This is a genomic window from Hydrogenophaga sp. GW101-3F08 (assembly GCF_059424585.1).
The window spans coordinates 169,249-274,174 of the sequence record NZ_JBWKZP010000001.1; the positions used below are offsets into that span (position 1 = coordinate 169,249).

The 104,926-nt window shown below is 66.0% G+C and carries 145 protein-coding genes and 1 pseudogene (1 of these 146 cut by a window edge); 111 read left to right on the forward strand and 35 right to left on the reverse strand.

The features are described 5' to 3' along the window. From AC07YZ_RS00790 to AC07YZ_RS00815, 6 genes are all read left to right on the forward strand, one after another. Positions 1-106, forward strand: the end of a protein-coding gene (locus AC07YZ_RS00790) for an acetolactate synthase 3 catalytic subunit (RefSeq protein WP_494793332.1). Its footprint begins 1,670 nt before the window's first position; only the last 106 of its 1,776 coding nucleotides appear in the window; the start codon falls outside the window, past its left edge; its stop codon occupies positions 104-106. Between the two features lie 121 nt (positions 107-227). Further along, on the forward strand, positions 228-719 hold the full coding sequence (gene ilvN, locus AC07YZ_RS00795; RefSeq protein ID WP_226493273.1) for an acetolactate synthase small subunit: 492 nt from the start codon (positions 228-230) through the stop codon (positions 717-719). 135 nt (positions 720-854) lie between these two features. Continuing rightward, positions 855-1,871, forward strand: a complete 1,017-nt coding sequence (gene ilvC / locus AC07YZ_RS00800; RefSeq protein WP_226493272.1) for a ketol-acid reductoisomerase — start codon at positions 855-857, stop codon at positions 1,869-1,871. Between the two features lie 159 nt (positions 1,872-2,030). Continuing rightward, positions 2,031-2,840, forward strand: coding sequence for a CDP-diacylglycerol--serine O-phosphatidyltransferase (gene pssA, locus AC07YZ_RS00805; protein ID WP_226493271.1), 810 nt, complete (start codon positions 2,031-2,033; stop codon positions 2,838-2,840). A 235-nt stretch (positions 2,841-3,075) separates the two neighbouring features. After that, the gene (locus AC07YZ_RS00810; protein ID WP_226493270.1) at positions 3,076-4,617 is read left to right on the forward strand and encodes a 2-isopropylmalate synthase; all 1,542 of its coding nucleotides are present in this window, start codon (positions 3,076-3,078) and stop codon (positions 4,615-4,617) included. Positions 4,618-4,793: 176 nt separating this feature from the next. Beyond that, positions 4,794-6,002 carry a serine hydrolase gene (locus AC07YZ_RS00815; RefSeq protein WP_494793333.1) on the forward strand — a complete coding sequence of 403 codons (1,209 nt, stop codon included), beginning with the start codon at positions 4,794-4,796 and terminating at the stop codon, positions 6,000-6,002. Positions 6,003-6,087: 85 nt separating this feature from the next. Here AC07YZ_RS00815 and AC07YZ_RS00820 read toward each other — a convergent pair whose 3' ends face one another. The 4 genes from AC07YZ_RS00820 to AC07YZ_RS00835 form a co-directional block, all read right to left on the reverse strand. Further along, positions 6,088-6,891, reverse strand: a complete 804-nt coding sequence (locus tag AC07YZ_RS00820; RefSeq protein WP_226493268.1) for an IclR family transcriptional regulator — start codon at positions 6,889-6,891, stop codon at positions 6,088-6,090. Positions 6,892-7,006: 115 nt separating this feature from the next. Then, entirely contained in the window at positions 7,007-7,744 is a 738-nt protein-coding gene (locus AC07YZ_RS00825; protein WP_226493267.1) for an arginyltransferase, read from the reverse strand. Next, complete coding sequence (aat, locus tag AC07YZ_RS00830; protein WP_494793334.1) at positions 7,741-8,511, reverse strand: leucyl/phenylalanyl-tRNA--protein transferase; 771 nt, start codon at positions 8,509-8,511, stop codon at positions 7,741-7,743. The genes AC07YZ_RS00825 and aat overlap by 4 nt, the downstream gene beginning before the upstream one ends. 87 nt (positions 8,512-8,598) lie before the next feature. Next, positions 8,599-8,964 carry a VanZ family protein gene (locus AC07YZ_RS00835; RefSeq protein WP_226493265.1) on the reverse strand — a complete coding sequence of 122 codons (366 nt, stop codon included), beginning with the start codon at positions 8,962-8,964 and terminating at the stop codon, positions 8,599-8,601. A gap of 382 nt (positions 8,965-9,346) precedes the next feature. Here AC07YZ_RS00835 and AC07YZ_RS00840 point away from each other — a divergent pair, with 382 nt between their 5' ends. The 10 genes from AC07YZ_RS00840 to AC07YZ_RS00885 all read left to right on the forward strand — a co-directional run bounded on the left by AC07YZ_RS00840 (position 9,347) and on the right by AC07YZ_RS00885 (position 17,280). Next, positions 9,347-9,742, forward strand: coding sequence for an SHOCT domain-containing protein (locus AC07YZ_RS00840; RefSeq protein WP_494793335.1), 396 nt, complete (start codon positions 9,347-9,349; stop codon positions 9,740-9,742). An 84-nt stretch (positions 9,743-9,826) separates the two neighbouring features. Next, the gene (locus tag AC07YZ_RS00845) at positions 9,827-10,774 is read left to right on the forward strand and encodes a hypothetical protein (protein ID WP_494793336.1); all 948 of its coding nucleotides are present in this window, start codon (positions 9,827-9,829) and stop codon (positions 10,772-10,774) included. Continuing rightward, positions 10,771-12,375 (forward strand): hypothetical protein, encoded by a 1,605-nt coding sequence (locus AC07YZ_RS00850; protein WP_494793337.1) that lies wholly within the window; start codon positions 10,771-10,773, stop codon positions 12,373-12,375. Before AC07YZ_RS00845 ends, AC07YZ_RS00850 begins: the two co-directional genes overlap by 4 nt. Further along, complete coding sequence (locus tag AC07YZ_RS00855) at positions 12,372-13,784, forward strand: hypothetical protein (RefSeq protein ID WP_494793338.1); 1,413 nt, start codon at positions 12,372-12,374, stop codon at positions 13,782-13,784. The genes AC07YZ_RS00850 and AC07YZ_RS00855 overlap by 4 nt, the downstream gene beginning before the upstream one ends. After that, entirely contained in the window at positions 13,784-13,990 is a 207-nt protein-coding gene (locus AC07YZ_RS00860; RefSeq protein WP_494793339.1) for a hypothetical protein, read from the forward strand. The genes AC07YZ_RS00855 and AC07YZ_RS00860 overlap by 1 nt, the downstream gene beginning before the upstream one ends. Before the next feature lie 2 nt (positions 13,991-13,992). Continuing rightward, positions 13,993-14,520, forward strand: a complete 528-nt coding sequence (locus tag AC07YZ_RS00865) for a hypothetical protein (RefSeq protein WP_494793340.1) — start codon at positions 13,993-13,995, stop codon at positions 14,518-14,520. A gap of 2 nt (positions 14,521-14,522) precedes the next feature. Next, positions 14,523-15,623: a hypothetical protein gene (locus tag AC07YZ_RS00870; protein WP_494793341.1), complete on the forward strand. Its 1,101-nt coding sequence runs from the start codon at positions 14,523-14,525 to the stop codon at positions 15,621-15,623. Continuing rightward, positions 15,620-15,973, forward strand: coding sequence for a hypothetical protein (locus AC07YZ_RS00875; RefSeq protein ID WP_494793342.1), 354 nt, complete (start codon positions 15,620-15,622; stop codon positions 15,971-15,973). Before AC07YZ_RS00870 ends, AC07YZ_RS00875 begins: the two co-directional genes overlap by 4 nt. A 46-nt stretch (positions 15,974-16,019) precedes the next feature. Then, positions 16,020-16,544 (forward strand): hypothetical protein, encoded by a 525-nt coding sequence (locus tag AC07YZ_RS00880; RefSeq protein WP_494793343.1) that lies wholly within the window; start codon positions 16,020-16,022, stop codon positions 16,542-16,544. A 280-nt stretch (positions 16,545-16,824) separates the two neighbouring features. Further along, on the forward strand, positions 16,825-17,280 hold the full coding sequence (locus AC07YZ_RS00885; protein ID WP_494793344.1) for a hypothetical protein: 456 nt from the start codon (positions 16,825-16,827) through the stop codon (positions 17,278-17,280). A gap of 9 nt (positions 17,281-17,289) precedes the next feature. Here the strand turns inward: AC07YZ_RS00885 and AC07YZ_RS00890 are convergent, their stop codons facing one another. Together AC07YZ_RS00890 and AC07YZ_RS00895 are read right to left on the reverse strand one after the other, a co-directional pair. Next, complete coding sequence (locus tag AC07YZ_RS00890) at positions 17,290-17,526, reverse strand: hypothetical protein (protein WP_494793345.1); 237 nt, start codon at positions 17,524-17,526, stop codon at positions 17,290-17,292. Between the two features lie 9 nt (positions 17,527-17,535). Then, entirely contained in the window at positions 17,536-17,913 is a 378-nt protein-coding gene (locus AC07YZ_RS00895) for an Arc family DNA-binding protein (protein ID WP_494793346.1), read from the reverse strand. Positions 17,914-18,024: 111 nt separating this feature from the next. Here AC07YZ_RS00895 and AC07YZ_RS00900 point away from each other — a divergent pair, with 111 nt between their 5' ends. The 29 genes from AC07YZ_RS00900 (at position 18,025) to AC07YZ_RS01040 (ending at position 39,548) form a co-directional block, all read left to right on the forward strand. After that, positions 18,025-18,201, forward strand: a complete 177-nt coding sequence (locus tag AC07YZ_RS00900; RefSeq protein WP_494793347.1) for an Arc family DNA-binding protein — start codon at positions 18,025-18,027, stop codon at positions 18,199-18,201. Between the two features lie 85 nt (positions 18,202-18,286). Continuing rightward, positions 18,287-18,715 carry a hypothetical protein gene (locus AC07YZ_RS00905; RefSeq protein ID WP_494793348.1) on the forward strand — a complete coding sequence of 143 codons (429 nt, stop codon included), beginning with the start codon at positions 18,287-18,289 and terminating at the stop codon, positions 18,713-18,715. Then, positions 18,712-19,089 (forward strand): VVA0879 family protein, encoded by a 378-nt coding sequence (locus AC07YZ_RS00910; RefSeq protein ID WP_494793349.1) that lies wholly within the window; start codon positions 18,712-18,714, stop codon positions 19,087-19,089. The genes AC07YZ_RS00905 and AC07YZ_RS00910 overlap by 4 nt, the downstream gene beginning before the upstream one ends. Next, positions 19,086-20,321, forward strand: coding sequence for a phosphoadenosine phosphosulfate reductase domain-containing protein (locus tag AC07YZ_RS00915; protein ID WP_494793350.1), 1,236 nt, complete (start codon positions 19,086-19,088; stop codon positions 20,319-20,321). The genes AC07YZ_RS00910 and AC07YZ_RS00915 overlap by 4 nt, the downstream gene beginning before the upstream one ends. A gap of 8 nt (positions 20,322-20,329) precedes the next feature. After that, positions 20,330-20,560: a hypothetical protein gene (locus AC07YZ_RS00920; RefSeq protein ID WP_494793351.1), complete on the forward strand. Its 231-nt coding sequence runs from the start codon at positions 20,330-20,332 to the stop codon at positions 20,558-20,560. A 169-nt stretch (positions 20,561-20,729) separates the two neighbouring features. Then, positions 20,730-21,023 (forward strand): hypothetical protein, encoded by a 294-nt coding sequence (locus AC07YZ_RS00925; RefSeq protein WP_494793352.1) that lies wholly within the window; start codon positions 20,730-20,732, stop codon positions 21,021-21,023. A gap of 9 nt (positions 21,024-21,032) precedes the next feature. Continuing rightward, positions 21,033-21,221, forward strand: coding sequence for a hypothetical protein (locus AC07YZ_RS00930; RefSeq protein ID WP_494793353.1), 189 nt, complete (start codon positions 21,033-21,035; stop codon positions 21,219-21,221). Between the two features lie 33 nt (positions 21,222-21,254). Further along, positions 21,255-21,428 carry a hypothetical protein gene (locus AC07YZ_RS00935; protein WP_494793354.1) on the forward strand — a complete coding sequence of 58 codons (174 nt, stop codon included), beginning with the start codon at positions 21,255-21,257 and terminating at the stop codon, positions 21,426-21,428. 83 nt (positions 21,429-21,511) lie between these two features. Continuing rightward, the gene (locus tag AC07YZ_RS00940) at positions 21,512-21,856 is read left to right on the forward strand and encodes a hypothetical protein (RefSeq protein WP_494793355.1); all 345 of its coding nucleotides are present in this window, start codon (positions 21,512-21,514) and stop codon (positions 21,854-21,856) included. Between the two features lie 331 nt (positions 21,857-22,187). Then, on the forward strand, positions 22,188-24,857 hold the full coding sequence (locus tag AC07YZ_RS00945; protein ID WP_494793356.1) for a hypothetical protein: 2,670 nt from the start codon (positions 22,188-22,190) through the stop codon (positions 24,855-24,857). Between the two features lie 81 nt (positions 24,858-24,938). Continuing rightward, positions 24,939-25,451, forward strand: a complete 513-nt coding sequence (locus AC07YZ_RS00950; RefSeq protein ID WP_494793357.1) for a hypothetical protein — start codon at positions 24,939-24,941, stop codon at positions 25,449-25,451. Positions 25,452-25,459: 8 nt separating this feature from the next. Next, complete coding sequence (locus AC07YZ_RS00955; RefSeq protein WP_494793358.1) at positions 25,460-26,077, forward strand: hypothetical protein; 618 nt, start codon at positions 25,460-25,462, stop codon at positions 26,075-26,077. Then, positions 26,074-26,637, forward strand: a complete 564-nt coding sequence (locus AC07YZ_RS00960) for a hypothetical protein (RefSeq protein ID WP_494793359.1) — start codon at positions 26,074-26,076, stop codon at positions 26,635-26,637. Before AC07YZ_RS00955 ends, AC07YZ_RS00960 begins: the two co-directional genes overlap by 4 nt. Beyond that, entirely contained in the window at positions 26,634-27,044 is a 411-nt protein-coding gene (locus AC07YZ_RS00965; protein WP_494793360.1) for a hypothetical protein, read from the forward strand. Before AC07YZ_RS00960 ends, AC07YZ_RS00965 begins: the two co-directional genes overlap by 4 nt. A gap of 20 nt (positions 27,045-27,064) precedes the next feature. Further along, positions 27,065-27,301, forward strand: a complete 237-nt coding sequence (locus tag AC07YZ_RS00970; protein ID WP_494793361.1) for a hypothetical protein — start codon at positions 27,065-27,067, stop codon at positions 27,299-27,301. Positions 27,302-27,339: 38 nt separating this feature from the next. Beyond that, entirely contained in the window at positions 27,340-28,272 is a 933-nt protein-coding gene (locus tag AC07YZ_RS00975; RefSeq protein ID WP_494793362.1) for a phage tail tube protein, read from the forward strand. A 58-nt stretch (positions 28,273-28,330) separates the two neighbouring features. After that, positions 28,331-28,651, forward strand: a complete 321-nt coding sequence (locus tag AC07YZ_RS00980) for a hypothetical protein (protein ID WP_494793363.1) — start codon at positions 28,331-28,333, stop codon at positions 28,649-28,651. A 26-nt stretch (positions 28,652-28,677) separates the two neighbouring features. Then, positions 28,678-29,040, forward strand: coding sequence for a DUF1799 domain-containing protein (locus AC07YZ_RS00985; protein ID WP_494793364.1), 363 nt, complete (start codon positions 28,678-28,680; stop codon positions 29,038-29,040). 28 nt (positions 29,041-29,068) lie between these two features. Continuing rightward, positions 29,069-34,009, forward strand: a complete 4,941-nt coding sequence (locus AC07YZ_RS00990; protein ID WP_494793365.1) for a tape measure protein — start codon at positions 29,069-29,071, stop codon at positions 34,007-34,009. Further along, positions 34,006-34,947, forward strand: coding sequence for a hypothetical protein (locus AC07YZ_RS00995; RefSeq protein WP_494793366.1), 942 nt, complete (start codon positions 34,006-34,008; stop codon positions 34,945-34,947). Before AC07YZ_RS00990 ends, AC07YZ_RS00995 begins: the two co-directional genes overlap by 4 nt. A gap of 4 nt (positions 34,948-34,951) precedes the next feature. Beyond that, the gene (locus AC07YZ_RS01000) at positions 34,952-36,418 is read left to right on the forward strand and encodes a hypothetical protein (protein ID WP_494793367.1); all 1,467 of its coding nucleotides are present in this window, start codon (positions 34,952-34,954) and stop codon (positions 36,416-36,418) included. 9 nt (positions 36,419-36,427) lie between these two features. Then, positions 36,428-36,970 (forward strand): DUF4376 domain-containing protein, encoded by a 543-nt coding sequence (locus AC07YZ_RS01005; RefSeq protein ID WP_494793368.1) that lies wholly within the window; start codon positions 36,428-36,430, stop codon positions 36,968-36,970. Between the two features lie 2 nt (positions 36,971-36,972). After that, positions 36,973-37,410, forward strand: a complete 438-nt coding sequence (locus tag AC07YZ_RS01010; RefSeq protein WP_494793369.1) for a hypothetical protein — start codon at positions 36,973-36,975, stop codon at positions 37,408-37,410. A 39-nt stretch (positions 37,411-37,449) separates the two neighbouring features. After that, entirely contained in the window at positions 37,450-37,695 is a 246-nt protein-coding gene (locus tag AC07YZ_RS01015; RefSeq protein WP_494793370.1) for a holin, read from the forward strand. Next, entirely contained in the window at positions 37,695-37,883 is a 189-nt protein-coding gene (locus tag AC07YZ_RS01020) for a hypothetical protein (RefSeq protein ID WP_494793371.1), read from the forward strand. The genes AC07YZ_RS01015 and AC07YZ_RS01020 overlap by 1 nt, the downstream gene beginning before the upstream one ends. Beyond that, positions 37,880-38,413, forward strand: coding sequence for a glycoside hydrolase family protein (locus tag AC07YZ_RS01025; protein ID WP_494793372.1), 534 nt, complete (start codon positions 37,880-37,882; stop codon positions 38,411-38,413). The genes AC07YZ_RS01020 and AC07YZ_RS01025 overlap by 4 nt, the downstream gene beginning before the upstream one ends. Next, positions 38,410-38,535, forward strand: a complete 126-nt coding sequence (locus tag AC07YZ_RS01030) for a hypothetical protein (protein WP_494793373.1) — start codon at positions 38,410-38,412, stop codon at positions 38,533-38,535. The genes AC07YZ_RS01025 and AC07YZ_RS01030 overlap by 4 nt, the downstream gene beginning before the upstream one ends. After that, positions 38,535-38,870 (forward strand): hypothetical protein, encoded by a 336-nt coding sequence (locus AC07YZ_RS01035; RefSeq protein ID WP_494793374.1) that lies wholly within the window; start codon positions 38,535-38,537, stop codon positions 38,868-38,870. The genes AC07YZ_RS01030 and AC07YZ_RS01035 overlap by 1 nt, the downstream gene beginning before the upstream one ends. Positions 38,871-39,083: 213 nt before the next feature. Next, positions 39,084-39,548: a hypothetical protein gene (locus tag AC07YZ_RS01040; RefSeq protein WP_494793375.1), complete on the forward strand. Its 465-nt coding sequence runs from the start codon at positions 39,084-39,086 to the stop codon at positions 39,546-39,548. A gap of 3 nt (positions 39,549-39,551) precedes the next feature. On the opposite strand, the gene AC07YZ_RS01045 is transcribed toward AC07YZ_RS01040, so the two are convergent. Next, positions 39,552-39,866, reverse strand: a complete 315-nt coding sequence (locus AC07YZ_RS01045) for an Arc family DNA-binding protein (RefSeq protein ID WP_494793376.1) — start codon at positions 39,864-39,866, stop codon at positions 39,552-39,554. 105 nt (positions 39,867-39,971) lie between these two features. Between AC07YZ_RS01045 and AC07YZ_RS01050 the strand changes: the two genes are divergently transcribed. The 24 genes from AC07YZ_RS01050 to AC07YZ_RS01165 all read left to right on the forward strand — a co-directional run bounded on the left by AC07YZ_RS01050 (position 39,972) and on the right by AC07YZ_RS01165 (position 55,185). Next, positions 39,972-40,151 carry a ribbon-helix-helix protein, CopG family gene (locus AC07YZ_RS01050; protein ID WP_494793377.1) on the forward strand — a complete coding sequence of 60 codons (180 nt, stop codon included), beginning with the start codon at positions 39,972-39,974 and terminating at the stop codon, positions 40,149-40,151. Then, entirely contained in the window at positions 40,148-40,381 is a 234-nt protein-coding gene (locus AC07YZ_RS01055) for a hypothetical protein (protein ID WP_494793378.1), read from the forward strand. Before AC07YZ_RS01050 ends, AC07YZ_RS01055 begins: the two co-directional genes overlap by 4 nt. After that, entirely contained in the window at positions 40,381-40,848 is a 468-nt protein-coding gene (locus AC07YZ_RS01060; RefSeq protein ID WP_494793379.1) for a phage regulatory CII family protein, read from the forward strand. The genes AC07YZ_RS01055 and AC07YZ_RS01060 overlap by 1 nt, the downstream gene beginning before the upstream one ends. A gap of 143 nt (positions 40,849-40,991) precedes the next feature. Further along, a complete protein-coding gene (locus AC07YZ_RS01065; RefSeq protein ID WP_494793380.1) occupies positions 40,992-41,219 on the forward strand; it encodes a hypothetical protein in 228 nt (75 codons plus the stop codon). A 110-nt stretch (positions 41,220-41,329) separates the two neighbouring features. Then, positions 41,330-42,025 (forward strand): tyrosine-type recombinase/integrase, encoded by a 696-nt coding sequence (locus AC07YZ_RS01070; RefSeq protein ID WP_494793381.1) that lies wholly within the window; start codon positions 41,330-41,332, stop codon positions 42,023-42,025. Further along, positions 42,025-42,303 (forward strand): hypothetical protein, encoded by a 279-nt coding sequence (locus AC07YZ_RS01075; protein ID WP_494793382.1) that lies wholly within the window; start codon positions 42,025-42,027, stop codon positions 42,301-42,303. The genes AC07YZ_RS01070 and AC07YZ_RS01075 overlap by 1 nt, the downstream gene beginning before the upstream one ends. Next, complete coding sequence (locus tag AC07YZ_RS01080) at positions 42,303-42,560, forward strand: hypothetical protein (RefSeq protein ID WP_494793383.1); 258 nt, start codon at positions 42,303-42,305, stop codon at positions 42,558-42,560. The genes AC07YZ_RS01075 and AC07YZ_RS01080 overlap by 1 nt, the downstream gene beginning before the upstream one ends. After that, positions 42,560-42,967: a DUF7673 family protein gene (locus AC07YZ_RS01085; protein WP_494793384.1), complete on the forward strand. Its 408-nt coding sequence runs from the start codon at positions 42,560-42,562 to the stop codon at positions 42,965-42,967. The genes AC07YZ_RS01080 and AC07YZ_RS01085 overlap by 1 nt, the downstream gene beginning before the upstream one ends. Further along, positions 42,951-43,340 carry a hypothetical protein gene (locus AC07YZ_RS01090; RefSeq protein ID WP_494793385.1) on the forward strand — a complete coding sequence of 130 codons (390 nt, stop codon included), beginning with the start codon at positions 42,951-42,953 and terminating at the stop codon, positions 43,338-43,340. The genes AC07YZ_RS01085 and AC07YZ_RS01090 overlap by 17 nt, the downstream gene beginning before the upstream one ends. Next, on the forward strand, positions 43,340-43,528 hold the full coding sequence (locus AC07YZ_RS01095) for a hypothetical protein (RefSeq protein WP_494793386.1): 189 nt from the start codon (positions 43,340-43,342) through the stop codon (positions 43,526-43,528). Before AC07YZ_RS01090 ends, AC07YZ_RS01095 begins: the two co-directional genes overlap by 1 nt. Continuing rightward, entirely contained in the window at positions 43,528-43,755 is a 228-nt protein-coding gene (locus tag AC07YZ_RS01100) for a hypothetical protein (protein ID WP_494793387.1), read from the forward strand. Before AC07YZ_RS01095 ends, AC07YZ_RS01100 begins: the two co-directional genes overlap by 1 nt. Next, complete coding sequence (locus tag AC07YZ_RS01105; RefSeq protein WP_494793388.1) at positions 43,739-44,191, forward strand: hypothetical protein; 453 nt, start codon at positions 43,739-43,741, stop codon at positions 44,189-44,191. The genes AC07YZ_RS01100 and AC07YZ_RS01105 overlap by 17 nt, the downstream gene beginning before the upstream one ends. After that, entirely contained in the window at positions 44,184-44,819 is a 636-nt protein-coding gene (locus AC07YZ_RS01110) for a hypothetical protein (protein ID WP_494793389.1), read from the forward strand. Before AC07YZ_RS01105 ends, AC07YZ_RS01110 begins: the two co-directional genes overlap by 8 nt. After that, on the forward strand, positions 44,816-46,594 hold the full coding sequence (locus tag AC07YZ_RS01115) for a DNA cytosine methyltransferase (protein WP_494793390.1): 1,779 nt from the start codon (positions 44,816-44,818) through the stop codon (positions 46,592-46,594). Before AC07YZ_RS01110 ends, AC07YZ_RS01115 begins: the two co-directional genes overlap by 4 nt. Then, complete coding sequence (locus AC07YZ_RS01120) at positions 46,591-46,875, forward strand: hypothetical protein (RefSeq protein WP_494793391.1); 285 nt, start codon at positions 46,591-46,593, stop codon at positions 46,873-46,875. Before AC07YZ_RS01115 ends, AC07YZ_RS01120 begins: the two co-directional genes overlap by 4 nt. Then, positions 46,865-47,167 (forward strand): hypothetical protein, encoded by a 303-nt coding sequence (locus AC07YZ_RS01125; RefSeq protein WP_494793392.1) that lies wholly within the window; start codon positions 46,865-46,867, stop codon positions 47,165-47,167. Before AC07YZ_RS01120 ends, AC07YZ_RS01125 begins: the two co-directional genes overlap by 11 nt. Beyond that, positions 47,167-47,382 (forward strand): hypothetical protein, encoded by a 216-nt coding sequence (locus tag AC07YZ_RS01130; protein ID WP_494793393.1) that lies wholly within the window; start codon positions 47,167-47,169, stop codon positions 47,380-47,382. The genes AC07YZ_RS01125 and AC07YZ_RS01130 overlap by 1 nt, the downstream gene beginning before the upstream one ends. Next, positions 47,382-47,789: a hypothetical protein gene (locus AC07YZ_RS01135; RefSeq protein ID WP_494793394.1), complete on the forward strand. Its 408-nt coding sequence runs from the start codon at positions 47,382-47,384 to the stop codon at positions 47,787-47,789. The genes AC07YZ_RS01130 and AC07YZ_RS01135 overlap by 1 nt, the downstream gene beginning before the upstream one ends. A 112-nt stretch (positions 47,790-47,901) precedes the next feature. Continuing rightward, positions 47,902-50,736, forward strand: a complete 2,835-nt coding sequence (locus AC07YZ_RS01140) for a toprim domain-containing protein (protein ID WP_494793395.1) — start codon at positions 47,902-47,904, stop codon at positions 50,734-50,736. After that, positions 50,730-50,879 (forward strand): hypothetical protein, encoded by a 150-nt coding sequence (locus AC07YZ_RS01145; protein ID WP_494793396.1) that lies wholly within the window; start codon positions 50,730-50,732, stop codon positions 50,877-50,879. The genes AC07YZ_RS01140 and AC07YZ_RS01145 overlap by 7 nt, the downstream gene beginning before the upstream one ends. Then, entirely contained in the window at positions 50,876-51,196 is a 321-nt protein-coding gene (locus AC07YZ_RS01150) for a DUF4031 domain-containing protein (protein WP_494793397.1), read from the forward strand. Before AC07YZ_RS01145 ends, AC07YZ_RS01150 begins: the two co-directional genes overlap by 4 nt. 645 nt (positions 51,197-51,841) lie before the next feature. Next, the gene (locus AC07YZ_RS01155) at positions 51,842-52,873 is read left to right on the forward strand and encodes a tyrosine-type recombinase/integrase (RefSeq protein ID WP_494793398.1); all 1,032 of its coding nucleotides are present in this window, start codon (positions 51,842-51,844) and stop codon (positions 52,871-52,873) included. Between the two features lie 246 nt (positions 52,874-53,119). Beyond that, positions 53,120-53,611 carry a hypothetical protein gene (locus AC07YZ_RS01160; protein ID WP_494793399.1) on the forward strand — a complete coding sequence of 164 codons (492 nt, stop codon included), beginning with the start codon at positions 53,120-53,122 and terminating at the stop codon, positions 53,609-53,611. Continuing rightward, the gene (locus tag AC07YZ_RS01165) at positions 53,608-55,185 is read left to right on the forward strand and encodes a recombinase family protein (RefSeq protein WP_494793400.1); all 1,578 of its coding nucleotides are present in this window, start codon (positions 53,608-53,610) and stop codon (positions 55,183-55,185) included. The genes AC07YZ_RS01160 and AC07YZ_RS01165 overlap by 4 nt, the downstream gene beginning before the upstream one ends. Before the next feature lie 146 nt (positions 55,186-55,331). Here AC07YZ_RS01165 and AC07YZ_RS01170 read toward each other — a convergent pair whose 3' ends face one another. The 22 genes from AC07YZ_RS01170 to AC07YZ_RS01275 all read right to left on the reverse strand — a co-directional run bounded on the left by AC07YZ_RS01170 (position 55,332) and on the right by AC07YZ_RS01275 (position 68,879). Then, entirely contained in the window at positions 55,332-56,471 is a 1,140-nt protein-coding gene (locus AC07YZ_RS01170) for a tyrosine-type recombinase/integrase (RefSeq protein ID WP_494793401.1), read from the reverse strand. Between the two features lie 15 nt (positions 56,472-56,486). Then, the gene (locus tag AC07YZ_RS01175; protein WP_494793402.1) at positions 56,487-57,044 is read right to left on the reverse strand and encodes a hypothetical protein; all 558 of its coding nucleotides are present in this window, start codon (positions 57,042-57,044) and stop codon (positions 56,487-56,489) included. Positions 57,045-57,058: 14 nt separating this feature from the next. Beyond that, positions 57,059-57,331, reverse strand: a complete 273-nt coding sequence (locus AC07YZ_RS01180; protein ID WP_494793403.1) for a DUF4224 domain-containing protein — start codon at positions 57,329-57,331, stop codon at positions 57,059-57,061. Beyond that, positions 57,328-58,182, reverse strand: coding sequence for a DNA adenine methylase (locus tag AC07YZ_RS01185; RefSeq protein WP_494793404.1), 855 nt, complete (start codon positions 58,180-58,182; stop codon positions 57,328-57,330). The genes AC07YZ_RS01180 and AC07YZ_RS01185 overlap by 4 nt, the downstream gene beginning before the upstream one ends. After that, complete coding sequence (locus AC07YZ_RS01190) at positions 58,179-58,454, reverse strand: hypothetical protein (RefSeq protein ID WP_494793405.1); 276 nt, start codon at positions 58,452-58,454, stop codon at positions 58,179-58,181. The genes AC07YZ_RS01185 and AC07YZ_RS01190 overlap by 4 nt, the downstream gene beginning before the upstream one ends. Beyond that, positions 58,451-58,963: a hypothetical protein gene (locus AC07YZ_RS01195; protein ID WP_494793406.1), complete on the reverse strand. Its 513-nt coding sequence runs from the start codon at positions 58,961-58,963 to the stop codon at positions 58,451-58,453. The genes AC07YZ_RS01190 and AC07YZ_RS01195 overlap by 4 nt, the downstream gene beginning before the upstream one ends. Further along, a complete protein-coding gene (locus tag AC07YZ_RS01200; RefSeq protein ID WP_494793407.1) occupies positions 58,960-59,898 on the reverse strand; it encodes a phage Gp37/Gp68 family protein in 939 nt (312 codons plus the stop codon). Before AC07YZ_RS01200 ends, AC07YZ_RS01195 begins: the two co-directional genes overlap by 4 nt. Beyond that, the gene (locus tag AC07YZ_RS01205; RefSeq protein WP_494793408.1) at positions 59,891-61,015 is read right to left on the reverse strand and encodes an RNA-directed DNA polymerase; all 1,125 of its coding nucleotides are present in this window, start codon (positions 61,013-61,015) and stop codon (positions 59,891-59,893) included. Before AC07YZ_RS01205 ends, AC07YZ_RS01200 begins: the two co-directional genes overlap by 8 nt. 260 nt (positions 61,016-61,275) lie before the next feature. Next, positions 61,276-61,641 (reverse strand): four helix bundle protein, encoded by a 366-nt coding sequence (locus AC07YZ_RS01210; RefSeq protein WP_494793409.1) that lies wholly within the window; start codon positions 61,639-61,641, stop codon positions 61,276-61,278. A gap of 29 nt (positions 61,642-61,670) precedes the next feature. Then, the gene (locus AC07YZ_RS01215) at positions 61,671-62,276 is read right to left on the reverse strand and encodes a hypothetical protein (protein WP_494793410.1); all 606 of its coding nucleotides are present in this window, start codon (positions 62,274-62,276) and stop codon (positions 61,671-61,673) included. A gap of 36 nt (positions 62,277-62,312) precedes the next feature. Beyond that, positions 62,313-62,801 (reverse strand): Lcl C-terminal domain-containing protein, encoded by a 489-nt coding sequence (locus tag AC07YZ_RS01220; protein ID WP_494793411.1) that lies wholly within the window; start codon positions 62,799-62,801, stop codon positions 62,313-62,315. A gap of 38 nt (positions 62,802-62,839) precedes the next feature. Beyond that, on the reverse strand, positions 62,840-63,274 hold the full coding sequence (locus AC07YZ_RS01225) for an ASCH domain-containing protein (RefSeq protein WP_494793412.1): 435 nt from the start codon (positions 63,272-63,274) through the stop codon (positions 62,840-62,842). Then, entirely contained in the window at positions 63,271-63,840 is a 570-nt protein-coding gene (locus AC07YZ_RS01230) for a hypothetical protein (protein ID WP_494793413.1), read from the reverse strand. The genes AC07YZ_RS01225 and AC07YZ_RS01230 overlap by 4 nt, the downstream gene beginning before the upstream one ends. Continuing rightward, complete coding sequence (locus AC07YZ_RS01235) at positions 63,837-65,804, reverse strand: ParB/RepB/Spo0J family partition protein (protein WP_494793414.1); 1,968 nt, start codon at positions 65,802-65,804, stop codon at positions 63,837-63,839. Before AC07YZ_RS01235 ends, AC07YZ_RS01230 begins: the two co-directional genes overlap by 4 nt. 5 nt (positions 65,805-65,809) lie before the next feature. Beyond that, on the reverse strand, positions 65,810-66,490 hold the full coding sequence (locus AC07YZ_RS01240) for a hypothetical protein (protein ID WP_494793415.1): 681 nt from the start codon (positions 66,488-66,490) through the stop codon (positions 65,810-65,812). A 3-nt stretch (positions 66,491-66,493) separates the two neighbouring features. After that, positions 66,494-66,901, reverse strand: a complete 408-nt coding sequence (locus AC07YZ_RS01245) for a hypothetical protein (protein ID WP_494793416.1) — start codon at positions 66,899-66,901, stop codon at positions 66,494-66,496. A gap of 65 nt (positions 66,902-66,966) precedes the next feature. Then, positions 66,967-67,251 carry a hypothetical protein gene (locus tag AC07YZ_RS01250; protein ID WP_494793417.1) on the reverse strand — a complete coding sequence of 95 codons (285 nt, stop codon included), beginning with the start codon at positions 67,249-67,251 and terminating at the stop codon, positions 66,967-66,969. Further along, positions 67,248-67,547, reverse strand: coding sequence for a hypothetical protein (locus tag AC07YZ_RS01255; RefSeq protein WP_494793418.1), 300 nt, complete (start codon positions 67,545-67,547; stop codon positions 67,248-67,250). Before AC07YZ_RS01255 ends, AC07YZ_RS01250 begins: the two co-directional genes overlap by 4 nt. 9 nt (positions 67,548-67,556) lie before the next feature. Continuing rightward, on the reverse strand, positions 67,557-67,838 hold the full coding sequence (locus AC07YZ_RS01260) for a hypothetical protein (RefSeq protein ID WP_494793419.1): 282 nt from the start codon (positions 67,836-67,838) through the stop codon (positions 67,557-67,559). Further along, positions 67,835-68,134, reverse strand: a complete 300-nt coding sequence (locus tag AC07YZ_RS01265; protein WP_494793420.1) for a hypothetical protein — start codon at positions 68,132-68,134, stop codon at positions 67,835-67,837. The genes AC07YZ_RS01260 and AC07YZ_RS01265 overlap by 4 nt, the downstream gene beginning before the upstream one ends. Continuing rightward, positions 68,131-68,355, reverse strand: a complete 225-nt coding sequence (locus AC07YZ_RS01270) for a hypothetical protein (RefSeq protein ID WP_494793421.1) — start codon at positions 68,353-68,355, stop codon at positions 68,131-68,133. The genes AC07YZ_RS01265 and AC07YZ_RS01270 overlap by 4 nt, the downstream gene beginning before the upstream one ends. Beyond that, a complete protein-coding gene (locus AC07YZ_RS01275; protein ID WP_494793422.1) occupies positions 68,352-68,879 on the reverse strand; it encodes a hypothetical protein in 528 nt (175 codons plus the stop codon). The genes AC07YZ_RS01270 and AC07YZ_RS01275 overlap by 4 nt, the downstream gene beginning before the upstream one ends. A gap of 138 nt (positions 68,880-69,017) precedes the next feature. Here AC07YZ_RS01275 and AC07YZ_RS01280 point away from each other — a divergent pair, with 138 nt between their 5' ends. Then, positions 69,018-69,356 (forward strand): hypothetical protein, encoded by a 339-nt coding sequence (locus AC07YZ_RS01280; protein WP_494793423.1) that lies wholly within the window; start codon positions 69,018-69,020, stop codon positions 69,354-69,356. Here the strand turns inward: AC07YZ_RS01280 and AC07YZ_RS01285 are convergent. From AC07YZ_RS01285 to AC07YZ_RS01300, 4 genes and pseudogenes are all read right to left on the reverse strand, one after another. Further along, entirely contained in the window at positions 69,305-69,568 is a 264-nt protein-coding gene (locus AC07YZ_RS01285; protein WP_494793424.1) for a hypothetical protein, read from the reverse strand. The two genes, AC07YZ_RS01280 and AC07YZ_RS01285, sit on opposite strands and share 52 nt — an antisense overlap. 44 nt (positions 69,569-69,612) lie before the next feature. Then, positions 69,613-70,212: a hypothetical protein gene (locus tag AC07YZ_RS01290; protein ID WP_494793425.1), complete on the reverse strand. Its 600-nt coding sequence runs from the start codon at positions 70,210-70,212 to the stop codon at positions 69,613-69,615. 69 nt (positions 70,213-70,281) lie between these two features. Then, positions 70,282-70,488, reverse strand: a complete 207-nt coding sequence (locus AC07YZ_RS01295; RefSeq protein WP_494794041.1) for a hypothetical protein — start codon at positions 70,486-70,488, stop codon at positions 70,282-70,284. Positions 70,489-70,524: 36 nt separating this feature from the next. Next, positions 70,525-70,773 (reverse strand): annotated as a pseudogene (locus AC07YZ_RS01300) (helix-turn-helix domain-containing protein); the annotation flags it as partial. A gap of 22 nt (positions 70,774-70,795) precedes the next feature. Between AC07YZ_RS01300 and AC07YZ_RS01305 the strand changes: the two are divergent. Beyond that, entirely contained in the window at positions 70,796-71,056 is a 261-nt protein-coding gene (locus AC07YZ_RS01305; RefSeq protein WP_494793426.1) for a hypothetical protein, read from the forward strand. Continuing rightward, entirely contained in the window at positions 71,049-71,288 is a 240-nt protein-coding gene (locus AC07YZ_RS01310) for a hypothetical protein (protein WP_494793427.1), read from the forward strand. The genes AC07YZ_RS01305 and AC07YZ_RS01310 overlap by 8 nt, the downstream gene beginning before the upstream one ends. A gap of 238 nt (positions 71,289-71,526) precedes the next feature. Here the strand turns inward: AC07YZ_RS01310 and AC07YZ_RS01315 are convergent, their stop codons facing one another. Continuing rightward, entirely contained in the window at positions 71,527-71,772 is a 246-nt protein-coding gene (locus tag AC07YZ_RS01315) for a hypothetical protein (protein WP_494793428.1), read from the reverse strand. A gap of 246 nt (positions 71,773-72,018) precedes the next feature. On the opposite strand from AC07YZ_RS01315, the gene AC07YZ_RS01320 reads away from it, so the two are divergent. The 23 genes from AC07YZ_RS01320 to AC07YZ_RS01430 all read left to right on the forward strand — a co-directional run bounded on the left by AC07YZ_RS01320 (position 72,019) and on the right by AC07YZ_RS01430 (position 89,832). Then, positions 72,019-72,390: a hypothetical protein gene (locus AC07YZ_RS01320; protein ID WP_494793429.1), complete on the forward strand. Its 372-nt coding sequence runs from the start codon at positions 72,019-72,021 to the stop codon at positions 72,388-72,390. After that, positions 72,390-73,463, forward strand: coding sequence for a toprim domain-containing protein (locus AC07YZ_RS01325; protein ID WP_494793430.1), 1,074 nt, complete (start codon positions 72,390-72,392; stop codon positions 73,461-73,463). The genes AC07YZ_RS01320 and AC07YZ_RS01325 overlap by 1 nt, the downstream gene beginning before the upstream one ends. A gap of 349 nt (positions 73,464-73,812) precedes the next feature. Continuing rightward, positions 73,813-75,189, forward strand: coding sequence for a primase-helicase family protein (locus AC07YZ_RS01330; protein ID WP_494793431.1), 1,377 nt, complete (start codon positions 73,813-73,815; stop codon positions 75,187-75,189). Between the two features lie 278 nt (positions 75,190-75,467). After that, positions 75,468-75,956 (forward strand): hypothetical protein, encoded by a 489-nt coding sequence (locus tag AC07YZ_RS01335; protein WP_494793432.1) that lies wholly within the window; start codon positions 75,468-75,470, stop codon positions 75,954-75,956. Then, positions 75,949-76,545 (forward strand): hypothetical protein, encoded by a 597-nt coding sequence (locus tag AC07YZ_RS01340; RefSeq protein ID WP_494793433.1) that lies wholly within the window; start codon positions 75,949-75,951, stop codon positions 76,543-76,545. Before AC07YZ_RS01335 ends, AC07YZ_RS01340 begins: the two co-directional genes overlap by 8 nt. Continuing rightward, positions 76,542-76,766 carry a hypothetical protein gene (locus AC07YZ_RS01345; protein WP_494793434.1) on the forward strand — a complete coding sequence of 75 codons (225 nt, stop codon included), beginning with the start codon at positions 76,542-76,544 and terminating at the stop codon, positions 76,764-76,766. Before AC07YZ_RS01340 ends, AC07YZ_RS01345 begins: the two co-directional genes overlap by 4 nt. Continuing rightward, positions 76,763-78,958, forward strand: coding sequence for a phage terminase large subunit family protein (locus tag AC07YZ_RS01350; protein WP_494793435.1), 2,196 nt, complete (start codon positions 76,763-76,765; stop codon positions 78,956-78,958). Before AC07YZ_RS01345 ends, AC07YZ_RS01350 begins: the two co-directional genes overlap by 4 nt. Continuing rightward, complete coding sequence (locus tag AC07YZ_RS01355) at positions 78,955-79,476, forward strand: hypothetical protein (RefSeq protein ID WP_494793436.1); 522 nt, start codon at positions 78,955-78,957, stop codon at positions 79,474-79,476. Before AC07YZ_RS01350 ends, AC07YZ_RS01355 begins: the two co-directional genes overlap by 4 nt. A 205-nt stretch (positions 79,477-79,681) precedes the next feature. Continuing rightward, complete coding sequence (locus tag AC07YZ_RS01360) at positions 79,682-80,113, forward strand: hypothetical protein (RefSeq protein WP_494793437.1); 432 nt, start codon at positions 79,682-79,684, stop codon at positions 80,111-80,113. After that, positions 80,103-80,366 (forward strand): hypothetical protein, encoded by a 264-nt coding sequence (locus AC07YZ_RS01365; RefSeq protein WP_494793438.1) that lies wholly within the window; start codon positions 80,103-80,105, stop codon positions 80,364-80,366. Before AC07YZ_RS01360 ends, AC07YZ_RS01365 begins: the two co-directional genes overlap by 11 nt. Before the next feature lie 28 nt (positions 80,367-80,394). Continuing rightward, complete coding sequence (locus tag AC07YZ_RS01370) at positions 80,395-80,694, forward strand: hypothetical protein (RefSeq protein WP_494793439.1); 300 nt, start codon at positions 80,395-80,397, stop codon at positions 80,692-80,694. A gap of 278 nt (positions 80,695-80,972) precedes the next feature. Next, the gene (locus AC07YZ_RS01375; protein WP_494793440.1) at positions 80,973-81,269 is read left to right on the forward strand and encodes a hypothetical protein; all 297 of its coding nucleotides are present in this window, start codon (positions 80,973-80,975) and stop codon (positions 81,267-81,269) included. Then, the gene (locus AC07YZ_RS01380; RefSeq protein WP_494793441.1) at positions 81,262-82,257 is read left to right on the forward strand and encodes a BRO-N domain-containing protein; all 996 of its coding nucleotides are present in this window, start codon (positions 81,262-81,264) and stop codon (positions 82,255-82,257) included. The genes AC07YZ_RS01375 and AC07YZ_RS01380 overlap by 8 nt, the downstream gene beginning before the upstream one ends. After that, positions 82,258-82,491, forward strand: a complete 234-nt coding sequence (locus tag AC07YZ_RS01385; RefSeq protein WP_494793442.1) for a hypothetical protein — start codon at positions 82,258-82,260, stop codon at positions 82,489-82,491. 276 nt (positions 82,492-82,767) lie between these two features. Continuing rightward, positions 82,768-83,493, forward strand: a complete 726-nt coding sequence (locus AC07YZ_RS01390; protein ID WP_494793443.1) for a hypothetical protein — start codon at positions 82,768-82,770, stop codon at positions 83,491-83,493. Continuing rightward, positions 83,490-83,735 (forward strand): DUF6148 family protein, encoded by a 246-nt coding sequence (locus AC07YZ_RS01395; RefSeq protein ID WP_494793444.1) that lies wholly within the window; start codon positions 83,490-83,492, stop codon positions 83,733-83,735. The genes AC07YZ_RS01390 and AC07YZ_RS01395 overlap by 4 nt, the downstream gene beginning before the upstream one ends. A 9-nt stretch (positions 83,736-83,744) precedes the next feature. Beyond that, entirely contained in the window at positions 83,745-85,370 is a 1,626-nt protein-coding gene (locus AC07YZ_RS01400) for a phage portal protein (protein ID WP_494793445.1), read from the forward strand. Then, positions 85,367-86,770 (forward strand): S49 family peptidase, encoded by a 1,404-nt coding sequence (locus AC07YZ_RS01405; protein WP_494793446.1) that lies wholly within the window; start codon positions 85,367-85,369, stop codon positions 86,768-86,770. Before AC07YZ_RS01400 ends, AC07YZ_RS01405 begins: the two co-directional genes overlap by 4 nt. Before the next feature lie 33 nt (positions 86,771-86,803). Further along, positions 86,804-87,175: a head decoration protein gene (locus tag AC07YZ_RS01410; protein ID WP_494793447.1), complete on the forward strand. Its 372-nt coding sequence runs from the start codon at positions 86,804-86,806 to the stop codon at positions 87,173-87,175. Between the two features lie 51 nt (positions 87,176-87,226). Continuing rightward, positions 87,227-88,195, forward strand: a complete 969-nt coding sequence (locus AC07YZ_RS01415; protein ID WP_494793448.1) for a major capsid protein — start codon at positions 87,227-87,229, stop codon at positions 88,193-88,195. Positions 88,196-88,227: 32 nt separating this feature from the next. Beyond that, the gene (locus AC07YZ_RS01420; protein WP_494793449.1) at positions 88,228-88,536 is read left to right on the forward strand and encodes a hypothetical protein; all 309 of its coding nucleotides are present in this window, start codon (positions 88,228-88,230) and stop codon (positions 88,534-88,536) included. After that, entirely contained in the window at positions 88,533-89,000 is a 468-nt protein-coding gene (locus AC07YZ_RS01425) for a hypothetical protein (RefSeq protein WP_494793450.1), read from the forward strand. Before AC07YZ_RS01420 ends, AC07YZ_RS01425 begins: the two co-directional genes overlap by 4 nt. Positions 89,001-89,070: 70 nt before the next feature. After that, positions 89,071-89,832, forward strand: a complete 762-nt coding sequence (locus tag AC07YZ_RS01430; protein WP_494793451.1) for a phage tail tube protein — start codon at positions 89,071-89,073, stop codon at positions 89,830-89,832. 4 nt (positions 89,833-89,836) lie between these two features. Here AC07YZ_RS01430 and AC07YZ_RS01435 read toward each other — a convergent pair whose 3' ends face one another. Next, positions 89,837-90,028 carry a hypothetical protein gene (locus AC07YZ_RS01435; RefSeq protein WP_494793452.1) on the reverse strand — a complete coding sequence of 64 codons (192 nt, stop codon included), beginning with the start codon at positions 90,026-90,028 and terminating at the stop codon, positions 89,837-89,839. Positions 90,029-90,042: 14 nt separating this feature from the next. On the opposite strand from AC07YZ_RS01435, the gene AC07YZ_RS01440 reads away from it, so the two are divergent. From AC07YZ_RS01440 to AC07YZ_RS01515, 16 genes are all read left to right on the forward strand, one after another. Further along, entirely contained in the window at positions 90,043-93,711 is a 3,669-nt protein-coding gene (locus AC07YZ_RS01440) for a tape measure protein (RefSeq protein ID WP_494793453.1), read from the forward strand. A 3-nt stretch (positions 93,712-93,714) separates the two neighbouring features. Further along, complete coding sequence (locus AC07YZ_RS01445) at positions 93,715-94,149, forward strand: hypothetical protein (protein ID WP_494793454.1); 435 nt, start codon at positions 93,715-93,717, stop codon at positions 94,147-94,149. A gap of 83 nt (positions 94,150-94,232) precedes the next feature. Next, the gene (locus AC07YZ_RS01450) at positions 94,233-94,847 is read left to right on the forward strand and encodes a hypothetical protein (RefSeq protein ID WP_494793455.1); all 615 of its coding nucleotides are present in this window, start codon (positions 94,233-94,235) and stop codon (positions 94,845-94,847) included. Beyond that, positions 94,844-95,494 (forward strand): hypothetical protein, encoded by a 651-nt coding sequence (locus AC07YZ_RS01455; protein ID WP_494793456.1) that lies wholly within the window; start codon positions 94,844-94,846, stop codon positions 95,492-95,494. Before AC07YZ_RS01450 ends, AC07YZ_RS01455 begins: the two co-directional genes overlap by 4 nt. 3 nt (positions 95,495-95,497) lie before the next feature. After that, on the forward strand, positions 95,498-97,438 hold the full coding sequence (locus AC07YZ_RS01460) for a hypothetical protein (protein WP_494793457.1): 1,941 nt from the start codon (positions 95,498-95,500) through the stop codon (positions 97,436-97,438). Positions 97,439-97,445: 7 nt separating this feature from the next. Further along, positions 97,446-98,987: a hypothetical protein gene (locus tag AC07YZ_RS01465; protein ID WP_494793458.1), complete on the forward strand. Its 1,542-nt coding sequence runs from the start codon at positions 97,446-97,448 to the stop codon at positions 98,985-98,987. An 80-nt stretch (positions 98,988-99,067) separates the two neighbouring features. Further along, complete coding sequence (locus tag AC07YZ_RS01470) at positions 99,068-100,147, forward strand: hypothetical protein (protein WP_494793459.1); 1,080 nt, start codon at positions 99,068-99,070, stop codon at positions 100,145-100,147. Then, positions 100,147-100,458 carry a hypothetical protein gene (locus tag AC07YZ_RS01475; RefSeq protein WP_494793460.1) on the forward strand — a complete coding sequence of 104 codons (312 nt, stop codon included), beginning with the start codon at positions 100,147-100,149 and terminating at the stop codon, positions 100,456-100,458. Before AC07YZ_RS01470 ends, AC07YZ_RS01475 begins: the two co-directional genes overlap by 1 nt. Further along, positions 100,455-100,865, forward strand: a complete 411-nt coding sequence (locus AC07YZ_RS01480) for a hypothetical protein (protein ID WP_494793461.1) — start codon at positions 100,455-100,457, stop codon at positions 100,863-100,865. Before AC07YZ_RS01475 ends, AC07YZ_RS01480 begins: the two co-directional genes overlap by 4 nt. 2 nt (positions 100,866-100,867) lie before the next feature. Next, a complete protein-coding gene (locus tag AC07YZ_RS01485; RefSeq protein ID WP_494793462.1) occupies positions 100,868-102,727 on the forward strand; it encodes a hypothetical protein in 1,860 nt (619 codons plus the stop codon). Between the two features lie 2 nt (positions 102,728-102,729). Then, positions 102,730-102,966, forward strand: a complete 237-nt coding sequence (locus tag AC07YZ_RS01490) for a hypothetical protein (RefSeq protein ID WP_494793463.1) — start codon at positions 102,730-102,732, stop codon at positions 102,964-102,966. A gap of 27 nt (positions 102,967-102,993) precedes the next feature. Then, positions 102,994-103,374: a hypothetical protein gene (locus AC07YZ_RS01495; RefSeq protein ID WP_494793464.1), complete on the forward strand. Its 381-nt coding sequence runs from the start codon at positions 102,994-102,996 to the stop codon at positions 103,372-103,374. Beyond that, positions 103,371-103,721 carry a hypothetical protein gene (locus AC07YZ_RS01500; RefSeq protein ID WP_494793465.1) on the forward strand — a complete coding sequence of 117 codons (351 nt, stop codon included), beginning with the start codon at positions 103,371-103,373 and terminating at the stop codon, positions 103,719-103,721. The genes AC07YZ_RS01495 and AC07YZ_RS01500 overlap by 4 nt, the downstream gene beginning before the upstream one ends. Continuing rightward, complete coding sequence (locus AC07YZ_RS01505; RefSeq protein ID WP_494793466.1) at positions 103,718-104,176, forward strand: D-Ala-D-Ala carboxypeptidase family metallohydrolase; 459 nt, start codon at positions 103,718-103,720, stop codon at positions 104,174-104,176. The genes AC07YZ_RS01500 and AC07YZ_RS01505 overlap by 4 nt, the downstream gene beginning before the upstream one ends. Then, on the forward strand, positions 104,173-104,319 hold the full coding sequence (locus AC07YZ_RS01510) for a hypothetical protein (protein WP_494793467.1): 147 nt from the start codon (positions 104,173-104,175) through the stop codon (positions 104,317-104,319). Before AC07YZ_RS01505 ends, AC07YZ_RS01510 begins: the two co-directional genes overlap by 4 nt. Beyond that, complete coding sequence (locus AC07YZ_RS01515; RefSeq protein WP_494793468.1) at positions 104,316-104,843, forward strand: hypothetical protein; 528 nt, start codon at positions 104,316-104,318, stop codon at positions 104,841-104,843. Before AC07YZ_RS01510 ends, AC07YZ_RS01515 begins: the two co-directional genes overlap by 4 nt. Positions 104,844-104,926 lie beyond the last annotated feature (83 nt).

The window sequence follows — 104,926 nt, forward strand, 5'->3', positions numbered from 1 at the left end:
CACGGTGTTCATGGACTTCCGCACCGACCCGACGGAGAACGTCTTCCCCATGGTGCGCGCCGGCAAGGGCATCACCGAGATGACCCTGGGCGCCGAAGACCTCTGACCCTGTTCACCCTGCCGCCCATCCATTTTGGGTGGTCGGCAGTCCCTTGACGAATCTATTTGCAGCCAAGCCTGCGCATTACCGTGCGCAGGGGAGGGCTCAGAAAAGAGGAATCTCATTCATGAAACACATCATCGCTGTCCTGCTCGAAAACGAACCCGGCGCCCTCTCGCGTGTGGTTGGCCTGTTCTCTGCGCGGGGCTACAACATCGAATCCCTCACCGTGGCCCCCACGGAAGACCCCAGCCTCTCGCGCATGACGATCCAGACCACCGGGTCGGACGACGTGATCGAGCAGATCACCAAGCACCTGAACCGCCTCATCGAGGTGGTCAAGGTGGTGGACCTGACCGAAGGCGCCTACACCGAGCGTGAGCTCATGCTGGTGAAGGTGCGCGCGGTGGGCAAGGAGCGCGAGGAAATGAAGCGCATGGCCGACATATTCCGTGGTCGTGTGATCGACGTGACCGAGAAAAGCTACACCATCGAACTCACTGGTGACCAGGGCAAGAACGACGCTTTCCTGGAAGCCATCGACCGCACCGCCATTCTGGAAACGGTGCGCACCGGTTCCTGCGGCATTGGCCGGGGTGAGAGAATCCTGCGCGTTTGACCTATTTCAGGGCTCAGCCATTGGCCCGTTCTGGCTGAGCCTGTCGAAGCCCCTGTCCACCGGATGGGGGTCCCGAGAGCCCTTCGACAGGCTCGCGAAGAACGGCAACACACCTCAAATCCACTGGAGCAATAGATGAAAGTTTTCTACGACAAAGACTGTGACCTGAGCCTGATCAAGGGCAAGACCGTGGCCATCATTGGTTATGGCTCACAAGGCCACGCCCATGCACAAAACCTGAACGACAGCGGCGTCAAGGTCGTGGTCGGCCTGCGCAAGGGCGGCGCTTCCTGGGACAAGGTCGGCAAGGCCGGCCTGACCGTGATGGAAGTCAACGACGCCGTGAAGGCGGCTGACGTGGTCATGATCCTGCTGCCCGACGAGCAGATCGCCGAGGTCTACACCAACAACGTCGCTCCCAACATCAAGCAGGGTGCTTCGCTGGTGTTCGCCCACGGTTTCAACGTGCACTACAACCAGGTCGTGCCCCGCGCCGATCTGGACGTGTGGATGGTGGCGCCGAAGGCCCCTGGCCACACCGTGCGCAACACCTACACGCAGGGTGGCGGCGTGCCCCACCTGATCGCCGTCCACCAGGACAAGAGCGGCAAGGCACGTGACCTGGCCCTGTCCTACGCCATGGCCAACGGCGGCGGCAAGGCCGGCATCATCGAGACCAACTTCAAGGAAGAGACCGAGACTGATCTGTTCGGCGAGCAGGCCGTGCTGTGCGGCGGTGCCGTCGAGCTGATCAAGATGGGTTATGAAACCCTGGTCGAAGCCGGTTATGCCCCTGAGATGGCCTACTTCGAGTGCCTGCACGAACTCAAGCTGATCGTGGATCTGATCTACGAAGGTGGCATCGCCAACATGAACTACTCGATCTCCAACAACGCGGAGTTCGGCGAGTACGTGACCGGCCCCGAAGTGATCAACGAAGAGTCGCGCAAGGCCATGCGCAACGCTCTGAAGCGCATCCAGAACGGTGACTACGCCAAGATGTTCATCCAGGAAGGCCGTCTGAACTACCCGAGCATGACCGCCCGCCGCCGCAACACCGCCGATCACCAGATCGAAGTGGTGGGCGCCCAGCTGCGTGCCATGATGCCCTGGATCGCCAAGAACAAGCTGGTCGACCAGACCCGCAACTGATCCGGGCGTGGAAGCGCTGCCGGGCGAGCGACCCGTGGCGCTGTCCATTGCGATGCAAGGGCCACTTCGGTGGCCTTTGTCTTTTCAGTCGGTGGACTCGCTGGCTTACACTGCCACCCACGAGCCTTGGCTCGCCATACGGCTCCAACCGAGACATTCATGCACGACGGAATCGATCCCCTGAACCAGACAACCATTGAACCACCGCGGCGGCGCAAGGGCATCTACATGTTGCCCAACATGATCACGCTCGCTGCGCTGTTCGGTGGGTTCTACGCCATTGTCATGGCCATGAACGGCCGCTTTGATCTGGCCACGGTCGCCATCTTCGTGGCCATGGTGCTCGACAGCCTGGATGGCCGCGTGGCCCGGATGACACACACACAAAGTGCGTTTGGTGAGCAGATGGATTCGCTGTCCGACATGGTGTCGTTCGGTGCCGCGCCCGCGTTGATTGCCTACGTCTGGACGCTCAACGATCTGGGGCGCTGGGGCTGGATCGCCGCGTTCGTGTACTGCGCCTGCGCGGCGCTGCGGCTGGCCCGCTTCAACGTCAACACCGGCGTGGTGGACAAGCGCTTCTTCCAGGGGCTGCCATCGCCAGCGGCCGCGGCTCTGGTGGCCGGGTTCATCTGGCTCATGACCGAGGCCGAGATACCTCCCTCGGATGTGACCTGGGTGATGTTCGCTCTCACCCTGTACGCTGGTTTGACCATGGTCACCAATGTGCCCTTCTACAGTTTCAAGGACCTGAGCCTCAAGAAGAGCGTGCCGTTTGCCGCGATTGTGCTGGTGGCCCTGGGTATCGCCATCATCAACATCCATCCGCCCACTGTCTTGTTTGGCCTTTTCGTGGTCTACGGCCTGTCGGGGTACGCGGTCTATTTCTGGCGCAAGGCCAAGGGGCGCCCGACCAGTGTGATCAGCACCTCCACCGATGAACCCGATGAGCGTGGGTTGCACGATTGAGCGGGTCCATGGCGTTTGCGACGTCACGTTGTCTCGGCGGGTCTTCCTTTGTGATACATTGCTTGACATGAAACAAGTTTCGCTCTCGCTACTACTGGGTGTCCACAACGGGCAGGTCTGGTAACGCGCGAGTGATTTCCAACAACGGCCCGTTTGCACCTGCAGCGGGCCGTTTTGTTTTGGGCTGCGGGTTTTTTCAAGAGTGGTCTACGAGACCACACACCGGAGAATTGAGATGAGCGACAAACTGATCATTTTTGACACCACCTTGCGCGACGGCGAGCAGTCGCCCGGCGCTTCCATGACCAAGGACGAGAAGCTGCGCATCGCACGCCAGCTGGAACGCCTGAAGGTGGATGTGATCGAGGCCGGTTTCGCTGCCAGCTCCAACGGTGATTTTGATTGTGTGCAGGCCATCGCCAACACCATCAAGGATTCCACGGTGTGCTCGCTGGCACGGGCCAACGACCGCGACATTTCCCGTGCGGCGGAGGCTCTCAAAGGGGCCAACCGGGCGCGCATCCACACCTTCATTGCGACCAGTCCGTTGCACATGGAGAAGAAGCTGCGCATGACGCCCGATCAAGTGTTCGAGCAGGCCAAGCAGTCGGTGCGCTTTGCCCGCAATCTGGTCGACGACATCGAGTTCAGTCCCGAAGACGGTTATCGCAGTGACATGGACTTTCTTTGCCGCGTGCTCGAGGCGGTCATCAAGGAAGGCGCCACCACGCTCAACATCCCGGACACAGTGGGCTACGCGATTCCCGAGCTGTATGGCGATTTCATCCGCACCCTGCGCGAGCGCGTGCCCAACTCGGACAAGGCGATCTGGTCCGTTCATTGCCACAACGACCTGGGTATGGCGGTGGCCAACTCGCTGGCGGGTGTCAAGATCGGCGGCGCTCGTCAGGTGGAGTGCACCATCAACGGCCTGGGTGAGCGCGCTGGCAACTGTTCGCTGGAAGAAGTCGTGATGGCGGTGCGCACGCGTCGCGACTATTTCAACCTCGACGTGGGCGTTGATACCACGCAGATCGTGCCTGCCAGCCGCATGGTCAGCCAGACCACGGGTTTCGTGGTGCAGCCCAACAAGGCCGTGGTGGGGGCCAATGCCTTTGCCCATGCCAGTGGCATCCACCAGGACGGCGTGCTCAAGGCGCGAGACACCTATGAAATCATGCGGGCCGAAGACGTTGGCTGGAGTGCGAACAAGATTGTGTTGGGCAAGCTCAGCGGTCGGAATGCCTTCAAGCAGCGTTTGCAGGACCTGGGCATCGAGATGGAGTCCGAGAGCGAGATCAACACCGCATTTGCCGCCTTCAAGGAACTGGCCGATCGCAAGAGCGAGATCTTCGACGAAGACATCCTCGCCCTGTGCAGTGACGAGAGTGTGACCACCGAGAAGGAGCAGTACGGCCTGGTGTCGCTCTCGCAGCGCAGTGAAACCGGCGAGCGGCCCCATGCCCGCGTGGTGTTTACCGTGGCGGGCAAGGAGTTCCTCGGTGAATCCGACGGCAACGGGCCGGTGGATGCCTCATTGAAAGCCATTGAAACCCATGTCAAGAGCGGCGCCGAACTGGTGCTGTACTCGGTCAATGCCATCACGAGTGGTTCGACCGAAAGCCAGGGGGAAGTGACCGTGCGGTTGCAACACAGCGGGCGGGTCGTCAATGGCGTGGGGGCGGACCCGGATATCGTGGTCGCGTCGGCCAAGGCCTATCTGAGTGCGCTCAACAAATTGCACAGCAAGGCTGACCGTGTGGCAGCCCAAGGATAAAGCTTTTGAAATCAATGACTTGCAAATCTTGGTATCGTGAACAGTTGAATTGATACCGAAAGTAGCACCTGTTCTACCGATCATCGAAGAAACTTAGGCAAGCTTTTGATATTGCTAGTTTTTCTTGGGTTGTCTATACTCCACTCCAGCACAACATCTGTTGCTGGAGTGGCGTCATGGTCTTTTGCTCGAATCGCATCCGAAAAATCCTGCAAACGACCGCCTGCCTGGCTCTAACCGCCGCGCTGGCCATTCCGCTGTCGGTGCAGTCCGCCACCCAGACCCGTTCGAGCGAAAAAGGCAAAAGGCCTGTCGCCACCAAGTCCGCGGACAAAAGAAACACGGCGGTTGCCAAAACCCATGCCCGGAAGACGTCGGTTGTCCAGGCCAAGCGCAGCACCGCGCCGAGCTCCAAGCGACTGGCCAAGAACACCCGCAAAAAGTCGGCAACCACCCTGGCGAGGTCAAAGGGCGGCAAGCTGCGCGTGGCCAGCAGCAAGTCCCGGCGGTATACGGCGGCCGCGTACAGCCGGCCAGCGAGCGTGGTCCGTGTGTCCGTGCCGGCCCGGCTGTCCGTGGGCGAGCGCCTGGGGCTGCGCAGCAGCCTGGACCCGCTGGACTTGAACTCGAGCGTGGCGCTGGTGATTGATCAGGACACCCGCGAAGTTCTGTTCAGCAAGAACGACGCGGCGGTGCTTCCCATCGCTTCGTTGACCAAACTCATGACGGGTCTGGTGATTGCCGACGCCAACCTGCCGATGGATGAATTGATCACCATCACCCAGGATGACGTGGATACCCTCAAAGGAAGTCGGTCGCGCTTGGCAGTGGGCACCACCCTGAGCCGGGGTGAGTTGATGCACCTCGCTTTGATGTCCAGCGAGAATCGCGCTGCCCACGCGTTGGGGCGTACCTACCCAGGTGGCTTGCACCAGTTCGTGAGCCTTATGAACCAGAAGGCTTTTGAGTTGGGTATGGGCGATACCCGCTACGTGGAGCCCACCGGTCTGTCGAGCCTGAATCAGTCCAGTGCCCGTGATCTGGCCACGCTGGTGTCTGTGGCCTACGAGCGGCCGATTCTGCGCAGTCTGTCCACCTCGCCTAGCTACTTGGTGGAGCTGGGCGATCGCATGCTTCAGTTCAAGAACTCCAATCGTTTGATTCGCAGTCCGGATTGGGACATCGGGTTACAAAAGACGGGCTATATCTCTGAAGCGGGCCGATGCTTGGTGATGCAGGCGAAGGTGGCGGATCGCAAACTCATCATGGTGTTCCTGGACTCGGCGGGTAAGCTGGACCGTGCGCAGGATGCCGAGCGTGTGCGTCGGTGGGTGGAGGCCCAAACGCCGCCGTCTCAGGCCGTGCTTGTCAGACCTCAAGGCTGAGCATTCCGGAATGAGCGGGGCACAAAGAGTTCCGCCGATAAAAAAACGGTCCGACAGGGACCGTTTTTTTTGTTGAAAGAAGCATTCAGGGGCCGACCGGTGCCAGATTCTTGACGTTGGGGCAACCCAGTGCGGCAGATATCTCTGCCGCAGTGGAGCGCAGCCGGGGCACCCAGCTTTCATCGATGCGGTCGGCGGGTGCGGAAATCGAGAGGCCTGCCACGAGCTTGCATTGGTCGTCGTAGATGCCTGCCGCCATGCAGCGCACGCCCAGCTCCAGTTCTTCGTTGTCACGCGCCAGACCCGCCTGGCGGCACTGGATCAGTTCGCGCTCCAGCGTGGCCAGCTGGGTCAGGCTGTTTCGCGTATTGCCGGCCAGACCGGTGCGTGTGGCATAGGCACGCACGCGTTGCGGATCGTCAGCGGCCAGAAACAGCTTGCCGACGGAGGTGAGATGCAGTGGTGCCCGACCACCAATGGCGCGCACCACCTGCATGCCGGAGCGCTCACTGTAGGCCCGTTCCACATACACGATCTCGTCGCCCTGGCGAACACTCAGGTTGACCGGCTGTTGGATCAGCTTGTGCAGCTCGCGCATGGGCAGCAGCGCGGCATCGCGCACGCTCAGACGTGCCTTCACCAGATTGCCCAGCTCCAGCAGCCGCATGCCCAAACGGTAGCTGCCGGCTTCTGGTCTGTCCACAAAACGCCCGATGGTCAGGTCGTTGAGGATGCGGTGGGCTGTGGATGGGTGCAAGCCGGTCTTTTCGCTGATTTCCTTGAGTGAAACCGGCTCCTCGCGTGCGGCCAGCACCTCCAGCAGGTTGAACATGCGTTCGATCACCTGGACGGTGGGGGTGCTGGGCAGGTTGTCGGATCGTTTGGTCATGGGCTCAAATTGGGTTGAGCATATTTTACAAGATGAAATGACGTTTCCTGCCCGCTTCGGGCTGACGACGCGTTTCGATGATCAGGCAAGCGCCGCCCTCGTGGCGGCCGATGGCTCAGTCTCGAGCGATCCAGTGTCCATCTATGAGCACTTCGTGCGGACGGAACCCGGACTTGTAGCGCATTTTGTCGCTCTGGGCGATCCAGTAACCCAGATAGACATGGGGCAGGTTCAGGGTTCGGGATTGCTCGATCTGCCAGAGCACGCTGTACGTGCCGTAGCTCGCCTTGTCATCGGGCTCGTAGAACGTATAGACCGCCGAGAGGCCGTCGTTGAGCACGTCCACGATAGACACCATCTTGAGTTGCGGGGGGTGTCCGTTTCTGGCCGGTTCGTGAAACTCGATCAATCGCGAGTTGACGCGGCTTTGCAGGAGAAACTGGGTGTACTGGTCGATGCTGTCGTGATCCATGCCCCCGCCTGCGTGGCGGCTGTTCTGGTAGCGCAGGTACAACTGGTAGTGTTCCGGGACGAAGCACAATTTGAGCACCCGGGTCTGCAGGTGCGCATGGCTGGCCAGGCAGCGCCGCTGGCTGCGACTGGGGGCAAAGCGCTTCACCGGAACCCTCAACGGCACACAGGCCTGGCAGCCATCGCAGTACGGGCGGTAGGTGAACATGCCGCTGCGGCGAAAGCCGTGCGTGACCAGGTCCGAGTAAGCGTCGTTGTGGATCAGATGGCTCGGTGTGGCGACCTGCGAGCGGGCCTGATGCCCTTGCAGATAGCTGCAAGGGTAAGGCGCTGTGGCATAAAACTGCAGCGCCTGAAGAGGGAGTTCTTTGAGGTGCGTCACACTCGAATGCCGCCTTCATTCAGGATTTCCTCCCAGTATACGGGGAGGAAATCCCACTGCGGCGTTGCATGTTGGAGGGCCATGCGCAGGTGGCGGCAGAACGCTTCGCGCGGCATGAGCTCGCCACCCAATGAAGCCAGGTGGGAGGTGTCTTGCTGGCAATCAATCAAGGGCAGGGCATGGGCGCGACAGAAAGCCACCAGTGCCGCCAGCGCTATCTTTGAGGCATCGCTTTGCCGGCAGAACATGGACTCGCCATAAACCATGCCGCCCAGATTGACGCAATAGAGACCGCCAGCGAGCTCACCGTCGATCCAGGTTTCCACGCTGTGGGCCATGCCGGCGCGGTGCAGACGGACATAGGCCTGAACCATGGGTGGCAGGATCCAGGAACCACTTTGTCCGGCGCGACGGGTGTGCGCGCAGGCCTGAATAATGCGCTCGAATCCGTGGTCGAACCGGATCTCCAGCCGCCCCGTCTTGAGCAGGGTTTTCAAGGTCTTGCGCAGGGAGCGGTGCAGCCGGAAGCGGCGACAGTGAAGCACCATGCGCGGGTCGGTGCTCCACCACAAGATGGGTTGCCCAGCGCTGTACCAGGGAAAGATGCCCTGCGAATAGGCGGCAATCAATGTGGGCACGTCCAGCACGCCGCCCGCAGCCAACAACCCTGGGGCGGGATCGGACGGACCCCAGGCGGTCTCAACGGGTGGAAACGACTGCCCAGGTTCCAGCCAGGGCAGCGTCCGGGTGGGCGGCGATTGCGTCATGCCCGTATTGTGCGCGGTTGCCCATGGTCGGTGCTGTCGAGCTTGTCAGGCCGTTGAGCATGCCGTGAAATCTGCAATGGCCCGTGTTCAGCCACCGGCGTGCGGTACACGCAAGCGAAGCAAACCCCAGAGCAGGACCCCTGTCGCAATGCCCAGGGCATCGGCCAGCAGATCCAGCCAGTCCCCATACCGCCAGCCGGTGGCCGACTGGATCATCTCGATGGCCCCACCGTACGCCAGCAGCCACAGGGCCAGGCGCCATGGGCGCGTGGGATAGGGCTGCAGACCCAGCAGAGCCAGGCCGGCAAAAGCCAGCGCATGCTGGGCCTTGTCCCAGACATTGAGCGTCTGGGGAGGCAGGAATTCGACGGGCATCAACGAGAGCACCGCCACGACAATCAGGCTGAGCCAGAAAACCGATCGCTTGATGGTCATCATGAGAGGGGTGGGCAAGGGCCAGGAGTGCGAGTGCGTGATGCCGCCAGAAACAACAAAGGCCTTCCGAAGAAGGCCTTTGTTGTTTAACGTGTTCTGGCTCCCGGAAACGGCGTCACTACGAACACAGGTGCTGGAGATTTTGAGGCCGTTCATGGGTGTTGGGCGTGGACAGACAGAGCCTATCAGCTTTGCGAGCGCGGGATGAGGTGGCAGTATTCGTTCCGTCTCCTCGACTTTCCTGTTGCAAGGAAAAACTGAACTGGGGCCGGCTCGCAAGGGCCGGCCCTTTTTCTTTGTGGTGTCGGGATCACTTTATGATCTGCTGCACGCGCTGCCGGCTGGATACGGTGGCGCTTTGTCTGGTGTTTCCAAGCTGCAGCAATATCGGGGGTGAAGTGTGGAGTTCCTTTTCTTCTGGGTGGTTTTTTCGGTTCTTCTTGGGTGGTGGGCGTCCAGCCGCGGCCGGATTTGGGCCGACTACTTCTTGTTGTCCCTGCTGCTTTCGCCTCTGGTTGCGATGATCGTGCTGTTGGTCAAACCAGACCTGGCGAAGGAGGCGCGGCGACTGGCGGAAAAGCGGTCCGATGACGCCCGGCGCGATCAGGAACGACGCGAAGAGCATGAACGGCAGATCGAGTCGATCAGGGTGCTGGCGAACGCAGGGCCGACTGCGGGCGTCTCGGTTGCCGATGAGCTGACCAAGCTGGCGAAGCTGCTCGATGACGGGCGGCTGACGAATGAGGAGTTCGCGGCGCAGAAGGCGGCGTTGCTGGCTGGCGGACGTTCGTCCTGACCATCCTGCTGACACCTGCAAATTGGTCCGAAAGGGGGCAGATTGCCCCCTTTTTTTGCGCCTGTGCCCCGCTGATGATGGGGCATGCCCAAGGACTGGTCGGCTGAGCTTTCGCACGTCGCTTTCAGGTGCGGTTCATGCCGCGCCTCGTGGACGGGTGCGCCTGATCTGGTGGAGCCGCTGCCCGAGCAGGAATACCACCCGTTCGCCTATTTCGCCCATTGCCCGAGGTGCAAGGCGGAGCACCAGCCGCAGGCGAGCTGGGAGCGCGCTTTGATGAAGGCGCACCAGACCGCCACCGGGCCACGCACCGACGATGGCAAGGCCGCCACGGCGCGCAACCTAGAGGGCCACCCGACCGCCGAGGAGGCGCTGCGCACGCGCTTCAACGCGATGAAGCACGGGATGACGGCGCGCACGGCGACCTACTTCCCAGCCAAGCCTGACCGCTATTCGTTTTGTGCCCGGTGTGATGTGGATCGGGTGTGGTGTGGGCAGCAATCGGCGTGCGTGAAGCAGACCGAGATTTTCATGTTGCACCATGCGGCGTTCGAGCAGCGCGACCCGCGCAAGCTGTCCGGGCTGCATGCTGACCTGGCTGCCAGCTTGACGGCGATGCTGCAGATGGCGATTCAGGAGGTGCTGGGCGAGGGCATCACGATCACGCAGCCTCGGGTGGAGCTCGACCGCGAGGGCAATCCGGTGACGCTGACGTACCTGGATGCCCAGGGCGAGCGGCAGTACATCATGAACCGGCAGAGCAACCCGGCGATCAAGGCGGTGACGGAGCTGGTGAGCCGCCTGGGCCTGAGCATGAACGACCTGGGCATGACGGTGCGCGCGGCGGACGCCGAGGACGATGTGTTCAAGGGCCGGCTGAAGGACGATGAGGACACGCGGGAGAGCATGGCGGCGTTCGGGGCCCGGATGCTGGACGCCACGCAGCGCGCGCGCGAGCAGATCGAGGCGGCGCAGAAGCGCAAGGCGGCGGACCCGGTGCTGGTGGAGTTTCAGGCGCGGGGGCAGTCGTGAGGACGAGCGCTGCCGAGCGGGCCAAGAGCAGCATCGTGGCGGAGCGGGCGATCATGAAGTACGCCATGCCGGACCCTGGCACGGGCATTCGGCCGCACGCACTGTGGCACAAGTACGTGCACAACGTGGAGCTGGACCCGATCCAGCTGCTGAAGATGCAGGAGATGGATGAGCACCGCAACACGGTGGATTTTTCCAGCCGGCGCACGGGCAAGACGGCGGTGAAAGAGATGTACCACCTGGAGGGGCTGGCCACGACGCCGCACCAGGAGCTGGGCATCGTGGCGCCTCGGATGCAGCAGAGCCAGAACAATCTGAACTACCTGATCGACGGCATTCGGCGCAGTGAGATGCTGAGCGCGTTCATTGCCCACAAGCAGGGGCGGCCGCAGCTGAAGGACACGTCGTTTGCGTTCGTGAACGGCTCCAAGGCGAGCGCCTACGGGATCATGAGCCAGATCGACGGCGACTCGATCACGATGGCGAGCCTGGAGGAGACCGACGACATGCCGCAGGACCGGCTGATGAGCCGCTTCCTGCCGATGCTGGGCGCGGCGCGGCGCCTGGGCGTGGACCGCAAAACGACGGAGTTCAAGCCGAGCATCCGCATCAGCGGGGTGTACAAGGGCGCGGACGTGCTGCAGCGGCTGATCGACACCGGGGAATACCACACGCTGCCGGCGGTGGACGTGCACCTGGGGGTGGAGCTGGGCATGGTGGACCCGAGCTGGGCGGAGAGCATGCGCATCCAGCTGCCGCCGGAGGAGTACATCCGGCAGTTCCTGTGCCAGAACATCAAGGCACGGAACTGGATCTGGGAGGAGCACATCCGGCGCGCGTCGGCCCTGGGCCTGGAGGCCGGGCTGGAGCGGGTGGGGCCGGTGCCGGGCCAGCGGTACAAGCGGCGTGGGTTGCTGAGCTTCGGCTATGACCACACCGGCCACGGCGAGGACCCGGCGGCGTCGAAGAGCGCGCTGGTGGTGACGGAGCAGCTGGGCAACTGGATCACGTTCCCGTTCGTGAAGCTGTGGCAGCCGGGGGTGGATGACCGGTTGTTGGCCAAGGACCTGGTTGCGCTGTGGGACTACTTCCGCCCGGATTACGCGATCGGCGACGCCTACGGCGTGGGCATGTTGACGGCGGTGAACGATGAGCTGTTCCGCCGGGGCCTGACGCACATCAACCGCGAGACGGTGCTGGACGGGCAGAGCACGGGCAGCGCCTGGGCCGGCTGGGCGTTTGCGCCGATGCGGTTCGAGGGGATGACCAAGCACGTGATGGCCAGCGCGCTGCGCGAGGCTTTCCACCACAACCGGGCCGCGTTCCCCTACGTGGACACGGCGAACGAGCGCGAGCCCGAGGAGTGGCTGGCGTTCTGCCGGCAGCTGGGGAACATGAAGGCGGTGCCCACCCAGGCGAGCTACAGCAGCTTCCAGATGGTGGACCGCAAGACGGGCGACGACTTGTTTGACGCGGCGATGGCCGGCGTGTACGCGCTGCTGACCCGTGGCCTGGCGGACGCGCCGACCGTGATCGAACACCGGCGCGTGAGCCGGGAGAACCTGCTGGGCATGCCCGGCGCATTGGGATTGCCCGCATGAAAACACGACTTGAAACCGCAAAGCAGGGCTTGGCGATGCTGTGGCAGAGCCTGACCCCGTTCGCATCGAGCCTGCCGGGGGAGAAGGGGTCGCGGCTGGCCAGCGATGAGTCGCTGGAGCGGACGTACCGCACGATGTTCATCGACTACGACCGGCGCGCTCTGGTGCGGCTGATGCGCGAGATGGACCAGAAGGACGGGCGGGTGAAGAGCGTGCACGGTCGGGTGGCGCGCGACGTGATCCGGGGTGGGCTGGTGCTGGAGGTGAGCGAGAAGGGCAGCAGCGAGACGCTGAAGCGCGAGTGGGCCGGGTTTGTGGCGCGGCTGCAGCTGGGCCGCTCGGAAAAGCTCAAGAGCGACGCGCGCGGGCTGGTGATGGAGGGCAACCTGGCGCACCAGCTGGTGCTGGACGATGGCGCGGCGGGCGAACAGCGGCAGGTGATGGCGGCGCTGCGCATGCCTTCGGACACGATCGTGCCGCTGGTGGACGCGGGGGGCCGGTTCAAGAACCCGGCCGCGGCCTACGAGCAGCGCGACGTGATGACCGGGCAGACGCTGGCCAGCTTTCCGGCCTGGCAGCTGATGATGAGCCGGCTGGACCCGCTGAATTTCGATGACCTGGGCAGCATGGGCCGGCCGTGGCTGGACGCGGTGGCCAGCACCTGGCGCAAGCTGGTGATGACCGAGGAGGACCTGGTGATCCGCCGCCGGCACCGCGCGCCGCTGCGGCTGGTGCACGTGCTGGAGGGGGCGGACGATCCGACGCTGAAGCAGTACCGCAAGGATGTGGAAGGCGAGAAGGCGGAAATCACGACCGACTTCTACCTGAACCGCAAGGGCGGTGTGACGGCGATCAGTGGCGACGAGACGCTGGGCGACATTGGCGACGTGGCGCACCTGCTGGACACGTTCTTTGCCGGCAGCCCGGCGCCCAAGGGCCTGTTTGGCTACACCGGCGGGCTGGCGCGCGACATTCTGGAGGACCTGAAGCGCGGCTACTACGACGAGGTGGACGGCCTGCAGGACCTGCTGGCCGGGGCCTATGTGGTGGCGTTCCGCATCCACCTGCTGTTCCGCGGCATGGACCCCGGACCCGACGAGTTCACGGTGCGGTTTGCCGAGCGGCGCACCGAGACGCCGAACCAGGTGGCCGACCTGGCGCTGAAGCACATGGCGCTGGGCATCCCGCAGGACGAGATCGACCTGTTGCTGGGCTACGACCCGGACACGCTGGCGGAGAAGCGCAAGGAGCAGGCGAAGCGGACCGACCCGTACCCGGTGCCTGGCGCGGTGGGGGGGAGGGCGGTGGCGCCTCCCCGGGTGAGCGTGACGCCGGGCAACGCACCCAAGGGCGAGAGCGCCACGGCGGTGAGCCAGCCGGGGAGCAATGGCGGGAAGGGGCGGGCGTGATGCATTGCAGCTACTGCGGTAGCCACTCACACACCATTGAGCTGTGCCCCAAGACGGCCGGCGGCTCGGTGGCCCGCCAGAACCTGCGCTGCACCTACTGCGGCAGCACCGAACACAGCATTCAGGCATGCCCGAAGACCTACGCCGGCAGCGCCGCGCGTGCCTGGTATCCCGACCGCGTTGCCGACCACTTCAAGAAAGACTGACCATGCTCTATCGCAAGAAACCCGTGACGATCAATGCCGTGCAGTGGTTCAAGGATGGCGACCACCCTGCTGTGACCTTTGTTCCGGCTGTGATCCGGTTCGATATTCACGGGCACTACTACTACGTGGACGGCCTGCACCAGGCATCGCAGCCGATGGCAAATTGCTGGCTTGCCGTTGATCCTGCTGGGGCGATCGCTCAGAAGCACGGCGTCGGCCTGCCGTTTGCCATGTACGAAGTCAAGGCAGGGAAGGAAGAGCCTGTGGCCGACCACCCATCGCTACTGACGCGGTACATGATGGACCAGGGCTGGAAGGATGCGCCAGCGGACTACGGCCTGATCGAGACCCTTGAAGGCCGCATGGTGGTGACGCCGGGGGACTGGATCATCACCGGGGTGAAGGGCGAGCACTACCCCTGCAAGCCTGACATCTTCGAGCAGACCTACGAGCCTGCCGTGGACCTGACCATGGCCGATGCGCTGGCCGACCTGAACGGCACGCCACGGCCTGACCACCCTGGCGCCTGACCATGAAAACCGCCGCCGCGATCCGCCGGGGCAGCCAGCAGGCGCGCAACGCCATGCGCGAGCTGGATGCGGCCACCGTGAAGGAGCAGCTGCAGATCTACACCGATGCGGCGGAGCAGGTGCGCGCGGCCATCTCGAGCCGGCTGGACGGCAGCAACATGGTGCCGCGCGAGGGCCTGCAGGCGCTGCTGCGGCAGATCGAGGACATTCTGGCTGCGCTGTCCCAGCGCCGTGACGATCTGCTGATGGACCGGCTGGCCGATGCGGCGGCGCTGGGCGTGCGGCCGTACACCGCCCAGGGGGTGGCCGCTGTGGGGGCCGCCGGGCCAGCGCAGGCGGTGCTGGACAGCGCCGCGGCGATGCGGGTCAGCCAGGATGCGGTGCGGTTCGTGCAGACGTTCACCGCGGCCGATGGCCTGCAGCTGAGTGACCGGCTTTGGCGGCTGGATCAGGGGGCGAAGGAGGTGCTGCAGCGCGCGATCGGGAACGCGGTGGTGCAGGGCTGGAGCGCGAGCCGGGCGGCGGCTGAGCTGGCCTACGCCGGCCAGCCGGTACCGCCGGAGCTGGCCCTGCAGTTGAACCGGGCCAAGGGGCCGGCGCTGGCGCGCGTGGCCGATCTGCTGCACACCGGCGACGGGGCGGAGGTGTGGAAGGCGGACCGGGTGTTTCGCACCGAGATCAACCGGGCGCACGGCGAGGCGTACATGGCCGGGGCGGAGAAAACGCCGGGGTTCGTGGGGTTCAAGTTCCTGCTGAGCCCGGCGCACCCGGAGCCGGACATTTGCGACCTGCTGGCCTCGCAGAACCTGCACGGCCTGGGCAAGGGCGTCTACCCGAGCCGGGAGGCCACGCCCTGGCCCGCGCACCCGAACACGCTGAGCTTTGTGCAGGTGGCGTTTGCCGATGAGGTGACGGATGCGGACCGGGCGGGCAAGGAAACCGAGCTGCAGGCGCTGCAGCGGCTGGCGCCGGAGGTTCGGGCCGGTGTGCTGGGCGTGACGAAGGCGCAGTACTTCGACGCTGGGTTGCTGCGCTCGAAGGGGATGATCCGCGCGCCGCTGCGGGCGGTGACGGCTCGGCTTGAGCGGCAGGGGGTGCTGTGAACCCACGCCTTCTGTCTTCCTACCTGGTGGAGATCAAGGACCGGTTCCCGCCGGCTCGCGCTCTGTTGGTGCTGGATGACAAGACGCTGCGCCGCTACGTGCTGAGCTGGTCGCCGCTGCTGGTGCGGGTGGTGAAGGACTGGCCCGACGACGACTCGCTGACCGCGGCCTGGGATTGTGTGGAGGTGGACACCGACGCGCTGGCCGACCTGACCGGCGACAGCCGGCCCGGCATGGCCGCCGCGCTGCGCCAGCTGCAGCGGCTGGAAATGATCTACCCGGACGGCACCATCCCCGCGGCGGTGACGCGGGTGCTGAACAAGCGCTTCAAGATGGAGGCGGAGGAGTAGGGCGGTAGCATTCAGGCTTCCTCAACCGTCTCAAGGGAGTCTCCACGTGCTTCGCCGTCTCATCGTCGCTTCTGTCCTGACTGTTCCGGCCATGTTGGCTTTTGCCCAGCAGAACTTTCAGGATCGCAAGGCCATCATCGTCAACGTCAGCCCACACATCGAGCTGAGTGAATTCAGCTTCCAGAACACGAGCCGCGATCGGCGGGACCGTTTTGAGCAGGGGTTGACCTGGAAGAACATCGGGAAGCAACCGGTGGTGGCCACTGAAATCATCGTGCTGAAGTACGACCCGTTCGACCAGCGCCAGATCGGCACACGCTTCGAGGTGCAAGGCAAGAACAGCGTGGACTGGTCTCCATTGCTGCCCGGCGAGCAGGCGCGCGACGGGACCATCGAAATCGGACATGAAGGCACCTATACGGCCGTGGCTTACGTCAGGGCGGTGCGGCTCGTCGACGGCACCGTGTGGCGCGTGAACGAGGGCGAGCTGGCGGCAAAGCTGCGGCAAGTGGTCCCGGGCATTCGGGACTTTGGAAGCCTCAAACCAGATCCAAAGTCACCTGAGAAGTGAAAGCCTGGACGACGCTCACCCTTGCTCTTGCGCTGACCGTCGGGGTTGCACCGGCTGGCAGCGCTGCAGCCCGCAGTGCTGCCGAGCGCGCCGCCTTCATGCGGCACAACCCCTGCCCAGCAACAGGCCTGCGCCGTGGTGCCTGCCCAGGGTGGGAGGTGGATCACCGGCATCCGCTGTGCGCTGGAGGAGCCGACCACCGGGACAACATGCAGTGGCTGACGGTGGCGGACCACAAGAACAAAACCCGGCTGGACCGGTTCATTTGCAGGAGACAGCCTTGATCAATACCCAGACGCGGCAGGCCACCCGCGCCGCGCTGCGCGCAATGCTGGCCCAGCAAATACCCGGCATGCCGCTGGCCCAATGGGACCATCCGCAGCCGTCTGTGTTGTTCTGGCGGGCGTTCGTGGCCGCGGGCGGCTTGGTGCTTGACTCGAGTATCTGGAACATCGAGCGCGGCGCCGTCGCTGGCGTGGCCCAGGCGGTGGAAGCCGCGCTGGTGGCTGGGAAGTGTTCCAGCAAGGCCTGTGCTGCGTTCATGTGGGAAACGCCGGAGCGGCACGACTGGCTGCGCGTTGATGACGGCTATGAGGTGGCACCGTGCTACTACCTGGACGAGGCGTTGACCGACCTGTTCACCCATGCGATCAACCGCTCATTGCTGGCGGTTCAGGTGCTGCAGGGCATCGCCGAACCGGGTGAACTGGATCGACTGGATATGGCGCCGCGCTGATACCCGCTGCTATGCAGGTCGACACGCGACAACCAAGGCGCCGATGGTTGCAGCGCCGACCAGGAACGACCACAGGGCCCTGATGGCTGGGGCCATGGCCTGCCGCCGCAGCCAGACCTCTGCGTAGGGTGTCATTTGGCCGAATCGACCGGCCTTGACGTCTTTTTTCAAGGCGTGCATCCCACGTGTCGTCGCGATGTTTTCACAGAGCGCTTCGGCCCGGTCCCTGATGTTTTCATCGCGCATCGATGGGCCTCATTTCCGCTCCATGAACATGTCGGCGTTGGGCGGCACCACGAGCTTTGCAGCCTCGATCACCGTTGAGATGTCCTGCAGCTTGGCGCCCGGCTGGATGGTGACCTGGAAGACCGTTCCGCCCTTGCTCTGACCCAGCAGCACCAGGCGCGTGAGGGCTTCCTCTGGCGTGCCGCCTCGGGCTTCGATTTCGTCGTCTACGGCGTCCTGGACTGCTTGAGGGAGCGCAGCACCGCCGTTGCTGAACGAGTCGCGCAACCGCGCGGCCACTTCGGCATTGAAGCTGCGACCGGCCACATATGCCGACTTTGTGACCTGCTCTTTCAGGTCTGCCGGGAGTCGGAGCGGGTAGGCGGGAGCTTGGTGCCGGTCTGTCATGGGATGGATTGTGGATGTCAAAAAGTATTCTTTCAAAGATACATATTGACATCCACAACAAAAGAATCTAAATTTCATCCACACCAAATCCGGTGTGAATGAAAGGAATCCATGAACCAGAAACCTGAGGCAAAGACCGAGCAGGCACGGCCGGTGTCTCTTCGACTCCCTGATGAGTTGCGCAAGTGGCTCAAGCACCAGGCCGTTGAACACGACCGCAGCTTGAACGCTGAAATCGTGGCGTTGCTGCAGGAGCAGCGCGACCGAAAGGCCGCTCGTGCAACCTGACCCCACCAAAGGAAACGCCCCGGCTGCGTCAACAGCCGGGGCGTCAAGTGCCCAACCCCCGATACCACTCGAAAGGAAGAAGCGGATGCACTCTATCACCGAACAGGCTCAGTATGTGAGCCTGCAACATACCGGGCTGCCTGTGTCGGCTCCCTGCTACAGCGGCAGCTGGCTGGGCGTCACCCGCGCGCGGTTTGCCGACCTGTCCGACCAGCGCACCGGCTATCTGGTGGCACTGGAGGTCAAGGGCTGGGGCGTGATGCTGCTCAGCACCGCCGACCCGGCCCTGTACCTGCTGGTGCTGGAAAAGCGCCTGCGACCGCAGCTTCTGGCCGAAGGGGAAGCCTTCGATCTGCTGGCGATTTGGGGCCCGGTGACCGCACATCACCAACTGGCGCGCGAGCTGGTAGAACAGTTCACCGGCACGAAGCAGACCCGCCTGATCCGTGAGCCGCTGCAGAAGGTTGTGCGCGCGGTGTGTGCCAGGCTGCAGCTGGAAGGCGGTGCAGCATGAAGACGATGACGCTTGACGAGTTCCACGCTGCCTGCGAGGCGCAGGCCTCTCGCCGCGATGAGATCGTGTTCCGCTGTCCCATGTGCAAGACGCTGCAGATGGGAAAGGACCTGATCCGCGCCGGGGCCGGAAAAGACTTTGACGAAGTGGAGACGTATCTGGGCTTTTCCTGCGTCGGCCGCTTCACTGGAGCAGGCAGTCCGCCGAGGCAACCGGATGGCAGGCCTTGCAACTGGACCTTGGGCGGGTTGTTTCAGGTGCACCAGTTCGAGGTGATCACACCGGACGGAAAGCACCACCCGCGTTTCGAGCTGGCGACGAAGGAAGAGGCCGACCAGTACCGCGCGTCTCAGGTTGAAGGGGGTGCATCATGAGCTCGGGACAAGCATCGTTCTTCGACGGCGGAAAGCGCCTGCAGATGACGGAATCCATTGACCTGACGATTCAATCACTGCAGGCCTACGGGCCGGATCACCCTCACTGGGGCGTAGCCTGGTCTGGCGGGAAAGACAGCACCGCCACGCTGACACTCATTTGTTGGCTGATCGACACCGGAAAGATCGTCGCGCCGCAAACTCTCACTGTCTTTTACGCCGACACCCGGCAGGAGCTTCCACCTCTGGCCATTGCCGCCGAGCAGATCATGGATGAACTGCGAGAGCGCGGCATTCGCGTCGATGTAGTGTGCGCCCCGATGGACAAACGTTTCATGGTCTACATCTTGGGCCGGGGTGTTCCACCACCAAACAACAACACGCTCCGCTGGTGCACCAGGCAAATCAAGATTGACCCGATGGAACAGGCGCTGCGTGATCGAATCGCCGATATCGAAGGACAGATCCTGATGATCACCGGTGTCCGTCAGGGTGAGAGCGCCATCCGAGATCGCCGCATTGAGATGAGCTGCGGCAAGGATGGTGCCGAGTGTGGCCAGGGCTGGTATCAGCAAGTGTTGCCCAACGCCAAAGGTCTGCGCGGTCGGATCGCCACGCTGGCACCGTTGCTGCACTGGCGGGTGTGCCATGTCTGGGAATGGCTCAAACACTGGGCGCCTCGCGTCGAGTTCGGAGACTGGTCAACGGCCATGGTCGCTGATGCCTATGGCGGAGACGAAGCCGAGGAAATCAATGCGCGCACTGGCTGCATAGGATGCGCTCTGGCACAGGAGGAAAAGGCCCTGGAGTCCATCCTCTCGCTTCCGAATTGGGCCTACCTTGCACCGCTTCGCGGTATTAAGCCGCTGTGGCGAGAGTTGCGTGAACCTAAGCACCGGTTGAAAAAGGCTGGAGCCGAGAGATTGAAAAACGGCAGCATTGCAAAAAATCCCCAACGCATGGGACCGCTGACCTTTGAAGCCCGGTTGATGGCCCTGGATCGGGTCCTGACCATTCAATCCGATTGCAATTCCGCCGCACGAACGCTGGGCCGCCCAGAGATCAACCTGATCAACGCCGAAGAAGAGGCACGCATCCGTGCCCTGATTGCTGCGCAGACCTGGCCGGATGGTTGGGACGGAGACGAACCGACAGGCGATACCGTGATGGAAACGGTCTATCAGAACGGCGCGGTGCAGCCTCTGCTGTTTTTGGAAGGTGGTGCAGCATGATGCCCGCCATGGACGAACTGCCTGACACCTTGGCATCCGCCGAAGACGCCCGCACCAGCGTGGCTGCGCTGATCGAGCTGCTGCGCGGTTGCCCGCCGGAATACAAGCTGAGCGCTGGCCTGTTCGTCGGGCTGCTGGTGAGCGTGCAGGCGAATCTTGAGAACGTGGTTGACGGAATTGCCGTTGCGGCGGGCGTGCCTCGTGTCCCAATGGGCCAGGATGCAAAATGCTTGCAGTGAGCCAGGCGAGCGGTGGCTACACTGCCCGCCTGGCTTGCGAGCTGCCGCCTTTCGGGCCTGACGGTGAACTGGCGATGGCGCAGATGTTTGGGCTGCGGCAGTTGCTCAAGGATGGGTGGGACATTTGGCACACGGTGGCGCGCAAGGGCCACGAACAGAGGAGCAGATCATGAGGATTCCGGTTTATTTGAAGGAAACGACAGAGGTGCGCGCGGTGCTCGTGGGCGCGGTCGACCTGCTGCCCGTCGAGTTGGATCGTTCGGCCATTGATCGGTCGATCCAGCTAGACGGCACCACGAAGACGGTTCGCCTTGACCTTGAAAAAGGCCCTTATGGGGTCCCGTTCGCCACGCACTCTGTGGCGCCGTTCGACTACGGTGAGGCCGAGCACTTCTGGTATCTCAAAGGGTTGCAGGATCTGGACGCTGCTGTGCAGCGGATGAAGCCCGCCACGGTGGCCTAGGTGGTGGCGATGGGCGAGGCGATCACGATCACTACCGATGAGGCGAACTTGATGCGCCAGTGGTTTGGTGCTGTGCAGGACGTGAACCCGGCTTTCCTGGCGGCCCAGGACTATGAGTTGGCGCAACGGCTCTATCAGGCGCTCGGGATGCGTGTGCCGAACAGCATCAGCGCGGGCACGCTGAAGGCTGGCGAATAGGTGCAGTGTTGGGCCCGTTGGGGGAGGAACGAGATGGACGTTGCAAGACGACTGGCGGGCTGGGCCTTGCTGGTGCTGGTGTCTGGCGGGTTATTCGCGGGAACTGTGTTTGCCTCGCAGAGCTTCTGGACAGCCGCGATGGTGTGGGGACTCGGCATCGTGTCGGCGGGCCTGATCATCGTAGGCATTAAGTGGACGCTGGGTTAAGGGACCAACACAGAGCGCAGCGGACCGCCGTAGGCGGTCCGACTGGCGCGCCGAGTTGAACAGCACCACACCGGAGAGAAACGATGGACGTTGAACAAAACATGGTTGCATTTGAAACCGCGATGCGATGGAACGGTTTCAACAGCCCGACGCGAAGCGCGACCGGCGACGGGTACACCTACGCCAGGGACGCCGACAGATTCAGAGGCTGGAACCTGCATTTGCAATCTCAGGCTTTGGAAATTGAGTACCTGCAAGCCATCGAAGCTGCCGCGCGGCGCGTGGTCGCCGCGTTCGAGGCACTGGGAACAGCTCAGCACGCCGGCTCGCTGCTGATGGAGCGCGGCAACTGCGAGACAGCCATGGTGGCGCTCAAAGGCGTGTTGTTCAACACCGGCAATGAGCGGCCCAACGGGTCCGCTCGATAGGAGAGTTCGACATGACAAACAACAGCAGAGGCGTTGACGTTGAGTGCATCGAGTGCGCTTGGCAGGGCGACGAAAGCCGGACGGATTCGAGGCATTGCCCGGAGTGCGGCGGCGAGTGCCTGGAACTTGAGGAGATTTACGGGCCGAACGGAACGCACCCAGACCCCGACTGGGGTAATCCGTCGAACACCACAATGACCGGCACGTAGCGTCCGGTCGATGGCCCGGTTGGGCGGCTGATTGAAGAACCGGAGGGGGGCAGATTGCCCCCTTTTTTTGCGCCCGAATCACAGGGACGATGCCATTCGCGTAACTACCGCGAACAGGCACCATGAAGCGTTCCCTACTGTCTCTTGCAGCGTCTGCGCTGGCCGTGTCGGCTGGCGCTTTCGGCGTTGCCGTGCCGGGCCGGCACATCCTGCTTTCCGACGATGACACGACCAACAGCCCACCTGGAACGGTGCGGTTTCTGTCGCAGCGCGTCGAGCTGGCGGAGGGGCAGACGCAGAGCTGGGTGACGTTGACCCGGACGGGCAATTTCAGCGACCCGCGCTACGGCGATTTCATGATCACGCCGACCCATCTGCTGCAGATGAATGAGAACTTCGTCAAGGGCGTTCTGGGGCAGGACGTGTTCATCGATGTGGCGCACCGACCGAACGATGGCGCGGCGGCCAAGGTGTTGAAGCTGTCTGTGGAGAACGGCCGGCTGCGCGCCTTGGTGGGGTGGACGGAGTTCGGCCTGGACGCGGTGAAGAAGCGTGGCTTCGCCTACCTGAGCGCGGAGTACCACGAAAACTGGCGCGACAACGAGACCAAGGAAGCCCACGGCTGTGTGCTGCTGGGTGCTGGCCTGACGACGCGGCCCGTGATCAAGAACCTGGACCCGGTGCAGCTGTCGCAGGCCGATGACGACGCGCAGTCGTTCCGCCTGGCTGTGAGCACCCAACTTATCAACGAACTCTCGGAGCAAACGAACATGAACTGGCTCGAACAACTGAAGGCCAAATACCTGGCCATGGGCATTTCCGGCGACGCGCTGACCAAGCTGCTGGCCGAGGCGAAGACCGCTTTCGACGCCGCCGGCGGCGACCAGACCAAGGCGCTGGCCGCGATGACCAGCTGGGAGGGCATCGGCAAGGCGGTATCTGACCAGATCAAGGCGCTGGCCGACCAGGGCAAAACCGGCCCGGTGACGATCACCCTGGCCGCGCCTGCGCAGACCGTGGACGTGGGCGCCGAGGTGGCCCGTCTGCTGGCCGAACGCGAAACGGCCGCGGCTGCCGCTGCGACCTCTCTGGCGGCCAAGCACAAGCTGCTGAGCGACACGATTGCCGACGCCGACAAGACGCTGACGCCCGAGGGCGTGAAGAAGCTGTGCGAGCCGCTGTTGCCGATGATCACGGCCGTGTCGACCGATGACGCGGTGAAGGCGCTGGCACAGGTGCAGATCGAGCACGTGAAGCAGCTGAGCGCGGCGCACAAGCTGGTGACGCTGGGCTATGCCCCGCCCAGCGGCAGCGTGCACATCACGGTGGACAGCTCCAACGGCATCAAGGCGCTGCAGGAGCAGATCGACAAGCGCCTGGGCTATGACCGCATGAGCGAGGCCGAGCGTTACGAGAAGACGGGCGGCAAGCTGCTGGCCAAGAACAAGGACTTCGCCGAGAAGGCGCTGGCGCAGTACGACTCGATCCACGGCGCGCGCCTGGACGCCGAGCACAAGGCGCTGGCCAGCGGCACCGGCCTGGTGAGCGATGTGGCGGTGCCTGCCGTGGCCGAGCGCACGGTGCTGCGTGAATCGCTCTTCAACCTGATCAGCATGAATTTCATGAACGTGGGCACGGCCCCGTTTGCCCAGGTGATGACCATCCCCTACAGCTACCGCGACACGGCGGCGGCTGGGGTGAACGCGCTGCGCCGCTACGAGGGCCAGGGCATTCGCAATTCGGGTGTGATCCAGACGCAGGAAGAAACCCGCCCGATCCCGCAGAAGCTGGGCTTCCGGGTGTCGGAGGAGCTGCGCATGCTGATGAGCGCGAGCGTGATCGACTTCGACCCGGTGACGGAGAACATCCGCAACATCGTGCGGATCGTGGGCGAGGACACCGAGGCGCTGAACTGCAATGAGCTGGTGTGCAGCGCCGACGAGTACGGCGCGCTGGCTTTCACCGACACGCTGACGGCCCAGGTGGATGGCACGAACAAGGTGTTCGTGACGACGAAGTTTCCGGTGGTGCGCCCGCGCAAGGTGTACGACCTGCAGGGCAACCAGGTGGGCACCACGCTGAACGCGCTGACGGTGACGCTGAACGCGGTGTTGCGCTCGGAATACGTGCTGCCGGCGGATGGCTCGGCGCTGGCGGCCGGGCTGTACTACATCATGGACTGGAACCTGGGCGAGCTGCGTTTCGTGGACGAGAGCGGCGCGGCGGTGGCCCCTACCGCAGCCTGGGTGTTGACGGTGGGAGGCTTCTACACCACGAACGTGGTGAAGTGGGACAGCGATGCGGTGGCCAATGAGGATGTGAAGGACCGCTATGACCGGCTGCTGACGGTGATCGGCGGTCGCAAGGCGGTGATGAGCACGGACCGCTTCTACACCCCGAACATGATCCTGATGAGCGCGCACCTGGACAACGCGATCAGCCAGGCGCGCAGCTTCGAGGCGAACGCCTCGCGGGTGGCCACCGGGCTGGCGCCCGATGGTTCGCTGGGCCAGATCAAGGCGCTGCCGACCTTCAACACCACGGCACCGGGCTTGATGATGGGTGACACCCGCATCCTGGTGGGCGAGCGGGCGAACAGCCGTTTCCGCATGGTCAAGCCGTTTGCCATGAACCCGCTGGAGCAGGCCCGCAACGCGCAGGGCCAGTTCATCGACCAGAAGGAAACCTTCGGCACGCAGTGGCTGGGCATCCACACCCCGACGCAGCTGAAGAACAGCCTGACCAGCGTGGTGGTGTACAGCGCCACCGGCCGCGTGGCGCGTGCTGCGTAACCCACACCCACCAAGAGCGAAGCGTAGACCCCCCGCCGGCCGTGCGTGCCGGCGGGGTGCTGGCAAACCAAGGAGAGTGACATGGGTGTGCAGTACATCGAGAACACGGGCAGGAACGTGATGTTCGTGGGTGGCAAGTTGATCCCGCCGGGCGAGGGGCGCCACATCGACGTGGCCGACACGGCGCCGGAGCTGAGCGATGCGCGGCCGGCACCGGTGGCCGCGGCGGGCCCGACGCTGGCGCAGCTGATCGCCGACATGCTCAAGGGAAACGTGAAGAGCGTGGTGGCTCAGCTGCCGCAGTTGACGGGCGAGGCGCTGGATCTGGTGGTGACGATCGAGGGCGCGGACGGCACGCCGCGCAAGAGCCTGCTGGACGCTGTGGCGGCCGAGCAGCTCAAGCGCGCGAACGCCCGCCTGGATGAAGGGCAGGCGCAGGCCGAGTTTGAAGCGCTGGTGCAGGTGGCCTACCAGAAGCAGCTGGACGCGCTGACGGCCGATGAGCTGGCGGCCATTGGCGAAGAGGGCCGGACCCTGCTGATGGATCAGGCGCGGCTGGAGGTGCAGGCCGATCTGGAAGATGGCAAGGCCTGACCATGGGCATGGCGCTGGCTGACCTGGTGGCGGACCTGAAGACGTCGCTGCACGACAGTGCGGCGGTGTTCAAGGCGACCGATGACGCGGATTTCAAGCGGTTCCTTTCGCAGTCGCTGCCGGACATGCAGTTCAAGCGGCCGGTGAGCCGCCTGGCGAGTGTGTCGCTGCAGGCCGACCTGTCGCGCTATGCCGTGCCGGTGGATGACTTCGCGGCCTTCAAGCTGAGCGAGTGGGCGGACCCGCGCCGCGCACCGAAGCCCTGGGAGCCTGGCTACCCGGGCGCGGTGCCGCGCATTGCCACGGAGTGGGACGGCGCGGCCTGGTGGGTGGTGCTGGAGCCGGCGCCGACGCTGGCGCTGCTGGCGTGCTACGGGACGGAGCTGCGGTTCTGGTATTTCGCCCGCCACGTGCTGGGCGCGACGGCTGGCGAGACGACGGTGAACGAGCTGGACCGGGGGCTGCTGTTGCTGCGGGCCCAGGTGGAGGCGATGAAGGAACTGGCGATTCGCAACGCCTCGAAGCCGGTGCAGCTGCGCGACGGGATGAGCGGCACGCCGCGCAACAGCACGCCGGCCGCGCTGGCGGAGCAGCTGATGCAGCAGTTCAGGGAGGCGCGCAGATGAACACGGCGGGCGACCCGGGCGTGTACCGCGTGACGGCGGCGCTGGAGGCGCATGGCCAGGCGATGGAGAGCGCGCTGTGGGCTGAGATGGCCCGGCTGGCGCAGGAGGCGGCTCGCAAGATGCGCGACCTGGCGCCGAAGTGGCGCAGCACGCTGGTGAATTCGATTGCGGTGAGCATGCCGGCGCCGAACACCTGGGAGGTGCGCCCGGGGGTGGCGCACGGGCTGTTTCGGGAGAAGGGCCAGCGCCCTGGCAAGCACTTGCCGCGCTTTTTTGACCCGGCGGCCAAGCCGATCGTGGACTGGCTGGCGAGCAAGGCGTTTGCAGGGGTGCGCCGGGCCCGGGCGGGCACGAAGCGGTTCACGGCGCGGGAGCTGGAGCTGCGCGACCGGTACATGGGGCTGAGCTGGCATGTGAAGCACAAGGGGCTGCGCGCGCAGCCATTCGTGGAGCCGGTGGCGCTGGTGATGGAGCGCACGGTGCCGCAGCGGATGGCGGCGGTGGTGCAGCGCCTGGTGGAACAGGCGAACCGCGCGGGCGGTAACGGGGCAACGGCATGAGCGACGCGAACGCTGGACTGGATGCGGTGCTGGCCAGCCTGACGGCGGCGCTGCCCGGGCGGTTTGTGCAGCGCGGGCTGGTGGACCCGGCCGCGGCCGATCGCGAGCAGCTGCTGGCGGGCCTGGTGTGCGTGGTGAGCCGGGGCGGCGGGCAGTTCGCGAACTACCTGGGCCGCGAGGGGCAGCTGGGGACGATGGAGGTGGCGCTGGTGTGCTTCCTGGTGGTGGACGAGGCGACGCAGCCGGTGGCCATCGAGCAGGCGGAGCTGGCGCTGCTGCAGGACTTGCTGGCCTGGACGTCGTACCCGAGCGGGGTGGGGTCTGCGCTGCCGAAGGAGTTTCGCCAGAGCGAGCAGCTGGAGCACCCCTATGGCTGGCTGGTGCTGGGCCTGGATGTGCGGTTTTGATGCTGGAAGGAGTGATGACCATGGCAACAACGAAGAAGCCTGCCGGCCGGGCGGCGCCGGACCCCGAGAGCGTGGGCCCGGCTGCGCCGGATGCGCACGCGGCCACGGCCGATGGCACCGCCGTGGTCGCGCCAGAAGAGCCGCCGCGAGTGCCCATGCCGGTGCCGGCGGGCGGCTGGCCACCCGATGAGTTTTCGGGGATGGCCGGGCGCTTCGTGCGGGACCCCTACACCGGCGTGCGGCGCCGGGCCGAGTGACACCCTCTCTTTGACTTTCTGACTTTTTAGGAACGACCATGAAACTGATGCGCAACCTTTTGGTGATGGCCAAGGCCCAGGTGGCCAAGGGCACGCCCGCCACCCCGGCGCCTGCTGACAACGCGATCCTGTGCCAGAGCGTGACGCCGAATCTGATCAAGGCCGAGTTCGTGGCGCGCAACCTGATCCGCCCGTACATGGGCAACTCGCCTTCGAGCACGGCCGGCGTGCACCGCGGCATTGAGTTCGTGGTGGAGCTGGCCGGCTCTGGCGCGGCTGGCACGGCGCCGGCCATCGCGCCCCTGCTGCTGGGCTGCGGCATGGCCGAGACGCTGACCGTTGGCGTGAGCGCGGCTTACGCACCGGTGACCAGCGGGCAGACGTACCTGACGCTGATCTGCAACCTGGATGGCATGGAGTTCGTGCTGACCGATGCGATCGGCACGGTGAGTTTCGAGATGTCGCCCAAGCAGATCCCCGTGGCGCGCTTCAGCTTCCTGGGGATCTACACCGCCGCGACGGATGCGGTCATGCCCGCCGGCGCGAGCTTTGCGGCGTTCCTCAAGCCGCTGACGGTGGGCCGGGTGAACACGCCGACGTTCACGCTGTTCGGCACCACGCCGTGCGTGGAGTCGTTCAGCTTTGACCTGGCCAACCAGATGACCTGGCGCGAGTTGATCAACTGCGGCGGGGCGCACCGCTCGGACCGCAAGCCCACGTCGAGCTTGAAGATCGAGCTGCCGAGCGTGGCGACGAAGGCCTGGGGCGAGGCGGTGCGCCTGTCCGAGGAGGGCGCGCTGGCGGTGGTGCACGGCGTGACGGCCGGAAACATCGTGAAGGTGGACGCGCCGAAGGCCTGCGTGTCGGCCGAGCCTTCGATCGAGGACAGCAATGGGGTGGCGATGCTGAACCTGCAGCTGAGCCTGAACCCGGACGCGGGCAACGATGAGCTGGTGTTGACCTTCATCTGACCGGCCCCCACCCACTCACGCATTTTTTTCAACTGGAGATTGACCGATGGCTTTTCAAATGACCCAGAAACCCACCTTCACGGTGGAGGTGACGGTACCGGTGCCCAACGACAAGGGCGGGCACGACAAGAACAAGTTCGTGGCGGTGTTCAAGCGCACGAGCACGGACGAGGCGCGCGCGTTCTACGAGGCGCAGGTGAGCAATGAGGACCTGATCCGCGACCGGATGGTGGGCTGGGAACTGGTTGACAAGGAGACGAACGAGGCGGTGCCGTTTTCGCGGGACAACCTGGAGGCGCTGCTGCAGATCGCGCCGAGCCCGAAGTTCATCGCGCAGGCGTTTTTTGAGCAGGTGGGCGGGGGAAAACACAGAACCTGATCGAGGCGACGCGGCACTGGGTGGGCGTGAAGCCCGTCCAGAGCCCGACGCGCATTGATCAGGGGGTGCTGGACATGATGCGCCGCTGGGGCGCGAGCGCGGAGGACCTGGCGCTGGCCGAGCAGGTAAGGGATTTGCGGGAGGGCGTGCAGGGCGATGTGTGCGAGGTGTGGCCGGAGAACTGGGAGCACTGGCGGTTTTTCCTGGGGGTGAGCTCGCAGTGGGTGTACGCCGGAATGGCGGGCGCCCGGGTGGCGCTGAACTGGCCGGGCATCGAGGTGGTGGCCCGGGCGCTGGGGGTACGGGGCAAGGCGTGGCGCGAGCAGGTGCTGGCGCTGCAGGTGGTGGAGGCCGCGGCGCTCAAGGCTTGGAGCGAGCAGGCTGAATGATCGACGACAACGGACACGAAGAAGGACCATGACGGGCAACCTTGGAACGCTGGTGGTACGCCTGGCGCTTGAGCTCAAGCGCTACAAGGCGGAGCTGACCGATGCTGTGCGCGAGACGCAGGAGCAGATGGTCCGGGCGCAGCGTGCCACCCAGGGGTTGACCGCAGAGACGAAGAAGCTGGACCAGCAGGCGGGCAGCGCGGCGAGCCAGTTCGGCAAGCTGGACCGGGCCGTGAACAGCGCGGACTTTTCTCGGCCGGCATCGGGGTTGGCCAGCCTGGTGGGCAATGTGAGCCGGCTGGGGTTGCTGACCGGGGTGGGCACGGTGCTGACGGTGATCGGCTCGGCCGCGGTGAAGCTGGCGGGGGACCTGGTGCCGGTGCAGCGGCGGTTTGACGTGCTGAATTCGAGCATGGTGACGGTGACCGGCAGCAGCCGCGCGGCGGCGAAGGAGATGGCGTGGATCAAGTCGTTCGCGGCGACCACGCCTTTCCAGCTGGACGAGGTGAATTCGGCTTTCGTGAAGCTCAAGGCGATGGGGCTGGACCCGTCCGAGGCGTCGTTGCGCAGCTATGGCAACACGGCCTCGGCCATGGGCAAGAACGTGAACCAGATGATCGAGGCGGTGGCGGACGCGGCCACGGGAGAGTTTGAACGGCTGAAGGAATTCGGCATTCGGGCGCGGGTGGAGGGCGACCAGGTGTCGTTCACCTTCCAGGGGGTGACGACGTCCGTGCGCAACAGCGCGGAAGAGATCACGGGCTACCTGCGCTCGCTGGGCGACGTGAACTTTGCTGGCGCCATGGCCGAGCGCGCCGCGACGCTGGACGGCACGCTGTCGAACACGGCGGACAGCTGGGAACGGTTCGTGCTGTCGGTGAGCCAGGCGGGGGCGTCTGATGCCATCGGCTCCACGGCGCGCGCGGCGAGCAATGACCTGAACGTGTTGTCTGACACGCTGGAGTTGTCGAAGGCGCGTGGTGAGGGCTTCTTCCATTCGATGGCGAACGCAGCCGGTGTGGTCGCTGGACGGGGTGCGTTTGGCTTGCTGCAGGGCAGCGCGAACTTGTTGAACGGTTCGATCAACGCCCTGACCGGCGGGGTGCTTGACCTCAACACCCATATTGATCTGATGCCGGACACCTTAAAGCCGGTGTCTGCCCAGATGGAGCTCACCGCGGCGAAGATCAAACAGGCGGAGGCCGAGTATGTGGCGCTGGCCGATCGCCTGAAGCAGGCGCCGGACAACATCTACATCAAGAGCGAGCTGGGCAATCTGGCCCGGTACATTGCGACGCTGCGCCAGGCCCGGGATGAGCAGCGCGCCCTGATGGGCGGGGCCACGCCGGACGGGGTGGGGGCGGTGCCCAGTGGCGACGCGGCGCTGGCACGGGCGCAGCGGGCGGACTATGACCGGCGCAAGGCGGCGGCGGAGGCGGCGATGCGCAAGTACGCCACGCCGCAGGAGAAGCTGTCTGAAGAGCTCAAGGCCCAGCGCGCGGCCCTGGGCGACTTGTTCACCCCTGCGCTGGAGAAGCGCATCACGGAGAACTTCATCAAACCGACGCGGGCGAGCAAGAAGGCCGCGCGCGAGGCGAAGGACGAATTTGCCGAGCTGTACAACAAGCTCAGCGCGAAGGACGTGGGGATGGACCCCTCGTTCTACAAGGACTTGAACACGCTGCACGAGGGTTACCAGAAGGGCCGCATCGGCGTGGACGAGTACCGTGCCGCCGTGGAGAACCTGGTGAGCACGCAGCGCTTTGCGACCGAGGCCGCGCAGGAGCTGGCCAAGGCGCAGGAGGCCGATGCGAAGGCCTACGCTGACACTGTGGGCGAGGCACAAAAAATGGTCAGCACCGTGGCTGACCGCATCACCGCGCTGGAGAACGAGGCCCAGGTTTCGGAAATGGTCCGAACCCTGAAGATCAGCGAGGCCGAAGCCGTGGAGCTGCTGAGCATCGCCCGGCTGCGTGAGAAGGCCACGATCATCGAACTGTTTGACCCGCAGGCGGCCGAACTCGCTCACCTGAAGGAAGAAATTGCCCAGCGTGAAAAGCTGGTCGGTCTGCTCGGGAAGAAGCGAGAAAACAAGGCCGTCACCGATGCGGCGGAGGATGCCAAGAAGGCCTGGGAGAAGACGGCGGACAGCATCGAGTCGACGCTGACCGATGCGCTGATGCGTGGCTTCGAGAGCGGCAAGGGGTTCGGCGAGTCGCTGGGCGACTCGATCGTGAACATGTTCAAGACGTATGTGGCCCGGGAGATTGCCTCCAGCATCTCGAAGGCGCTCATGTCGTCGATGAGCGGGCAGGGCGGCTGGTTGTCTGCGCTGGGGTCGATTTTCGGGGGGGGCACTGGCGGCGGCGGTGGCGTGGATTACGGGCAGCTGGCCAGCGCGGCCTACAAGTACTTCACCGGCACGGGGACTACCGGCGCCGCGGCGGGAACGATCGCGAATGGCATGACGCAGTCGCAGATGCTCGCGGCTCAGGAGGCGGGCATGGGCACGACCGGTGCGGGTGCCAGCGGTAGTGCCGGCGCCGGGTACATGACCTACGCGGCGTTCATCTATGCGTTCGCGATGATCGCCTCGAACCTCTACAACAAGGGCTATACCCGGGCCGCGCTGGGCCACGGTGAGGGCGACCGCGAGTACCGGCCGAGCGGCGTGGGCACCACGGGCGCGGGCTCCAACCGCAACGCAATCTACGAGGTCAGCGGCGAGAACATGAACCGCAAGCTCATGGATGACCTGGGCCTGTTTTCCGAGAAATGGCGCGACATCCTCAGTGGTTCCACCCGCATGGCCACGCTGTTCGGCCGCAAGCTCAAGGCGTTTGGCCTGGAGGCCAGCATCTCCGGGCTGGACACGCAGGTGAGCGCGTTCGAGTACTACAAGGGCGGGCTGTTCCGCTCGAACAAGACGATCAAAACCGAGGCCACCGAGGCGGAGGTGAAGGGCCTGCGCGACCAGGTGGACAACGTGCGCGAGAGCTCGAAGGCTTTGGCGCGCGCGATGGGCTACAGCGACGATGCGATCGACGCGTTCGTGGGCTCGGTACGGGTGAATTTCAAGAACGCCCGAACCGGCGCCGAGGCGGCCAAGCGGTACGCCGAGGCGATGGACGATCTGAAACGCCAGATGGTGAACAGCGCCACGGGCGCGAACATGAGCAAGGAAGCTTTCAAAGAGTTCATGACCGACATCCAGGAGTCGATCAAGGCGGCGGGCATCAGCACCGAGGGCATCGGGCAGATCATCCTGGACGGCATGATGGGCCGGCTTTCCGAGCAGCAGGTGGGCGACCAGCTGGCGGACATGATCGTTGGGGGCATCTACGAGAGCATCGCGGGCAACTACGCCGGGCAGATCGCCTCCATGTTCACCAGCCAGATCATTGAGCCGATTTTCGTGGCGATTGCTGCCGGCGTTCCGATCTCGCAGGCGATCAGCCAGGCGGCCATTGCCAACATCGTGGAGACGGCCCAGAAGGCCGCCCAGGCGCTGAACGCGATCTTCTCGAACCCCGAGTTCCAGAAGGCGATGGCCGATATCGGCCAGGCGATCAAGGGGGTGTCTGGCGCGGTGACGAAGGTGAAGGTGCCGAAGTTCGGCAGTGCGAAGTCGAACGCCGCGAATCAGGAGGCCCAGACCCGATACCAGCTGGAAACCCAGCTGCTGACGCTGCTGGGACAGACGGACAAGCTGCGCCAGCGGGAGCTGGCTTCGCTGTCGGCCAGCAACCGGGCCTTGCAGCAGCGCATCTGGGCGATCGAGGACGCCAAGGAGGCGATGGATGACGCCTACACGGCGCTGGAGCGCGCGGCGGACAAGCAGCGGGAAGTCTGGCAGGGCGAGCTGGAAGCGGCGACGGAGCTGGAGAGCACGGTCAAGGACGTTTTCGACTTGCTGAAGGACAGCATCCGGGATCTGCGCGGTGAGGTGGATTCGACGTTGACGATGCAGGCGGACGCCGGGCGGGCCTTGATCCGCGATGCGATCGGCTCTGGCGTGCTGCCCGATGCCGATGACCTGGCCGATGCGATTGACTCGGTGTCTCGCCGGCTGGAGGAGGCGAACTACGGCAGCGCCACGGAGCGCGCGCGGGCGATGCTGGTGTTTGCCAATGAGCTGGAGTCCCTGCAGGGTGTGGCCGAGCCTCAGTTGAGCGCGGCCGAGCAGCAGGTGGCGCTGCTGGAGAGCCAGCTGGAGGCGCTGGACCAGCAGCTGCAGGCGGCGAAGGATCAGGTGGATGCGCTGCTGGGGATCGACACGAGCGTGAAGACCGTTGAGGCGGCCGTGGCTTCGCTGAGCCAAGCGATGGCGGGGTATGCGGCGGCGGTGGCGGCTGGGCAGGCGGTGGCGGTGTCTTCCGGGGCTGCGCCTGGCGGTGGGTCTTCCGGTGGCGGCTCGTATTCGGGCGGTGGCGGTGGCGGCGGCGGCGGTGGATCCAGCAAGGCGTGGACGGCCGATGGCTACTGGGCCAAAAACCAGGACCTGCAGAAGGAGTTCACCAGCGCGAACCTGGCCAATTCGCCGGACTTCAACAAGGACCCCAATCTCTCGGCCCGAGATGAGTACCTGGCCTGGCACTGGGCCACGCGGGGCAAGAAGGAGAACCGCAAGTTCGCCACTGGCGCGGCTTTCTCGAACGGGATCGTGAGCCGCCCCACGCTGTTTGACGTGGGGCAGATGGGCGAGAAGACCCCCGAGGGAATTTTGCCGCTGGCGAATGTGGGGGGGCGCCTGGGGGTGCACTCGGTGTCGGGCGGCGATGAGCAGACGAAGGCGCTGCTGCGCGAGCTGATCCGTGAGGTGCGTTCGCAGCAGCCGGCGCGCAACGCCACGGCGCTGCACACGAGCCGGGTGCGCGACGTGCTGGAGCGGGTGACGCAGAAGGGCAACGCGGTGGCGGTGAAGACGCTGGCGGGCCAGTCGCTGGCGACGACGGAGGTGACGCCATGACGGTGACGGCGTCGAGGGTGATCCGGCCGGTTGAGTTCGTGCCGGCGCAGCTGGTGAGCACGAGCGCGACGAACCCGGACCCGGTTTGGGCGGCGGGCAGCTATGCGCTGGGCGCGTTGGTGACGCACGACGTGACGGCCGCCGGCGTGACGCTGCCGCACCAGTTCGAGAGCCTGGTGGCGGCGAACACGGCGACGCCAGGCAGCGATGCGACGAAGTGGCTGGATCTGGGGTTCGCGAACACGGTCTCGATGTTCAACCGCAAGGACGTGTCGCGCAAAACGAGCGCGGCCGATAGCCTGGTGGTGGTGCTGGGGCCGGGAACGTACACGGACTCGCTGGGCCTGTTCGGCCTGGAGGGTGATTCGGTCATGGTGGAGGTGCTGGAGGGCGACGGCATCACGGTGGTCGACACGCGCACGGAGGAGCTGGTGGGGCGCTCGGTGACGACGTTGCTGGAGTACCTGTGGGAGCCCTTCCTGCAGGTGGAGCGTGCGGTGTTCGAGGGGCTGCCGGTTTTCCCGGATCGCCTGCTGAAGATCACGGTGGAGGGCTCGGCGTCGGCGGTGGGCGCGGCCTGCTACGGCGTGATGAAGACCCTGGGCCATGAGCCGGAGTACGGCGCCGCGTGGGAGCTGACCGATTTCATCGGGGTGAAGCGCGATGACTTCGGCAACCTGACCGACCTTTTCCCGGAGGCGCCTTACGCGGACACGGTGAGCCTGGCCGTATGGGTGGAGAAGGGCCTGATCCCGGCGCTGAAGGCGGGGCTTGTCGCGTTGCGGCAGGTGCCGACCGTGTGGATTGGCAACGGGGGCGAAGACGCGTACCGCAGCGTGCTGGTCACGCTGGGGGTGTTCGACCAGGTGAGCCTGGTCATCTCCGACGAAATTGAATCTCTTTTGGATCTCCGAGTGATCGGCGTTACCACGGACTAGAACCATGACCGCACCTGTTGTACCCACTTTCTCCGGCCCCTTGCCGCTCAAAACAGACCTGCCGAACTACGAGACCAACTCTCAGCGGTTCATGAACGAGTTCCCCGGCGTGATTGGCGGGATGAACGCGCTGGGCACGTACATGAACGCGAACATGCCCACGGTGACGCAGCTCAACGCTGCGGTGGCCAGCGCTGAAGAAAGCACTGAATCTGCCGCAGCGGCTGCGCAGGCTGCGGCAGATGCATACGACGCGTTCGACGACAGGTTTCTTGGCGCGAAGGCTTCGAACCCGACGCTCGACAATGATGGCGATCCGCTGGCCGTTGGCTCGCTGTACTGGAATGCGACGGTCAGCGAGATGCGCGCATGGAACGGCGCTGCCTGGGTGGCCGCGAGTGTTGCAAATGCTGTGAGCCGTGGCGGGGACGAGATGACCGGGCCGCTTGAAGTGCCGGCCGGTGCCTCTGGTGCCCAGGTGCCGCAAGCACAGGAGGTAGCCCTGTTGGCCAGCACACAGATCGGCACCAGCAACGTACTGATCAACGCCACCGGCCAGATTGCGCAGGAGGCGCTGGGCTCGCGCACCGACGACACCTACGCCGAGGACGGTTGGAGTGCCTTGACGCAGTTCGGCGCGGTCACGGCAAGCACAGTCAAGGACGCCGAGGACGGCACACCGTTCATGATGCGCCTGCTGCAGGCCCAGGCCACACCGCAGCGCATGGGCCGCCTGCAGATCATCGAAGCCAGCCGGTCGAAGCCGTGTCGAGGTCAGATCTATACAGCCCGGTTCGGGCGGGTTCGGTGCAGCGCTGCAGAGACGGTGCGATACGCGCTGTTGGCGTGGACTGGGACCGCAGATGTGGTGACAAGCGATGTCGTCAACGACTGGACCAGCGCGACCTACACGCCCGGCAATTTCTTCCTCGCATCCAACCTGTCTGTGATCGCAACGGGGTCGCACGCCCTCGCCGCGAACACTCTGACCGATGGTGTTTCTCTCACGGGTGTCGTGCCTTCCGGCTGCAACAACCTGATTCTGTTCTCGTGGACCGAAGCTGCAGTGGCCCAGAACGTCACGCTCGACCTGGCAAAAGCCAGGATCAATCACGGTTCGGTGGCCACACCCTACAAGCACGAAGACGATGCCGAGGTGCTGCTCGCCTGCAGTCGGTTCAAGGTGCCATTGGATAACCGAAGGCCAATGGGGCAGGCTGCATCTGCGTCGGCTGTCACATCAATTTCGGTGGTGGTCCCGGTGCCAATGCGGGTCACACCCTCTATTTCGAACAGCAGTCACGCATTCACGAAGTCAGACGGCGGCAGCACGGCGGGGTTCACTGTGACTGTCACGTCAATGGTTGGCAACACCTTGCGCCTGGATGCTTCTGGCGGCTCGACGCTGGTGGCCGGCAACGCGACGATCATGGTTCCCGCCGCAAATACCTGGCTGTTCGCCCTGTTGTAAGGAGGCGCTATGTACCAGGTCATCAACAGCACCAACATCCAGCACCTGCCATCTGGCACGGTCTTCCCAACGGCACCCGGCAACATGGATTACGAGGCGTACCTGCAATGGGTAGCGGCCGGAAATGAGCCGATGCCCGCAGACCATCCGACGCTGGACGAGCGCCGAGCAGCCGTTTGGGAGCTGATCAAGGTGGAGCGCTCGCGGCGGGAGGGTGGTGGCGTGCAGGCTGGCGGGCATTGGTTCCAGACCGATTCGGACAGCCGCATCAAGATGCTGCGGCTGGAGGCCAAGGCCGTGGCCGCGCTGGCTGCTGGCGGGGCTGCTGCGGACGTGCTCACGGTGGCTGGCCAGCCGATCCAGTGGAAGACCACCGAGAACGGCCTGGTGCCGATGACGGTGGACCTGGCGCAGGGGATCATGCTGGCCATCGAGCTGCTGGACGCCCTGGCCTACACGCGGGCCGAGGTGCTGCGCGCGCAGGTGATGGCATCGGGGGAGCCAGAGGCGATCGACATCACCACCGGCTGGCCGCCGGTCTACGGGGGCTGACCATGATGGCGGCCCTGGGCTACATCGTGTTGTTGCTGCTGGCGTTCTGGCACGGCTACGTGCACGCCATGGGGTTGTACCGGGCGAAGCTGCAGGGGCGGCTGGTGGGGCTGCCGCTGTTGCTGTCGCTGCCGGTGGTGTTCGTCACGTTCGTGCTGGACGTGTTGATCCAGCTCACCGTGGCGTCCATCGTGTTCTGGCAGTGGCCCGCGGGCCTGGGCCTGGGCTGGCGCACGGTGCGCTTCTGGGGCCACGCCTGGACGCTGCCGTGGCCGGTGGGCGACTGGTTCGTGACGCACCGGCTGCGCCGCTACATCGCCGCTGGCCCGGCGCTGGGCTGGCGCTACCGGTGGGCCTACTCGATTTGCCACTACCTGGCCGACCCTTTTGACCCGACAGGGGCGCATTGCGACTCCGACGCTCCCGAGCTGGACGACTGATCTGGCTCACTTCTCCACCCAAAAAAACAGGACCACCGCATGAACCGGGACGCCCTCGACGCCACCGCCGCAACCCTTGGGACCAAGGCCGCCTATACCGGTGCGACCACCACCATTGGCAGCTGGATGCTGTCGAGCGAGTTCGGCGTGTTGGCCGGACTGCTGATTGGTGTGCTGGGCCTGCTGACGAATCTCTATTTCCAGCACCGCCGCGACCGGCGCGAGGAACGTGAACACCAGCGCCGCATGGCGCAGATGGCCAGCCAGCGGGGGGACTTGTCGTGATGAACGATCAACTCGCATCCATCGCGCGGCAGCGGGGGAAGGTGGTGGCCCTGCTGGTGATCTGCGGAACGGCCGTGGCGCTGGTGCACAAGGAGGCCGCCGCGGCGATCTTCGCGGCGATCGCGGTGCCGGTCGGGGCCCTGGCCGCGATGGAGGCATGGGCGACGGGAAGGAGCACCGAAGAATGAAACAACGCATCGTGATCGGCCTGCTGTCGATGAGTGCGGCGGCGTTTGTTGCCCGCCTGGCACACGAGGGGTACACCGATGGCGCGGTGATCCCGACCAGGGGCGACGTGCCCACCAAGGGCTTCGGCTCGACAGTGAACGCCGATGGGTCGCGAGTGAAGATGGGCGAGCGCATTGAGCCGGTGGCGGCGGTTCGCCTGGCGCTGGTGCACATCCAGAAGGACGAAGCGAGCATCAAGCAGTGCATCGGCATGGAGGTGCCGTTGCACCAGGTGGAGTTCGATGTGTACACGGAGCTGGCCTACAACATCGGCACGCCGACGTTTTGCGTCAACAAGAAGACCGGCGGGCCCGGCGCCATCCCCAAGGCGCTTCGGGCCGGGGACTACCGGGGCGCGTGTGACGCGATCCTGCTCTACAAGTTTGCCGCCGGGTACGACTGCTCGACCCCTGGGAACAGGCGCTGCAGTGGGGTCTGGAAGGACCGGCTGCGGCTGCACGCGAAATGCATGGAGGCGCAGACACCATGAAGCACTGGGAACGTGAATCGGCTTGGCTGCTGGATGGCCTGGGGGCTGCGGTGCTGTGCGGGCTTGCCGTGGCGCTGGCCTTGGCCGGCACCACGCTCTGGCTGGCCTGGAGGGTGTGGTGATGGGCGGGCTGCTGGATCTGATGAACCCGACGCGCTGGGCGTTGCTGGGCGTGGTGTTGCTGGCGCTGATGGGCGCGCTGTGGGGGGTTCACGCCGCGGGCGTTTCCGCCGGGCGCGCCGAGGTGCGGGCCGAGTGGGACCGGGCGAAGAAGACGGCCCAGGACAAGCAGGACGAGAGGACCGAGCAGGCCGAGAGGGTGCTGATTCAGGAGGTCGAAGTCTTGCGCACTGTGTATCGAGACCGCATCAAGGAGGTGAAGACCTATGTACCGAGCCCTGGCACTGCCTGCCCTGCTGACGCTGATTTTGTGCGGCTGTTCAACGCCGAGCGCTGAGCCGGTGCGTGTGCGTTTGCCGCTGTCGATGGCGCAGCCGTGCGCGCCGCTGCCACGGCTGGAGGTGGCCGATGGGCAGGACCTGCGCCCGGCCATTCTGGACAACCGCGTGGAGTCTGAGCGTGTGCACGCCGAGTGCGCCGCGAAGCACCGCGCGGTGGTGGAAGCTGTGAGTGAGAAACCCCGTAAACCCCACGCTCAAAGGAGCACACGATGAAGATGATGAAACGACTGATGATTTGCCTGGCCGCCCTGGCTCTGACCGCCTGCGCGTCGCTGGACGCGGCCCACATGGAGGGCCAGAAGCAGGATGCGGCGAAGTTCAAGGAGTACACGGATGTGGAGTACCAGAAGCAGGTGGCGGTGCAGGAGTGCTTCAAGAAGGCGAGCACAGACAACCAGCTGAGCACCTGCGCGCTGATGGGGGTGGCCACGGGCATGGCGAGCACGTTTGGCGGGCGGCCCACGGCCACGGCCATCGCGCCGACGACGGGCCAGGTGATCCAGGGCACGGTGTCGGCCGTGGCGCCCTATGCGGCGGGGGCGAGCATCGTGAAGTCGGCCACGGCGGTGCAGGCGAAGGACCCGGTGGTGGTGACGCAGCCGCAGCCGCTGGTGGTGCGCCCGGAGGTGGTGCAGCCCACGGTGGTGACGGTGCCGGCAGCGGCGGCGCCTTGACGGCTACTTGAAGAGGGAGAGCAGCGCGAGCTGCTTTTCCACCGGCATTCGGCGGAAGACGCCGAGCATGGCCCGGTCGGTCTCTGTGAGGGGATCGGCCGGGCTTTTTTCTTCGGCGTGGTTTTCTGTGGCCACGTTGGGGGCGGTGTAGCTGGGGGGGGTGGTTTCGGCCTGAAGGCTGGCTTTGAGCCGCAGGTTGATTTCTGCCGTGACCGTTCGGCCGTGGATATACGCGGCTCGCTCGATGGCCAAACGAATGTCGTCGGGCATGGCGAGCAGGAACCTGGGGGGCCTCTTCTTCTGGTCTTCGGTTTTCACGGTTCGGATTATCGACTTCAAACAATATTTGTCATTGACTGTTGCATCTTTGGCTATCCATGGATATAGTTCGGATATCCGTTGTGGATATCCAAGGATTGCCAAATGTCCAAGTCAGTGAAAAAGGTTCTGGTGAGCATCCCGGAGCCATTGCTCAAGAGGATCGACTCGAAGGCACGCAGCGAACAGCGATCGCGTTCGGCTGTGCTGTGCATTCGTGTGGAGAAGGCCCTGAAGCTGGAGGGTCGCCGTTCAAAGCCTGTCAGCGATGGGGCTGCATCGTGAGCGGGGTGCCGTTGCGTGGCGGCACGCCCGTGGTGGTCAGGATGCGGCCCGCGCAGATCGAGCATCTGGACCGCGCGGCCGCCGCGAATCTGCGCAGCCGGTCTGCCGAGGTCTTGTTCCGGCTGGCCGAGTCGATGAGGGGCGAGAGCTTCGATGCACATGGCTGCATCGTGAAGCAGGCCCCCGCCGTGGGCAAGGCCGTGGGTGAGCCACCGCAGGGGGGCCAGTGATGCCCAAGAAAGACGAAATCGACCACGCGAACCCTTTCGAGGCGTTTCGCCGGCTGGTGTACCTGCACGACGTGAAGCGGCTGGCCCCGCAGATGGGGATGAAGCCGGGGACGCTGTGGAACAAGGCGGACGCGGACACGGACACCCATAACCAGCCGACGCTGCGCGATGTGGTGTCGCTGACGCAGCTGACGGGGGACACGCGGGTGCTGGACGCGCTGAACGAGATGTTTGGCCGGGCGGCGTTTGACGTGTCGCCGCATGCGCAGGCGAGTGACGAGGCGTTGCTTGAGCTGATCACTCGCATGGGGGTGGAGAGCGGGGAGTTCCACGCGGCGGTGTTGCAGGCGCTGGTGGCCAAAAAGTTCACGGTGGCGGATCTGCAGGCGATCCGGGCGGAGGCGTTTGACCTGGTGGGGGCGCTGATGACGCTGGTGCATCGGGTGGAGGGGCTGCTGGATGAGTAGGCCCGATGTTTCCCCGATGGCTGAGCGCTTCGGGCCGGTGGTGCACCGGCTGGGGGGCGCGACTCGGCCGAAGTTTGTTTCCGGTGTGTTGGTGTCCCTGTTTGGCCGCGAGTTTGAGGCGGCCGTTCAAAGGAGGCTGTGCGATGGGAACCCTGTCTGTGGATCAGCAGCAGCTGGAGCTGTTGCAGGACACGGTGGCCCCGGTGCCGCTGGAGACGATGAAGGCGATGCGGCGGGTGTTCGACCGGCGCTGGCGCCGGTGGCACTGGTGCCTGCGGTTCGAGGACGCGTGCCGGGACCCGGTGACGTTTCGGCTGCTGCGGTTGTCGGTGGAACGGGGCCGGGGCGGGCCTGCGTGCGGCGATGAATGACCTGGATTTGAAGGATGTGCCGGCATGGAGCCTTTTGGGCTGTGTGTGGGCGCTGGGTTTGGCCTGCCTGGTGTGCGCGGGTTCGGCTCTTGATGTGCAGGGGTACACCGATGTTCGAGGAGAACGAGATGGCGATGAAGCGGTATTTGCCGGAGGCGGAGCAGGCCCGGCTGTTGAGGGCTGCGCAGGGGTGCAGCGACCCCCTTGCTCAGCGGGATTTCCACTGGCTGAGCGCGCTGGTGTTGACGGGGATGCGGATCGGGGAGTTTTCCCGGTTGACGGTGCCGCAGGTGCAGCAGGCGCTGCGGGTGGGCTGGCTGGTGAGCCGTCCGGTGGATTGCAAGGGCGGCCGGGGGAATGAGTACCTGGTGACGGAGCAGCTGCGGCTGCACCTGGCGGCGCTGTGCCGGTATGCGGTGTTGCTGGGCTCGGGGGAGGTGTCGGCCGTGGCTTCGGTCCATGGGCTGCCGCTGGTGCCGGGCCGGCATGGTGAGCCGCTGTCGGTGCGTTCGTACCAGCTGCGTCTGAAGCACTGGGCGAACGAGGCGGGGCTGGACCCGCGGATGAGCCCGCACTGGATGCGGCACACGCGGGGGATGAACATCATTCGCCGCACTCGAGCGACGGACCCGGGGCGCGCGCTGCTGGTGGCGAAGGAGGCGCTGGGGCATGCCTCGCTGAAGAGTACGGGGGTGTACCTGGAGCTGAGCCGTGAGGAGCTGGCCGAGCAGCTGCAGGCGGTGGACGCGGCGGGCGGGCGGGTGACGCGCAAGCAGGCGCGGGCGCTGGCGATGGGGGGTGTGTGATGGCTGATCCACAACTGACCACGGCCACGGTTCGACTGGCCTACCGGCGCGAAGGTGCGTTCGTGAATGTCTACCTGGCGATGGAGCAGTCCATGGAGAAGGCGACGTTGATGGCGTCGGTGCACATCGCCTTGCTTGAAAAAGCCGATGACGGGTTTGAGCGCTTGAAGCGTTTGCTGGGCGAAGGATTCGGGTCTTTGATGCAGGAAATCACTGGCGGGCAGGTGCACATGGTTGAGCGAGATGCGCCAGAGCACGAGAAGGCGGGGAGGGCGTGATGGCTGAGAAACCCTCTGTGATCGTCTACGGCCCGCCGGGCTGTGGGAAGACGACGAACAAGGACCGGATCAAGAGCCATTTCGGCCTTGGGCAGGTGCTGGACTTTGGGACCCGCGGGTCGTTAATAGCGGGGCGGCAACACCGGGTTGACCACCTGATTCTGTGCGATGACCCGAATCAGCTGCCCGGTGCGTTTCTCGGGCTGCCGTGCCATGCCTTTGCCGATGTGATGCGTGTGATGAAGGGAGGTGCGTGATGGCACAGCCGACACGGGACCAACTGTCAGCGCTGGTGGCGCTGTGGGAGATGGCGCAGCACGATCACGGCGGCGCCAAGGTGGTGGGCCGGTTCCTGCTGGGCCTCTACAACGGGGGGCGCTTCCCCTTCGATCTGACCGACTTCCGGTGCCTGGACGAGGCGCGCTTTCACATGTGCCTGGAGGTGCTTCGCATGGACTTCACGCCTTGGGCGGAGGTGCATGTGTTGCTGGGTCGCTTCTATGGCCGGGAAGCGCTGGGCTACGAGTTCGAGGCGCTGGCGTACAGGCTGCGGTTGAAGCGGCGGTGTACGGCTGAGCAGCTGAAGGACATGAAGAGCTACCTGGATGCCAAGGATCAGGTGGCGGCGATCAGGAAGGAGGCCAGCGATGCGGTTCGGGCCTGAAGACATGACGCCGCCGGCTGGCCAGGAGCTGGCGGAGCGGGTGAAGGTGCGCATCGTGGTGCGCGAGATTGAGCGCTATGAGCGGGTGGTGGAGATGCCCCGGGCGCTGTACGAGCTGAGCCGGGACCGGCTGGCCAGGGCTTCGAGCGAGGCGGCGCCGGGGATTGCCTGCCTGATGTTCGATGCGTTCGTCTCGGATGCGGGCGACGACTTCACGGAGCTGACGGAGGTGGAGGCGTTTGAGCTGACGGAGCCGGACGCGGCGGAGAGCCTGGTGGTGTTTGACGGCGCGGCCTGGGTGGAGGTGCAGGCGGGGGCCGCTGCGGTTGGGGCGGGGCTGGACCCGGATTCTCTGGAACAGGGGGATGTGTGATGGCCACGACGCAGCTGGATTTCAAGGTGACGCACATCTCGCCCCTGGGGTTGAAGCGGGTGCGGCTGGTGCTGGGCTCGGCGGGGGCCGCGGCGGCGATGGATTGGGTGGAGCAGTTGTTTGGCCCGGCGCGCACGTTGGCGGCGATCCGGCAGGCGCCTGCTGAGAAGCAGGGGGGTGGCCGGTGATGGCGGGTGCGTTGAGGGTGTTGGGCTGGTGGCTGCTGATGCATGGGGCCTATGGGCTGCAGCGGGTGCTGGTGTGGGGGCTGTATGTGCCGATGCGGGCGCTGGCGGCTTTGTGTGATGGGCACGACGCGGCGGAGGTCGGGTGGTTGCTGGCGTGCAGCCAGCGGCGGCTGGATCAGCGGCGCAGGGTGAATGTGCAGGAGGTGGACGATGGGCAGCGCGGCTGAGTGTTTCGACGAGGTGATCAGGACGCCGGCTTTCCGGGATGCGATGCGGGCGCTGCTGCGCGCGGGCACCTGGGTGCAGCGGGCGGTGTTTGATGGCATGGCGCACAGCCCGATGGCGATGGATCACGCGCTGTCGGACCTGGTGATGCTGGGGCTGGCGACGTTTCAGCCGGCGGCGGGGTACCGGCTGGCGCAGCCGCCTTTGCTGCGGGAGGTGGGGCGGCGGTTGGTGCTGTCTGGCCGGGACCGGGAGGTGTTGGCGAGGCTGAGCGGGCAGGCGCTGGAGGTGGGGATTGCGATGCGGGACGCGGAGGGTGAGCCGGTGATGGCGGGGCTGCGGGTGCCGGTGCCGGCGGATGTGGCGCCGGACCAGGTGGCGCAGTGGGCGTCGGATGCGGTTTGCGCGGCGTTTGGGCGGGAGGTGGGCCATGGATGAGGTGCAGGTGGTGGGGAATCCGTTTGCTGCGCTGGTGTTTGGCCCGCCGGCGAGGTTGCCTATGACGGCGCGCGCGACGGTGGTGGTGGCGGGCAAGAAGCTGCCGAAGGGGAGGCCGTTGTCTCGCGAGGAAGCCGCTCGTCTGCTGGACGGTGAAGACGCCGAGGAGCGGGCGTTGCAGGAGCAGCAGCTTAAGGAGGCGCGCAAGGCGCATGCGCGGGCGAAGTACCAGCGGGCGCTGGCACGGCCGGAGGTGATGGACAAGCGGCGGGCGTGGGTCGAGAAGAACAAGGAGAAGGCGGCAGAGTACCGCGCTCGCTGGGAGAAGAAGAACGCGGATCGGCGCCGGGCCTACAAGGCTGCGTGGGCGCGGCGCGCGCGGTTGAACAACCCGGAGAAGGCGGAGCGGGACCGGGAGAGGGTGCGCCAGTACCACCGGGATCGCCCGGAGAGACGGCGCTCGAAGCGTGCGGCGATGACGCCGGAGCAGCGCGCGAAGGAGGCGGAGACGAAGCGCCGGTACCGGGCTGAAAACCGGGACAAGGTGGCGGCACAGAAGCGGGCCTATCGGGCTCGGGTGAAGGCGCGCCAGGCTGAACAAATTTCCAATCGAGAAGAAAACCAATGACCACCATCGAACTCCGCCACTTCCACCTGTTCGTCGGCCTGGGCGGTGGTGCCCGTGGTTTCAACCGCGCGAGCCCTCGCGTGGGCAACCTGCAGGGCCGCTTCCGCTGCATCGGTGGCATCGACGTGGACCCGTCTGCTGTGCGCGACTTCGAGCGCCTGGCCGACACCAAGGGCACCGTGCTCGACCTGTTCGACCGCGACCAGTTCATGGACTTCCATGGCCACGAGCCGGGCCCGGACTGGCGCGAGGCGACCCCGGCCGACATCCAGCGCGCCGCCGGCGGCGAGCGCCCGCACATCGTGTTCCTGTCGGCCCCGTGCAAGGGCTTCAGCGGCCTGCTGTCCGAGGGCAAGAGCAAGACCGACAAATACCAGGCGCTCAACCGCCTGACCGTGCGCGGTGTGTGGCTGATGCTGGAGGCCTTCGCCGACGATCCGCCCGAGCTGATCATCTTCGAGAACGTGCCGCGCATCGCCACCCGTGGCCGCCACCTGCTGGATCAGATCGGCGACCTGCTGCGGGCCTACGGCTACGCGGTGGCCGAGACCACCCACGACTGCGGCGAGATCGGCGGGCTGGCCCAGAGCCGCAAGCGCTTCCTGCTGGTGGCTCGCCACGCCGAGAAGGTTCAGCCCTTCCTGTACCAGCCCGACACCAAGCCGCTGCGGGCCGTGGGCGACGTGCTGGGCCGCATGCCCATGCCCGGCGCCGACGTGGCCGGGCCGATGCACCGCGTGCCTCGTCTGCAGTGGAAGACCTGGGTGCGCCTGGCGTTCGTCGAGGCCGGCAGCGACTGGCGCAGCCTGAACCGGCTGGAGGTGGTCGGCGGCAACCTGCGCGACTTCCTCATCGTTCCCGAATACCGCAACGGGTTCCTTGGGGTCAACCGCTGGACCGACCCCATGGGGGCCGTCGCCGGCGAGTCCCTGCCCACCAACGGGAAATTCAGCGTCGCCGACCCGCGCCACACCGGCCCGGCCAAGCACTGCAACGAATACCGCATCGTCCCGTGGCAAGGCCCCGCCGGCGCGGTCACCAGCGCTCACGGCAGCGGCCAGTGCGTGGCCGACCCGAGGCCCGCCACCACCGGAAAGCTGTTCACAAAGTACCCGGTGTCTCAGTGGACGGGCAACACCGGGACGGTGATCGGGGGCGACGACATGGGCGCCTACGCGGTTGCCGACCCGCGCCGCGAAGGCCCGACCTTCGGAAAGTACGCCGTCACGTCGTTCGACCAGCCCGCCGGCACCGTGATCAGCGGCAGCACCACCGGACAGGGCGCCTACGCCGTCGCCGACCCGCGCCCGGGCCTCGATCGCGGCAAGGGCGACCACTACCTGACCTGCGGCCACTACGGCGTGGTTCCCTGGACCGAGCCCACCGGCGCGGTCAGCGCGTCGGCCGGCCACGACAACGGGCGCTGGTCCGTCGCCGACCCGCGCCTGCCGGCGCCGGCCGACAAGCTGGACGCGGTGATCTGGTCGCTCGACGGCACGCGCCACCGGCCCTTCACCACGCTGGAGCTGGCCGCTCTGCAGAGCCTCATCGACCCCGAGGACACCTGGGTGCCCTGGCAGCTGCAGGGCGAGAACGACCAGGACTGGCGCGAGCGCATCGGCAACGCCGTGCCCAGCGCCGCTGCGACGGCCATTGCCGAGGTGATGGGCGAAACCCTGCTGCTGGCGCATGCCGGCGAGACGTTCCAGCTGTCGGCCCGGCCGGTGTGGGTCCGCCCCGTCGCCCTGGCACTGAGCGTGAGGAGCAATCCATGACGACTCAAGAGCTGTTGGAGATCACCTCGGCTGCGCTGGGGGTGATCGGGGCGCTGCTGCTGGCGACGAAGAGCCGGTGGGCGGGGTGGGCTTTCGTGTTGTGGCTGGGCAGCAATGCGGGATGGATGGCGTTCGGGGCCCTGGGTGGGCACTGGCCGCTGGTGGCCCAGCACGCGGTGTTTTCGATCACGAGCGCGATCGGCGTGTGGACCTGGTTGCTGCGGCCGGTGTGGGCGCAGCTGTGGGATGAACTTTGGAGGGGGTGGCGCAATGTCGAGTGATGATGCTTTCAAGGCTGCGGAGCAGCGGGGCTACAGCAAGGGGTACGCGGCTGGCCAGCGCAAGAAGGCCAAGGCGCTGGCGGTGGACCGGCGGCGCGCGCAGGAACGGGCGTTCGAGCAGCGGGCGTTCCTGGCTGTGCTGCCGTGGGTGTTCCAGCAGACCACGTGGGGGCCTGCGGACGCTGACGGCAAGGTGTCGAAGCCGTATTCGTCGTTGGAGGATCGGGTGAAGTTCGCCTGGAACATTGCCGAGCGGGCGTTGCAGCAGGGTGTGAAGAAGGGGGTGGTTTGATGGCTGACGACCTGATCAAGGCCGCCGCGGTGTCTCCATGGCTGACGCAGGACAAGGCCTATCAAGCGCACCACTTCGCCTGCTGGGTCTGCATTTCCGCCGGCAAGGGCCTAGGGCAGCGCTGTGCGGCCGGCGCGGTGCTGTGGCGGGGGTACCTGGAGGCCTTTGATTCTGTTTACGGATCGGGTGAAGTTTGTGACCCGGGGGTGGTGTGATGCTGCTGAACTTCCAGAAACAGTTCGCGCTGAAGGTGTGGGCCGGCGAGAAGCGGCAGACGATCCGCGCCGCTGGCCTGCGCAAGGATGTGCCGGCCGTTGGGCATGTGGCGAATTGCTACACGGGGCTGCGCACGCGCAATACCCAGCTGCTGGGGCGCTGGTCGATCTGCAGGGTGGACGTGATCCGGTTTGATGTTGTGCGTGGCGGCATTGAGCTGCCGTTGCTCGCGGGAGACCCCATGTCTTTTGATGAGCTCAACGCGCTGGCCCTGGCCGATGGCTTTGACGGCGCCCATGCCATGAGCCGGTGGTTCGCTGCGAATCACCCGCCCGGCGAGTTCTACGGCTGGGTGATCGGCTGGCAGTGGACCCCCGAGGGCGCTGCCCCTCGCCTGAATCCCTGATGACTTCGCTTTTCTGCCCTGCCATGCCGGCGGGGCGTTATCTGTTTGAACCATGACAACAACACCAACAGGATCAGCGCGTGGCCGGGTGCGCAAGGATGCACCGGCACGGGTGAACAAGGAAATTTCGTGTGAGGAGCTGGCGGAGCGCCTGGGCCTGGAGAAGGGCAAGGAGGCGGCGGCGAAGGGCTCGAAGTTCAAGGACCCGGATGATGACTCGAAGCACAGCGCGCAGATGCTGTGCTATTCGGAGCACGGGGCGGGGTGGACGAATTTCCGCTCGGGGCAGAGCGGGTCGGCGATCGACTTGATGATGAAGGCCCGGGGCCTGGATTTTCTGGATTCGGTGCGGGAGCTGGGCCGGATGTTTGGCGTCGACGTGCTGGAGGCTCCAGCGGCTGGCCAGCCGGATGCACCGCGGGAGAAGCCGAGCCTGGTGGAGCACATTGCGAACCAGGCGGCGAAGGCGGCGCGCACGGATGGCGGGCGGGCGGACTTGCTGGAGTTCCTGGAGGGGGAGCGCGGGCTGTCTCGTTCGGTGGTGGAGCGGGCGCTGAAGGCGGGGACGCTGGGCCTGAATACGTACACGAGAACGAAGGTGGCGGAGGGGGAGTATGGCTACGGTGGGCTGGGGGCGTCGTTCATTGTGAAGGACCGGCTGAGCCACAAGGTGCTGGCGGTGGATACGCGGTATTTCGACCCGGAGTCGGCGGGCGGGAAGACGAACAGCCAGGGTGAGAAGGATGGGGTGCTGTGGTGCAGTGACTGGAAGCGGGTGGAGAAGGCGCGGCGGGTGTATGTGGTGGAGAGCTCGATCAACGCGCTGAGCGTGGAGTGCGCGATGGACTGGGCGGCGGCGGTGGCGCTGCGGGGCACGTCGAACGCCTACAACGGGGCGGTGGACTGGAGCTGGGCGCGGGGGAAGGAGGTGGTGCTGTGCTGCGACAACGATGCGCCGCTGGCGGAGGGGAAGGATGCGGGGTATTGCCCGGGGTTGAAGGCGGCGTGGGCGCTGCATGAGACGTTCACGGCGCTGGACATTTCGTGTCTGCTGGTGGACCAGAGCGGGTGGTTTGAGGACCAGGACGCGAAGGAGGACCCGATCAATGACGTGAACGACTACCTGAGGCTGCTGGGGCCGGACAAGACGGCGAAGGCGCTGCAGGTGTTGGAGGCGTGGTTGATCCCGGGGATGGCGGGGGATGACACGCGGCAGGGCCGGCCGCGGCTGTTTCTGCCGCACCACGATTACCTGACGTACTGGAAATACCGGGTGAAGCCGGATTTCACGCAGTTCATCAGCAAGGTGACGGAGCGGGATGACCCGAACGGGGGGGGCGCGAAGGTGAAGAGCTTCGAGTTCACGGATGTGTGCGGCTTCCGGGTGGCGGCGGTGTCTCGGGTGGCGATCGCGTCGCCGCAGAGCACGATGACGGGGGACAAGGACCACAGCCCGCGCACGGTGTTTGCGCTGTCGGTGCAGGTGGCGCGGCATGGGGCGGCGCTGCAGCGGCGGGTGGTGGACGATGAGCGGCTGCACAACCTGGATGTGTGGAAGAAGCTGGGGCCGGTGTTCGCGCCGGGGCCGTTTGCCCGGATGGTGAATTTGTGGGAGCGGGCGGCGAACATCGGTTCGCGGGACGCGATCAATTTCGTGGGGCTGGCCTGGCGCGATGGGCGCGCGGTGGTGAATGAGGGGCCGGATTGTTTCTTTGCGGATCCACGGCAGCAGTGCCCGTACCACGAGCTGGTGTTTCCCTCGGGCACGGTGGAGCAGGGGGTGGCGCTGGTGCGGCAGTTCGGGGCGACGTTTGCGGACGCGGCGGCGCTGATTCCGCTGGTGTGGGGCCTGGGGGCTCACATCAAGGCGTTCATCGGGTTCTGGCCGCATTTCGTGATGCAGGCGGAGAAGGCGACGGGCAAGACGACGCTGGTGAAGCGGATCGAGCGGGCGATTGCGATGGTGATGAGTTCGCGGCAGTCGCTGCAGACGGAGTTCCGGCAGATGACGTCGCTGAGCTACACGAGCCACCCGGTGGGCTGGGGGGAGATGTCGACGAACAAGCAGGACGTGATCAACAAGGCGATCCACAACTTGCAGGAGAGCTATCAGTACGAGCACACGCGGCGCGGGGCGGAGCTGATGGACTTTCTGCTGTGCGCGCCGGTGTTGCTGGCGGGCGAGGATGTGCCGGTGGACAGCCTGGTGGGCAAGATCGTGCGCTCGGAGCTGACGAAGGCGAAGCGGGGGCCGCTGATCCCGGAGGACGTGCCGGTGTTCCCGGTGAAGCAGTGGCTGCGGTTCCTGGCCAGGAAGACGAAGACGGAGGTGCAGGCGCTGCACCAGCAGGCGGTGGATGACAGCTACGAGAACTGTGTGGCGTCGATGGGGGACACGGGCGCGGAGCGGATGGTGGCGAACTATGCGGCGGTGGCCACGGGCTGGCGGCTGCTGTGCGAGTTCCTGGGCCTGGAGGCTTCGGAGTTCGGGTTTCTGCAGCACTTGTGGGGGGAGATGAACCGCCACATCGCGGAGACGGTGAGCGACCGCCAGCCGTGGGCCTGGATCGTGGAGAAGCTGCTGAGCGAGATCGCGGCGCACAAATTTCAGTACCCGTTCGTGTTCGACGACGTGGACGAGGTGCCGGCGCTGTGCATCCGCACCGGGCATGTGATGGACCACATGCGCCAGACGCCTTACCTGCGGGAATTTTGGGACGGGCTGCCGGTGAAGAGCGATCGGGTGTTCAAGCGGCAGCTGGAGCAGGCGGGGGTGTTGCTGCTGGGCAAGGATGGCCGGGCTTCGGACTGGGAGCGCACGGTGAAGGGGCAGCGGGTGGGCCACATGGTGGCGATGCCGCTGGAGACGCTGCGCAAGTTCGGGCTGTACGCGGTGGTGCCGAAGGCGTCGCCGGCGGAGGCTCCTGAGGGGGAGAAGCAATGGTGAGCCTCAACGTGGCGCTGCAGCGCGCTACCGCTGAGCTGGTACGGGTGCTGGGCTCGGTCGAGTTTCAGCAGGCCCTGGCCGAGCGCGCGCCGCTGTACAGGCACAAGGGCAAGCGGCGGCGCACGCGGTGGTGGGTGCGATGACGGTCTACGTCGACGACATGCGGGCCAGCTACGGCCGGATGGTGATGTGCCACATGCTGGCGGACTCCGACGAGGAGCTGCACGCGATGGCTGATCGCATCGGCGTGGCCAGGCGCTGGCACCAGGCGCCGCCGCGCCACGACAGCCACTACGACATTGCGCTGAGCAAGCGGGCGCTGGCGATTGCCGCCGGCGCCGTGCAGATCACCTGGCGCCAGGCCGGGTGCATGACCATCCGCCGGCGGAAGACGGGCCAGCTGGGTGATCCGGCCACGGCTGAGGCATGGGTAAGGGGTTCGATGGAGAAGCGCCCATGAGCCGCCTGGACGGCCTGCAGCGCGTCGTCGCGCTGCTTCCAATGCTCGGCGCAGCCGCTGGATGGATTGATGCGCGCAGCGCATCGGTTCGGCCGCGTCCCCCCCGGTCCCCCCGATCTCGAAAAGCTCCGCCCAAGGACGTTGGCCGACCAGCCCGGGGGGCGTTCAGGCATAGGTTTTTGCTATCCCGGGATACGGTGGCGTGCGCAGAAGGCCTCAACCCGTGGATTGCCGCAGTTTGGGGAGGTGTTTTGCTTGATCCGACTAAGCGTCCGGGACGATTCGCAACTTTGCGGATTCCACGGATTGCCTTGGTTTTTCCACGGGTTGCCTCGATTTCTACACGGGTCTGTTTTTTGAGGTCCAGCCCCCTCTCTCTCTCATCTCTCTCTTTTTTAAGAGGAGAGAGGATGAGGAAAGGGGGGCGAAGAGGGCGCGGACAGCATCCACGGTTTGAAGATGTAACGCGGGGATACAAAGCTTACGGTTCGTGGAAAAAACGGGTGTTCCACGGGTTTTCCGTGGATGACTACGAACCGGAATTTCAATGTTTTCAATGGGTTGCGGGCGTCGGGCTGCGGTCCACGGGTTTTTCCGTGGAAATGCCCCTGTCCCCCCGCGCGGTGGCCACTGGAGGATGGGTTGATGGCGTTTGGTGACATGACGGATGAGCAGTCGATTGATGCGTTCTGCGACTGGCTCCACATGGCCAATGGCCGCAGCTTGCGCACGTGCGAGGTGTACCGCCTGGCGCTGGCCAGGTTGGGGGAGTTCATGAAGCCGCGGTCGATTCGGGAGGCGGATGGTTCCGAGCTGGAGGCGTTCACCGGGCTGTGGTTGCACAAGCGTGGTGTGGTGGCTCAGAGCCGCAAGCCCTACGTGTCAGCGGTGCGGGTGTTCTTCGGCTGGGCCAGGATGAAGGACCTGCTGCCGGCGGATCGCAACCCGGCCGTGGATCTGGCACACCCGAAGACGGGGCGGAACATCCCACGGGCAATGAGTCTGGCCAGCGCTGAGCGGCTGATGTGGGCACCTGACTTGGGCACGTTCGTGGGCATCCGCGACGCGGCCATGATGGCGCTGTTGATGGGCTGCGGGCTGCGCGTGTCCGGGCTGTGTGCCCTGAACGATGGGGACCTGCAGACGGTGTTGATCGGCCGTGATCCTCGCATGGTGGTGCGCGTGATCGAGAAGGGCTCCAAGGAGCGGCTGGTGCCAGTGCCCAGGGAGGCCGATGCCCTGCTCCGGGTGTACCTGGCCCATGAGGACCTGGCGCTGATCGACCGCAACACCACGAACCGCCGTGGCAAGCCGGACAAGGTGTTGTTCGTGAACACGAAGCACCCCGTGCTGCCCGAGCACGAGCACATCGGGGAGGCCCGCAGGCTGACCAGGCGCGGTGTGTGGGGCGTGATCCAGCGGCATGGCGAGCGTGTGGGCATCCCGCCCGAGGAACTGCACCCGCATGCCATGCGCCACCTGTTCGGCACCGAGCTGACCGAGGATGACATCTCGCTGGCCACAACCCAGGAACTGATGGGCCATGCCGACCCCAAGTCAACCGAGATCTACATCACCTTGAGCATGCGCAAGAAGATGGCTTCGGTCGACAAGGCCGCGCCGCTGGCCAAGATGCGGACCCCTATTTCCGAGTTCCTGAAGCGCGTCCCTCGCTGACCCGCTTCCTGATTTTTCACAGCATTTCCGAGGACCGATCCACATGCCCGACCGCTCAGCACCATTACGCAATGCCTATAGGGGGGCAGTGCCAGTCCCAGCAGAACCCAGCATTCATGGGCGTTCCAGCCCGGTCCCGAGCAAGCCCGCAACTTGTAACAGGAACGGGCTAAGTCGCACGGGCCTGACTTCGCACACTGTCAAAAGGCGAAGTGCATGCACCCACGTCAATGGGGAGCGCAGGGCATGACGCAGAACGCAAAGCGAACTCAATGGCATGCAGGCCTGCAGCTCGACTGGGTGGGGCACGACGACGAGGAGGGGGTGGGGGCTCGGCAGGCAGGGGCTCACGGCCCCGCCCGGGGGGGTGGGTACCTCTATGAATGCACCACCCCCCAGGTTTGGGAGGATGCGAAGCTGCGCGAGCTGGCCGACATGGGCCTACCGGCGGTCTGGCTGGAGGTAGCCCATTCCATCGGGTTCGACGCCTTCATCCAGATGTGGCGAATCCTTGACGCTGCTGTTGAACTGCGCTCGGACAACGACTCGATGATCGAGGTTCAGATGCGCCGGTACCGTAGCTACCTGCGGTTCCAGAGGAACCGCTTCATTGAGGGCTTGGCACCGTTCCTGGATGACCGAACGATCCGGGATCGGGTGGCGTCCGAACTTGGTGAGGAACTGAGCCTTGATCATGTGACTCGGCTGGCCAACCGCCGTAGGATCGGCGCCGCATGAAACGCGCCGTGATCTACGCCAGGGTGTCGAGCCGAAAGCAGGCCGACGATGGCATTTCGATGGATGCTCAGATCGAGCAGTGCGAGGCGCGCGCGGCGACCCTTGGGGCCCAGGTGGTGAGGGTGTTTCGGGATGACGGGGTGTCGGGTCGGTCCACGAAGGGCCGGACGGGCTTCCTGGCTGCCGTGGCGTACTGTGAGGCTGCGCCGGTGGATTTTTTCATCACCTGGAGCACCAGCCGGTTCGCCCGCAATGCGATTGACCTGTGGGTGCATCAGGACCAGCTGAAGGCGCTGGGGACGCGGCTGGAGTGCCTGAATGCTGACATTGACGACGACACGGACGCCGGGTTCATCAACCGGGTGTTCATGGGGGCGATGGATCAGATGGTGTCGCGCCAGATCTCGCGCGACACGCTGCGGTCGATGAAGAAGAGCGCCGAGGACGGGTTTTTTACCGGCGGGCATGTGCCGTTCGGCTACCTGGTGGTGGCCGATGGAAAGCGGGGCAAGTTGGCCCCCCATCCTGACGAGGGGCTGGTGGTGCGTCGAGCGTTCGAGCTGGCGATGGCCGGGCTGGGTGGCCAGGCCATCATGAAGAGCCTGAACGATGCCGGCCTGCTGCGGCGCGGTGAGCGCTGGAAGAAGACCACCGTGCTCTACGTGCTGCGCAACGAGGTGTATGCCGGTGTTCGGACGTTCAACCGGAAGAACAAGAAGACCGGGCAGGAGAAGCCGCGCGATCAGTGGGTGCAGGTTGAGAGCCACGAGCCGCTGGTGTCGCGGCCCGACTTTGAAAAGGTGCAGATCATGATGAACGACAGGGCGCCCGTGGTGGCGCAGGGCGGCACGCCGCGCAGTGGATTCGTTTTCTCGGGCCTGTTGTCCTGTGGGGTCTGTGGCAACCCGCTGCAGATCGTCAATGGCACCAGCCGAAACGGGGCGCTGTACAGCTATTACGGGTGTTGCTCACACAAGAAGGGGGCACCGCGGTGCCTGTTCAAGAACGCCCGTGCCGACCTGTTCGACGACTGGCTGGTGGGGGAAATCCTGGCTCAACTGGTGACCGTGGAGGTGATGGAGCATGCGGTGCAGGAAGTGACCGACATGGGCAGCCGGTGGGCGCAGGAGCGCGCCGCGCAGCGCACGCAGTTGGTGAAGGAGTTGCGCGACCTGGAGGCCCGCCGGGGCAACCTTTACGACCTGCTGGAAACCCACGGCAAGGACACGCCTGACCTGGCCGACTTGAGCGATCGCCTGAAGCTGCGGAACGCCGAGATTCGGGCCGTGCAGGCCCGGCTGGAGCTGCTGGAGGACGAACCGGCCAGGGCCAAGGCTGCCCGCATTGACCCGGCACTGGCCGTCGAGGTGATGCGCGAGGTGGTTACGGCCGGTGACGCGCAAAAAAAACGCGCCTTCATGGGCGCGTTCTTGGAGGGCATCACGGTACAGGCCGACAGGGTTGCGGTGGCTTACCGCTCCGAAGCCCTTGTGGGCCTTGGACACCCTGCCGGTGTTCGTAATGGAGTGTTTTGGCTCCCCGACCTGGACTCGAACCAGGGACCTGCGGATTAACAGTCCGAACCATAAGAAGCCTTGGAAGGCGCGAATTCTCTCACATTTCCTATTCTGAAGTTCCACAATCCTGATCGGATAGGCGGCCGGTTCATGTACAAAAAAGCGGCCTTTCTGGCCGCTGAGCTACTGGATATTGGAAGAGATCACATCGCCACCCGATTCGGCTGCACTGTCTCGCGCCAGCGCTGTTTCACGTAGACCTCTGTGGTGGTCTTGTCTTCGTGGCCACACAGCGCCTGGATCTTCTCCAACGGCTCGCCGGACAGCCACATGTCCGTGGCGCCCTTGCCTTTGAGGTCGCGGAACCCAAAGCTTTGCACCGGCTCCAGGCCCTTGGCCTGGCGGGCCTTGTTCGCCTTGACGATCGAGCGCTTGAGCATCGCGCTCAGGCCATCGTAGGTGTAGGCGTGGCCGTCGCGGGTGCGCACCAATGGCTGGCGCAGCCTTGGCACCTCGCCCAGGCTTTGGCGGATCAGCTCGCCCAACTCGGACGGCACCTCGATCTGCATCGTTTTGCCGGTCCGGGCGTAGGTCTTGCTCTGTTTGAACTTCAGGACGCGCTTGCCGTCGACCATGCCCAACACACTGTTGTCCCAGTGGATGATGTCGCTCTCGGGCCGCTGCAGGGTCCGGTAGGTGAGCTCCATCATCAGGCGCACGCTGGTGTGGGCCACGGCGTACACGTCCTGGTAGTCCTGGTGTGGCACGTAGATGTCGCGCTTGCTCTCGCTGTTGCGCTTGATGCCGCTGGCGCGCAAGCAAGGGTTGACCACCAGGCCGGGCAGCTCGCGCCCGCGCTTGCTGATCATCCAGCCCATGGCGGCGCTCAAGGCGGCTTTTTCGCGGTTGGCGGGTACGGGGCGGCCCAGCTCGGCGTTCACGTCCAGGAACTCCTGCACCATGACCGGGGTGACCTGGCTGGGTGCCATGGGCGGGGCAAAGAACACGCGAAGCGCGCCGGGGCGCCCTGGCTTGGTGCCCTTGGGCGGTATTCCCTTGACGGCCAGGGTGTAGTCCTCAAGGGTTCGCTGGGCCATGCTGCCGGCCTTCACGCGGGCTTCGCAGTGCAGCAGGAATTCGTCGAGCCAGTAGACCAGCGTGCCGTGCAGTCCGGCGGGGTCGTTGTAGTGGCGGGCGCGTTCGTTGGCCACTTGCTTGTCTTTGCCCAGCGGTTCCCATTTGCCGCTGGAGCGGTGGACGTAGTAGTACGAGCCCGCGCGCATGTACACGCGAGGCTCGAGGTCTGCAGCGGTGTCTTTGCGGCGGCGGCCCATGGGTGGCATGGTAGCGGGTCCTGGTCAGGTGACGGAAAGTCCGGCTTCGGCCAGGGCCTGGGCCAGTGGGACCTTGCGCCATTTGACTGAGCAATCAACCCACATTATTCGATCATCGTGACTGGGCGGATACACCTTGGAATAGAAGGTGTGCCCGCCCATGCATTGCGCGCCATGCCGCCCACCGGCGTGGGGTTCTCCGTGCAGCGCAAGTGCGGTACTCCCGTCTCCGTATCTCACCAGGTCACCGGGCCTCGGCTTCCACGCGGCAGCTGGGCCTTGAGGTTCAAACATGGCCTCCCACTCTTGCATCTGCGCCTCCTTGCGAGCAGCGCGTTCGAGGATCGCATTGCGATTCAGGCCAAGGGCTTCGATGGAGACATTGCATTGCGCCATCACGTCGGCAATCTCCTCGGTCAGCGCCTGGGTGTTGGCCTTGCCGGATTCGGGGTCCACGCCTTCCAGGCCCTGTATGGTGATTCGGCTGCACACCTTGGCTAGCTCAGCGCATTCCTCGCCGGTTTTCCCTACCCGACGCAGGATCATCGGGTTGCTTTCCGGGACCCATTTGCTCATTGCCATGGTGGTCTTTCTATTCAAGCGGCCTTGCGGCCAAAAAGCAGCACCAGGCCGGCGCGGTTACCGGTGGCTGGAGTTTGCTGCTGGGATTGGGGGGCCTCGTTGGCCGCGGGGCGCTGGCCTGCCAGCACCTGTTCTGCATGGGAGCGCATCACCAGCGGACGGCCGTTGGGCCGGCGTCCGACGTGCAGGCCCATGCCTTCCAGGTACCGCGCTTTGGCGGCGTTCTGGCGTAGGCCGCTGCACAGTTCGTCCACTTCGGCGTCGGTGAGGTCGGGGCGGGTGTTCATGCGGCCATCTCCGAAAACAGACCGTGGCGGGCAGACAGCGCCCGGCTGCAGGCAGGGTTGAGCCAGACGACTTCGGTGCGCAGCCCGGTGCCCCTGCCGGCAGAGATGCGGGCGGCAGTGCTGTGGCGCTCCCAGCCCGGAAGCAGGTCGTTATAGGTGTCGGAGTCGTAGCCGGACAGCACCACGAAGCCCTGCAGGGTTTGCAGGGCGGCCAGCAGGTCCTCGTGCATCCCATCGTCCATTTCGTGCCGATAGCCGCCTTGGGCTCGGAGCACGCGGGTGGCGTGCATGTATGGTGGGTCAACAAAGTGCAGCGTGTTCGGCGTGTCGTGCTGTTGCAGGACCTCGATCGCGGGCCGGTTTTCGATCAGGATGCCGGTGAACCTTGCGCCAGCGGCCGCAATTGCATCTGGATACGTAGCCCAGTCCATTTGCGCGGTGGTGTAGCGGCGTTTGGTGTCGGTCCGCATGCCAGTGGAGCCCTTGGTGGCGCCGGCGCTGCCGAAGCCCATCTGTGCCCGGATGGCCGTGCGCCGGGCCCGCTCGATCGCGTCGCCGGTGGGCTCCCATGCCAGGTCAAACTCATCGCGAGCGTAGGGCGTGAGCGCGCAGGCCCGCACCAGCGTCGCCCGGGTGAGCGGGTCTCGCAGCACTCGGAAGAAGTTGACGATGTCGCCGTCCAGGTCGTTGTAGACCTCGGCGTGTGTGCGTGGCTTTTGCAGCAAGACGCCGGCCGCGCCGCCAAAGGCCTCGGTGTAGATCTCGTGCGGCGGAAAGAACTGCAGCACCCACGGCGCCAGCCTGAACTTGGCGCCGTGGTACCGCAGGGCTGGGCGGGTGATCGCGCTCACAGCATCGGCTCCTCGAATAGATCGTCGACCGCCGCCAGCCTCGGCTTGACCAGCCATACCCAGATGCCTAGCACGCTCACGGCGGCGAACACGAGCTGCTGCGCGAACAGGGGCCACTGGCCTTGCGTCCACGATGAAGCGATCCAGGCGGCGTTGCTGGCCAGATAGAGCACGAAACCCCAGCCCGCGCGCGGGCCGTTGAGCGCGAGCACCACGGCGCCGGCCATGCCACAGGCTGCGGCCATCAGCTCCAGAAACAGGGTGGTGGTCATGGCGTCGCCACCTCCACGCCGAGCGCCTTGATCGCCACGCCGCCGCGGGCGACGACGCTGCTGGCTGCGTGGCGGTGGGCTTTGCGGCGCTCGCCCCAGCTCACGTGTGCGAGCTGGAAGGCGTGCATACGCAGCAGGCTGGCGATCTGCTGTATCTCGCTGGCGTAGAGCGTGGGCGGTCGCCATTGCCCGCTGGCCATGGCGCGCTGGGCGATGGTGGCGAGCGCTTGGTCGGCCTCGGTCAACAGATCGCGCAGGCCGCGCACCACGCCCAGCTCTTCGATGCTCAGACCGATGCTGCAAATGGTGACCAGGTGCAACCAGTCGGCCTCGGTGGCCAGGCCTTTGCGCATGCGCTCGAAGCCTTCCGTGGGCGGCTTGAGCAGGTTGGCCTGCTCGGCCGAGGTGAGCAGGGTGGCGCGGCTGATGGCCATGCCCATGGTGTTGAGCGCCACAGGGCCGTGCACATGCCTGGGCTCGATGCGTTTGTAGAAGCGGGGGCGGGTCATGATGGCACCTCGTCCCAGGTTCGGCCGTCGAGTTGGCGGCCGGCGGATTTCTTGCCGGAGCGCACGATGCCGCGATAAGGTTCGTCTCTTGAAGCGAGGCCCATATCGGGCACAAATTCACCTCTCAAGCTGATGAAGCCGTCGCACTCGGAAGAAAGACGCCTTACTTCGGCCGAGTCGGCGCTGATGGTCCGTGTAAACGTCGGTTCGAGCTCCGCCCACTTCCCCCACTGCTTGAACAGGAACGGCACGCCGGCCGCGGCGCACTGGTCGCGCAGGCTACGTGCCCAGTCGGGATGCATGGGGCGGGCGTTGGGGCCGCTCTCGCCGCCGACGATCACCCAGTCAAGGTATACGCTGCCCATCGGCCGGAAGTCTTGCATGAATCCGGCGCATGCATGGCTGAGGTCCACCGGACCCAGCAGCGGCTCCATGCTAAGAAATCGCTTCGCCGCCGGCACGGCCAGCAGCTTCGGGATGTCGCGGTCGGCTTCTTCCTGGTTCACGATGGTGGCGCCGATCCAGACGTTGGGCTGCGGATCTTCGGGGTCGTACATCATGGTCTTGACGTTGCCGATGCGCTTCGTGAGCAGCAGCCAGTCGAGGCGTGGAGTGGCGTTGATCAGCGTCCACAGATCGCCGCGCCACTCGGTCGGCACTTCGTTGTCGAACACGTCGGCCAGGCTGGCGCAGAAAACGCGGTAACGAACGCCCTCGCGCTCGGCCTGCGCGTTCCACTTGAGCGGCTGTCTCCAGTTCGCCTCGCTGGTGCGCACGCGCGGGGCGCCTGGGCCCCATTTGCCGACCTTTTGGCCGGCGCGTTTTGACCAGCTTTCGGCGTAGCAGTTGGCGCACCCACCGGGGGAGACTTTGGTGCAACCGGTCCACGGGTTGAAGGTGTGGTCCGCCCACTCGATTTTGGTGTTTTCAGCCATGGTTGGATTTCCTGTAAATCTTGGTGAGATCGCCACTCACGGCGTGCCCGCGGTCGAGCAGCAGGCGGGCAATCAGCGCCTGGTCGTGGTGGCTGTGGGTGGCCTGGCGCACCAGTCCGAGGTAGCTGTTGCCAGACTGGTGCAGCAGCTCGGCCGGGGTGGCGTCGATCCGCTGCAGGGCCTGGTGCAGGGTGCGACGACGGGTGACACGCCGCCATGGCTTGATGACGTGGCCCACCATGTCCACGCCGCGCTCCACGGGCTGCAGGATGGTCTTGCGCGGGTTGACGTGAGCGCCCAGGCGCTCAGGTAGCCAGGCCTCGATGCGCTGGCGGGCGGCGTTGAGCCACTGTGGGCTTTCGTGGATCAGCACGAAGTCGTCCACGTAGCGGGTGTAGTGCCGCGCGCGCACCTGGTGCTTCACGAACTGGTCAAGGTCGTTGAGGTGCACATTGGCAAAGAACTGGCTGCTCAAGTTGCCGATGGGCAGGCCCGTGTCGGTCTTGGCGTTGAACAGGCTTTTGTGCGGCGGAACGCTGGACAGCAGCCGGGCGCTGCCGCGCACGTCCACGTCGGTGCGCGGGTCGTGCATGAGGATGGTTTCAGCCAGGGTGAACCACTCGGGCTCGGGCACGTGGCGCGCGATCTGGCGCAACAACACGTGCTTGTTGATCGCGACGAAGAAGTTGGCCAGGTCCATCTTGAGGTACCACGCTGGCCGCGACCAGTTGTGCGAGACGGAGCGCACACCGGCCTCCACCCGCTGGGCCGCGTAGAGGGTGCCGCGCCCTGGAATGCAGGCGCTGCTACCGGCGTCGAACCTGGCAATGAAGCGCGGCGCGATGTGGTTGTGCAGCAGGTGGTGGACGATGCGGTCGCGGAAGTCGGCGGCCCACACCTCGCGCACCTTGGGCCGCGTGACGACAAAGCAGATGGATCGGCCGGGGCGGTAGTGGCCGCTGCACAGCTCGTCGTGCAGGTCGACCAGGTTGCGCTCCAGGTGGGCCTCGAACCGTTGCGCGCTGGCGGTGTTTCGCTTGTGGCGGCGGCAGTCGAGGTAGGCCTGCACAAGGTCGGCGAAGGCGTAGGGTGCTGAATCTGCGGACGGGAACGGCACGGAACTCACAGTCCTTGTTGTTGATGTTCTGGTTGCCGTTGTTGAAGTTCTGGTACCAGGCGTTGTTGGCCGAGTACTGCGTCGGTTCGCGCGATCCACGTCGCCCCGGAGATGGCCGCTCTGGCCGATCAGCGGGGCAACTGCACCAGACCTGGCCAGCGCGGGCGCTGCGGTGTCCGTGGCGTGCATGTCCGTGGCCTTGTGGGCCAGGGGCGCGACCAGATTCAGATCAAGGCGCACGGGCGTGAGGAGCTTGCTCGTCATGCTGCAGGCGCCGGTTCGGTGGTCTTGGCAAGCCAGCCGGTGGCTTGCTTGCTGACGCTCTCCAGCATCTGGATGGCCTTGCCCCAGTGGGTCGGCGCCACGGCCTTGAGGTCCAGCGCGACGCGCAGCCACATGGTGGCCGCGCGCTGGTGCGCCAGGATGCCCCGCAGGTGGTCCGCCCGCTGCCGGCCCCGCGTGGCGTTGGCCAGCGCCATGAGGTTGAGCATGTCGGAGCAGTTGGCGACGATCTTCTCGCCCACGGCTCGCTTGTAGTCCCGGTTCATCTTGACCAGGATCAACGTGGCGATCCCCAAAAGGTCGCTGCCGGTTTTGTGGATCGGCAGCTGGGTGTGCATGACCATGATGCTGTTTCGCTCAGAGGTTCAAAGGATCAAAGGAACAATCTGCGGACGGGAACGGCACGGAACTCACAGTCCTTGTCGAGGATGCTCTGGCCGCCGTCGTCGAAGTCCTGGCACCAGGCGCCGCTGGCCGAGCACTGCGTGCTGGTCCACAAAATGCCGCTGCCGATCTGACTCTTGAGCGTGGCGAACATCAGCAGCGCCTCGGCGCGCGATGGCAGGTGCAGCCCGTCGCCCAGGGCCTGCACGCACTGGGCGATCTCCAGGCCTGCGGTTCTCATGTCCTGGGTGTTGGTCAGTCCGTCGTAGACGTCGGCCGCGCCATCGATCTGGGTGCCGTAGCCGCCCCACTTCACGCCGGCGAGCGTGTTGATGTGTGCCTTGGGCACGAGCACGTGCCAATAGCGCCCGCCGGGGGTCATTTCCAGCCCGGCATACCAGGCGTCTTGCTCGGGCCAGAAGGTGCCCGGCGCCACGGGCGCGGCCAGAGAGTGAGCGATGGGGTCGCGCGTTGCCTCGGCGGCCGTCTCGTCGGGGGCGACAAACTTCGGGTCGAGCGCGCGGCTGAGTGCGTCCATCACAGCGCGCGAGCGCGGGGTCAATTCAAACTCAAGGGGGATGGTGATAGGGGACATGGTGGTGATCAGAAAAAAGGAACGAAGGATTGAAGGTCAGACGATCTGAATGCTGCGGACGGGAACGGCACGGAACTCACAGTCCTTGCTGGTGATGCCCTGGCCGCCGTTGCTGAAGAACTGGTACCAGGCGTAGGTGGCCGAGCACTGCGTACTGAGCCAGTAGCACTCGTCTTGCTGCATGAGGTGCTTGGCGTTGGCGGCGAGCAGGTGGCCGTCGGCCTGGCTGGGAAGGGCCCAGTCGCTGTGCCCGTCGATGTCGAGCGCCAGAACCTTCTGGGCTACCTCGCAGCCGGCGGCGGCCATGGCTTCGGTGTTGGCGCGGCTGTCGTGGTAGCTGTCGGTGCCGCCGATGCGTTTGCCGCGTTCGCCCCACTTTTGGCCTTCGAGTTCGTGCGCTCCGATCGCGGCGACCACGTAGAAGGCCTTGCCGTCGGGCGTGGCCTTGATGCCGATGTAGGTGCCGCCCTGGCCTTGCCAGGTGGTGAGTGGGGCGGGTGGGATGACGGGGTTGATCGAGGTCATGGGATTCCTTTGGGTTGGGTTGGTGGGGGTGGGTGAATTCATGCCGCGGCGTGGCTTCCCTGGGCCTTGGCGATCAGCTGTTCGGCGAGTTCGTCGGGGACGTTGAAGAACCCCAGCTTGCCGGGCCACGGGTGGAACGGGAGAGGGTGTGAGTCGCGCAGCACAAAGCCGTGGGATTCATCTTGCTTCCAGGGGGACGGGTGGTCTTTTTTGCAGTCGATCACCGTCGTGGACCCGACGATGCCGCCGCACAGCGTGCGCATCTCTTCGAAGCTGGGCAGATCGTCCGGGCACAGGCCAGCCAACACGAGTTCATTTCGCACTCGGCTGTAGTACGGCCTCGTCATGGCCTTGCCTGCGTGGACCAGCATCCGCCCCCGAAACTGGGTTGGCCAGTCGCGGTTTTCGATGTCCTTGTAGCCGTGGACAATGAGCCACGCCCAGGGTTGGCGTATGGAGAGGGCGGCCGTCATGGCTGCGGCTCCTTGTCTGTGTGGTGGAGCGCCCCTGCAGCGCGGTCGAGGCGCTCGATTTCGGCCAGGATCAGGGCGCCGGCTTTGACCAGCTCGCGCCGCCGGTCTTCCGGGGTGGGCTTCCAGTGCTTGTGACTCAAGAGGGTGGGCCAGAGTGACATGTCGTTGACGTCGAGCGCATCGCGCGTGAATGGCGGTGTGGCGTACCAGGCGGCCGCGAGCGCGATGGATTGGTCCGTGTGTTCGTCGTCATGGGCATCGGTCCAGCCTTCAACGCTGATCTGCCGACGCCGCTCGGCCAGCGTGTCAATCGCGGCGCGGGATGGTGCAGCCATCGACTCCAGTGCGCCAGCAACCCGCAGCAGCTCATCGTGCGCCGCCTTGGTGTCGGGCTCGTGTTCCCAATCCGGGGCGTCGCCAATTGAGACGCCGGCCGCATACTCCTGGGCGGTTTCGCGCAGCAGCCTGACGGCCTCTGCGATGGGGTTGCTCGGCGTCGGCCCCGCCGGGGTTGGTGGCACATAGGGCCGCGCCATGTCTTCGCTCGTTTCAAGGGAGTCGGTCATTCCTCGTCTCCCTCGTCGCCGGCTTCGCCATCCCCTTCTCTGTCGGCTGGGGCCTGTGCTTGCTGGCGCTCCAGGTCTTCGGCCACCTTGGCGGCCACGGCCTGGATGTCGACCCCGTAGCCCTGCACGAGCTGCACTTCTTCTTCGACCGAGGTGCTGCCCATGCTGAGCTCGCACTCCAGCGCAGCCATGGCGATGATCCGGCCGAGTTGGTCGGCGTCTTGCCCATTCAGGCGCTCGCGCAGGGCGCCATCGAAGTCGTCGGCATCGCTCAGGTCTTGCCAGCCGAGGTATTCAAACGTGGCGTCGGCCCCGGCGGTGACGATGAACGCCACGCGGCGCAGCTCGTCTTCTGTGCGCTGGCCAGTGCGGATCGCGTCGAACGCGCGGATGATCACAGCGCGGCGCACGTCGCTCTGGCGCATGGCCCGCTCTTCGGGGGTGCGCTGGTCTTCAACGACGGGCGGTCGGGCTCCAACTGGCGCCTTCTCCTTCTCGACCTCCGGCATGAGCTTGTCGGCCAAATCGTCCGGGATCACCTCTTCGGCCTTGCTCGTGTGCGGGTTGATCAGCACGATGGGCTTGGGCGCCTTGCGGCCCTGGGCGCGCAGTGCGTCTGCGTAGGTGACCGCGCGCTCCTCGCCGTCGTTGCCGGTTTCGGTGTACGCGGTGTCGCTGAGGCGGGTGTAGCCCTGGATGTGGTTGCCGTAGGGGCTTGGCACAGCCTTGGCCGCGTCGGCCTCGTCCATCACCGGCAGGCCACGCGCCTGGGCATCGGCGCGGATGCGCTGCACGTGGGCGGTCTTCTTGGATTCCCAGCAGGCGCTGTCCAGGCAGCTGTCGTCGCCCGCATCGGTGGCCTCGGTGAACAGGTCCTGGTCGGCGCGGGTGCGCTTGGGGCAGGCGCTGCAGGGGCCGGTGGCCGGCACCAGCTCGGGGGCTTGCGTGTCGAACGCGGCGGTTTTGAGCAGCGTGTTGAGCTTTCGGAACAGCTCCAGCGCCACGGTGCGGAACGGCGCCGGCACGGGCTTGCCGTCGGCCCCTCGGCCCTCCATGCCCTTGATGATCTTCACGGCCCGGGCCTGCGTGTCGGCCGGGTATTTCGCCACCAGCAACCCGGTGCTGAGCATCAGCGTGCCCTCGTACATCGCCTCGCGGCTGTCGGGCGTCAGGTCCAGCAGCTTCATGCGCTTGCGCACGTAGCTTTCGCCCCGGCCCTTGCCCATGCGCGCGGCGATCTGATCGACCGTGTAGCCCAGCTTGTCGCGCAGCAGGGCGAAGCCTTCGGCTTCTTCCATGGGGTCGAGGTCTTCGCGCTCGATGTTCTCCACCAGCTGCATTTCGAGCACGGCATGGTCATCCATGTGGCGCACCACCATGGGCATGGCGTCCAGCTCGGCCAGCTGTGCCGCGCGCCAGCGGCGCTCGCCGGCGATCACCTCGTAGGCGGGGCGCGGGTCCATGTCGCTGGTCTCGTCCACGCGGCTGGCGGGCAGCGGCCGCACCAGGATCGGGTTACCCAGCCCGTATTCGGTGATGCTGTCGGCCAGGGCGCGCAGGCTGTCGATGTCGAGGCCGCGGCGGCGGCGCGGGTTGGTGGGGCTGTTGATGGCGGCCAGGGGCGGCTCGTTGACCAGGCGGACGGGGGGGTGGTCGGCGTCGTCCGTGGTGTTCATGCGGGTGCTGTGGTGCACAGCGCTGCCATCCGGCGTCGCGCCCGGGGCCGCCACGACGGTGAAGTTGTGACGGTTGAACTGGAAGGCCTTGCCGCCGATCTTCACGAGGTAGCCGCCGAACGGGTCGCGGCCGGAGATCGTGCCGTAGAGGCCGGCGTGCTTGTGGATGGCGTCTCCGTCGTCGTTGGCCAGGTCGTGCCGGATCTGCACGGCGGAGCCGACGGCAGGGTCGTTGGGGGTGAAGCCGTCTTCGGCGGCGTCGATGGGGGTGGAGGTTTCGAGGGTCATGGTGTTCAGGCCGGCAGGCCCGGGTGTTCGCTGAAATGGGTGATGCGGCCATCGGGCCAGTGCAGGCGGTCGCCCATCCGGCTGGGCAGGGCGAAGGCGACGAAGCGTTCGGGGCGGATGCCCGGGTTGCGCTGCAGTTCGCCGCCGAGGTACCGGCCGTAGACGCTGGCGCTGTGGATGCCGCGCGTGCGGGCGCGCTGCTGGCTGAACACGTTTTCAGGCAGGCGGTAGCGCACTGGCTTGCCAGCGCTGCCCACCACGCTGCCGGCTTGCACGAGCAGCGTCAACGACGGGCGCACGATGTCCAGCGACCGGCCCATGCGCTCGGCCACGGCGGCCAGGGTGATGGGCGTGGTGGCGCGGCGCAGGGTGTCGAGGATGCTTTGTTCCGTCTGCCGGTTGGAGTCCAGCGCGGCGCCGGCCTGCATCTCTGGCTTGGCCTTGCTGGAGCGGCCTGCGCTGGCAGCGGTCGGGTCGGCGTCGAGCCTGGTGAGCCTGGAGCGGCCCTTGGGCGTGATGCAGTAGCCGGCCTCGGTTTTGAACACGTGGCTCAGCTGCACCAGGTTGCCGATGGTCTTGTATTGCAGGCCCGGGACGGCCGCTTTCAGGGCCGTCACGCTGGTGGTGCCGTGGATGCTCAGGTGGCGCAGCGTGGCCACGGTGATGGGGGCGATGGCGATGCCCATGGCTCAGACCACCACAGGCATCAAGAACACGTTGAAGCGCGGGCTGACCGTGATGCGATCAGTCAGGGCCTCTTCGTGCGTGCAAATGATCACGTGCGGGCGCGGCACTTCGATGGCCTCGCCGTGCTTGGCGCTCACCAGCGTTGCCGGGTTGGCGAGCAGCTCTTTGATCAGCGTGAACTGGCGCTCGGTGCTCGGCGCCCCTTCGATGATGATGGTCTGAGGGCGCTGGCGCAGCACGCTGGCGAAATCGAACCGCGCGCCCATGAGGTCGATGTCGATCTCGGCGTAGGAGCTAGAGCGCTCGGCCATTTCGCGGGCGAGCGTGCTCTTGCCGCAGGCTTGCGGCCCCACGAGCACCAGGGCGGTGCCGTACTGCAGCGAGGGGATGTTTTCATGGGTGGGTGACATGGGTTCTCCGTTGGTGTGGCCGGGTGGCCGTGGTGGTGGTGCGGGAAAAGTGATGGGGCGGCGGCTCAGTCGTCGCGGTCGCCGGCGGCTGCGCGCTTGACGTCTGTGGCCGTCGTTACGGCCCGAGGCGGGCGCCGGTGCGGGTCTTGGCAGGCGGCGGGCCATGTGGATTTCTGCGCCCTCTCGGCGGCGTGTCTGGCGGCCCGGGCTTCGATGGCCACACACAGCGCGCGGCGCTGGTCGCGCATGACTTCCTCGAAGCTGGTGGGCCAGCCTTGCAGGCCCGGGCGGTCGCGCATCGCGCGCCAGGCGCGTTGCAGATCGTCGGTGGAGGGCGCGGGCGTGCTCACGGCTGGGCTCGGTGGATCTGCCAGGACGCCATGTCCAGGTGCACCGCGTTCGGCCCGCAGGGGCCGGTGCTTGACCGCGCGTCTTTGCAGGCGAGCCCTGCCGGGCCAGCCGTGCGCGCCGCAGGGCTGCGGCACACGAGATCGGTGCCAGCCTGTTCGCCCGCGGTGTGCATGCAGAGCGCGCGGGCGCGCAGCGTGGGCACCTGGTGCACCGTGGCGTGCTGTTGTTGTGGCCCGTGGCGGCGCCATGGTGCAGGCTGTGCGGCGGGGTTGGTGGCGATCTGCTGAGAGTGCATGTGGGCGCCTCAAAGAGTGGGTGTGCTGGTCTGCGCGCGCGGGCTCGGCTCGACCTGGCGCAGCTCGTACACGAGCCATCCCACACCTGCGGCAAACGCCAGGTAGATCACGGCCAGGGTGATCGCAAGGCGCCGCTCAAACCGTTGCTGGAGCCGTTGCTCGTTCGCGTCGTGCTCGGTTGCGCCCTCAGCGGGTTTGGTGGATGGCGCGTGCGGCGGCTTGATCAGCCTGAGCGGCACATGCGCGCCGGTGGGCTTGGCGCTCGTCGGGCGGGTGGCTGGCTGGCTCATGGGTGCGCCCCTTCGGCCACGGTGGTGGCGTTCGTCGGCGCGCGGCGGCACACAAGGTGGCCCTCGGGCGTCCACATCGCCCGTGCGCCGTGCCCGAGCTCAGAGGCACATAGCGCCCGCGCAGCGCGCTGAAGGCGGTTTTCAGCGGCGAGGGCCTGGGCGTCCAGCGCATCCAAGGCCCGCGCCGCCTCGGCGCCGCGGTCGATCTGGTGGATGACGCCGAAGAAGAGCACCACGAAGACCACGGCGGCGAGCCAGTTGAGCAACAGGGTGGTGGCGGTCGTGTGGCGCTTCATGCTGCACCGCCTTGCTGACCGTTCGCGTCAGAACGCTCGGCGCTGCGCTGGCTCTGCCCGACAGCAAACCCCGCGCGCCTCAGCTTCTTGCTGAACTCGTCTTCCGCCACGGGCACCAGCGACAGCTCGCCGAAGTCCGTCACCAGCGTGTCGTCGGCCTCCCGGCCGGTCAGCTCCCTGGCTTCGACGCCAGGGAGGGTCGGTGCGGTGGCGCTGTTCACGCGGCACCACCTTCCTGGGCTGCACCTGACGTCGAAGCGTCGAAGTATTGAAGGATCAATCTGCGGACGGGAACGGCACGGAACTCACAGCCCTTGCTGCCGACGTACTGGACGCCGATGAGGAAGTACTGGGACCAGGCGAGGTCGGCCGAGTACTGCTTGCTGGTCCACGCTACACCCGGGCCGATCTGGTCTTTCAGCGTTGCGAAGAGTTGCAGGGCTTCGATAGGGGCGGGAATGTAGGCGCCACCGTCGAGCGCGGCCCTGGCGAGTGCGCTTCCGGCGGCGGCCATGGCTTCGGTGTTGGCGAGGCCGTCGTGGTTGCTGTCGGCGCCGGGGATGCGCTTGCCGCATTCGCCCCAGGGCATGGCTGGCAGGCCCGCCAGATCGTTGGCCCAGGCGATGCCTGCCACGGTGCCGTCGGGGTAGGCGACGGGGCCGCCGTAGATGCCACGGGCTTCGGGCCAGTACTGGCCGATGGCCGGGGGGGTGGTGCTCGCCGCACCGGGCTTGGGTGATTGCATTTGGCCTCCTGAACCGCCCGGGATGGGCGTCTGGAGGAATATTACAAAACGGTTTTGTACGTGTCAATACAAAACGTGGTTTTCAGGCAAAATACCACCAGTGTCGGGAGGTCCGGCGCTTTCACAGGAGTGACTCAGATGTCCGTAGACGAAAAAAAACCGCCGGTGGGCGGGGTGCTAGATATCAATCGGCTGGCGATGCAGCATCGGGTGCTGAGTCAGTTGCTGGCGGCGTTCGACGCGCTGGGGGGTGCTGGGCATTCCTGCACCGCCCGGCGGGGGTGCATGTTCCCCGCCGCCGCTGCAGCCATTGATGCGTTCCTGGAGCGCGATGCGAAGAGGCTTATTTCGGAGGTCGTGCCACTGCTGGAGTTGATTGAGACGCCAGAGGAGTTCGAGGAGCGGGTCGGGCTGCGCCCGGCGCGTCAGGCGGGCCGCGGAAGCCAGTGTTCGTCGACAAGCACCCTCGTGCGCTGATGGATGGGCTCGCAGCCCACGCAGTTCACGTGCGCCACCAGCTTCTTGCCGGCCAATACCCAGACGACTTCTGTCACGATGAAAGTGGTCAGACCGCCGTCTGGGTATTGGGGCAGGGAGAGCTCTTCTCCGACGCGCGGAGCGGCACCAGTGTCTTCCAACTCACAGGCTGCGATTTGGGCGCCGCCGTGCCCATTGATGAAGAGTTTCATGATCGTCTTGCGCGTCAGTGGTTGTTTGGTGGGGGTTTGGCGGCTTACTGGCCGCACTTGCGCGCTTCGGCGATTTCCTTGCGTCGCTGAGCCCGCTCCTCGTCGCCCAGGGTGATGCTGCTGGCGCTGGTCTCCATGGCCCTGATTTCAAGCGGGGTCGGGCAGCGAACGGCCGCCTTTCTGGCCCGGCCAATCGATTCGGCGTTTTGAATGGACTTGACGATTCCTGCGTCGGTGTAGACGTAGAGGGTCCGCGCCCCGCGTTCGAAGATCAGCTGGTTGTGTGGCGTGCCGTTGTAGTTCGCCAGATTGGCGCGGTCCGGCGGGCCCATGGCCTGCAGCAGCTCGGCCTCGGTCATTCCGATCATGGGCTCGCGGCGCTCGATGGCCCCTCGAATGTCGGCCCGATGGTTCAGCGCCGCGAGTTCGGCCTTGGTCTTTGCGGCGCTGTCGATGGACGCTGCGGTCGCGTGGCCACTGGCCGGGGACACCTTGAGCGTCTCGCCCTTGCCGGTGCACGGCGCGTCCTGGAATATCACGGCGCCGCCGGGGTCGGTGCATTTGTTGACCGCGTGGGCATGGCTGGCGACCAGCAGTGCCGCAGCAACCAGGGCACGGTTCTTGTTGTGGTTGAAAAGCTTCACGGCGGGTTCCTCCTGTTGGTGTTGTTGTAGTCGAAAAGGTAGACCACCACCGCGCCTCGACCCTTGGGGTCAGCCGTGGGTGCCGTTGCGCGGCGCGGGGTGTTCTGTGGGGGACGCGGCCCCTTCGGGCTCGGCCACCGGCGGCGCGGCGGGCGAGACGGTCTGAACCATGGCGCTCACCGCTTGCCAGAAGCTTTCGGGCAATGGATTGGTCCGCTCGGCGCCGATCAGGCGGCGCAGCGTCTGGCGGGCGGGTTCGCCCAGGCCATCGATCATGTCCAGTGGGTCCAGGCCGTGCGAGAGCCAAGCCGGGGAGCACCGCAGTAGGGCTGCGATCCGGTTGATGTCCTCAAGGGCGGGTTTTCGCTTTCCCGATAGCCAGTGTTGAAGACCCCCTTGGGTCATCCCCAGTTTTTCCGACAGCGAGTTCTGCGTTTCCTCGACTTCCTTCATGCGCCGGCGCGCTCGGTCTCTCCAGTTTTCGTGCATGTGGAGAGTGTCCAAGCGGTTTCCATACGATGGAATCGACGGAATGTAATCAACTCGCTTGAAGCCACACATTGAAATACACCATAATGTGGTTATGCGACTTCGAGACTACCTCCATAAGCACAAGATCACCCAGGCGGCCTTCGGGCAGCGCATGCGCCCGCCAGTGAGCCAGGGCAAGGTGAACCACTGGATCAACGGCACACGGCGCGTGAGCCTGTCCGAGGCGCTGGCGATCGTAGAGCTGACCGGCGGAGAGGTATTGCCCGAGCACCTCCTGCCCGAGCGCCTGCAGACCGAGTCTGCCGCGAACGACCCCGCCCAAGTCGAACCCGAGGAGGCCCGCCATGCGTAGCACCACCCGTCGTCGCGTTCTGTTCGGCTTGCTGGCCTTCCCTTTTGCGCCGCTGGCGAAGCCCGTGGCGGCGATCCCGTCTGCGGTCGTTTCAGGGGTTGATGTTGGCGCCGACCGCTTGACCACGCAGCTCTGGATCGACCCCCGCATTCTTCCGGGTGATCTGGGTATGTCGTTCGATGCCTGGCAGGCATCGAAGTCGTTCGTCGTTGCATCGACGCCGCGCGGCTGAGGCCGCCAATGAAATTCTCTTGGGGTGGTGTTTATGCGTAGTACGACCCGTGCCCGCCTGGCCTTGTGCCGAGCGTTCTCTGATCCGTCTGAACGTGTGTTGCTGCGCGCCTGGCGCGAATGGTCGCGCACGCGGGCGTTCTTCGTGGCCCGCCACGACGGCACGCACGAGATGGAGCGAGAGGCCAGGCGGCTCGACGCGCAAGATGCCGCGCGCAACGCGGCGATCCGGGCATGCTTCAAGCGCCCGTCCGCTCCTCCACGTGAGCAATGAGGCCCTGCAGCATGGCTCGTCTCGTGGTGAACGCTTCTTCGTCCGAATCGGACTCGAACAGGTGCGCCGTGGTGGCCTGCTCCAGCGCGCCGCGCAGCTCTTGCAGCAGTTCCTGCGGCTGTGGGTGCGTGATCGCAAGAGCATGCACGGCAATGCTCAGCGCGTCGACGCGGCTCGCCAGGCGGGCAAACGCCATTTCTCCCAGGTTCATGGGTCTGTCCTTTCGGTTGGGTGGGTTGTGTGAGAGCGCTCACTGTACCGGCCTGGGCAGGCCCGCCAGCTTCCGCCGTGTGGCCGCTGCGTGCAGCGGTGGCCGCGTGCTTCGGGGGTATTCCTCCCTCACCACATCCGGGGCATGCGGCCGGCGGGTTTTCTTTTCGGTGTTGTGTGCTCATGGGAAAAATTTTTGCCCAACCGAGCCTCTCAACACCACACAACAAAGTTGAGAGGCACCGAAATGAGACAGCCTGTCACCCCCGTCGATGTGTCGCCAGCCGAGGTGATGCGCAAGACCAGCCTGGGCGCTTCGTTCGATCTGTGCCTGGAGCTGGCGGGCCTGGAGCCCAAGCAGCTGCTGGCCGACCTGAAGCTGGACAAAGCCCAATACAGCCGCTGGCAGAGCGGGCAAGAGGGTGTGATCTGGACGAAGCTGGAGGCGGTGATGGACCGCTGTGGCAACGACGCGCCGCTGCTCTGGATGAACCATCAGCGCGGCTGGGATCTGCACGCGATGCGCCGGGTGGAGAGTGAAACGGAGCGCCGCTTGCGTCTGGCGATGGAAGAAAACGCGGCGCTGCGCCGGGTGTTGATCGCGGGGGTTGGCGCCTGATGCCCCAGTACGAGAACTTCGAAGACGTGCTGGTGCAGATGGAGCAGTTTGGCATCAAGCTGCGGCCAGCCGACCGGCAGAGCTTCCCCAAGCGCCTGGCCAAAAAGGCGGTGTGCGGGCAGGGGGGGAAGTATTGGTACCAGCTTTACGAGTTTTGCCGCGATGGACGAACCTACCTAACCGGCTCGTTTGGCGGGTACAACCCCGCTGTGGGCTGGCAGAAGGTGGAGGTGGCGTGGGCGCCGCTGTCAGAGGCCGAGCGCACGCGCCTGCGTGAGCAACGCGAGGCCGCTCGGGCCCAGGCTGCTGCCGAGCGAGCGGCCGAGATCGCCAACGCCGCGGCCGAGGCGATCACGATCTGGCGCAAGGGTGTGAAAGAGGGTGTGGCCTCGCCGTACCTGGAGCGAAAGCAGGTGCAGCCCGAGGCCTGCCGCTGGCTGCGTGAGCAGCTGGTGCTGCGCTGGCCGGGTGATCGCCCTGGCGAGGCCGACACGGTGGTGCGCCTTGTTGGGGGCACGCTGCTGGTGCCTCTGGTGCGGCTGGACTACCCGAAGGATCAGGCGCTTCGCGGGCTGCAGTTCATCACACCCGACGGCTCGAAGATCTACCAGCGCGGCTTCGAGAAGCCGGGCAGCTGCGTGCGGCTGGGCGAGGTGGATGGCGCGGCCCTGAACCTGCTGCTGGTGTGCGAGGGCTATGCCACGGGCCTCACGATCCGCATGGCCACGGGCCACCGCCTGCCGGTGTTCGTGGCGTTTGACGCGGGCAACCTGGCACACGTGGTGCCGCTGCTGCGTTCGCTGTACCCCTCGACCCACCGCATCCTGATCTGCGCCGACGACGACTGGCGCACGAAGGACCGCCGCACCGGCCGGCTCACGAACCCGGGCCGCACGGCGGCGAAGAAGGTGGCGCGCGATGTGCCGGGCTGTGATTTCGTGTACCCGGTGTTCGGCCCTGAGCGGGGCGAGAAGGACACGGACTTCAACGACCTGCATGTGCTGGCCGGCCTGGAGGTGGTGCAGCGCCAGCTGGACGGGGTGATCAATGTGATGGGGCGCGTGTATGGCTGAGCCGACGCTGCCCCCACCACCCGATCCCACCACGCCGGCCAACGCCAACGGCGAACCAGCGCCGCGGGCGCCCGAGTCCGCAAGTGCGGACTCGCCTTCGCCGTCGTCAGCCCACGGCGCGCCAGCGCCGCTGGATAACGTTGTCTCGCTGGCGGAAGCGCAGGCGCTGCGGCGCGCTGTCACGGGTGAGGGGGAGTCTTCTCAGTCGGGTGCGTCCGCATCTGCCACCCCCCCCACCCCCCAAAAAAGCGTAACTGCGCAACCATCGGGGGATGGGGGAGAACCCAGCGCCGGTAGCGAATCTGCCGACGGCAAGGCCGCTGGCAAGCCCAAGAAGCCCGAGAAAACGGTGGACTGGGGAAAGTTCAACGTCCTGGCCGAAAACTTCGCCCTCATCTATGGCACCGACACGGTGTGGGACGGCACGCAGCGGATGATCATGAAGATCGCCAACATGGGCCACGCCCATGGGTCTGAGATGGTGCGGCTGTGGAAGGGTAGCGAGCGCCGGCGCACGGTGCTGCCGGCCGACGTGGTGTTTGACCCCACCGAGACCTGCTCTGAGACCTGCGTGAATCTGTACCACGGCCTGGCCATGGAGCCGGTGAAGGGCGATGTGTCGCCAATGCTGGACCTGGTGCGCTTTCTCGTGAGCCGGGCGAGCGACAACGCCGACGACGTGGACGCCATCATGCATTGGCTGCTGTGCTGGCTGGCGTATCCGCTGCAGCACCCCGGCGCCAAGATGCGCACCTCGGTCATCATGCATGGCGACGAGGGCGCGGGTAAGAACTTCCTGTTCGATACGGTGGTGTCGATCTACGGCAAGTACGGCGCACTGGTCGGCCAGGACGAGCTGGAAGACAAGTTCAACGACTGGCGGTCGTGCAAGCTGTTCGTGGTGGGGGATGAGGTTTCCAGCCGCGCCGAGCTGGTGCACAACAAGAACAGGCTCAAGGCGCTGATCACCTCGCCCACGGTGCAGATCAACCCCAAGAACCTGCCTCGGCGCGAGGAAGCGAACCACATCAACATCGTCTTCCTGTCCAACGAGCTGCAGCCGCTGGCCCTGGACAACAGCGACCGGCGGTACCTGGTCATCTACACGCCGCGCGCCCGAGACTTCGAGTTCTATCGGTCCCTGGGTGAGTGGCGAAAGAACGGGGGCACAGAGGCGTTTTACGAGTACCTGCTGTCGTACCCGCTTGACGACTTCGACCCCTACAGCCCGGCGCCATTCACCGAGGCCAAGACCAACCTGATCAGCCTCAACCGCAAGAGCCCGGAGCAGTTTTGGTGGGAGTGGGCCAATGGGGAACTGGATCTGCCCTATACCACCTGCAGCATGAGCCAGGCCTATCGGGCCTACACCAAGTGGTGCGCGCGCACGGGGGACCGGTACCCGTTCAAGCGCGAGCAATTCACGCCCACGGTGTGCCGGTTCAGCGAGAGCCAGGGTAAGCCTGCACGGGTCAAGCCAATGAAGCTGGACAGCCTGGGGGCCAAGAAGGTGGAGCGCATGTTCCTGACCCTCGATCCTGACGACGCCATTGCAAAACTGATCGAAGACACGGTGGACCACGACAAGCCCATGACCCAGGGCCGCTGGGCCACTGAGTGCGTCGAAGAGTTCGAACCGCACCTGCGCAGCTATCTCGGCTGGTCGAAGGACGGAAAACCCCCGTCCCCGGGTGGACATGTGACCGGCGAAGGAGAGGGCGAATGACCCCGACCGGTTACGCGGTTACGCGGGGGTGTAACCAGAAAACCCAGCAACGGCGCGGGAAGTTAGGCGGTTACGCGGTTACGCGCACCTCTATACATGTGCGTGTGTGCGCGTGTGCAGGCGGGCGCGTGTGTGCGTGTGCGCATGCATGTGGGCGCGCATGCACTCGTAACCGCGTAACCGTGCAACTCGCTAGGCGGGCTGCGGGTTTCACGGTTACGCGCGCACGCAACCGCGTAACTCACTCTCTTCTTTCTCAAAAGAAAAAAGGAAACAGGATGGGTTCCACCATCAACCATCAGCCAGAAGTCGCAGCGGCGGGCGTTCAGGCACGCAGGCAGGCCATGCCCGAGGTGGCAGCATTTGTCGATCTGTGCCGTGCTGCCTACGGCGGTCAGTTCGTGGATGTGGATGCGGCCATGGCAACCGCTCAGCAGGCCCGCCGTGAGCATGCCCAGGTGCTGACCGAGCAGGGCATCGAGGCTGCGGCCCGCTGGCTGGTGCGCAACGCCAACCGCTGCACCTTCCACGCCGAGGAAGCGGGCCGCTCGGTCGGTCTGCGGTCTCCCTGGGGCCGGCACCCGTCCAGCACCGAAATGGTGCGGCCCACCCCCCCTATAGGTACTCCCCCAGCAAAGAATCACGGGGGTAATTCGACCCCCGCGCGCGCGCCAGTGGCTGGAGTTGGGCAAAGTGAACAGGTTGGTGGACAAGTTGCCCGTTCACCTGCGCCTGTAGCCCTGGTGGGAGGTGTCCACCATGGCTAAGGTGCATCTGATGGGCCTGCGGGAATACGCCCGTCACCGTGATTGCGCGGTGTCGGCGGTGTCGAAGGCGATTTCTGAAAACCGGATATCGGTGATCCTGGACGATCAGGGCCGCAAGCGGATCGACCCGGAGGTCGCAGACATCCAGTGGGAGAAAAACACCCGCGCGCGGGCCGACAGTGGGCGCAATGCCGCTGCATCGGCGCCCGTCGAAGGCTTGGGTAGCGTTGATGCGGAAAACGCGGCCACAGGGCTGGAGTCTGGTGCAGCTGACCCGATCAAGTCTGCCTACCACGACACCCGGGCATTGACTGAGCAGGAAACCCTGCGGCAGAAGCGGCGCGAAAACATGCTGGCCGAGCGCCAGCTGTTCGAGGTGGTGAGCGGCCGCCGGGCGGTGTTCGACGCCTTCCGTGCCTTGCGCGACAAGTGCCTGACCGTGGGTCAGCGTGCCGCGCCCCGTTGTGTCGGCGTGGCTGATGCGCGCGACATCGAGCGGGTGATCAACGATGAAGTGCGCGCCGCGCTGGCCAGCTTCGAGGCCCACATGCAGCAGCTGCTGCCCAAGCCAGAAGTGGAGGCCGAATGACCGAGCGCATCGCCGAGGCCCGCCAGGGGCACCGCTACCGTCTGACCGCTGGGCAGCACGCCGGCCGAGACGTGATCGCGGTCACCCATGGTCATCAGCCGCTGGTGTCCATCCTGTTCGATGCTGGAGAGTGGCCGTTCCCCGGCGCGCCGTTCGAGGTGGACGCGCGTCACCTGGAGCCGCGCCCGATGGTGTACTTTCACGGCGAGGTGCCCCGGTGAGGTTCGAATTCGCCGACGGCTACGGCATGGTCATCCAGGCGGCCATTGACGGCGCGCGCCCAGACCCGGAGCTGGAAGTCGATCACTGGGCGGAAGAGTTTCAGGTCCTGCCAAAAAGCTCGCCGCAGCCAGGTGCTTACCGCTTCGACCGCTCCTACCCTGCGCGTCGCGTCCACCAGGTGCTTTCGCCGTCGCACCCTTGCAAGCGGGTTGTGGCGCGGGTGGCGTCGCAGATGTTCAAAACGCAGACGGCGCTCAACTGGATCGGTTCGCTGATCCATCGCCGGCCGCGCAACATCCTGGCCCTGCAGCCCACCGACACGCTGGTCAAGCGGTTCAGCGCCCGCGTGTCGACCATGATCCGCAACGTGCCCCCGCTGCGCGATCGCGTCTCGGCCGCCAAGAGCCGTGACAGCCGCAACACCGTCCAGGCCAAAGACTTCCTCGGCGACGCCACCCTCTACATGAACACCGCCGGCTCGGCGGCCAACCTGGCCGAGGTGTCGGCGCCCTACATCTACTTCGACGAGATCGACCGCGCCGAGCAGAGCGTGGACGGCGAGGGCGACCCGGTCGAGATTGCGGAAGCCCGCGCCACCCAGTTCGAGAACGACGCCAAGTTCTTCTACACCTCCAGCCCGTCGGTCAAGGGCCTGTCCAAGATCGACACGCTGTTTGAGATGGGAACGCGTGAGGAATACCACGTGCCGTGCCCGCACTGCGGGCACCTGCACCACCTGGTGCTCGCCAACTTCCACTTCGCGCGCGACCCCGACACCGGCTACATGGACCGCGCATGGTTCGTGTGCCCTGAGTGCGGCAGCGAGATCGAGGAACACCACAAGACCCACATGCTGTCCGACGTGGAGGCCGGCGGCAGCGCCCGGTGGGTGGCTACCGCCCGCGGTGACGGAGAAACGGTCAGCTTCACCATGTCGGCCTTCTACATGCCGGTGGGCGCCATCACCTGGCTCAGCCTGGCGCGGCAATACGCTCGAGCGAAAGACCGCCTCCAGCGCGGCGACCACGAAGCCATGCAGGTGTTCTACAACACCCGCCTCGGCCTGAGCTACGACAACACCGAAGCCACTTCCACCGCCGACGAGCTGCGCCTGCGCGCCGACTCCTACCCGCTGCGCGTGGTGCCAGACCGGGCCATCTTCGTGACGATGGCCGTGGACACACAGACCACCCGCCTCGAATACCAGATCGAAGCCTGGGGCCCGGGCCTGGAACACTGGGTCATCGACTACGACAAGGCCTGGGGCTCACCGTCCACACCTCTCGGGCAGCAGGGAAGCCCATGGAACAAGATCGACGAGATCCGCCGCACCCCGCTGCTCCACGCCAGCGGTCGCCCGCTGATGGTCAGCGCCTACGGTGTTGACGCCGGCGGCTCCAACACACAGGACGTCTACAACTACGGCGCATCGCGCCAGAGCCTGCACTGCGTCGTGCTGCACGGCGCCACGCGGCCCAACAGACCCATCATCAGCAGCAGCCCGAGAAAACACGACATCGAATGGGGTGGCAGCAAAGTCGAAGGCGGCGTGGAGCTGTGGGAGGTCGGTACCGATGTGGCCAAAGACTATCTGCTGCTCGACCGCATGAAGCTCGCCGACGGCCCGGGCGCAATGCACTTCCCCGACCGCATAGACCCGGAGTGGTTCAACCAGATGGTCGCCGAACGCATCACCACCGTCTACAGAAACGGCCGCGCCCTGCGCCGATGGTTCAACCCCCCCGGCGTGCGCAACGAAGCCACCGACCTCTCCGTCTACAACCTCGCCATGGCCCACAAGCTCGGCCTGCACAAATTCAGCGAGCTGGACTGGCGGCGCTGGCGCGAAAAACTCATACCGAAAAACCTGGACCTGTTCGCGCCGCCTCCAGCGCCCCTTGTGCCCACCGCTGACGAAGAGCGCCTGGCTTCCACCGCCGTGGACGCCAACGCCTCGGCCCTGCAGTACCCGCGGCAAGGCGAACCAATCGAGCAAGCCGCGGCAGACCAGCACACCGCGCCACCCCCGCAAGCCGCCTCCGTGGATACGCGTCCACCACCCACACCACCCCAAGCCGGCCACACGCCAGCGGCACCAGAAACGCCGCCCGCGCTGCGCCCCATACCCCTGGCACCACCCCAGCCCACCAGAACCCGAGCCCGCATGATCAAACGAGGTTACAGACCATGAGAAAAAACGACCGCCACAACACCGCCGACACCGACGCCCTGCACCTTGCCGCCGCCGCGCCAGAGCAACCCGACGACGAGGGCCTGCTCGACCTTGAAGACGGCGACACCAGCATGCACGACCTCTTCGAAGCCTGGGCCGCCTGGCGCACCACGCGCCGCTACTTCGTGCCGCCCCGCGGCGGCGGCAACATCCTGGGAAAACTGAGCGGCTCATCGCGACCCACCCGGCCCGCGCCAGACGCCGCCTGCAGCCCGCAGATGTTCGCCCTCAATCGCGCCATCAACGCTCAACCGCGCGACGCCACCGACACGCAGGTCTTCCTGCTCTATTACGTGGACCGTGTGCGCAGCATCAAGACCGTGGCCGACTACCTCGGCATCAGCCGCCAGCACTTCTACCGCCTGCGCCGCACCTTCGGCCAGCGCGTCGTTATTGCGGCGAAACAGCTGGAGGCCGAGGAGCGGGCGGCCGGGGAGGTGTTGCCGCACCGGGCGGAACAGAAGGGGGGCGAGTGATGTTTTCAGGACCAGGAACGTTCAGCATTTCCACCCGGAAGAAGCGGGTTGTGCTCGGGCGAGTCAACCGCATGAAGTCCATGCGATCGCGCCGCATCGCACTGAAGCACGCCAGAAAAATTGTGTGGTGCTGGTCGGTGGACTTCAGCGCACAGTGCTTGTCCATTGAAATCCGGACGAAGCATGGCGTTCTCAGGGGTTAACGATGAAGATCGAGACTGGCGTGATGGTGATGAAGGACGGCAAAGCCTGGGGAGTCTCCCAGGAGGACGGGAACTCAACCGCGCATGGCTGGGTCGAGCCGGAAGACGCACCGATCCACAGTTCGGCGTTTTGCAAGAAGCCCGAGGATGTGACGCATCGTGGCAGCGACTACACCGAAGAGCTGCGAAATGGAAAGCTGGTGCACGTTGAGCGCCGCACTGAAGTTGTATTGATGATTAACACCGAAGCTGATGCCGTCGTAGCTGACGAGCGCGATCTGTGGTGCGAGGCCCGACAGGACAACGACATGCTGCGCTGCGCGCTGCGATCCTTGTTGCGCGACCCAACGAACCCGGAGACTCGCCGCCTCGCCGTTCTTGCGCTCGGGGAGACGATACTGGGCAACACCCAAGGTGAGCACCATGCAAAGTGACGACACGACAGCCACCACGCCCGCGCATGTGGGCTCTATCACAGAGTTGGGTGGGGCCGCGCCGTGGGCCTGCCCCTGGGGCATCTGCGGGCACGAGGACGCACAGAAGTGCCGCGACAACAAGGAACAACGAAAGCGCACCCAGCGCGGCTGCGGGACCTATTTCATGGATGACGTGACACCCGAGGAAGCGCGCCGGATGGTTGCGCCACCCAATACCACCGATGACCGGCCACAGGTCCGGTCGATTTAAAAGTTGGGCGAAGGCCTGGAGGAAAGTCATGAGCATCGAATGCGGAATTTGCGAGCGCGATCTCCGAGGCGGGCACGCCGACGACTGCCCTCGCCACCCTAAGCACAGCAAGGTGAGCGGACCGACCGGAGGCCCAGCAGTCATCAACGGCCAGCGGTACGCCCGCCAGGTCATGAAGGTGGCGCGCGTGACTTTTGACGGCACCACATGCGTGGTTCCGGCCTCCGACCTGCTGGATGTGCTGGGCGGTGGCGGCGACTACACCGTGCGAATCGAAACAATGCGGGTCGCCGAGTTCGAGCGCCTGGAAGAGTTTTCCGGGTGGTGAGCCTCAAGATGCCGAACACAGAGGTAAGGGTCGCAGTAGCGGCTCAATCCCTTCACTGGTACACTGCGCCCGTCACGTCAAAAAAAGGCGTGATGGGGCCGGGAAGCCTCAAGCATCGCTGCGACGCAAGCCGCAGACCTCACCGCAGGAGTCCTGCGGCTTGTTTGTTCGTGCCTCCAGTTTTGGCGGCTCGAACGGGGAGCCGCAAGGCTCGCCGGTTCGCGCAAGCGGTGCCCGGTCTTCCCGCCCGTTCGAGCTGCCGCCCTCGCCGGGAAGCGATGGCGACGGTTGTCGCAAACCGCACCGCTTGGAGGCCAACCATGGCTAAAACCGCTCCCGCACTACTGCGCACCACCGCGCAGATCATCCCCTTGCCCACCGCTGCCGCAGCGCCCGTTGTGCAGCGCCGGGGTGCCGGCCGATGGCCGAAAAAAGTCGTTTCAATGCTGGCCTTCCAGATTGACCGTGACCAGCGCAAAAAGGCCGAGGAATGGGCCATCGCCAGACGCTCCGCCGATCTCATCTTCGAGAAAGTGCGCATCCTGGTGGAAAGCGAATGGGGGCGCCATGTTTGAAACCGCCACCCACCCCGTGAGTACATTCGCCTTCGACTCGGCCGCGGTGCGCGTGGTCATGTTCGACGGCGCGCCCTGGTTTGTCGGCAAAGACGTGGCCACCATCTTGGGTTACAGGCACGCCGCCAACGCCATGAAACGGCATTGCAAGGGGGTGCCGAAACAGCACCCCCTTCAGACGCCAGGAGGCGAGCAAGATGTCCGCATCATTAACGAGCCCGATACGCTGCGCCTGATCGTCAATAGCAAGTTGCCGGCAGCAGAACGCTTCGAGCGTTGGGTGTTCGAGGAAGTGCTACCCAGCATCCGAAAGACCGGCGCCTACGTGAACCCCGCCGCACCCGGCGCGCTGGGGGTGCAGGCGCTGCCGTTGCCCTACCTGAGCCACGTGGCTGATTTTCGGGTGGCTGCAGACAGGGTGTTCCGCTCCGTGCTGCGCAGCGCCCGCACGGCGGGCATTCCGCTGCCGGTGGCGCTGCGCCGCGCCAACGCCGTGACGGTGGAGAGCACCGGCATTGACATGCTCGCGGCGCTGGACGCCGATGAACATCTCGCCCGGCTGGACGCCGAGGCTGAGGCGGCGGCGTCTGTGGCGCGGGCCAGTGGCGCCGGGCCCATGCACCCGAGCGCCGCAGCCTTCTACGTGGAGTGGTCCGGCGGCCACATCGATGGCCTGCCACACCAGACCTGCCTGGTGGCCCAGGCCTACCAGGCGTACACCCATTGGTGCAGCCTGACCCGCGAGGGCCAGATATCCCGCCGCGAGGCTTTCAGCACCACGCTGCTGCAGTGCGCCCTGCAGTCCGGCCGACCGGCGCAGATCAAGCCCATGCGCATCGGCGCCGGTCAAGGCAGCACCGTGCAGCGCGTTCTTCTGGTCAGCGCGCCACCCGAAGAAGGGCAGGGCGCCTGGGCAACCGCGCTGGTAGACAGTTTCACCAACACCCTCGGCGCGTATCTCGCGCTGCGCAACGGAAAGGCAATGTAGATGAGACCAACCGCCGACATCATCAGCGACATTGCGCTCATCGTGATCGTCGTTATCCCTGCCGCTCTCATCGCCCTCAGGTTCTTGGTCTGGATCATTGAATGCCAGATCATGGCGATGCGCGGGTATTGGTTCGACAGTGGGTTCCACGGCGGAATGAGATACGTCAACCCGCGCTGGCGCGACAAAGGCAAAAAGCGACCGGACATTCCGTCGAGGTTCTTCATCCCGTGATCACCTCGCGTAAATACACAAGCCTCACGGGCTTGTAAAGGCTAAAGATGTCACCTCCACAGGTGACATAAAACCCGTCGACAACAGGTGACAAAACACCCCAAAATACCCCCACTTTCCTATACGTCTAAAAAGTCCGCCAACACCATGTGACGCACACCACCGCAGCCGCCGAGAAGCCCACGAAGGGCAGAAAAGGCCCCAGCACCGCAAGGTTCTGGGGCCTTTGTTTTGGGTTCTCGGCTCTGGCAGCGGCGGCAGCGCCAGCACCCCACCATGCTCACCATCTCCCGCAGCACAGGCAGCGTCGCCGACGCCATCGCCAGCCTGAGGGATGTGCCTGCGCGCGTGATGCCCTACGCCTCGGCCACCGCGCTCACGCGCACGGTGAAGCTGGCGCAGACGGAGGTGACTGCCGAGATGCCGCGCGCGTTCAGCCAGCCCACGGCCTACACGCTCAACGCCACGCGCATCGAGCCCGCCAGCAAAGACAAGCTGTCGGCCCGCATCGCCGTGAAAGACCAGGGCTCCGGCGTGCCGCAGGAGAACTTCCTGTTCCCCCAGGTGGCCGGTGGTCAGCGCCGCGCCAAAGGTCTGGAAGTCGGGCTTCGAAACGCCGGCCTTTTGCGCGGCGACCAGTTCGCCATGCCTGGGCCTGCGGCCTCGCTCGATGCGAGCGGCAACGTGCGCGGCGCCGATGTGCGCACCCTGCTGCGCGGCCTGGAGTCCGTGCGAAGCAAGCCGCGCGATGCGCAGGGCCACGCGCGCGGCAAGAAGTTGGCCAACAGCCTTTTCGTTGGCAAGCCGCGCGGCGGTTCCCGTGCAGATGGCATCTGGCGCCGCGAGGGCAAGCGCCTGCGCCTGCTCTTCGTGTTCACCTCCAACGCCCCCGACTACAGCCGCCGCCTCAATTTCGACGGCGTAGTGCAGACCGTGGTGCTGGAGCGTTTCAGCATCGAGTTTCACCGCGCCGTGCGCGAGATCTCGCCGAGGTTTCAATGAGCGCCGCTTACGCCGACCTCACCGCCCGCCTGGCGGCCTACCTGGCTGCGGAAGCCAAGGCCCTCAAGAGCCAGGAATACCAGGTGGGCTCCGGCGGTGTCGCGCGTCGCACCCGCATGGCCGAGCTCGCAGAAATCCGCGTCGCCATCACCGAGCTGCAAAACCAGATCGATGACCACCCAGACAACCCGGCCCGCGCGCAGCGCCCGCGCCGTATCCGTTACCTGCGGCCCCTGGGCTGACACCACCCCATGAAGCTGAACCTGATCGATCGTGCCCTGCTGGATGTAGCGCCGAAGTTCGTCGCCGGCCGCGTGCGTGGTCGCCTGCAGGTCGAGGCGATGGTCGGCATGTCCAGCGGCATCCCGGGCCCTGGCGGCGCCACCGGTGGCACCGGCGCGGGCTCCAAGTGGTGGAACCCGTTCGCCCGCGACGCCCGCCGAGACACCCTGCACGGCCTGCGCCAGCAGCGTGCCGCCAGCCGCGAGCTGGTCAGCTCGAACGCGATCGCTGCCGGAGCGATCAACACCGACGTGGAGCGCGTCGTGGGCACGGGCCTGGCCCTGGTGTCCATGCCGCAGCGCCGCGTGCTGGGCTGGAGCGAAGACCAGGCGCAGGAGTGGAAGGCCCACACCCAGGCCGAGTTCAGCCTGTGGGCCGACGGCACCGACTGCGACATCACCGGCGAACAGAACTTCTACCAGCTCCAGCAGCTGGTGAAGCGCAGCGCCAAGGTGAGCGGCGACGCTTTCACGCTCATGCCCAACGAGGCGCGCACCCGCATGCAGCCCTACGGCCTGCGCCTGCAGGTGCTGGAGGCCGACCGCGTGGGCAATCCGTTCGCCAGCACCGACACCGCCGACATCGCCGCCGGCATCCGCTTCGGAGCCGGTGGCCGACCGCTGGCCGCCCACGTGTACCACGAGCACCCCGGCGCAGGCCCCATCCGCTCGGCCACCCGCTGGGGTGGCACCTGGTACCCCTTCCGGGGCGAAACCGGCCGCCGCCACCTGCTGCACCACTACCACAAGCAGCGCCCAGACCAGCCGCGCGGCGTGCCGTACCTCGCGCCCGTGGTGGACCTCATCAAGCAGATCGGGCGGTTCACCGAATCCGAGATCAACGCCGCGGTGCTGAACTCGTTTTTTACGCTGATCCTGGAAAACGAAAAGCGCGCCGCCTCGCCGCTCGACGGCCTTGGCGGCACAGACCCCGCCGCCACCGGGCTCAACACTGGCGGCGTTGACGGCGACGACGAGGTCGGCCTCGGCATGGGCGCCGTTATGGAGCTGGCCGACGGGCAGAAGGCCACCTTCGCAGACCCGAAGCGGCCCAACCCCAACGCCGAGGGCTTCATCCACATGCTGGTGGGCCTCATCGGCATGGCCCTGGGCATTCCGCGTGAGCTGCTGCTCAAGCAGTTCAGCAGCAGCTATAGCGCCAGCAAGGCCGCGCTGCTCGACGCCTGGGTGCACTTCCGCACCGAGCGCTTCTGGCTCGGCCTGAGTTTTTGCCAGCCGGTGTACGAAACGTGGATGGCCGAGGCCGTTTTCCTAGGCCGCATCAAGGCCCCCGGCTTCTTCGCAGACCCGCTGCTGCGCTGGGCCTACACCCGCGCCGCCTGGCCGGGCGACAGCATGGGCTCCATCAACCCCAAGGACGAGGTGGCCGCCTACACCGCCGCCATCGACGCGCGCCTGATGACCCGCGAGCGCGCCGAGTGGGAGCTGGGCGGCACCGACTGGAACGAGACCTTCGACCAGAAGCTGGCCGAGCACGGGCGCCTCGCCGCCAACGGCCTGCTGCCCGTGCCCAAGGCTGGGGCGGCTGCGCCGCAGCCAGAGCAGCAGCGCGAACCCGAGGACACCCCAGCATGAAACTCACCGAACTTCTCACCTCTCCCTGGGCCATCCTGCCCGACAGCCTGCGCGAGATCCAGGAGATTTACTCCACCCATCTCAAAGGGGAAAAGATCGATCTGGCAGGCGTCGAATCGCGTCTTGGCCGCCCCCTCAACAGCGAGGCCGTGCGTTACGAGGTCCGAAGCGGCGGTGTCGCCGTGCTGCCCGTGGAGGGCGTGCTTGCGCCAAAGGCCAACCTGTTCACCGCCATTTCTGGTGGTGCGAGCTACCAAATGCTGGGCCAGCAGGTACAAGGGGCACTGGCCGACAGCCGCGTGAAGTCCATCGTGCAGTACGCCGACACACCCGGTGGGAGCGTGTTCGGGATGTATGAATACGCAGACCTTCTGCATGAAGCCAGCAAGATCAAGCCGATTGTTACGGTCAGCGACGGAAACGTCGCCTCGGCCGGATATCTGGCCGCCACCGCCACCAACGCCATCTTCCTGACTGGCCCTGCCGTCAATGCCGGGAGCATCGGCATCTACTCCCGCATGTCCACAGGGAAGGCCGAGGAGGGCGTCATGGAGTTCGCCCGCGGCAAATACAAGCGGGCCTCTCTCAACGGCCAGGCTCCGAGCGCTGAGTACATGGCGTACATCGACGCCCAGCTCGATCACCACTACACAACCTTCGTCGACATCGTCGCCAAGTACCGCGGCACCAACGCCGACACCGTGCTGGACCGCATGGCCGACGGCCGTGTCTTCATTGGGCAGCAGGCCATTGACGCAGGACTCGCCGACGGCTTCGCCTCGCTCGACGACATCATCGATCGCATGGCGACAAACCCCACCAAGTTCGCCACGCGCAGAAAAGCCGTGTTCGCGCTTGGGTCCCTATCCACCGAGACGGCTGGTGCGCCGTCCGATGGCGGCGTCGTCATCACGGGATCTCTTGAAGAGACCGTGGGCGGCGGGCCGCTCGCTGCCGGTGTGCAGCTCAACAGCGGCGATTCCACGACCTCCGAGCCGGTGCTGCTCGCCACCCCAAAACCCGAAACCCAAAAGGAAATGACCATGGACCGCAAGACCCTGGCGGAGCAGCATCCCGAACTGCTCGCCACCATCCTGGCTGATGGCGCCAAAGCCGAAGCCGCGCGTATCGCCGACGTGCGCGCCCAGAGCCTGCCCGGCCACGAGGCGCTGATCGAAAAGCTCGCCACCGACGGCAAGACCACCGGCCTCGAAGCCGCCGCCGCCGTGCTGGCCGCCGAGCGCCAGGTGCGCGCCACGGCCGCGCTCGCGGAAGTGAGCGACGCGCCCAAGGCCGCCCGCTCGGCCCCGCCGCCCGACAGCGACAAGCCCGCGAAGCGCATGCCCAACGCCGCGGCGGCCTACAAGGCGCTCAACCGTTCGCCCAACACCGCCGCCTGACCCTTCCAAAAACCCTGAAAGGACATCGTCATCATGACCGTCAAGACCGACCACCTCGGCACCGGCGCCTTCCTGAAGTCGGAAGGCCCGGGTCACATCTCCCGCGACACCATCACCGTCAAGTCCGGTGCCGGCGTCGTGCTCGCAGGCACCGTGCTGGGCAAGCTCACCGCCGACAGCAAATACGTGCCGTACGACAACGACGCGGCCACCGGCGCCGAAGTTGCCGACGCGATCCTGCTGGCCGACGTGGATGCCACCTCGGCCGACGTGCAGGCCGTGGGCATCGTCCGCGTGGCCGAAGTCTGGACCGACCGCCTGATCTGGGGCGCCGCCGTGACCACCGAGGGCGAGAAAACCGCCGCGCTGGCCGACCTGGCCGCCAATCTCGTGATCGCCCGCTGACCGCCGCCGGCCGACCACACCCACACAAACAACCCACCGAAAGGAATCCAAGTGGACTTCTCCCTTGAAACCCTCACCGCGGCGATCAACGAGATCCCGCACCTGCCCACCCAGCTGGGTGACTCCGGCCTGTTCGAGTACGACGGCGTTGCCACGCTCACTGTCGGCATCGAGAAAAAGGGCCATACCCTCGAAATCGTGCAGACCGCGCCCCGTGGTGCGGCTGGCGAGCCGATGGGACGCTCCACGCGCGACCTGCGCGACTTCCGCATCCCGCACATCCCCCTCGTCGACCAGGTGCTGGCCGACGAAGTGCAGGGCGTGCGCATGTTCGGCAGCGAAGACCAGCCCGAGCCGCTGGAGGCTCGCATCAACGAGGTGCTGCGCCTCGGCAAAGGCCGGCTGGACTACACGCTGGAAAACCACCGCGTGGGCGCGCTCAAGGGCATCGTGTACGACAAAGACGGCACCGTGCTCTACAACTTCTTCACCGAGTTCGGTGTTTCGCAGCAGACGCTGAGCTTTGTGCTCGGCACGGACACCACCAAGGTCCGCGCGAAGTGCGATGCGGCGCTGGATCTGGCCTCCGACGTGCTGGGTGGCGTGATGATGACCGGCGCGATCGGTTGGGCTGGCAAGGACTTCTTCCGCGGCATCATCGATCACAAGGAAACGCGCGACAGCTACCTGGGCCAGGCCGAAGCGGCGCAACTGCGCGGTGCACTGCCGAACAGCTTCGACTACGGCGGCATCAACTTCCGCCGCTACCGCGGCAAGATCGGCGCCACCCCCATGATCGCTGACGATGAGTGCTACATCGTGCCCACGGGTGTGCCGCAGCTGCTCATTGGCCGCTTCGCCCCGGCGCCGTACAACGAGACGGTCAATACCAAGGGCCTTCCGGCCTACGCCAAGGCGATCGAGAAGCGCAACGGCACCGGCTACGACCTGGAAATGCAGACCAACCCGCTGCACGTCTGCAGCCGGCCGCGCGCCATCATCAAGGCCACCGTCGCCTGACGACGCAACGGCCGCAGACGGGAGCGCAGACCATGCACGGTGAAGACCTCAGCATCTTTTTCGATGCGGACACCTTCGCCCACGTCTTCACCGTGCAGCGCCTGGCGCCTCCTGGCAACACCGTCACGGGCATCATGGGCGAGCAAGACGAAGACGGCCTGGAACGCCTCGCCACCAACCGGCGGCGCCAGCTGTTGTACCCCGCCAGCGCTCCGGCGCTGCGCGACGGCGACGAGCTGACCCGGGCCGACGGAGCGCAGTTCAAGGTGCGCGGCACGCCAGCCGTACAAAACGACGGCCAAGAGATGCTGGCGCAGATCGACGAGGTACCCACACCATGAGCCTGGAAGACCTGCAGGCGCTGCCCCACAGCCCGGGGCATGCCATCACCAGCGCCCTGTTTGCCGCCATCGCCGCCGACCCGTTGCTCTCGCCGCTGCCGCTCTCGCGCAACCCGCGCCGGGCGGCGCAGCTTGGTGATGGGCCGGTGGTCCTGGTGCTCAAAGAGGTGCGCGACGGCATGTCGCGAGACCCTGGCGCCGCCGAGCTTCGGCAGCGCGAGGTGTCGCTTGGCGTGGTGTGTCGGGCAACCGGCGCCGATGCCCTGGCCGACAAGGTCTACCACCACCTGCACATCGTGGCCTACGACGCGCTGAGCACGCTGCAGCAGTCAAACGCCGACGTGCGGTCGATCAAGGAAATCGACACCCGCTACGAGGTGGAAGACATCGAGATCGACGGCGCCATCGTGATCGGCACCTGGTCAGTCAACTACCGCTACCGCCGGCCCATCAAACGGCCCTGATCGAACTTCACCCAAGCCCTGAAGCCCGCCCGAAAGCGGGCTTTTTTATTGCCCGAAAGGAACCCCCATCATGTCCACCTCCGCACGCGCCATCCTCGGCGCCGGGCTCGTTGAGCTCAACCTCTGGAACACCATCACCCAGGCCTACGATGGCTTCAAGGAAGCGCTCGACGCCGACAAGTTCGAGATCAAGCCGAACTTCGAGGAAAAGACCAGCGAATCCCGCTCGCACCTGGACTACGGCCAGGCCCGCGCATCGGTGATCCTGCCCAAGCCCACCGAGCTCACCATCGAACTGGCCGCTGCCAGCGTGGAGGGCCTGGCGATGCAGTTCCAGGGCCTGGTGCAGTCGTTGACCCAGTCGTCCGGCACCATCACCGCGCAAGACGTCACCGTCAGCAAGGTCGGTGTCTGGTTGCCGCTGGGCAAGCGCAACGTGGCCGCAGCCGGCTTCGTGGTGACCGATGCCACCGCCACCACCACCTACGTGCTCGACACCCACTACACCGTCAACTGGTTGCGCGGCGAGATCCGAATTCTCGACGTGGTGGGCGCCCCGGCGCTGAACGACGTGGTGAAGGTCACGGCGACTTATGGCGCCGAGGACGGCAAGAAGATCCTCGGCGGCCGCGTCACCCAGGTGCGCTGCCAGGCGCGCTTCGACGGCGTGAACATGGCGGATGGCTCGCCGCTGGAGGTGGACGTGTGGGAGTGCGTGCTGGGCTCCAACAACGGCTTCGACTTCCTGGGCTCCGACTTTTCCAACATCACGCTGGCCGGAAAGATCGTGACGCCCGCGGGCAAGACCGAGGGCTACGAAGTCCGCTCGTAATCGGTCATCGCGGCGGGTGGCGCTGGCCTCTGCTGTTGTTGATGCCCAGCAGCAGCAACAGCGGCCAGCCTACCCACGGCAACGCCACGGCGCCCGCGCCGTAGGCCGTCAGCAGCTCAGACCCCACCGCCAGGCCCAGCAGGGCCAGCAGCAGCCCGCCCGCGCCAAGACACCCACACAGAACAACACCGTTCACCCGTTTCTCCCACCATGGCCACCAGCAACCCGAAAATCAAATACGACATCGAAGCCGATGTCAAGGGTGAAGCCAGTGTGGAGGAGCTCGCCCGTACCCTGGGCGAGCTGGGCGACACCCTTGAAGGTGAGTTGAGTCAGCAGGCGCGCACCGCAGCCGAGGCGCTGGCCGCGCTGGGTGCCAAGCAGCAGGCCATCGACACCTTCAAGACGCTCTCCGCCGACGCGCGCACGCTGACCACGGCGATGGACAGTGCCGCCCTCAAGGTGGGGGAGCTTGGCAATCAGTTCGCCCCGGCCACGGCCGCCACCAAGGCCTTCGCGCAGGCCGAAACCCAGGCCCGCACCGAAGCCACCGGACTCAAGGCCCTGCTGGACGAACAGCGCGCCGCGCTGCGCCAACTGCGCACCGAGACCACGGGCGCCGCCCGCCAGACCGACGACTACCGCGCCGCCGAGGCCCAGCTCAAGACCACCATCAAGAGCCTGGCCGCCGACCTGCAGCAGAAAAACGCCGCCGTCCGCACCGCGTCCACCGCAGCCGCGCAGGCCGCGCTCGAAGAAAAGAAGCTCAACACCGAATACCAGAACGCCGTGAAGTCGGCGCGCCAGGTGAGCGCCGAGCTGGGCAACAAGAACCGCGCGTTGAACGCCGCGCGCGGTGCGCTGGATGCGGCCGGCATCGGCACCAAGAATCTTTCTCAGGCTGAGCGGAACCTCGGTGAAGCCGTGGTCAAGGTGCGCCAGGAAGTGCTGTCCATGGCGCCGGCCTACCGCGCCGCGCAGCAGGCCTCTGACGCGTCCACGCAAAAGCAGGTGCAGAACCAGCGCACGCTGCGCGAGGGCATGGCCTCGATCGGCACGCAGCTGCAGCGCATCCAGTCGCTCGCGGCCGCGGCCATCGGCGGCTCCTACCTCGGTGGCATGATCAAGGACGTGGCCTCCACGGCCGACGAGTTCAAGAACCTTGAGGCCCGCGTCAAGCTCGCCACGGGTGAGGGCCAGAGCTTCGAGCGTTCGTTTGACGGAGTGACGCGCGTCGCGCTCGAAACCAACAGCGCTCTGGATGAAACCGGCACCCTGTTTGCCCGGCTGACCAAAGCCTCGGAAGAGGGCGGCATGGCCGCCGAAGCCGCGCAGCAGCGCGCCCTTGGCCTCACGCAGACCATCAACCAGGCCACGCAGCTCTCGGGCGGCACCGCCGAGTCGGCCAAGGCCGCCATCACCCAGTTGATCCAGGGCCTGCAGTCCGGCGTGCTGCGCGGCGAAGAGTTCAACAGCGTGATGGAGCAGGCCCCGCGGCTTGCGCAGGCCATGGCCGCGGGCCTGGGCAAGACCACCGGCCAGCTGCGCGCCATGGCCAAAGAGGGTGAGCTCACGGCGGAAACCGTCATGCGCGCTCTGGAGGGCCAGTCGGCCGCCGTGGCCGCCGAGTTCGGCAAGCTGCCCGCCACCGTGGGCCGTGCGCTGCAGAACCTCACCACCCAGTGGACGCTCTACGTGGGCGCGTCCGACAAGGGGCTGATCTCCAGCGCCAACGCCGCGAAGGTCATCGACACCCTGGCGAACAACCTCGATACCCTGGTCGACACGCTCACGGTGGCCGGCAAGATCTGGGCGACCATGAAGATCGCCGAGATGGCGACCCACTTCGCCGCCTGGGCCACCAAGACGGTGGCGGCCACCGTGGCGATGGAAGCCAACACCGCCGCCACCGCCACGAACACCATCGCGCACAGGGCCAACGCCGCGGCTGTCGCGGCCGGGGCGGCGGCGCAGGGTGCCAGTGCCACGGCGGCCACTGCCAACGCGGCCGCCATGGCCCGCAGCGGCGCATTCTCGGCGGCAGCTCAGCGGGCCACGGCTGGCGTCGGTACGGCCGCAGCTGCTGCGGCGCCGCAGGTTGGCCTGCTGGGCCGCGCGGTGGGAGGTTTGTCGGGTCTCATGGGCGGCCCTCTCGGGCTGATCGCAATTACCGCGTTGCTCTGGCCCGAGATCCAGCGGTTGGGCACCTGGCTTGGCGAGAGCGCGGCCAAGATGATGGGGTACCGCGACCGCACCGAAGAAATGGCCGAGGCCGACCGACGCGCGGCCGAAGCGAGTCAAGCGCTGGCACGCGAACAGGCGGCCCTGGCCCAGGATGCGGCCAAAGCCGCCGAGGCCAAGAGGGGACTGACCGAGGGCGCCCGCACCATGGTCGGCGCGTTCGACAAGGCGCGCGATGCGGGCAAGGGCGTGGCCGAAGCCCTGGCCGAGATCAGCAAAAACGCCAATCTGCGCGAGGCGCAGGGCATCAACGATTTTTCCATTGCGCTGCGCGACCTGGAGCGCCAGGGGCGCATCAGCGGCGAGGCCGTACGCGAGGCCATGGCAGACGCGCTGCGCGGTGAAGACCTGGCCGCTTTCGAGGTGCGCGCGCGCGCCGCCTTCGCTGGGGTGGCCGACAGCGCTGGCTTGATGGAAGTGGCTCTCGACGCCAAGCTCCGCGAGGCCATCCGCCGCAGTGGCGCCGATTTCGCGGTACTTTCCGGCGGCATGAGTGCGGCGAGCAAGAGCGCCATCAACGACACAGAGGCCATCGTCGCTGGCATGGGGCGATTGAAGGCGCAAGGAGTTGACGTTGGAAAGGCCCTGGAGGCCAGCCTGGGCCAGGCCATCAAGACCGCCGACAGCCAGGCCGCGGTGGACGCATTGCGCGCCCGCATCCAGGACCTGCGCAAGGTGCTGGGTGAAAAGGTGGCCAATGGGCTGCTGGCTCAACTCGAAGAACAGGCCAGGAAGGCCACAGGCGCCCTGGGTGGCCTTGAGGGCGCACTCAAGCAACTCGGCATCACCAGCGATGCCGAGTTGAAGAAGGCATCCACCGAGGCCCGAGCGCTTTACGACGCCGTGGTGAAAACGGGCGGTAGCGCGCGCGAGCAGTCGGCGGCTTTCGAAAAAATGGCCACCGCCGCGATTGCGTCGGGAGATTCCGCCGCGATCGCGTTTGCCAAGAGCCAGGCCGCGGCGCGCGGTTTCGAGATCGCGACGGACGCGGGCGGGAAAACCATCGTTCGGTCGATGAAGGACGCCGCGAAGGCGGCCAACGATGCCGGCTCGGCCGTCAACGGGTTGACGAAGTCCATCGACGGCGCCAGTGCCGCGGCGCAGCGGTACATCGGCTGGGCCGACCGCATGCAGGAGCGAAACAAGCGGGTCGGCAGCGATGCGGCCGATGAGGCCGAGCGCAAGCGCCTGGGTGTTGACAAAGACGGCTTCACGCTTGACAAGAGCGGCAACCGCATGGCCGCCGGTGGCGACCTCAACACGCTCACCGGCATCGCCGCGTTCTTGAAGTCCGCCGGCATTGACGATGACGCCACGGCCCGCCGCATTGCCACCGAGTTCAGCGACGGCAAAGGGAACATCCCCTATTTCAGCAACCCCGGCCAGAAGCGCTACGGCGGCGACACGATCAGCGTGGCGCTGCTGCGCGCCGCGGAGCGCATCACGTTCGCAGGCGCCGGCGTGGGTGGTGCCAACGTGCCCGGCATCGGCACCAGCATCCCCAAGCAACAGGCCCGCGAAGTGAATTTCAACTTGCGCGTCAACGGCCGCGAGATGGGCACCGTGCCCACCACCGAGTCGGGGGCCGATGTGTTGATGCGCGGCCTTGAAGAAGCGCGCCGATCGGCGGGCAAATAAATCATGAGCAGCACCATCACCCTCAGCCACCCCACCGCCGGGCCAGGCGGCACGCCGCTTGTGCTCGACCTCCCGCCCGACCTGCTCTGGAGCGACGAATTCGGCGGCTGGAGCCAGGTACTCCAGACCCGTGAATACAGCAGCACCGGCGCGCTGCACATCGAAGAGTGGAGCAAGCAAGCCGGCCGCCCCATGACGCTGCAGGGCAGCGTGGACTACGCCTGGTGCCTGCGCGCCGATCTCCTCACCCTCAACACCTGGGCCAACCAGGCCGGCCTCGCCATGGTGCTCGTGCACAACGGCGAAAACTACCTCGTGGCATGGAGCCACGAAGGCGGCACCCCCGTCACCGCCGAACCCATCGTGCCCTACAGCGACCCCCTGCCCGGGGATCAGTACAGCCTCACGCTGCGCTTCCAGCAGCTCAACGCGCCATGACCGCTATGGACACCAGCGACACCCCAGAAAAAGCCCGCCCAGCGCGGGCTTTTTCATTTCGAGACAAACACCCCAGAGGCCGCATGAATACCGACACACCCCCCGGAAATCCGCCGATCCCTCTCAACCCGCAGTCGCCAGAACAGCCCATCGGTGTGCCGTCTGCCGGCCAGACGGCGGCCAATCCTGCGCCTGCTGACGCACTGGTAGCGGCCGGACTGTTTTCCAGGCTGCTGGGCACGGCGCGCGGGTGGGCCGCCAGCGCCCGCGCCGCGCTGTCCAGCGTATGGGCTTCGGTGCCCGCCGCCTGGGCCGGGCTCACCGACCGCGTGGACCGATCGCCGTGGTTGATTGGCCTGCCCGTGGGCCTGCTGGTGCTGGTGATCGGCCTCGTTTCCATCATCAACGATCCATTCAAGACCCGCGCCACCCAGCCGGCGCCGGCCGCTGTGGCCGCGCTGGAGGCCGACGTGGTGGATCTTCGGGGCCGCATCGCCGACCTGAAAAGCGCCCAGACGCCGCAGGCCGCAGCGCCCAGCCGCTCGGTGGCCACCAGCCCAGCCGGGCGCAGCGCCCGCGCACCAGCCGCAGCACCCACCCAGCCGGCCCAGCCGCAGCCTGCCGCCACCTGGGGCGCCACCGATCTCGACCGCGCCATCGACACCTTCACCACCACCCTGCAGGAGCCCACGAAATGAAACGAACCCTCATCACCATCGCGCTCGCGGCCCTGGCCGCCATCGGCCTGAGCGCCTGCCAGACCAACCCCGCCAAGCCCGCCGCCGAGCAGCCGGTGGCCGTGGCGCCCGCGCCCACCAAGACCCTGGTGGAGATGCAGTACGAGCTCGACAAAGCCGCCATGGAGCTGGAGAGCACGCGGACCATGGCGCTCATCAAGTTCGCAGCCGAGTCCGGCAACGACTTCGCCAAAGGCATCGTCGCCGGAATGATCAACGGCGGCGGCGGTTCCCAGGCCGCACCGGCCGCGCAGCGCCCATCGTTCGTGCAGATCGCACAGCAACAGCAGCAGCACGCCGCCGAAGTCGACCTGCGCCGCGCCGAGCTGGCCGAGCGCACCAGCCTGTGGAACCGCGGCCTGCAGGTCACCGATCGCGTGCTTGGCTTCAAGATGTTCAGCAAAGGGCTTGACCAGGAGCGCTACCGCATCGACGCGTCGAACGGTCAACAGCGCTACCTCTTCGACACCCTGCGCGGCACCCAGCAAGACGGCTACAGCTTCAGCAGCGGGGCCTACAGCCAGGGCTCCACGGCCACGCTCAACGGCGTAGCCGCAGGCCGCCAGCCAGCCGCCACGTCCTCCGAAACCACCACCCCCGCCGAGTAACCCATGACCATCGCATCCGACGACATCGGGCTGTTCTACTCGGCCGTCAACGCCGACGTGCCGGAAGGCGGCGGCGCGGCCACTGGCGTGGAGGTGGTGGACGGCGCGAGCAACAACGTGTTCCCCGACCCGAGCACGGACGATCACGTGTCAGGCCGCTTCCGGCTGCGCAAGCTGTTCGGCGCAGCGCGCACCGACAACACCGACCTGCTGCTCGGTGCGTCCGTGGTCGTGCTCGAAAACTACGCCGACCCGCTGGTCAACCTGCTGCTGTTCGAGACCGCAGGCTGGTTTGACACACGCACCGAGGCCAAGGCCGCGATCGAGGCCTATCTCGTCAAAGGGCCGAAGTTGACGTGCCGCATTCAGGACACGCAGTTCACCGGCGCCAACCTGCTGCAGCTCTACAACATCGCCCCCGCCACCGGCTTCCCCGTGGGTGGCGACACGATCGTGGTGCGCAACCCGAACGGGACTGAGGAATACCTGCAGATCCTGAAGACCACCACCAGCACCATGGATGTGCCGGTTGGTGGCGATGTCATCCCAGTCAATTTTTGCAACTGCACGCTGAGCACCGTCCTGCCGTTTGACGTGCTGGGCGCGCCGATCCAGGAATCCACGCCAAGCGGCACCAGCTATGCCGTGGTCCACAGCACGGCACAGAGCCAGGGCGTCAAATTCCACACCATCAAACCCCTGGCGCTGCCCGCGTCGGTGGGCGACAAGTCGGTCACGGTGGCGGGCGGCATCTACTCGCCGCTCGTCCCAGCCAGCACGGTGGACAACCCGATCACCGACCTGTACCCGCTCGTCACGCGGCCCACGCTCTCGCGCACCGCATCAGGCGTGCTCACGCTGCCCGCCGTCACGCTCACGCTCTCGCCCGGCACCGTCTTGCAGCTGCCCACCGCGGTGGAGCCCGGCACGCTGACCATGCAGCACGGCGCTACGGCTTTCACCACCAACGCCGCGGGCGAGCTGCTACAGGGCACCACCGTGGTGGGCACGGTAGACGCCAAGCTGCGCACGCTCACCATGGCCGGCACCGCGCCCGCCTACGGCAGCGCCAGCAACACCCTGGCCTACAAGCCCGCCACTGTGACCGGCGCCACGGCGCACAGCGCGGCAATCGAGATCACCACGGCCAACCAGGGCCTGGGCTGGGTGCAGCCGCTGGACCCGCCGCCCGCTCCGGGCACGCTCACCGTCAGCTACATGGCGCAAGGGCGCTGGTACGACCTGGTCGAAGACGGTACCGGCAAGCTCTCCGGCGCCGCCAGCAACTACGGCAGCGGTAGCCTCACCTTCGTCACCGGATCGTTGTTGCTGACCCTGGGCGCTTTGCCCGATGTGGGAGGCCTGCTCATCTATACCTGGGGCGAGGCGGACAGCGCCCGGGCGGCCACCGGCCTGCCGTCGCGCGCCTGGACCAAGATCGCGCTGGCCACGCAGCCGCAGCCCGGCACGCTCTCGATCAGCTGGCCCACTGGCGCGGGCGGCACCGGCGTGCAGACCGCCACCGTGGCGGCCAATGGCACCGTCACCGGCCCGGCCCAGGTGGGCGCGGTGGAGCGCGTCGACGGTGGCGGCTACCTGCTGCCGTTCTCGCCCGACACACTGCCCACCGGCCCGGTGGACATCAGCTACACAGCGGCGGCCGAAGAAGCCGGATTCACGAACGACGGCGGCGGGCAATACACGCTCAGCACACCGCCGCTGGCAGGCTCGGTGCGTTTCAACGTGGTCGGCACGGTGGGCAGCACGGCCAAGGTGTACCCCTGCCGCAGCGTGGGCACCGACGTGTACACGGGCACCACGCTCATTGGCCAGATCAACAACGGCACCGGCGTGATGCTGCTCAACGGGGCGATCGCCATCACGGTCACGCGCCACACCAAAACCAAGCACCTGGCGACGCTGCCGACGGTGAGCATGGGGTAAAGCACACATGGCCTACACACTCCAACCTCGCTACTACTACAAGACCGAGAGCAGCTCGGTCGACTACGCCCTAGACCTCGACGGGGTCATCGAAATCGGCTACCAGCCCGCCAGCGGCGGCGCCGCGGTCGCCATCAGCGTGGAGCCCACCTGGTACATCGACACCGTGCCGCCCGAGGGCCTGGCCCTGGTCACCAACGGCGTCGCCTTCGACTGGGCGGGGCAGACGCATTTCACGCGCGACGGCGCGCTGTTCCGTGGCTGGAACCCGACCACCGGCGCCGCCACATCGGCCGGCAGCGCGTCCACCGACGGTCGCATCAATTTCACCAGCGTGCCCGCAGGCGGTGCCAACGCCATCACCTGGCGAAACGCCGCGCACGATGCGCGTGGCGCTCTCGATGTGTTCGGCGGCGTGTACCGGCTGGAGAGCGCGCCCATCAAGACCGGCAACTTTTTCCAGCAAGCGGCCGATCTCACGTCCTCGGCCGACGACGCTGGCGTGTTGACGGGCGATTTCACGGGCCAAGTGGACGCGCTGCGCGGCATCGTGGCATGGTCTGTGGCGGGCCTGGGCGCGGGTGCCGAAGCCGGCACCGCGGTGCGCGCTGACGAGATCACCTACAGCGCCGTGTTTCAGCAGTACGTGCCGAAGGATGAGGCGCTGCTTGGGATCAGCACCAAGCGCCTGCCCATCGACGGCAGGGTACCCGTGTACCACCCGGGCGGCCATGGCCTGGTGCACAACACACTGCCGACGGCGCTACCCAACCCACTGGTCAAAGGCACGGTGTACAGCCTCGGACGCGAGCGCATCGCCGCTGTGGACGTGCGCACGCCGGCCGGCGTCAAGGTGCCGGGCGCGCTGTACCAGGTGGACTTCGATGCTGGCACCATCGTATTCCCCGTCGAGTCCGACCTGACGGGCATCGATCAGCCGCTCACCGTGTTTCACCGCATCGAAGACGAGTTGGAGATCGCCATCGCCGACATCAGCGGACGGCTCGATTTCTCCACCGTCAGCGGCCTCACCCACGACTTTCCGGCCGACACATCCTTCGTCAGCAGCAAGTTGCGCAAGGGAGACCTGTTCGCGCGGGCGCACAACTTTTTTGAGCAGACCACGTGGACGGGCGATTGGTCCGACAGTCTGATCGGCGATGCGCCCACGGCCCAGTTCAACCATGTGGACTTCCCGCCCGTGGTCACGAACCGCGGCGCGATCGAGGAACGCTGGGCACTGATCCGCACCGGTGCAACCACGGTCAACGTGGTCGGTGAACACGTCGGCCAGGTGTTGACGAACGTCAGCACCACGGCGCCGATCGAGCCGATGAACCCGAACACCGAAGCGCCGGGCGCCCCTTACTGGTCCATCGATCCCCTGGCCCATGGCGACGGCTGGTCGGTTGGCAACGTGCTGCGCTTCAACACCGCCGCGTGCACCACCCCATTCTGGGAAGCGATGGCCATCCTGCAAGGCCCGGCCACGGTCAGCAACGACCGCGCCATCGTGGCCTTCCGCTCCGATGTTGACAACCCCGCCTGAGCGACAGACCCATGACACTCCCCGTCTCACAACCCAGCTACTTCGACAGCAACGAGACCGGCGCGCCCACGCTCAACAACGTGGTCAGCAGCGCGCTGGAGGTGATGCGCGCCTGCCTGGTCAACGGCTTCGGCGCCAAGACCGTCACCAGCATCGATGTCGCCAGCGGCGTGGCCACTGCCACTGCCGCCAGCCATGGCTACACCGCAACCTACGGCAAGCTGATCCTGATCGAAGGTGCCCCCGAGGCACTGCTCAACGGCCGCCACCAGCCTCTGAGCGTGACCACCAACACCTTCACCTTCGACGTTGCCGGCGTTGCCGATGGTAACTACACCGGCACCATCAGCGCCAAGCGCGCGCCGCTGGGTTGGACGGAGCCCTACACCGGCACCAACAAGGCCATCTTCGCGCGATCGGCGGTTGATGCCCTGGCCCAGATGCTGCGTGTGCTGGACGATGGGGCGGTGGCGTCCATCGTGCGAGTGCGGGGCGTCGTGTCAGCGTCTGACGTCGATACGACGACAGGCGATTTCCCCAGCGCGGCGCAGATCTCTGGCGGGGCTTACTGGCAGAAAGGTGCCAACTCGGCGACGGCAAAAAGGTGGTTCATCGCCGGTGACAGCAGGGCGTTTTTCTTCGGCACCCAACTTGGCTCGAGCGACAGTTTTGTTGTCTATTTTTTTGGTGATGGTGTGCCGTACTACGTGGGCGATGCCGGGTTCACGCTGCTGTCTGGCCAGACGAGCACCGGATACACGACCACGCCGGCCTGGAGCCTTGCAACAGGCACATCCCAGGTGGGCAGCCCGGGGTCTGGGAATGCCATTTATGCCGCAAGCGGCGTGCTCCCTGGCGAGGCGGGGTCTCAGTACCAGTCGGTGGTGAATCCATCTGGCAGCGTCAACATCTCGGGTTACAGCTCTTTCCAGAGCGCGGTCAACTACCCCAACCCGGTCATCCATCCGTTGCTTCACGTTCTGAGCCAAGGCCCGTGCATCCGGGGCCAATGGCCAGGTCTGGCCTACGTTTTTGCCAACGCCCCGTTCACGAACCTGCAGGTTGTTGATGCGGGCACCGATAAATTCCTGGCGGTGTCGGTCGGTGCCAGCGGTGCGAACGGTCAAATGGCCATCAAGCTCAGCGGGGGGTGGTACTGATGGCGGCCGTTGCATCGCCGATCGCGCGAAGCAGCGTCCACGAGACCGGCGTCTCTGGCCCGTACAGCACGTCCATCGGCACCACCCGCCGAGACAGCGCCACCGGCCCTTTCCAGCGCGCCAGGGTGGTCCTGCACGTTCAGGCAAGCGACAGGCCTGTGCGCGAGTTGTGGAGCGATGCCGAGACGGGCGAGTATCAGTTTCAATACATCGCCGCCGGCACCTACTACGCCACCACCGTCGACCCGCTGGGCCTGAAAAACGGTGACATCGTGACCGACATCGTGGTGCCCACACCGCCGGCGCCATGAGCCTCGCCCTGCGTACCCGCCGCAACTGGCTGCTGGCCCTGCGCGCCGACATCGATGGCGGTGGCGGCGGTGCGCTGTGGCTGTTGGACGGCTCGATGGCGCCGACCCCCGAGACCGCCCCGGGCGCGTCGCCGGTTGCCATCATCACCCTGGCCGCGGTGTCTTTCGAGATGCACGCCACCGACGCGCAGATGGCCCTGGTGCCGGCTGTTGGCCATGCCGCCCGGGCCGGCCAGCCCACCTGGGCCAGGTACGTGGACGGCGACGGCGTTGCCGTGTACGACTGCACCGCAGGCCCGCCGGGCAGCGGCGCCGAGATGATCGTCACGGACGGCCTGGACCCACCGAGCGCGCAGATGTACACCGGCGGCGAAGTCACCGCTACCCACACCATCACGGCGCCCTGACCATGGCCGATCTCAATCTGGTCTTCAGCCGCGCGCGCTACGCCGGCGGGCCCATTGACCTGGTGTTCGGCGCCGAAGATGCGCCGCCAGCGCCCAACCCGGTCACCGCGCACGGCACCACGGTGTTCAGTACCGCCGTGTTCGGCACCGGCCTGGTGGCCTACCAGAACCGAAATCCCCGCCGCGTCAGCACCCGCAGCACCCAGCTGCACCAGATCGCGCGCGCGGCCCTGAGCGCGCTCGACATGCCCACCCAGCAGGCCCTGCGCCGCCCGGGCGGCCACGACCAGCCCATGCAGCAGGCCCAGGTGCGCGAGATCGCACCCGCACAACCCATGGGCCAGACCGACCAGGTGCGCGCCCACACCGACCAGGTGCACGAGCAGGCCGACCGCATCGGCACGGCCCGCGCCCAGGTGCACCAGGCCACGCTGCGCGTGCGCACCCATGCCGCCCAGGTGCACCAGATCGCCGACCACCTGCAGGCTCTGGCCAGCCAGCCCCACCAGATCGCCCGGCTCACCCACACCGGCGGCGCCCAGGCGCACCAGATCGCCGACCACCTGCAGGCCCTGGCCCTGCAGCTGCACCAGCAAGCCCGCGCCGCCGGCCGCAGCTTTGACCAGCCGCTGGAGCAAGCACGCAAGCCGCCGCCCGGCAAAGAGATCTGGCCGCCACCCCCGCCGGGCGGCGGCATCACCCCCCACGTGCCAGACCTCAATCTCGTGTTCGCCTGCCCGGCGTATGCGGGGGGGGCTATCAATTTGGTTTTTGGGCGGGTGTGCGGTGTCGACCCCGGCGGCCCGCAAGCCCCTCTCTACATCCTCCCCGCGAGGTACTTCATGACCGTCCACTCACTCACCGCCGTGCGCCTGCCGGATCTGGAGCCGATCAGCATCCAGGACGTGACGCTCAGCGCCGACGCCGGATCGTTTGCCCGGTCCTTCAGCGCCACCGCCTTCCCCGAGGTCTTCGAGCAGCTCGCGCCCAGCGCTGGCTTGCCCGCGCAGATTCGCATCACGCTCGATGGCATCCCGTTCGTGTTCGTGGTGGACAGCCTGCAGCACCAGGAGTCCTTTGGCCAGCGCAGCGTGCGCATCAGCGGGCGCAGTGCAACGGCCTTGTTGTCTGGCCCCGTGGCGCGCGAGAGCAGCCACAACAACACCAGCGCATTCACCGCGCAGCAGCTCGCCCTGGCCGCTTTGGAGTTCACCGGCGCGGATCTCGACTGGGGCATCACCGACTGGCTCGTGCCCGCCGGCGCATGGAGCCACATGGGCACGCCGCTGTCGGCCGTGCAGACCATCGTGGAGGCTGCGGGCGGCTTCTTGCAGAGCCACCGCACGCTGCCCACGCTGCTCGCGCGCCACCCGTATCCCGACCTCACGGGCGGCATCACCGGCGGGCCGTGGAACTGGTACGCCTCGGGCGTGGTGCCCGACGTCGAACTCGCGCCCGACGCGCTCATGGTCACCGGCACCGAGCGCGCCGACGGGCCCGACATCAACGCCGTCTACGTCAGCGGCGTGAGCCAGGGCTATCGCGGCCTCTACCGGCGCGCGGGCACCGCGGGCGAGAAATTGGCCGCCATGGTCACCGATCCGCTCATCACCGCGCCTGAGGCTGTGCGCTGGCGCGGGCGCTCCATCGTCGGCGCAGCGGGGCCCAAGCACATCGTCACGCTCAGCCTGCCCGTGCTTACCGGGGCCAGCCAGCCCGGCGTGCTCGACGTGGGACAGCTCGTGCAGATTAACCACAGCACGCCCTGGCGCGGCCGTGTGCGTTCCGTCAGCGTGAGCGCCAAGTTCGGCGACGCGGTGCGCCAGAGCGTGCAGATCGAACGCCACCTGGAGACCACCTGACCATGAGCCTGCCGCAGACCAACCTGTACCGCGCCCTGCGTGAACTGCTGCCCGAAGCGCCGCTGCTGGCGGGGGAGGTGATTGCCACAAACGCTGACGGCACCGCCACCGTCGAATACCCCGGCGGCGGCACGCAGCGCGTGCGCGGCACCGCCGCCGTGAGCGACCAGGTGTTCGTGCGCGCCGGCGTGATCGAAGGGCCGGCGCCTGCGCTCACGCCCGCGACGATCGAAGAATAACCACAACCCGGAAGCAAAGGACCGCCCATGTCAGAACCCGTCACCACCACCGGAGCCGCTGGCGCCGCGTTGGTGGCCATTGTGAGCGCCATCGTCGGCGACCAGCTCGGACCCATCGTCACCGTGTGTGGCGCGGCCACCATCGGCGCGCTGCTGAGCCTTGGCGAGGTGGAGACCAGCAGCCGCGGTGAGGCCGTCTTGTACGTGGCCCGTTACGTTGCCATGGCCGTCGTGGTGAGCGGAACCATCGCTTTCCTCATCGAACGATTCACGACCATTCCCGCCATCGAAATCCTGGCAGTCGTCGCCTTCGTGGTGGGCTGGGTCGGCAACCGCTGGGGCAGCGTGCGCACGGCCGCCGTCGAGGCCGTGAAAGCCATCATTGGAAAGAAAGGAGCCGATTCATGACCCCACTCATCCCAAGCCTCATCACGCACCACCTGCCCACGGTGTGGCTGGTGCTGCACACCCTGCTGGCCGCCGCGCTGGTGTACTCGTGCGCATGCCGCTTCGCGCGCACCAGTAAGCACCGCACGCGCGCCGGCATCCGCTGGGCATTCAACGGCCTGGTGATCTACGCCGGCGCGGCGCTGTTCGCGCCCTGGGCCTGCGGCTGGCAACCCGACGGCATGGATGTGCTGGCCGTGGCCGCCATCACCTGGGTGCAGATCGCCACCGCAGTGTATTGGCACGACGGCGTGCCACTGGCGTACCGCACCGCGTCCGAACTTGCAAAGCTGGAGGAGCACCGATGAACCTCACCACCCACTTCACCCTCGCGGAGCTCACCGCCAGCCGCAAGGCCCGGGAAATGAGGCTGGCCAACGCCCCGCCGCCCGAGGCGTTGCACCGCCTGCAGGGCACTGCAGAAATGTTGGAGCGCATCCGCGCCAGGCTCGGTGTGCCTGTCATCGTCTCCAGCGGCTACCGCGGCCCAGCGCTCAACCGCGCCGTGGGCGGCGCCACTACCAGCGACCACATGAGCGGCCAGGCCGCCGACATCGTGGCCCCGGCCTTCGGCACGCCCTACCAGATCGCCAAGGCGCTCGCGCCACTGATCAGCGTGCTCGGCATCGGGCAGCTCATCCTGGAGGGCGTGAATGGCAAGCAGTGGGTGCACGTGTCCACCCGCATCCCGGAGAAGCCGGCGAACCGCGTGATCACCATCACAGACGCTGGTGCCCAGCTCGGCATTCAGGAGCTGGCATGAACTGGCACACCGAACTTGAAGAAGACCGCGACCTCGTGGCCGCTGGCGCCAGGCTGTTCGTCAAAGCGCTGATCATCGCAGCCGGTGGCGGGTGCCTGGCCTTGCTGTGCCTGAGCGCATTGCTGTGGGCGGTGCTGCCATGATCGCCGGACTACTTCGAGCCATCGCCGCCCTGGCCGGCATCGTGCCCGGCTGGATCTGGGCCGCCATCGTCGCTAGCGCGCTCGCCACCAACTGCGCCACCAGCCTGCAGCGCGACAGCGCCCGCAACAAGTTGGCCCAGCTGCAGGCCAGCACCGCCCTGGCCGAGACCACCCGCGCCGAAGTCGCCCGCCTGGCCGAAGCCGGCCACCGAGCGCGCGAGCGCACCCACGCTCAAACCATCGCCACCACCACCCAGAAAGCCACCGATGAAAAACGCCGCCTTGCTGCTCTTGTTGCCGATCTGCGTGGCCAGCTGCGCAACCGCCCCCAGCGCCCCGCCCCCGGTGGTGGTGACGTGCCCAGCGGTGCCGGCAGTCCAGTGGCTTGCACCGGAGCCCAGCTTCACCGAGAGGACGCGGAATTTCTTGTCGGGGAATCTGAGCGCGCCGACGGGCTCCGCATCCAGCTCGCCGAGTGCCGCGCCCGGTACGACGCCGCGGCCACGCTGACCGCGACGCCGTAGCAGCTTCGCAGTGTCTCCGCCGGGTCTTGATCAGAGTCCCCGGCCTTGCCCGCCGGTCCTTCACGGGGTCGGCGGGTTTTTCT

Coding starts and splice junctions, on each gene's coding strand:
- ilvN (WP_226493273.1), top strand. CDS start 228: ATGAAACACATCATCGCTGTCCTGCTCGAAAACGAACCCGGCGCCCTC.
- ilvC (WP_226493272.1), top strand. CDS start 855: ATGAAAGTTTTCTACGACAAAGACTGTGACCTGAGCCTGATCAAGGGC.
- pssA (WP_226493271.1), top strand. CDS start 2,031: ATGCACGACGGAATCGATCCCCTGAACCAGACAACCATTGAACCACCG.
- AC07YZ_RS00810 (WP_226493270.1), top strand. CDS start 3,076: ATGAGCGACAAACTGATCATTTTTGACACCACCTTGCGCGACGGCGAG.
- AC07YZ_RS00815 (WP_494793333.1), top strand. CDS start 4,794: ATGGTCTTTTGCTCGAATCGCATCCGAAAAATCCTGCAAACGACCGCC.
- AC07YZ_RS00820 (WP_226493268.1), bottom strand. CDS start 6,891: ATGACCAAACGATCCGACAACCTGCCCAGCACCCCCACCGTCCAGGTG.
- aat (WP_494793334.1), bottom strand. CDS start 8,511: ATGACGCAATCGCCGCCCACCCGGACGCTGCCCTGGCTGGAACCTGGG.
- AC07YZ_RS00845 (WP_494793336.1), top strand. CDS start 9,827: ATGCCCAAGGACTGGTCGGCTGAGCTTTCGCACGTCGCTTTCAGGTGC.
- AC07YZ_RS00855 (WP_494793338.1), top strand. CDS start 12,372: ATGAAAACACGACTTGAAACCGCAAAGCAGGGCTTGGCGATGCTGTGG.
- AC07YZ_RS00860 (WP_494793339.1), top strand. CDS start 13,784: ATGCATTGCAGCTACTGCGGTAGCCACTCACACACCATTGAGCTGTGC.
- AC07YZ_RS00865 (WP_494793340.1), top strand. CDS start 13,993: ATGCTCTATCGCAAGAAACCCGTGACGATCAATGCCGTGCAGTGGTTC.
- AC07YZ_RS00870 (WP_494793341.1), top strand. CDS start 14,523: ATGAAAACCGCCGCCGCGATCCGCCGGGGCAGCCAGCAGGCGCGCAAC.
- AC07YZ_RS00890 (WP_494793345.1), bottom strand. CDS start 17,526: ATGCGCGATGAAAACATCAGGGACCGGGCCGAAGCGCTCTGTGAAAAC.
- AC07YZ_RS00895 (WP_494793346.1), bottom strand. CDS start 17,913: ATGACAGACCGGCACCAAGCTCCCGCCTACCCGCTCCGACTCCCGGCA.
- AC07YZ_RS00900 (WP_494793347.1), top strand. CDS start 18,025: ATGAACCAGAAACCTGAGGCAAAGACCGAGCAGGCACGGCCGGTGTCT.
- AC07YZ_RS00905 (WP_494793348.1), top strand. CDS start 18,287: ATGCACTCTATCACCGAACAGGCTCAGTATGTGAGCCTGCAACATACC.
- AC07YZ_RS00910 (WP_494793349.1), top strand. CDS start 18,712: ATGAAGACGATGACGCTTGACGAGTTCCACGCTGCCTGCGAGGCGCAG.
- AC07YZ_RS00915 (WP_494793350.1), top strand. CDS start 19,086: ATGAGCTCGGGACAAGCATCGTTCTTCGACGGCGGAAAGCGCCTGCAG.
- AC07YZ_RS00920 (WP_494793351.1), top strand. CDS start 20,330: ATGGACGAACTGCCTGACACCTTGGCATCCGCCGAAGACGCCCGCACC.
- AC07YZ_RS00925 (WP_494793352.1), top strand. CDS start 20,730: ATGAGGATTCCGGTTTATTTGAAGGAAACGACAGAGGTGCGCGCGGTG.
- AC07YZ_RS00930 (WP_494793353.1), top strand. CDS start 21,033: ATGGGCGAGGCGATCACGATCACTACCGATGAGGCGAACTTGATGCGC.
- AC07YZ_RS00935 (WP_494793354.1), top strand. CDS start 21,255: ATGGACGTTGCAAGACGACTGGCGGGCTGGGCCTTGCTGGTGCTGGTG.
- AC07YZ_RS00940 (WP_494793355.1), top strand. CDS start 21,512: ATGGACGTTGAACAAAACATGGTTGCATTTGAAACCGCGATGCGATGG.
- AC07YZ_RS00945 (WP_494793356.1), top strand. CDS start 22,188: ATGAAGCGTTCCCTACTGTCTCTTGCAGCGTCTGCGCTGGCCGTGTCG.
- AC07YZ_RS00950 (WP_494793357.1), top strand. CDS start 24,939: ATGGGTGTGCAGTACATCGAGAACACGGGCAGGAACGTGATGTTCGTG.
- AC07YZ_RS00955 (WP_494793358.1), top strand. CDS start 25,460: ATGGCGCTGGCTGACCTGGTGGCGGACCTGAAGACGTCGCTGCACGAC.
- AC07YZ_RS00960 (WP_494793359.1), top strand. CDS start 26,074: ATGAACACGGCGGGCGACCCGGGCGTGTACCGCGTGACGGCGGCGCTG.
- AC07YZ_RS00965 (WP_494793360.1), top strand. CDS start 26,634: ATGAGCGACGCGAACGCTGGACTGGATGCGGTGCTGGCCAGCCTGACG.
- AC07YZ_RS00970 (WP_494793361.1), top strand. CDS start 27,065: ATGGCAACAACGAAGAAGCCTGCCGGCCGGGCGGCGCCGGACCCCGAG.
- AC07YZ_RS00975 (WP_494793362.1), top strand. CDS start 27,340: ATGAAACTGATGCGCAACCTTTTGGTGATGGCCAAGGCCCAGGTGGCC.
- AC07YZ_RS00980 (WP_494793363.1), top strand. CDS start 28,331: ATGACCCAGAAACCCACCTTCACGGTGGAGGTGACGGTACCGGTGCCC.
- AC07YZ_RS00990 (WP_494793365.1), top strand. CDS start 29,069: ATGACGGGCAACCTTGGAACGCTGGTGGTACGCCTGGCGCTTGAGCTC.
- AC07YZ_RS00995 (WP_494793366.1), top strand. CDS start 34,006: ATGACGGTGACGGCGTCGAGGGTGATCCGGCCGGTTGAGTTCGTGCCG.
- AC07YZ_RS01000 (WP_494793367.1), top strand. CDS start 34,952: ATGACCGCACCTGTTGTACCCACTTTCTCCGGCCCCTTGCCGCTCAAA.
- AC07YZ_RS01005 (WP_494793368.1), top strand. CDS start 36,428: ATGTACCAGGTCATCAACAGCACCAACATCCAGCACCTGCCATCTGGC.
- AC07YZ_RS01010 (WP_494793369.1), top strand. CDS start 36,973: ATGATGGCGGCCCTGGGCTACATCGTGTTGTTGCTGCTGGCGTTCTGG.
- AC07YZ_RS01015 (WP_494793370.1), top strand. CDS start 37,450: ATGAACCGGGACGCCCTCGACGCCACCGCCGCAACCCTTGGGACCAAG.
- AC07YZ_RS01020 (WP_494793371.1), top strand. CDS start 37,695: ATGAACGATCAACTCGCATCCATCGCGCGGCAGCGGGGGAAGGTGGTG.
- AC07YZ_RS01025 (WP_494793372.1), top strand. CDS start 37,880: ATGAAACAACGCATCGTGATCGGCCTGCTGTCGATGAGTGCGGCGGCG.
- AC07YZ_RS01030 (WP_494793373.1), top strand. CDS start 38,410: ATGAAGCACTGGGAACGTGAATCGGCTTGGCTGCTGGATGGCCTGGGG.
- AC07YZ_RS01035 (WP_494793374.1), top strand. CDS start 38,535: ATGGGCGGGCTGCTGGATCTGATGAACCCGACGCGCTGGGCGTTGCTG.
- AC07YZ_RS01040 (WP_494793375.1), top strand. CDS start 39,084: ATGAAGATGATGAAACGACTGATGATTTGCCTGGCCGCCCTGGCTCTG.
- AC07YZ_RS01050 (WP_494793377.1), top strand. CDS start 39,972: ATGTCCAAGTCAGTGAAAAAGGTTCTGGTGAGCATCCCGGAGCCATTG.
- AC07YZ_RS01060 (WP_494793379.1), top strand. CDS start 40,381: ATGCCCAAGAAAGACGAAATCGACCACGCGAACCCTTTCGAGGCGTTT.
- AC07YZ_RS01065 (WP_494793380.1), top strand. CDS start 40,992: ATGGGAACCCTGTCTGTGGATCAGCAGCAGCTGGAGCTGTTGCAGGAC.
- AC07YZ_RS01070 (WP_494793381.1), top strand. CDS start 41,330: ATGTTCGAGGAGAACGAGATGGCGATGAAGCGGTATTTGCCGGAGGCG.
- AC07YZ_RS01075 (WP_494793382.1), top strand. CDS start 42,025: ATGGCTGATCCACAACTGACCACGGCCACGGTTCGACTGGCCTACCGG.
- AC07YZ_RS01080 (WP_494793383.1), top strand. CDS start 42,303: ATGGCTGAGAAACCCTCTGTGATCGTCTACGGCCCGCCGGGCTGTGGG.
- AC07YZ_RS01085 (WP_494793384.1), top strand. CDS start 42,560: ATGGCACAGCCGACACGGGACCAACTGTCAGCGCTGGTGGCGCTGTGG.
- AC07YZ_RS01090 (WP_494793385.1), top strand. CDS start 42,951: ATGCGGTTCGGGCCTGAAGACATGACGCCGCCGGCTGGCCAGGAGCTG.
- AC07YZ_RS01095 (WP_494793386.1), top strand. CDS start 43,340: ATGGCCACGACGCAGCTGGATTTCAAGGTGACGCACATCTCGCCCCTG.
- AC07YZ_RS01100 (WP_494793387.1), top strand. CDS start 43,528: ATGGCGGGTGCGTTGAGGGTGTTGGGCTGGTGGCTGCTGATGCATGGG.
- AC07YZ_RS01105 (WP_494793388.1), top strand. CDS start 43,739: ATGGGCAGCGCGGCTGAGTGTTTCGACGAGGTGATCAGGACGCCGGCT.
- AC07YZ_RS01110 (WP_494793389.1), top strand. CDS start 44,184: ATGGATGAGGTGCAGGTGGTGGGGAATCCGTTTGCTGCGCTGGTGTTT.
- AC07YZ_RS01115 (WP_494793390.1), top strand. CDS start 44,816: ATGACCACCATCGAACTCCGCCACTTCCACCTGTTCGTCGGCCTGGGC.
- AC07YZ_RS01120 (WP_494793391.1), top strand. CDS start 46,591: ATGACGACTCAAGAGCTGTTGGAGATCACCTCGGCTGCGCTGGGGGTG.
- AC07YZ_RS01125 (WP_494793392.1), top strand. CDS start 46,865: ATGTCGAGTGATGATGCTTTCAAGGCTGCGGAGCAGCGGGGCTACAGC.
- AC07YZ_RS01130 (WP_494793393.1), top strand. CDS start 47,167: ATGGCTGACGACCTGATCAAGGCCGCCGCGGTGTCTCCATGGCTGACG.
- AC07YZ_RS01135 (WP_494793394.1), top strand. CDS start 47,382: ATGCTGCTGAACTTCCAGAAACAGTTCGCGCTGAAGGTGTGGGCCGGC.
- AC07YZ_RS01145 (WP_494793396.1), top strand. CDS start 50,730: ATGGTGAGCCTCAACGTGGCGCTGCAGCGCGCTACCGCTGAGCTGGTA.
- AC07YZ_RS01150 (WP_494793397.1), top strand. CDS start 50,876: ATGACGGTCTACGTCGACGACATGCGGGCCAGCTACGGCCGGATGGTG.
- AC07YZ_RS01155 (WP_494793398.1), top strand. CDS start 51,842: ATGGCGTTTGGTGACATGACGGATGAGCAGTCGATTGATGCGTTCTGC.
- AC07YZ_RS01160 (WP_494793399.1), top strand. CDS start 53,120: ATGACGCAGAACGCAAAGCGAACTCAATGGCATGCAGGCCTGCAGCTC.
- AC07YZ_RS01165 (WP_494793400.1), top strand. CDS start 53,608: ATGAAACGCGCCGTGATCTACGCCAGGGTGTCGAGCCGAAAGCAGGCC.
- AC07YZ_RS01170 (WP_494793401.1), bottom strand. CDS start 56,471: ATGCCACCCATGGGCCGCCGCCGCAAAGACACCGCTGCAGACCTCGAG.
- AC07YZ_RS01175 (WP_494793402.1), bottom strand. CDS start 57,044: ATGGCAATGAGCAAATGGGTCCCGGAAAGCAACCCGATGATCCTGCGT.
- AC07YZ_RS01180 (WP_494793403.1), bottom strand. CDS start 57,331: ATGAACACCCGCCCCGACCTCACCGACGCCGAAGTGGACGAACTGTGC.
- AC07YZ_RS01190 (WP_494793405.1), bottom strand. CDS start 58,454: ATGACCACCACCCTGTTTCTGGAGCTGATGGCCGCAGCCTGTGGCATG.
- AC07YZ_RS01195 (WP_494793406.1), bottom strand. CDS start 58,963: ATGACCCGCCCCCGCTTCTACAAACGCATCGAGCCCAGGCATGTGCAC.
- AC07YZ_RS01200 (WP_494793407.1), bottom strand. CDS start 59,898: ATGGCTGAAAACACCAAAATCGAGTGGGCGGACCACACCTTCAACCCG.
- AC07YZ_RS01210 (WP_494793409.1), bottom strand. CDS start 61,641: ATGGTCATGCACACCCAGCTGCCGATCCACAAAACCGGCAGCGACCTT.
- AC07YZ_RS01215 (WP_494793410.1), bottom strand. CDS start 62,276: ATGTCCCCTATCACCATCCCCCTTGAGTTTGAATTGACCCCGCGCTCG.
- AC07YZ_RS01220 (WP_494793411.1), bottom strand. CDS start 62,801: ATGACCTCGATCAACCCCGTCATCCCACCCGCCCCACTCACCACCTGG.
- AC07YZ_RS01225 (WP_494793412.1), bottom strand. CDS start 63,274: ATGACGGCCGCCCTCTCCATACGCCAACCCTGGGCGTGGCTCATTGTC.
- AC07YZ_RS01230 (WP_494793413.1), bottom strand. CDS start 63,840: ATGACCGACTCCCTTGAAACGAGCGAAGACATGGCGCGGCCCTATGTG.
- AC07YZ_RS01235 (WP_494793414.1), bottom strand. CDS start 65,804: ATGACCCTCGAAACCTCCACCCCCATCGACGCCGCCGAAGACGGCTTC.
- AC07YZ_RS01240 (WP_494793415.1), bottom strand. CDS start 66,490: ATGGGCATCGCCATCGCCCCCATCACCGTGGCCACGCTGCGCCACCTG.
- AC07YZ_RS01245 (WP_494793416.1), bottom strand. CDS start 66,901: ATGTCACCCACCCATGAAAACATCCCCTCGCTGCAGTACGGCACCGCC.
- AC07YZ_RS01255 (WP_494793418.1), bottom strand. CDS start 67,547: ATGCACTCTCAGCAGATCGCCACCAACCCCGCCGCACAGCCTGCACCA.
- AC07YZ_RS01260 (WP_494793419.1), bottom strand. CDS start 67,838: ATGAGCCAGCCAGCCACCCGCCCGACGAGCGCCAAGCCCACCGGCGCG.
- AC07YZ_RS01265 (WP_494793420.1), bottom strand. CDS start 68,134: ATGAAGCGCCACACGACCGCCACCACCCTGTTGCTCAACTGGCTCGCC.
- AC07YZ_RS01275 (WP_494793422.1), bottom strand. CDS start 68,879: ATGCAATCACCCAAGCCCGGTGCGGCGAGCACCACCCCCCCGGCCATC.
- AC07YZ_RS01280 (WP_494793423.1), top strand. CDS start 69,018: ATGTCCGTAGACGAAAAAAAACCGCCGGTGGGCGGGGTGCTAGATATC.
- AC07YZ_RS01285 (WP_494793424.1), bottom strand. CDS start 69,568: ATGAAACTCTTCATCAATGGGCACGGCGGCGCCCAAATCGCAGCCTGT.
- AC07YZ_RS01295 (WP_494794041.1), bottom strand. CDS start 70,488: ATGATCGATGGCCTGGGCGAACCCGCCCGCCAGACGCTGCGCCGCCTG.
- AC07YZ_RS01305 (WP_494793426.1), top strand. CDS start 70,796: ATGCGACTTCGAGACTACCTCCATAAGCACAAGATCACCCAGGCGGCC.
- AC07YZ_RS01310 (WP_494793427.1), top strand. CDS start 71,049: ATGCGTAGCACCACCCGTCGTCGCGTTCTGTTCGGCTTGCTGGCCTTC.
- AC07YZ_RS01315 (WP_494793428.1), bottom strand. CDS start 71,772: ATGAACCTGGGAGAAATGGCGTTTGCCCGCCTGGCGAGCCGCGTCGAC.
- AC07YZ_RS01320 (WP_494793429.1), top strand. CDS start 72,019: ATGAGACAGCCTGTCACCCCCGTCGATGTGTCGCCAGCCGAGGTGATG.
- AC07YZ_RS01325 (WP_494793430.1), top strand. CDS start 72,390: ATGCCCCAGTACGAGAACTTCGAAGACGTGCTGGTGCAGATGGAGCAG.
- AC07YZ_RS01335 (WP_494793432.1), top strand. CDS start 75,468: ATGGGTTCCACCATCAACCATCAGCCAGAAGTCGCAGCGGCGGGCGTT.
- AC07YZ_RS01340 (WP_494793433.1), top strand. CDS start 75,949: ATGGCTAAGGTGCATCTGATGGGCCTGCGGGAATACGCCCGTCACCGT.
- AC07YZ_RS01345 (WP_494793434.1), top strand. CDS start 76,542: ATGACCGAGCGCATCGCCGAGGCCCGCCAGGGGCACCGCTACCGTCTG.
- AC07YZ_RS01355 (WP_494793436.1), top strand. CDS start 78,955: ATGAGAAAAAACGACCGCCACAACACCGCCGACACCGACGCCCTGCAC.
- AC07YZ_RS01360 (WP_494793437.1), top strand. CDS start 79,682: ATGAAGATCGAGACTGGCGTGATGGTGATGAAGGACGGCAAAGCCTGG.
- AC07YZ_RS01365 (WP_494793438.1), top strand. CDS start 80,103: ATGCAAAGTGACGACACGACAGCCACCACGCCCGCGCATGTGGGCTCT.
- AC07YZ_RS01370 (WP_494793439.1), top strand. CDS start 80,395: ATGAGCATCGAATGCGGAATTTGCGAGCGCGATCTCCGAGGCGGGCAC.
- AC07YZ_RS01375 (WP_494793440.1), top strand. CDS start 80,973: ATGGCGACGGTTGTCGCAAACCGCACCGCTTGGAGGCCAACCATGGCT.
- AC07YZ_RS01380 (WP_494793441.1), top strand. CDS start 81,262: ATGTTTGAAACCGCCACCCACCCCGTGAGTACATTCGCCTTCGACTCG.
- AC07YZ_RS01385 (WP_494793442.1), top strand. CDS start 82,258: ATGAGACCAACCGCCGACATCATCAGCGACATTGCGCTCATCGTGATC.
- AC07YZ_RS01390 (WP_494793443.1), top strand. CDS start 82,768: ATGCTCACCATCTCCCGCAGCACAGGCAGCGTCGCCGACGCCATCGCC.
- AC07YZ_RS01395 (WP_494793444.1), top strand. CDS start 83,490: ATGAGCGCCGCTTACGCCGACCTCACCGCCCGCCTGGCGGCCTACCTG.
- AC07YZ_RS01400 (WP_494793445.1), top strand. CDS start 83,745: ATGAAGCTGAACCTGATCGATCGTGCCCTGCTGGATGTAGCGCCGAAG.
- AC07YZ_RS01405 (WP_494793446.1), top strand. CDS start 85,367: ATGAAACTCACCGAACTTCTCACCTCTCCCTGGGCCATCCTGCCCGAC.
- AC07YZ_RS01410 (WP_494793447.1), top strand. CDS start 86,804: ATGACCGTCAAGACCGACCACCTCGGCACCGGCGCCTTCCTGAAGTCG.
- AC07YZ_RS01420 (WP_494793449.1), top strand. CDS start 88,228: ATGCACGGTGAAGACCTCAGCATCTTTTTCGATGCGGACACCTTCGCC.
- AC07YZ_RS01425 (WP_494793450.1), top strand. CDS start 88,533: ATGAGCCTGGAAGACCTGCAGGCGCTGCCCCACAGCCCGGGGCATGCC.
- AC07YZ_RS01430 (WP_494793451.1), top strand. CDS start 89,071: ATGTCCACCTCCGCACGCGCCATCCTCGGCGCCGGGCTCGTTGAGCTC.
- AC07YZ_RS01440 (WP_494793453.1), top strand. CDS start 90,043: ATGGCCACCAGCAACCCGAAAATCAAATACGACATCGAAGCCGATGTC.
- AC07YZ_RS01445 (WP_494793454.1), top strand. CDS start 93,715: ATGAGCAGCACCATCACCCTCAGCCACCCCACCGCCGGGCCAGGCGGC.
- AC07YZ_RS01450 (WP_494793455.1), top strand. CDS start 94,233: ATGAATACCGACACACCCCCCGGAAATCCGCCGATCCCTCTCAACCCG.
- AC07YZ_RS01455 (WP_494793456.1), top strand. CDS start 94,844: ATGAAACGAACCCTCATCACCATCGCGCTCGCGGCCCTGGCCGCCATC.
- AC07YZ_RS01460 (WP_494793457.1), top strand. CDS start 95,498: ATGACCATCGCATCCGACGACATCGGGCTGTTCTACTCGGCCGTCAAC.
- AC07YZ_RS01465 (WP_494793458.1), top strand. CDS start 97,446: ATGGCCTACACACTCCAACCTCGCTACTACTACAAGACCGAGAGCAGC.
- AC07YZ_RS01475 (WP_494793460.1), top strand. CDS start 100,147: ATGGCGGCCGTTGCATCGCCGATCGCGCGAAGCAGCGTCCACGAGACC.
- AC07YZ_RS01480 (WP_494793461.1), top strand. CDS start 100,455: ATGAGCCTCGCCCTGCGTACCCGCCGCAACTGGCTGCTGGCCCTGCGC.
- AC07YZ_RS01485 (WP_494793462.1), top strand. CDS start 100,868: ATGGCCGATCTCAATCTGGTCTTCAGCCGCGCGCGCTACGCCGGCGGG.
- AC07YZ_RS01490 (WP_494793463.1), top strand. CDS start 102,730: ATGAGCCTGCCGCAGACCAACCTGTACCGCGCCCTGCGTGAACTGCTG.
- AC07YZ_RS01495 (WP_494793464.1), top strand. CDS start 102,994: ATGTCAGAACCCGTCACCACCACCGGAGCCGCTGGCGCCGCGTTGGTG.
- AC07YZ_RS01500 (WP_494793465.1), top strand. CDS start 103,371: ATGACCCCACTCATCCCAAGCCTCATCACGCACCACCTGCCCACGGTG.
- AC07YZ_RS01505 (WP_494793466.1), top strand. CDS start 103,718: ATGAACCTCACCACCCACTTCACCCTCGCGGAGCTCACCGCCAGCCGC.
- AC07YZ_RS01510 (WP_494793467.1), top strand. CDS start 104,173: ATGAACTGGCACACCGAACTTGAAGAAGACCGCGACCTCGTGGCCGCT.
- AC07YZ_RS01515 (WP_494793468.1), top strand. CDS start 104,316: ATGATCGCCGGACTACTTCGAGCCATCGCCGCCCTGGCCGGCATCGTG.